We start from the raw sequence: 115,343 nt of genomic DNA, 5'->3' as shown, positions 1-115,343 counted from the left end.
AGACAATCCCAATTATAGTGGTGAGTTATTATTGGATAATGCGGGACTTAGCATCCCATACCTAAACATCGATTACAGTTTCGATTTTGACTCTAAAGTCATTTTAGAATCACAGCGCTTTGTTTTTGATGAAGTGGAGATTACAGATTCCGAATTTTTCTCAAGAGCTACCCTCAACGGTTATATTTCACACAATAATTTTTCAGATTGGCGCCTGGGATTAGAGATTGACACCAAACGTTTACTCGTTTTAAATACCGATTATGACGAGGAGCAATTGTATTACGGTACGGCATTTGTCAACGGCAGTGCCACAATTAAAGGTCCAACCAATCAATTGGTCATCGCTGTTGATGGCAGCACAGCGCAAGGTACGGTCTTTAAGATTCCATTGAACGATCTGGAAACCTATGGAGATAATACCTACATTCATTTTTTGAGTCCGGAAGAAAAAGAAGCACGCTTAAGAGGCGAGGTGATAAGGAATACAGAAGTGAAGGGCTTGGAGCTTCAGTTTGATTTGATTGTGAATCCGTATGCAGATATTGAGATTGTAATTGATAGAAATTCTGGCAGCACGATTCGGGGTACTGGTAATGGTAACCTATTATTCAATATCAATACCAATGGTAAATTTCAGATGTTTGGAGATTTTCAGATTGTACAAGGCACTTACAATTTTGCCTATGCAGGCTTGGTTCAGAAAAAATTGACCGTAGAGCCTGGTGGTTCTATTCGATGGGAAGGTGACCCGTTAAAAGCCCAAATAGGCTTAAAGGCCATCTATAAAACACAAGCAAACCCTTCAGTATTATTGGATAATCCCATAAACAGAAGTATTGACATAGAAGTAGAGGTAAACCTCGTAGGGCAGTTGGAGCAGCCAGAACCCGATTTTACATTCAATTTTCCAAATGTGAGTTCCACTATCAAATCAGAGTTGGATTATCGCTTAGAAACCAAGGAGAGTCGAACCAACCAAGCGCTTTTCCTATTGTCTACGGGCTCCTTTGCCAGCGAGATAAGTTTGGGGCAGCAGGCTTATGGTACCATTTCAGATCGTGTGAATTCCTTTTTCAATAGTTTCTTGACCAACGAGGATGGTAAGTTGCAGGTAGGCGTTAATTATGAGCTCGGGGAGCAAACCACAGATTATGAAACCGATGATCGTTTAGGGCTTACCTTAACTACGAAAATCAGTGATCGCGTGATGATCAACGGGAAAGTGGGTGTGCCAATTGGTGGGGTCAACCAAACCGTGATTGCTGGTGATGTGCAAATAGATGTACTGCTCAATGATGATGGAACCCTAACGGCAAAATTTTTCAACAGGGAAAATAGTATTCAGAATTTTGGAGAAAGAATAGGGTATACACAAGGTGCGGGTATTGCTTATAATGTCGAGTTTGACACCTTTAAGGAATTGATCCAAATCATCCTATATGGCAATCGCAAGGACGAGATCGTTTCCGAAGCGAAAAAGAAGGCTCAAGATGAGACCGAATTTACGCCAGATTTCATAAATATGAAGTCTGAAAAAGATAAATAAACAAATAATACCCTCTGATTTTAAGAAAAATAACGTTTTTTATTAACGAAAACGTTTGAAATTTTGAGCTCTTCCCAAAAAAGCTTTAATTCCATTCCTATTCTTGTTTTTGTTTACTAAGTTTACTTATTGAAAGTAAAATTATATGCCAAAAACAATAAAAAAGATAGGGGTAATGACCTCTGGAGGCGATTCTCCAGGAATGAATGCAGCCATAAGATCTGTAGTGCGAACCTGTGCATATCACAAAATTGAGTGCGTTGGTATTTACAGAGGCTTTGAGGGCATGATTGAAGGCGATTTCAAATCAATGGATGCCCGTAGTGTTAAGGATATCATTAACAAAGGAGGTACGGTTCTCAAATCGGCACGATCTCAAGAATTTAGAACGGTTGAAGGCAGGAAAACGGCGCATGACAAACTCATCGAAGCAAATGTGGATGCCTTGGTAATCATTGGTGGCGATGGTAGTTTTACTGGTGCACTTATTTTCAATAATGAATTTGACTTTCCAGTCATGGGCATTCCTGGCACAATTGACAACGACATTTTTGGCACAACCCATACTTTGGGCTACGACACCGCTTTAAATACAGTGGTTGAAGTCATCGATAAAATCAGGGATACCGCGAGTTCTCATAACCGTCTCTTTTTTGTGGAGGTTATGGGACGGGATGCTGGTCACATCGCTCTTAATGTTGGTGTTGGGGCAGGTGCCGAGGAAATTTTGATCCCAGAAGAAGATTTGGGTCTGGATCGTTTGTTGGAATCACTGAGACGCAGTAAACAATCTGGTAAATCCTCTAGTATTGTAGTGGTTGCGGAAGGTGATAAAATAGGTAAAAGTGTTTTTGAACTGAAGGACTACGTAGAGGCTAACATGACTGAATATGAAGTACGTGTTTCCGTTTTGGGTCACATGCAACGTGGTGGTCCGCCCTCGTGTTTTGATCGGGTGCTCGCCAGTAGAATGGGCGTAAAAGCAGTAGAAAGTCTTTTGGATGGCCAAACCAATTATATGGTCGGGCTTTTGAATGATGTGATGGCCTTAACGCCACTGGATCATGCGGTAAAAGGAAAGACAAAAATAAATTTAGAGTTGTTAAGGGTTTCAGAAATCATGTCAACCTAAGCAACAACAATTGAATTATTAATTAATTAAAATACATAAGAAAATGGCAAATTTAAAATTAGGAATAAACGGTTTTGGTAGAATTGGTAGAATCGTATTCAGAGCAACCGTTAATAGAGATGATGTAGATGTCGTGGCCATCAATGATTTGTTGGATGTTGACCATTTAGCATATCTTTTAAAATATGATTCTGTGCACGGTCGTTTCGACGGCACTATAGAAGTTAAAGACGGTCATTTGGTTGTCAATGGTAAAACGGTAAGAGTCACTGCAGAAAAAGATCCTAAAAATCTCAAGTGGGATGAAGCAGGAGCAGATGTGGTTGCAGAGTGCACTGGAATTTTCACAACCATGGAAACAGCAGATTATCACATACAAGCAGGCGCTAAAAAAGTGGTCATCTCTGCACCTAGCAAGGATGTAAAAATGTTTGTAATGGGCGTTAACGACCATGAATTAACTGCAGAACACAAGATTGTATCCAATGCGTCTTGTACTACAAATTGCTTAGCGCCTTTGGCGAAGGTAATAGAGGATAATTTTGGTTTAGCGGAAGGTTTGATGACTACAATTCATGCAACAACTGCATCTCAACTAACTGTTGATGGTCCAACCAAAAAAGATTTTAGAGCAGGAAGAAGTGCTCTGGTAAATATCGTTCCTGCATCAACTGGAGCTGCAATAGCGGTTGGAAAAGTATTTCCTAAGGTTGATGGAAAATTAACAGGCATGGCCTTTAGAGTACCAACTGTTGATGTATCTGTAGTGGATTTAACCTTCAGAACTGAAAAGGAAACCTCTTTGAAAGAAATCAAAGCTGCATTCAAGAAAGCCTCGGAAGGTGCTATGAAAGGCGTTTTGGGCTATACTGAAGATAAAGTGGTGTCACAGGATTTTGTAAGTGACCCGCGCAGCAGTATTTTTGATGCAGATGCTGCCATCGAGTTGAACTCAAGATTCTTTAAAGTGGTCTCTTGGTACGACAATGAATTTGGATACTCCAACAAACTGGTGGATTTGGCTCAAAAAGTAAATGCAATATAAATTTTAGATTTAAATCCGTAGTGCTAAAGGTGCAATAGTTGTAACTTGGTATTACGGATTTTTTTTATTTCAAAATAGTGGTTATGGTTTTAATAGTAGATAGTGGATCGACAAAATGTGACTGGATTGCGGTAGATACCAGCGGTAAGCAACTCCAGGAGAAAATTCGAACCCATGGACTCAATCCTGCCATTTTAACAGAAAAACAACTTAAGAAGATCATCAAGGAGAGTGAAGAGCTCAAACAAATCAAGGGGGAGGTCACACATTTGTTTTTCTATGGTGCAGGTTGTGGCACAGATAAGCCAAAAGCAACCATGCTGCAAGTACTTCAAGCTTTTTTTGAGAAAGCGATGATTGACGTTCAGGAAGATACCATGGCAGCAGTTCGTGCGACATTAAGCCACGATGACGAGGCAGCAGTGGTTTGTATCATGGGTACAGGTTCCAATTGCAGCTACTATGACGGTAATGTTTTACACCAACGTGTAAAATCTTTGGGCTATTCCTTAATGGATGATGCTTCGGGAAATTACTTCGGAAAAGAGCTCATTAAGGATTATTATTACAATAACATGCCAGAAGACATTAGGGTGGCTTTTGAGCATAAGTACAACATGGAAGCTGATTTTATAAAGCATAACCTTTATAAACAGCCCAATCCCAACGCCTATTTAGCCAATTTTGCAGAATTTATGTTTTTGAACAAAGAATCAAAATACATGGATGGTTTGATAAAATCTGGTTTCAGAGTATTCGTCAAAAACATGATTTTCCAATATAAGGAAGAGCTCAAAACAGTACCTGTGCATTTTGCAGGTTCCATCGCCTTCTTTTCTAAAAAACAAATTCTGCAAGTTGCAGATGAGATGGGCTTCAAAGTGGGCAATTTTGCCAGACGTCCCATAGAAGGACTGTTGAAATACCACACTAAAAATCTGTCGTAAACAATACTAGAATACAGCTTTATTGATTTTAATGGCCCGGTATAGGTGTTGTATCCTGTTGTGTTATCACACGCGCCGTTCTGTTTTCAACTCTGTTTTGCAACACAGAGAGCGCTAGTGTAATTTTATGGAAGAGCGCACTTTCAGCCAAGTAATCGAAATGTCAAATTCAAAATAAGACAGAAAAAAAACCGACTCTCCATACAATTAGTACGTCTGAATCGGTTAATAAATTAATTGCTATAAGCTTTAGTATCTAGTTTTCTACAACGTGCATTACTGGGTTTTTATCAACCCACTTGCCATTTTTAGATTCACCCAAGATAAGTACATCTTTAGTCAGCTCATATTCTTTTATGGTGCGTAACATCTGTTCTTTGGTATCCCGATGTAATTTAATTCCTGTGTTTTTACCTTTATTTCTTATTTCGATGTAAAATCCATCCCTGAATTTTATTGGTCTTGTTGGAGGTCTTCCCATGAATGCTTCTTTCTAATAAATTCGTAAGTGATTATAATGGCATATTAGCGAAATTTCTATAAATAAGCAAGTCTATTCCCATTAAAATAAGACTATTTTAACATTTGACAGTGAAAGTCTTTTCCCCATTTCTAAAGTTGCCAATAACTTAGAAAAAAATGATACTTTTATAACATAAGATCAAGTAAGAACCCCATGAATTTAAAAAAGAAGAAAAAGTCCTATAAAGTTAAAAACCTGTCGCCAGGAACGATGGCCTACAGAGGAAAGAAACAGACCACTGCCATTTCTATAGACATCATTAACTACAATGGAGACTCATATAAAAGGGAGCATTCCAACAGGGTTGAAGATGCCTTTAATCATAAGGGCAATGATCAAGTGACCTGGATCAACATCAATGGCTTGAATAACATCAAGGAAATTGAAACGATAGGTTTGCATTATGAGTTGCACCCACTTACCTTAGAAGATATTGTAAATACCCATCAAAGACCTAAAATAGACGAATTTGAGAATCATCTCTATATCGTCTTCAAAATGTTGTATTTCAAAGACGATGACCAACTTACCAAAGAGCATGTGAGCATGATTGTTGGCAAAGACTATATCCTGACCTTTCAAGAGGCCGACGGCGATGTTTTTGACGATTTAAGGGACCGCATCAACAGCACAAAAGGCCGTATAAGAATGCGAGGTGCCGATTATTTGATGTACGCCATTTTAGATGCCATCGTAGATAACTATTTTTCGGTCATTGAAGCTTTTGGCGACAAGATCGAAGAACTGGAACGTCATATTTTCGAATCCAGCACTTCCAGTAATGAAACGCCAAATAAAATACAAGCGCTCAAGCAGGACGTCCTTAAGATAAGACGTGCCATTTTCCCCTTGCGTGAAGTGATCAATAGGCTTGATAAAACGGATATCAATTTTTTAGAGATTAAAACCCATGATTACCTCAAAGATTTACACGATCATATTATCCAGGTTTGTGAATCCATTGATTTGTACCGTGAGATGGTTTGGAGCTTAATGGATATGTACATGACCATAATCAACAATAAAATGAACGAAGTCATGAAGGTATTGACTATCATGGCAAGCATCTTTATTCCTCTAACGTTTATAGCTGGTATCTACGGAATGAATTTTGACCACATGCCTGAGCTTCATACTAAAAACGGGTATTATATTTTATTGGGAGCAATGGCAGTTATATTTGTACTCATGCTGTTCTATTTCCGAAGGAAAAAATGGCTCTGAACTGCTGAATTGCCTTTCAATTTTTTCAGTTTCAAATGTTGTCACACAATTTTTTTTGTAAATACTTAAAATTTAATTATCATTACATGGATTTCAACAATTGAAATCGACCTATTAAAAAATCAACTAAAACAATTAAAATGAGAAAATTTGCAATGATGCTTGTGTTTTTATTCACACTTTCAACTGTTTTTACTAGCTGTAGAGATGAGAAGACACCAGATGAACAAGTAGAAGATGCCATGGACGATGCTGGAGATGCAATTGAAGATGCCTCTGAAGATGTTCAAGATGCTGCTGAAGATCTAGAAGAAGAAATCGACGAAGCTGCTGAAGAGAACAACTAATGCCAATAAAATCGAATCCAGGCCTTAACGCAAGTTGAGGCTTTTTTTGTGTTCAATTAAAAACCCAAACTCATGACGCCTTTAGCATTTACAAAAGATCAATTGCACTTTTTAGAACAACTTAGAAAGAATAACGACCGGGATTGGTTTGATAAAAACAAAACCGAATTTAAAAGTCATGAAGCTCGCGCGAAAAAAAGTTTTCAAACTATTTTTGAGAACTTAAAAGTGCACGATCTGGTGGAAGATTTTAAAGTGTTTCGGATTTATCGCGACGTGAGATTCTCAAAAAACAAACTACCCTATAAAACACATTTTTCGGCATCTTTCATTAGACGAAAGCCTGAATTGAGAGGCTCTTATTACTTACATATTCAGCCTAATGATCAAAGCTTTATTGCTACCGGTTTTTGGGAACCCAATAAAGAAGATCTTTTGAGATTGCGAAAGGAATTTGAGCAGGACGATACTGAGCTGCGAGCCATCCTAAACTCAAAGGGTCTTAAAAACATTTGGGGCGAACTCAAAGGTGATGAGCTCAAAACCGCGCCACGCAATTTTGATAAGGAACATCCTGCCATAGACCTGATTAGAAAGAAGCAGTTTATTTTCACAAAGTCCTTTAGCGATCAAGAGGTCTTAAGTGATTTATTTATTGAAAATGTCAACACCGCTTTCAAGGCCATACGCCCTTATTTTGATTATATGAGCGATGTGCTTAACACCAATCTCAATGGGGAGTCAACTATTTAATATCGGTTATGCTATATGAGGTATGGTTGAAGCTGATGGAATCACCAGTGGTTTTATGTAACAATTGTTCGCCAATAGGGGAGCTTTTTGAAATCACGAAATAGGAGGTTCCATCAATGTCTACTTTACCCAAACTAATGGCCATAAAAAAATTAGTGGTATTGGTTGTAACCAAACTGCCAAGTGCCACGTAATCATGACTTAGCTTAGGGTTTATCAATTTAAGCGTGTCCATCATCTTATAGGCATCGTTTAAATACAGCGAATTCTTCTCGAGGTCGTTCAATAATTTTCCATTTCCAGGATCATCGGCCTCGTCAGAGCTTTTATCATTGTTTTCAATGGCATCCTTTATGGTTTCAATCTCGTCCTTATAACTTGAAATGCGCTTATTTACGTGTTCAAGACACGCCTCTATAAGTTGGGTTTTTTTATTCATAAAACTTCAGTAAGGGGTAAGGAAAATAGTTGAACATTACTTATCAAGCGCTCTTTGACTATCTGCATCATGCGTTTGTTGAGCGCAGAGGAATTCTTAATATAAACAGCATATTCTTCAGCAGAAAACTGACCAATTATCATACCCTTCAACGAGTTTCTAAATTTCATATCCTTATTGATGGCATTTTCAATATAGGCCAATTGCTTCGGAAGGGATTGTTCATAAAACACATTTTTATGCTTCACGATGTAATTTCCGAAGACTGCTACCAACAGGTCATTTTGCAGTTTTATGATTGGTCTAAGCGTTGCATTTTGAAAGCGCTCATCGTCACTCATGCCTTCTGTTAGTTTTGCAGAGGCAATATCTGGGCGAATGGCGAGTAGGTTTTTTGATCTTTCTGTCATGGCATGGATTTTACTAAAAATACCAAGATTCTCGGCATTAAAAGTCCTTTAAGCACTTATATTGTTAACGAGTTTATCAACAAAATGGGTGCTTCCGTTGAACAGGTTAGTTTTGTGGGTACAGCTAAATCGGTTATCTTTGATACCATCCAACACATTAATTTACAACCCAATTAGATCAATTAAACTATGAGATTTCACACAAGAAAATGGGTCAAGCCCGAAGATCTAAACCCTAATCAAACCCTTTTTGGCGGACAATTGTTGGCATGGATTGATGAGGAGGCTGCCCTGTATACGATTATCCAATTGGAAAACCCAAAGGTCGTTACCAAGTACATGTCTGAAATCAATTTTATGTCTTCAGCAAAACAAGGGGACATTATTGAAATAGGAATCGAGGTGCTTAAATTTGGAATCAGCTCAATGACCTTGAAGTCTGAAGTACGCAACAAAATGACCCGAGAAACAATTATTACCGTTGACAAAATAATCATGGTCAATCTTGGGGAAGACAATAAACCAAAGCCTCATGGCAAAACCGAAGTGGAATTTGTGAAAGACCGCCTTTGAAATTGTTGGTTCTAGGTTCAATACTATAATTTGATTTTTTAAGACCCTAGCGCTTTTAGATCTGTGGAGAATTCAAAAATCTCCAGATCAAAATAAGGTACCGCTGCGATGGCATGGTCAAATATATCGGCCATGACATATTCGTAATTTTCCCAACGCTTATCACTACTGAAACAATAAATCTCCAACGGAAATCCTTGAGGTGTCGGCGCCAATTGTCTTACCATGATGGTCATGTCCTTATTCACTGCAGAGTGATTTTCAACATAGGTTTGCATGTATTTTCTAAACACACCAATGTTGGTAAGGTTTCTCCCATTAATGAGCACCGATTTGTCAACGTTTTTGGTACTGTTGAAATTCTCAATATCCAATTGCTTGTTTTCTAGATATTTACTAACGATCTCAATTTTCTTAAGACGCTCAATATGATCGTTGGTTAAGTATTTCACGCTTTTGGCCCGCAACAAAATAGAACGCTTGATGCGTCGTCCACCTGAAGATTGCATGCCCCGCCAGTTTTTGAAAGAATCTGTAATAAGGGCATAGGTGGGAATGTTGGTAATGGTCATATCAAAATTCTGCACTTGCACGGTAGACAGGTTAATCTCAATGACCTCTCCATCTGCGCCAAAGTTTTCCATGGTAATCCAATCGCCAATACGCACACTATCATTTATGGCCACATTGATACTCGCTACGAAGCCAAGAATGGTATCCTTGAAAATCAACAAAAGCACCGCTGAGGCAGCACCAAGGGTTGTGAAGAATTTTATAAAGGACAAATCAATCAATACCGCAAGTACAGATGCCACACCAACAATCCATAAAAACAACATTACGACTTGGATGTAACTGTCTATGGGCTTATCTCTAAATCGTGGTATGGTTTTAAAGTAAGATTCAAAGGTGTTCAAAATACTGCGAATGATCCAAATGGTCAATACAATACCATAAATTTTTAACAGCACCACAATAAAGCTTTCAAACTGGGGGAAATCGTAAAAGACAGTAGGAAATAACTTGATCGTTATAAGCAAAGGCACCAAATGTGCAATATTTGTGGGCGCGCGATGATTAACCAATAAATTATCGAAGTTAGTGGCTGTTCGTGCCGAAAATCGGGTAAAAAACCTAATCAGAAATTTTCGCGCCAAGCGATCTGTAGCAAAAATGATAGCCACGAGAATGACCAATAAGGTAAACATGTTCAAATAGCTCGCAGTTACTTCCGAAACACCGATATTGACATAATGATCATAAAAAAAACATTGGATTTGGGTCATCATTGTTGCGCTGGTTTAAGATATTTACGCTCCACATAAAAGGCAGCAAAGGGCAGGAGAGAGGCCAATAAAACAATAAAGAGTGTCTTTTTTGTCCATTTCAATTCTGAACCCACCATTATGGCCAGCACGATATAAGCTAAAAAGAGAATGCCATGTGGCATGCCCAATAATTTCACGTACTGTGGGTCATCGCTAAAATACTTGATGGGCACTGCTATAAACAGTAATAAAATATAAGAAACGCCTTCTAGGAAAGCAATAACTCTAAAACTATTCAATAGGCTAAACATGAGGCTCAAATTTTGTGCAAAAATACCTTATATGCCTCAAATCGAGCCAGTATTTAACAAGTTTTTTAGTAAGATAGCCCTGGGAATTAATTGGGATTATGTAATTAAAACTTTGGAAAATAAACTGCAAAAAATCTAGAATATTCTGAAGAAGTCGCTTGGAAGTGATAAAATGAGCATTGTCAAAAAAGCCAAATACTGAAATTGATGTGATCAGTCACAACTAGTTACTCTGTGAGCCCATTTTTATTTGGATTAGTACGTCGTTAATACTAATGAAACGCTAGGCTAGCAAATGCAACTAACCTAAACAAATTCAAAATTACTAAGGTGTACTTCAAAACAAAAAGAATCTATTCCTAAAGGATCCTGAAATAGAAATGACCGCTACAAGAGCGGCCATTTCATGGATTAATTAACCATACAATGAAGGTTAAGTAAAAAAATCGTGTCTTAGTTTTGAGACATTAAGGCAAAAAACTTATCGATATTTGGAAGAATGACCACACGGGTTCTTCTGTTTTTAGACCTGTTTTCTTTGGAATCATTTTCAGTGAGTGGTTGGTAAAAACTACGACCAGCAGCGATTAATTTTTCTGGTGCAACACCATAGTCGTTTTGTAATTTTTTAACTACTGCAGTGGCACGCAACACACTTAAATCCCAGTTATCCTTGATGGCAGAAGACTTCACGAAGGTTTGATTGTCGGTATGTCCTTCTATCATGATATCCAAGCTCTCTTCAGAATTGACCACATTTGCGATCTTGCTTAAAATATCATTGGCTTTGTCGCTAATCTTATAGCTACCTGAATTGAACAGCATCTTGTCAGAAATAGAGATCATGACCACAGTTTCTTGAATGTTGATATCGATATCCTCATCTTCCTCGATATTATCCATTGATTTTTGCAGGTTGAACTTAACCGCTAAATTCATGGAATCCTTTAAGGTTTTTGCAGTAGACATGTAAGCTGGCGGAACGTTTTTTAAAGTCTCACGCATGGCCTTCTTCTGATTTTCAGAAATGACCACGCCATCAACATTTACCAATTTGCTGTTATTGTCTTCAGTCAATGAGCTTATCTTGGAGTTATAGTTATCCACTCGAGATTGAATCTCACTAAACTTGGCTTCCAATTCTTCATTTTCAACCCTCGTTTTAGTGAGCTCACTCTTTAACTCACCTTTTTCCTGCTCTAAAGCCATGTATTTCTTTTTAGACACGCAAGACGTGATTAAAAAAGCAAATGCTACTATTAATGTAATTCGTTTCATAAGTTGTTGTTATTTTAGTTAATGTATGATGCTATATGTACGGCTGGTTGTAAGATATAGATTATATGCGATCTTATTTTCACATTTATTTAAGATTTGAAGTTTGAAACAAACATTCGAAAGGAGCTGTAAACGCTGCCTGAGAAGGATCTAAATTCCTATTACATCGCAACTGTAGTGATTTTCAAATCCCAACGAAAAATGGTTGTTAATGGCAAGAGAAACCCAATTAATAGGATTTCATTTTGTCTTGTCGTTTTTCCAACTGTCTCAAAAGCTCAGTAACCGTTTCACTAACGGCATGTTCAAAATTAGCGTGTGAACTTTCGGCAAAGAGGCGAGGTCCTGGAGCGCTCAATCTAATGCCACATTTCATTCCTGTCTCATCACTGGATGTATTTTCAGTTTTAAAAAATATATCTGCTCTGGTAACAAACTCGTAACGCTTAAAAATGGGTTGCAGCTTTTCTTCGGTATAACTTTCCAAACGTTCGCTTGCAGTAACATCGTGGTATTCAAAATTGGTTTTCATGCTATTTATGTTTTTAAATTGATTTATATGGTTTACACTAATCTACAATCTATGCTATTACAATTTAGTCTCATAACTGCATCCTTATTATTGTTAACGCAATCCATTTAATTCGTCACAATTGATTTGTTGTAAACACTTATTTAATACCTTAGAACTCTAATTGAATGTAAGGTGGATGTACAGATCATTTTAATTTTTGCGATTATCGGTGTTTCGGTGGTACTTTTTGTGACCGAGATCATGCCTATAGATAAGATCGCCTTTTTTATCATCGTGGCTTTAGCATTGACAGGAGTTACCACGCCTGAGGATGCCATAAGCGGTTTTTCTAATCCGGCAGCCATCACCGTGCTCATGCTCATGATCATTGCCATTGGTTTGGAAGATAATGGCGTGATTGGTTTTTTGAGCAAGAGTATCAAACGGCTTAGCACATTGCCATTACTGCTCATGGTGCCTGTTTTTATGGTGGTTTCGGCCAGTATTTCTTCCGTGATAAGCACCACTGCGGTCGTGATCATCTTTTTAAAGATTTTTACAACAATCTCAGAAAAATTCAATTTTCCAACCTCTAAGTTATTGATGCCAATATCTTTTGCTGGTATTTTGGGTGGCAGTTGTACGCTCATGGGGACATCAACCAATCTCTTGGTCAATTCTGTTGCCTCTAAATATGGTGTGGAGCGCTTCAGTTTTTTTGAATTCTCTTTGTACGGATTGGTGTTTTTAGCGATTGGGGTGGTGTTTATGACCATCGCTAGCCGATTTTTGCCCAAAAACACCAAGGACAAATTGAGCGAATATAGTGAGAACTCCAACTTTTTGTTCACACTAATCGTTAGGCCAGAGTCTAAATATGTTGGTGCTGCCTTTTCTGAAGTCCCATTTTATAACAACCCCAATATCTCAGTCTTAAAACTTGTGCGCCAGAACACAGTCAATACCGCTCCAGGAAAAAACACAACGCTAAGGGCTAATGATGAGCTGGTGCTCATGAGTGACATCCAGGATTTCTCGTTGATTTCTGAAGACGACTTTATTCTATCTTTGGAGAGTGATGAAATCGAAAATCAAAAAGTGCTGGATAAGAACATGAAGTTTACTTATTTGGAACTGCTCATTCTTCCGGGCTCGGAATTTATAGATAAGTCACTTCAAGAAATCAAATTCCTTTTCAATAGCATAGGCCAACCGATAGGTATCCAGAAGAAAAAAATGTTGCAACTGGATGAACATCTCTATTTGCCAAAAGCATTCAAAAAACTAGTGGTAAAAGCAGGTGACCGTATCCTCTTAAAAATCAACAAAAAGCAGCTTGAGAACATCTATAATTACACGAATGTCGTGGTCCTAAGACATCATGAAGATGATTTCAAGGTAGACCCTTACAAACGCTTGTGGTGTGTTATTGTACTGCTCGCTGTTATTGCATTGGCTGCCACCAGTGTTTTAAGTATTCTCACAAGTACAATTGCAGGGGTTGGCGCACTGTTATTGGCAGACTGTATCAATCTCAGCAAAATCTATAAACGGGTCAACTGGCAGATTTTCTTCCTTTTGGCAGGTATGATTCCTTTAGGGGTGGCGATGGGCAATACCGGCGCAGATTTATGGATTTCAGGAAAACTCTTATATTTGCTAAGCGGGCAAGGTAGCACTATAGTCTTAGGCAGTCTGTTTGCAATGACCATGATCATGAGCGGCTTTATCTCTAACAATGCCACAGCGGTAATCGTGACGCCTATTGCCATTGCTTTGGCGACCAGCTTACAACTGCCTGTTAAACCCTTTGTGCTCGCGGTTATGTTTGGTGCCAATTTTAGCTTTTTCACACCCATGGGCTATCAAACCAATGCGCTTATTTACGGTACAGGAATCTATCGCTTTAAGCATTTTTTAATTATTGGCGGCTTGCTCTCCATCATTTTACTTATTGCAGGCACCTTATTGTTATCGACCATGTTAAACACTCAAAACTAAACTTATGATTCGCTTTTTGGAAATTGGTATTTATATGGACAAACTCAAAGATAAGTTGTTGGGTTGGTATGAAGAATTAATTCTGCGCTTACCCAATTTGATATTGGCCATATTTACCTTGTTTCTTTTTTACTTCATTGCAAAGGGCGTTGCTTCTTTGGTCTCCAAGATTCTAAGAGCGCGTATGGACAACATATCGGTGCGGCATATCATTAAAAAACTGATCTTTCTAGTCATCTTGCTGATAGGTTTCTTCATTTCACTGAATGTTTTAGGCCTTGATAAGGCGTTGGCCACTATCTTGGCTGGTGCCGGGGTGATTGCCTTGGCCTTTGGTTTGGCCTTGCAGGGCACGCTTAATAACACTTTCTCTGGCGTGTTGCTTTCTTTTTTGCCGAGAATAAGAATCCATGATTATATTGAAACGGAAAACCATAAGGGTTTCGTGGAAGAAATCTCCCTGCGTAATTTTGTGCTGCGACAGCCAGACAATCACATCGTGGTCATGCCCAATTCACTGATTGTGGATAAGCCCTTCGTGAATTTTTCCTTGACCGAAAGAAGTCGTATAACCGTAAAATGTGGGGTAGCCTATAGCTCTAATCTTCGTGAGGTAAGAGACATGATCATGAAACTGATGACCGATAATTTTCCACAAGAGGCCGGTGAAAAGATTGAGTTCTATTGGTTGGAGTTTGGTGACAGCTCCATTAATTTTATGACGCGGTTCTCTTGCGTGTATCAAAGACCAGGTCAAATGTTCGATAGACAGAGTGAGGCCATTATGCTCATTAAAGAAGAGTTTGACAGAAACAATATTAATATTCCGTTCCCAATCCGTACATTGCATATGGGCACAAATGTTGAAATCGCCAAAGAGCGTGAGCCAAAAAATGAGGAGTAAGTCTTCGGAAACAATAATCATTAATAACTAAAATCATAAAAATCATGAGTGATACTGATAAAAAAAAGACCAGAAAAAATGCCGATTTCCAAGACGATTATCACAAGTCGTCCAACTTTCCTTCTTTAGAAGAAAATGAAGGAAAAAAATTAGAGATCGATGGCGACGGTGATTTGAAAGTCAAAAAAGCTGATAAAAAATCAGACCAAAAGAAATCCTAACCTGAACGAATCATTAGTTAAATCCCTCCAGAGGGTTTATTGCCCGAGGCTTGCCTCGAAATACAAAGAATATCCTCAATTTATACCTCCTGGGTTTGCCCCGAGGTTATTGATTAATAAACGATGCTTCTCAAAAAGCATCGTTTTTTTTTGCGGCACATTCTCAAATTAGCACAGTGCCAGTCGTGCTAAAAAGCAAGGTTTAATTTGTTTTGGTATTATTGACTCCGATTTTAATCTCTCTAATTTCAGCAAAAAAAAAGCGACTCAAGGGATAAACCTTCAAGTCGCTTTTTATTTCTGTTTACTCTATAAAATCAACCACATTTAGAAGAGCCGCAATCCTTGCAAGTTAAGCAACCTTCTTGATAAATAAGATTAGAGGAGCTGCAACTGCTGCACTTTTCCTTATTGGCGATTGTCCCATCGGCAACGTAGCGTTTGAGGGCACGTACCACACCATTCTTCCAGGTGTTAATGGATTCACTATCCAATTGCAGACTGTTTATCAAATCCACAATCTTGTCTATATCCATTCCATGGCGCAAAGTGCTGGAAATGAGTTTGGCATAATTCCAAAATTCTGGATTGAATTTATGTGACAGTCCTTCAATCGTGGTTTTATAACCACGTTTGTTTCCATATTGGAAATCATAACGCGAGCTGCCGTCTTCATTACGGTTTTTAATGATGAGACCCTCATTGACCCAGCGTGGTATCAAAATACCATCCTCATCGTCGGCCATACCTGTAAATACTTCATACGGTCGGCCATCCACCAAACCAATGAAAGCGATCCATTTGTCTTTGTTGTTTTGAAAACGAACAACATCAGCCGTCAAGGTTTGTGGGCGCTTGGTTGGGAAATTACTATCCCCAGTGTTATCCTCGTCTTCCGTTTTCTTTTCTTCGTTAGAAATAAGAACACCAGAGCGTGAGCCATCGCGATACACAGTAACGCCTTTACATCCGGCCTCCCAAGCTTCAAGATAGAGCTTTCCTACCAGTTCCTCACTGGCGTCATTTGGCAAATTAATAGTGACGCTAATGGAGTGGTCGATCCATTTTTGAACAGCGCCTTGCATTTTAACTTTGCTCATCCAGTCCACATCATTGGAAGTCGCTTTGTAATACGGTGATATTTTAATCAATTTATCCAGTTCAACCTGCTCGTATTTTTTATCGGTGTCATGACCGTTGATTTTCATCCATTCTTTGAATCGCTGATGAAATACCACATATTCTTCCCAAGAATCGCCAACTTCATCCACAAAATCCACGCGGGAATTTTTGTCGTTTGGATTCACTTTTCTTCTGCGTTTATAGACTGGAAGAAAAACAGGCTCTATCCCAGAACTGGTTTGGGTCATCAAGCTGGTTGTGCCTGTTGGCGCAATGGTAAGCAACGCAATATTACGTCGACCATGTTCCAACATATCATAGTACAGCTCTTCATCGGCTTCTTTCAATCTCAGGATGAACGGATTGTTCTTTTCCCTTTCGGCATCAAAGATTCCAAAAGCGCCACGCTCTTTCGCTGTTTCCACAGAAGCACGGTAAGTAGCCAAGGCAATTCTTTTATGAATGTCCACTGAAAAATCAATCCCTTCCTTACTCCCGTAAGTAATTCCTAAACCAGCAAGCATATCGCCTTCGGCAGTGATGCCAATACCTGTGCGTCGGCCTTCGCCTGCTTTCTTGCGAATATTCAACCAAAGGTTTCGTTCCACAGCTTTAACGTCTTCATTTTCAGGATCTGCGTTTATTTTTTCTAAAATTTTATCTATTTTTTCCAGCTCCAAATCAATGATGTCATCCATGATGCGTTGCGCGGCATTGATATGCTTTTTGAAAAGCTCATAATTGAAGTGCGCTTTTGCAGTAAATGGCTCTTCCACGTATGAAAATAGGTTGATGGCCAACAAACGGCAAGAATCGTAAGGACAAAGCGGAATCTCACCACAAGGATTGGTGGAAACAGTTTTGTATCCCAAGTCGGCATAGCAATCTGGCACCGATTCATTGATCACTGTATCCCAAAACAGGATACCAGGTTCAGCAGATTTCCAAGCGTTGTGAACAATCTTTTTCCACAAAGTATTGGCTTGTATTTCTTTAGAGAATTTAGGATTGTCGCTAAAGATGGGATATGTTTGGGTATAAGGCGTGTCGTTTTTTACCGCGGTCATGAATTTATCATCGATACGTACCGATACATTGGCTCCGGTTACTTTACCCTGTTCCATTTTGGCATCGATAAAATCCTCAGCATCGGGATGGTTGATAGATACCGAAAGCATAAGCGCCCCACGGCGACCGTCTTGAGCAACCTCACGGGTGGAATTGGAGTAACGCTCCATAAAAGGCACAAGTCCGGTAGAGGTGAGTGCCGAGTTTTTAACACCAGAGCCTTTTGGCCTAATGTGCGACAAATCATGCCCCACGCCGCCGCGGCGTTTCATCAATTGCACCTGCTCTTGATCGATTTTCATGATACCTCCATAGGAATCACTATTGCCATCGTTACCAATCACGAAACAGTTAGACAGCGACCCCACTTGAAAGGGGTTGCCAATGCCAGCCATAGGACTGCCTTGAGGCACAATGTACTTGAAGTTTTTGATGAGATCAAACACTTCGTCCTCAGTCATGGGATTCGGGTATTTCTTCTCAATACGTGCAACTTCCTTGGCGATACGCTTGTGCATATCGTCTGGCGTTTTTTCATAAACATGGCCATCAGAATCTTTAAGAGCATATTTGTTAACCCAAACTCGGGCGGCGAGGTCATCACCTTTAAAATAGTTTAACGAAGCTTGAAAGGCCTGCTCTTGGGTATAGGTTTGAGGGACGACTTTCTTTTCTTTTACAGGCATATCTTTTTGAATATTATATTGATTAAATTACTTTTTGTAGACTTACAACTTTTGTAAAGTAACAACATTTTATTGGACTTAAGAAAATAAAGTTATCAAGAAAAATGTGTTAATTGTTTGATTTTCAATATTATAAATATTTACTAACATTAAAAAGTTGACAAATATTTAAAACATCGTAGGATAAAGCTTTGTCGTGTGTATCGTCTTGATAGGGCGGGCTTTGCTAATTTTTGCAGCAACATATTTAGATTACAAGTTGAAATTTAAAACATCAAAAGTGTGTTTCAAGGTTTCTTGAAGAACTCTAAATCATGTGTTTTTTTGATTTGCGATTGGCCTCATCAAAGAGTTTCAATTTTTGTTGCGCATTGGAAATCGAATAAAACCTTTAAGAAAGAAATCTAAACCCAATCGCTGCCATGAAACCACAAAATGTAAATGGGCTCATGATAATTTTGTAAATTCACAATGTTAAAAAAATCTCGCTGTAATTATAAAAAACCTCCATGAAAAACACCATTTTAGTCATCGGTTTGACCCTAAGCTTTTTAGCTCCAAACTTAAGTATATCTCAATCAAAACGTCAAAAGAAGAAAAACAAGGCAAACACCGAAATCAGCACTCCGAAAAAGGACGAAAGCAAAATCAAAGCTTACAACGAGGTCATTACCAAGGCTGCCATTACTGATGAAGGCCTTTTTAAAGTGCATAAAGTAAAGGAGAACTACTTTTTCGAGATCCCAGATTCCCTGCTCAATAAAGACATGCTCTTGGTAAGTAGAATCGCAAAACTACCTGCCAATCTAGGTGGTGGTTACATCAATGCTGGTTCTAAAACGGGCGAGCGCATTATTGTTTGGCAACGTTTTGAGGATAAGATCTTGATCAAGGAACGGTCCTATAATGCGGTCGCCGATGAGGCCTTGCCGATAAGTATTTCGGTACAATCCAATAATTATGAGCCTACGCTGTTCGCTTTTGATATTGAGGCCTTCAGCCCAGATTCTACTGCGGTGGTGGTTGACGTGACCAAGTTTTATAATACAGATGTAAAAGTGATTAGCGGCCTCTCAAGCCGCTTGCGGGAGTCGTATAAAGTCAAGAATTTAGACAATTCCCGAAGCTTTATCAATAGCATGAAAAGTTTTCCGAAGAATATAGAAGTGGTGCAAGACATGACCTATACCGCTTCCGAGCCTCCATCGGCTGAAACTGCCGAAACGATTAGCCTTCAGATGAACCAATCTATGGTATTATTGCCAGCATCGCCTATGCAAAAGCGTTTTGCCGATGAGCGTGTGGGTTGGTTTACCTTCAGTCAGGTCGATTATGGCAGCGAACAGCTCAAGGCCGATACCAAAACCTACATTCGCAGATGGCGTTTGGAACCCAAAGATCCTGAAGCCTATGCCCGAGGGGAATTGGTGGAACCCGTAAAGCCGATTGTGTATTATCTCGATCCTGCCACACCAAAGGCCCTTCGGAAATACATAAAAGAAGGCATCGAGCTATGGCAAGGTCCATTTGAAACTGCTGGTTTTAAAAATGCCATTATCGCCAAAGATCCGCCAACCAAAGAAGAGGATCCAGAATTTAGCCCAGAGGATGTGCGTTATTCTGTAATTCGATACGTGGCCAGTGAAACTAGAAACGCAGTTGGACCGAGCGTTTCAGACCCTCGCAGTGGTGAGATCATCGAGAGCGACATTATTTGGTACCACAACCATTTGCGTTCTTATCGAAACCGATATCTATTGGAAACCGGAGCAGCAAATCCTTCCGCAAGAACCCTGAACACGCCTGCTGAGGAAATTGGTGAAATGATGAAAATGGTCATCGCGCATGAGGTGGGGCATGCTTTAGGCCTTCCGCATAATATGAGTGCCAGCAAAGCTTATGATGTGGAAAGTTATAGAGACGGTGCCTTTACCCAAGAATTTGGCATCGCAGCCACCATTATGGATTATGCCCGTTACAATTACATCGCCCAACCTGGGGATGAGAACATACGATTCATCAGGCAAATTGGCCCTTACGATCACTACGCCATCAATTGGGGCTACCGTCGCATTCCAAACGCCTACACAGCAGAGGCGGAGAAGCCACTTTTAAATGCCTGGATACTTGAAAAGGAAGGTGATCCCAAATATGTCTTCGGAAAGCAGAGCAGTAGGTTCGACCCTACGTCCCAAACCGAAGATATTGGTAACGACGCAGTTCTGGCATCCACCTACGCGCTGAAGAATTTGAAATATGTCGCAGCTCATCTTCCGCAGTGGACCAGTGACCAAACCAACGATTATGACGATCTCGAGGAATTGTACGGGGAACTGTTGAGCTGTTACAACCGCTATGTCAACCATGTTGCCACAAATATTGGAGGTGTTGAGGAGCACCTTTTGAAGCCCAACCAAAATGGCTCTTTTTATGTGGCAACACCAAAACCAGTGCAAGAACAATCAATGCAATGGCTGCAGGAGAATGCCTTTAAAACGCCCACATGGTTGGTGGATAAGACCATGCTGACCAACATTGATTATGCGGGATATACTGAAGGCCTAAGTAGATTGCAAAATCGTTTCTTAAACAGCTTGCTCGATTTTGAAACGCTTGGCAGGCTTTTGGACCACGAGACCATCAATGCTGAAAATTACGCGGCGCTGGAAATGCTTGAAGAACTTCGCAAAGGCATTTGGAGTGAAACCACAGGCTCAAGCAATGTGGATGTCTTTCGCCGAAACTTGCAGCGTGCCTACGTGGAGCGCATGGGATATTTAATGACCGGAGATTTGAACCCGAAACGCAGCAACCAGTATTTCAATGTGGCACAAAGTGATGTGCGTGCCTTGGTAAGAGGTGAATTGAACCAGTTAAAATCACAAGTAGCATCTGCAGCGGCACGCTCCGTGAATACAGTGACCAAGTACCATTATAAGGATGTTTTGAAACGTGTTGAGTTGATTTTAGATCCTAAATAGCCGATGGGGAGTAGGAAGTGGGGAGAGGGTAGAGGGTAGTAAGGTAGGGGGTAAGTGAAAAAGAAGTCATATTCTCAATTTTAGTCGTCTTTAGCTTCATAGCGAACGCGAGGGAAGAAGTGAGGAATAATGTTTTTAATTCATGCTCTACTTCAACTGTCAACTGAAGACTGAAGACTAAAGTTTAAATTATTGAAGATTAACGATTGTTAATTGAATATTATGGATTTTTGAAGTTCAAGTTCAATTTCAAGCTCAAGGCAAACTACTTAAATACTGACTGAAGGATGACAACAGAGAACGTATAACGGATAACTGACAACGGTTAACACATAACAGGTGAACATGTAACAGAGAACCGAATTATTTTTTTAAAAAAAAACGCCCCATAGCGCTCATTAACCAATAATGTTTTATCTTTTAAGGGTAACTAACCAAAAACAATTTTATGGACATATTAATTACGATTTTTAAACTCATAGTGGGCTTGAGCCTTATCAACGTCTGGATACTTCAACGTAATAAACCTACCCGCTGGCGTGGTGGCGATGCGCAAAACATCACTGAGGAATTTCAGGTTTATGGTCTTCCATTATGGTCGTGCTATGTGATTGGCAGTCTTAAAGTGCTGTTAGGCATTGCCTTGATCATATCCATTTGGGTGCCTGTTTTGGTAGCGCCAGCAGCAATTGGATTAGCGGTTTTATTGTTGGGCTCGATAGTGATGCACTTGAAAATTAAAGATCCGCTGTATAAATCATTTCCTGCATTTCTATTTATGGTCTTATGTATTTCCATTGCTTTTCAAGGACAATTGGTCTAAGCGGCATCTGCTAATATTTTGTTTTATTATAAGCTGCTTGATTACAGTGATTTGAAATTATAATACAAAAAACTTAATTTGGTTTCCAGAGCTTAAATTAGTGTTAAATATTTGATATTTAGTTTATTATATGTACCTTAAAGCCTCAAGTAATTTACTAATCTAAAACAACTATTATGGCAGTATTAAAAGTAATTGAGATCATGGCGAATTCCGAAAAAAGTTGGGAAGACGCAACAAAAAAAGCAGTACTCCATGCAGGAAAAACTGTAAAAAACATCAAGTCGGCTTATGTACGTGAGCAGAGTGTCGCTATTAAAGACAATGCTGTTTCAGAATTTCGCGTCAACGTGAAAATCACTTTTGAAGTCAGTTAATCACAACAACAATTAAAATCTTATAAAAAAGCATTCCGATAAGGGATGCTTTTTTATTTGAGTGGATGTGAAGTTCAAATAGAGGTGGAGCCAGCTAGCATTTGAAGCTGAAATCCAGAACTTCGGTATTCGATACTCCTTAAATAGAACGCAGATGACGCAGATTAAACTGATTTTCGCTGTTTTATGTATTTCGGAAATAGTCTGAATTGAATCCGTGGACATCTGCAAAATCTGCGTGCTCAGCGTTCTCATGTTGAACGCAGATGATACTGATGAAACTGATTTCCGCTGTTTTATGTATTTCGATAATAGTCTGAATTAAATCCGTGGAAATCTGCAAAATCTGCGTGCTCAGTGTTCTCACTTTGAACGCAGATGACGCTGATGAAACTGATTTTCGTTATTTTATGTATTTCGGTACTATTCTGAATTGAATCCGTGGAAATCAGCAAAATCTGCGTGCTCAGCGTTCTCATGTTGAACGCAGATGATACTGATGAAACTGATTTTCGCTGTTTTATGTAATTCGGAAATAGTCTGAATTGAATCCGTGGGAATCAGCAAAATCTGCGTGTTCAGTGTTCTCACTTTGAACGCAGATGACGCAGATTAAACTGATTTTCGTTATTTTATGTATTTCGGTAATAGTCTGAATTGAATCCGTGCAAATCTGCAAAATCTGCGTGCTCAGTGTTCTCACATTGAACGCAGATGACGCAGATTAAACTGATTTTCGCTGTTTTTTGTATTTCGGTAATAGTCTGAATTGAATCCGTGCAAATCTGCAAAATCTGCGTGCTCAGTGTTCTCACATTGAACGCAGATGACGCAGATTAAACTGATTTTCGCTGTTTTTTGTATTTCGGTACTATTCTGAATTGAATCCTTGGAAATCAACAAAATCTGCGTGCTCAGTGTTCTCATGTTGAACGCAGATGACGCTGATGAAACTGATTTTCGCTGTTTTTGATCGGACTTATGTAAAACAGAAGTAGAAAATGGCTGTGGCAAACCGTAGTAATAATCGAGACTATAATCAAAACTTCAACATTCAGCATTCAAAATTCGTTATTCGATATTCCTGCAATTGCACGCAGATGACGCTGATTAAACTGATTTCCGCTGTTTTATGTATTTCGGTAATAGTCTGAATTGAATCCGTGCAAATCTGCAAAATCTGCGTGCTCAGTGTTCTCACTTTTAACGCAGATGACGCTGATGAAACTGATTTTCGCTGTTTTATGTATTTCGATAATAGTCTGAATTGAATCCGTGGGAGTCAGCAAAATCTGCGTGTTCAGTGTTCTCACTTTGAACGCAGATGACGCAGATTAAACTGATTTTCGCTGTTTTTTGTATTTCGGTACTATTCTGAATTGAATCCTTGGAAATCAGCAAAATCTGCGTGCTCAGCGTTCTCATGTTGAACGCAGATGACGCTGATGAAACTGATTTTCGCTGTTTTTGATCGGACTTATGTAAAACAGAAGTAGAAAATGGCTGTGGCAAACCGTAGTAATAATCGAGACTATAATCAAAACTTCAACATTCAGCATTCAAAATTCGTTATTCGATATTCCTGCAATTGCACGCAGATGACGCTGATTAAACTGATTTCCGCTGTTTTATGTATTTCGGTAATAGTCTGAATTGAATCCGTGCAAATCTGCAAAATCTGCGTGCTCAGCGTTCTCACATTGAACGCAGATGACGCTGATGAAACTGATTTTCGCTGTTTTATGTATTTCGATAATAGTCTGAATTAAATCCGTGGAAATCTGCAAAATCTGCGTACTCAGCGTTCTCACTTTGAACGCAGATGACGCTGATGAAACTGATTTTCGCTGTTTTTTGATCGGACTTATGTAAAATAGAAGTAGAGAATAATTTTGGTAAACTAGAAATAATAGTTGAAACTCAAATCAAAACTTCAACATACAGCATTCAAAATTCGGTATTCGACATTCATCAAATCCATACCCCAAAAAAGCGCAATGCTAAATAGCCATTCAAAAGTGCATACATTAAGGCAGGTGCAGATGCCACCACAGAATCCTTGATTTTAAGACGCACCACAAAACCAGATAGCATCAAGATTGCCAAGCCAGCAGCACTAAAAGCAGCGAGTTTGAACGAGGCGTAAAAACCAATGGCGAGTCCGAAGCCCCCAATAAGTTGGAGAACCCCTGTAAGCGCACGTTGCTTGGCCAGACCAAAGCGCTCAAATTCTAACAGCATACGTTTAGATGTCAAACAGCTTATCCCGTAAAACACAAAGGATGCCGCAGAAAATAAAGTCACTACAGTAAGCGCACCAATCATAAACAATTTGATTTTATCAAAGATAGTTATATCTCAAGCGCTGTACTCTAAACTCACATGGGTTTTTGAAAAGTTATTTGATATATCTCATTCCCAAAGTAAAGGCCCATCGTTCTGATGGGCCTTTTTTGTATTAATCCAAATGCGCTTAGTGATATGCCAGTGGAGTTTTCCAGAAAGAGACAAAGGCTTCCTAATACAAAATGTAATTGCCTACAGTTGTTTCTGCTTCTATGCCATTTAGCCTTTTAGTGGTTGTGACTTATTCACTGCTAAGATGTTTGGCAAAAAATCCCATCATGGTGCGGTATAATTGCAACTGGTTTTCTTCTTTGCCAAATCCATGACCTTCATCGTATTTTACCATATACGGCACATCAAATCCTTTAGCGCGCAAAGCCCTTACAATTTGATCGGATTCATCGATATTGACCCTGGGATCATTGGCACCTTGGATGACCAATAAAGGTTTTTTGAGTTTATCAATGTTAAAGACAGGCGACACCTCGGTCATGATCGCTTTTTCTTCCGGAATGGATTCATCGTACCAAATGTCCTTCAGAATGGGCAGCATTGGCTTCCAATATGCAGGAACGGTATTCATAAAGGTAAAAAGATTTGAAACCCCAACATAATCAACACCGCAACTGTAAAGGTCTGGCGTTTTCGTCATGCCACGTAAAACGGCATAACCGCCGTGACTACCTCCATAAATGGCCACCTTGTCTTTATCTACCCAGCCCTGTTCTATGACGTATTCCACACCATCTTCAACATCATCCATGGCTTTGCGGCCAATCTGTTTGAAACCAGATTCTAGAAACTCCTTACCATAACCGCCAGAAATTCTAAAGTTGACCTGAAGCGTGGCATACCCGCGACTTGCAAACAATTGTGTTTCGGGATTGAAGCCCCAAGAATCACGAACACCCTGCGGACCACCATGGGGATTCACAATTAATGGTACTTGTTGTCCATCGATAGCTGCTTTTGGTAGCGTGATATAACCATTGATGGTCTTGCCATCACGGCTCTTAAAACTGATAGGGCGCATCTCGGCCATATCTTTTTCCTTAAGCTGTGGCATGAGGTCGTACAATAATTCGAAGCTGTCATTTATAGCATCATAACTATAATAGGTGCCATAGAGTTTGTCACTTTGGATCAAAATTAAATATTTACTTTCGTCGTCGGTAACATCGGCAATGGAATAATTGTAATTTGGAAATTTGCTTGTGATTTTAGCATGGAGCTTTTTATAATAGTCACTCACAGGAACAATTATTTCTTTTTCGCCTTCATAACTGAAATAATCCAATTCATAATTACGATTTCTTGACAAACTTAAGCCGCTCGCATCATAATTTTCATTTTTAAATAGCGTCTCAATGACCTTATCTGCCTTGAAATCATATAAAATAATTTGGCTTTTATCACTCTCTAAATTTGAAATCACATAGGCATCATCTGGATTCTCGGTGGTATAGTTAAAAGACACAGGGGAGAACGTATCCTTCCAGCTCAACTCCTTAAACTTATCGTAGGTTTTACCATCAAGGGTATAATAATAGTCGGTATTCACGCCATTTCTTAATTTTACATAGCCACGTAAATTTCCATCTTTGTCAAAGGCATAGTTCATTATTGGATTGGCAGGATCTTCGTTTTTGAATAATTGGGTAATTTCTCCGGTATTGATATTGATTTTAAAAGGTTCAAAAATTTGCGGATTATTCTTATTCATAGAAATGATCATGTGGTTTTTATCATCTTTAAGCTCTTCCAACGGTTCCACACGCACGCCATCAAAGGGAGTTAGTTCCTTGAGACTGGAACCATCAAGGTCGACGGCAAACAGGTGGTAATTTTCATTACCGCCTTTATCCATTACAAAAAATAGACGCTCATTATTGGCCCAACCATAAGCACGAATGAGTTCTTCTTTTTCCTCAATAGCACGAGAAATGGCATTGGTTGCAAGGTTTTTGACATAGATATGGTTTTTGCCGTTCTCATCTTTTTCGCGGTAAGACAAAAACTTGCCGTCGGGCGAAAAACTAAAACTACGCGCTTTGGGTTTGGCAAAGAAATCCTTAACCTCATATTTGTAGGAGGTTGTGTCCCAATTGGCCAAGGCTTCCAATTCTTCATCGGAAGTTGGGAGGGAGGTATCCCCAGGAATCTTTTTATCAAATTTTTCCAGGATTAATGGCAGTTCGGCGCCACCTTGATAAAAGGTTCCGGTTAAGGTTTGATCGTTGAGGGTCGCAACGTATTTGAGCCCCAGTTGACTGGCAGTAACGGTAAGCACATTATCTTCCCAAGTGGTGGCATCGGTAGGGATACCAATGGCGCCTTGAGCAGGACTATCAATCGTGGTTGAGAGGTCGTCGTTGCTTTTTGAAATGTTTAAGGTAATTGGCAGTTCGTTGCCTTGAACATCCAAAATACCCTTGAAGGATCCTTGAATGTCTTGTGCCTCACTGATGTTGAAGGCACTAATGAGGAATAAGGTAACTAATCCCAAGATCTTGTTTTTCATAATAACAGGTTTCAAATGATGCAGGTTATTTTAATTGAACTTGGGACTGAGCTAATGATTGGAAGGTTTATAAATACCTTTTTTTGCAATTTTACATCCAATAAATTAGTATTGGACAAAGCTTAACAAATACTAATAGACTAATATTCAGTTTTTAGGGAGAATATAAATATATAAAAAGTATAGAAATGAAATCGATATATTTCATTTTATATTTATCGTCATTTAGTTGTCTTAAGGATCGTTCATTTAAATACGGTAAAATAGACATCGAATACTATAATGAGGAGCAAGGCTCCGGTTAATTCGGAGTGAAGATAGTGTATGGACGGGAATAGGATTCGAAACAATTCTATTTTACATAATATAAATTATAGGACAAATAGAAGTAAATAGATGATAGATCTTTTTCTGTTCTATTTTACATAGTTGCAGATGTGATGCCTTTAGATCAATATCGATAGCAATTATGTAACAGCCATTTAACGACCTACTGTTTGTTAAAAATTCGTAACCTCTCTCCTAATATATTAAATAAATTTTTACGTGGTCAGAAAAAAATGTAAGAATCTTGGATTATTCCTTTTTCTACCTTTAATTTAGTAGAAAACTTATTTTCATTGAACTTCTCTCTATCTTCATATATAGCAATAAGTTTTATTATTTGATTCCAAATTTGAAATAAATCTTCAACTTTTACTTTTAATTCATCAGCATTTTTAGGAGTATGATGAACTGCTTTATTTCTATGCCTAAATAAGTGTTTAATAGAATCTAACTTAATACTTCCGTTTTCTAGTTCATCTCTACAAATAAAAATTATAATGTTGAGAATTTTGCCTTCAGATAATTGGTTGTAGACAAAATTATCAATAATATCATTATGATTTAAAAATAATAAGTGTCTATTAGTAAGGACTTCAACAAAAAGAGCCAAATTAGAAATATGACCTAATATTTGAATACTTTTTATTACATGCTTTTTTGGAATCTTTGGTTTTTTATTAGATACTATCTCATTAACTTCATTATGTGCATTTAAAATTTCATTAAGCGTTTCGACAGTAAGAAATTGAACTAATCTTTTGTCACTTCTTAAATAAGTAATAGAACCCTTTGGAATACCTCCTTCTTCAATAAGTTTTAAATCTTCTTCACTAAATTGCACATCCTTTAATTGTTCAACAAGTACTAATTTTTCTAAATCTTTAGTAAATATTTCATTAACATATTTGAATGATTCTTCAAGATAAAAGTTAGCAGCATCTGAAAGTTTTAAGAATGAGTCAAGATTAAATTTACTTTCCATATTTATACCTCTTGTACAATACCATTATCTTCTAATGAAATAAAGTATTCAGCATCGTCATCGTCAGGTAATTGAAAAACAAGGCTGCCTAAAGTTTTTATCTTTGGCAAAATAGTTCCAGCATAAAACCTCTTTAAACCACTAGTTTTAGCAAAATCTGAAAAGCAATTAAGATGGCCATCTAGGAAAACAGGAAATATAAAATCATCATTATCAACTAATTTTAAACCATAAACATTATTATGTGTTTTTGTAGGTTCTTTATTTAAGTTAACAACTTCAATATTCATAAGCCATAAAACAGCGCTATTTTCTAAATCATTTATTTCTTCAGGCTCATCTATTTCAGAAAGGTTTAATTTTCTAAAAGAATTCACTTTTATGCGAAATTGATTAGCTTCAAACAAGTTATTCCTTTTTTCACATTGTAACCATGAACCACTGGTTATTGCCTCTTTAATTGGAACCATATTTTACTGTATAATTTGATTTATTTCTTGTCATTTATTTAAATTTTTAACACAAAACTATAATATATTTATATTTCTTGCACTACACCGTTATTTTTAATTGAAATAGAATATTCTGCGTCAGCATCATCAGGTAATTGAAATACAATGGAACCAACGGCTTTAATTTTAGGTATTAACTCTGTATAACCAAACCTATGCATTCCTGAAGTTTTACTAAATTGAGAACCACTTTCTAAATGACCATCTTCAAAAATATGAAAGCGAAATCCATCTTGGTCTATTAATAATAAATATGGTGGGCCATATCGTGGATGTATTGGATCTTTTGTGAGGTTAATAAATTCAATCTGCATTAGCCATAACATAGCACCTTCATCAATTGTACCTATTTTGTCAGGATTATCAATTTCAGTAAGAACCAATTTTCTAAAAGAGCTTATTTTTAATCTAAATTTAATTAGTCTATCGTAATCGTTACATTCACAATGTAACCATGAACCACTATTAATTGCTTCTTTGACTGGTACCATATTTTACTTTATAATTTGATCTATTTCTTGTAATTCATTTAAGTACTCTGCGCAAAACCAAGACCAACGTTCACATTTTTTTTCAAAACTTAAAGTCTTTATAGGGTTAGGTACAAATTTTATTTTAAAGTTATCATTATTTATGACAAGTGCGATAAAATAATCTGAACCATAATTATGAGCACTAGAATACTCATTGTTAGAAATTTTAAAAGGCTCTGAAAAAGTGTTTACACTTTTTACTTCAATGTAAATCCTTTTACCATTATGCAGCATCATTTCTAAATCATAACCTAAATTAGCTTCTGTTACATCTTTTACCGACAAAGCAACGTTTAGTGCTTTCAAATATTCTTGTGCATTTTTTTCAGAACTTCTCCATTTTTTTATTGTAGGTGCCACTTTAAAAGTAAATGGTTTATTTAATGTTGGATTTTCATCAATCGCCTTTTGGACTTCAATTTTCTTATCAGAAACTATACTTACATTTTGATTAGATTCAGTTTCCATTTTCTTAAAAAACAACTTCACATCTGCTACATCAACATTGTTGTTTAAATAATTAATGAAATTATCATCTAATTCATTACTCTTACTAATCTGAAATGCGCTTAAAACACCATTTTTAGTCGGGAATAAACTTAACTGTTTTAATTGTTCAATTACTTTCAAATCTAAATCATATCTATATTGAGCAATTATCTTTGAATAGACTTCTGCATAACCAATTATGGATAAGTTCACATCATTAATATTCTTTAAAATATCCTTAATGCTTAATGTTTTAGCATTTAATGATTTCAAAATAGTAAATATTTCAGGATAAGTAGAAACTAAATTTTTGCTTATTGATTTTATTCCATTCTTACTAACTTTTTCATAATCTTCGAAATTCAACCAATCTGGTTTGATTCGTATTGAATCAATAACAGATTTTAATTTTTCTTCTATTGCATTGAATAATAAATTTTTAAATCGGTTTGAATCTGTTGTTTGAATGTTTATAAATGGTGTAAAAAAACCTTGTTTTGAAAGGTCTCCATTTAAAATATCTACAATATTTTTAACTATAATTTTTACTGCATTATTATATGACTTTTTTGATAAGTCATCCATATCAACAGATTTACGAGAAGGATCTGTTGTATAATCACCATTAATTTTAAGGAATGCACCAGAGAATTCATTTGTTGGTGTAAAGGAATGTATTACAGATTCTTCATTTAAAGCAGGAACTATAACTCCATTTTCTACTTTATAAGCAACTAAATCTGTTTTATTATTTTCTAAATGTTGAATTTTCCATTCATCAACAAATTCGTCTTCAATGAGTTGTACAACGTCATTATTCTCATCATAATTATGCTTAACAAATATGTTTCTATGTATATTTTTATAATCAATATGTACTTCGTTCAAGTTTTTTAAGAATAATAAAGAACTTCTGTCTAAACTATTTAACTCTTCTCTTGAAATTTCTTCAATCACATTACCAAAAACAAAAACGGTGTTATAATTAAATTTGCTAATGATTTCAGAAACTTGATTTTCTAATTCAATATCTTCTGTACTAAATATATGAGGAATACGTATTAAAGGAACATCTATTATATTATCAAGTGCTTGTATCGTTTTTTTCTTTCAAAGCTAAATTTAAAATTACCACTTATTATGTTTACGACATTAGCAATATTCACAACTGATTTAAAACCAATACCTCTATATCCAATTGTTTCTCCTCCTCTATGTTTATTTGATGAACCACTTCGACATAATGCTTCGACATCATTTTGCGTAAATGGTTTTCCGTTATTTCCAACAATAAATCCATTATTAAAACTATGTATTCCAAATTTAGAAGCTTCAGCATCATCAGCATTTTGCATCAATTCTATAAGAGCTCTTGTTTTATAACTTTCAGCAATATATTGTTCGACTTTTGCTAAATCCTTAAATAATTTTGGCGCAGCTTTAGCTTCTTGAATAAATTCTTTCCTTAAATTTTCTATCATCTTTTGGTTAAGTTGCTGTTTTGTTATAGAAATAACTTAGAATGTTAATTCAAATATAAACCATTCCACACACATTCCACTGTGCTCCTATCGTCGCTTCGAAAAAACCGTGTTTACCCGCTCCACTCCTATTTACTCATACTTATATATTTCTTATTTGAAATCGTTAATCTTCAATGTGATAACTGAGAGCTTATAAATCTTGTAAATTCGATTTCATCAAAAGTGCAGAAGCAACTGTTTAGCATAAATTTTCCATAACTTATAGAAACAACCGTCACTTTTACCCACATCGAGCAACGAAAATTTAGGACCGCTTTAATTCAAAAATAGAAATCGTGTGAGTTAAGTTCAAATTGCATTACGCGGAACATTATAGAACATTTTATAGCAGGGTTTACCTCGGGATGAAGCTATTTATAACAAAGATGGAACGTTGGCGAAATTATGATATTTAGTACCAGGCATTCTACTTAAAATAATGATTAGCTTTATCTTTGCAGTACTCAATAAAACAGCACTCATGACCACTAAAAAACAAACTTTAAACGTTTTAGGCGAACCCTTGGAAAACTGCTCTTGCGATCCTATGACCGGGTATTTACGCGATGGGTTTTGTAATACCACGCCAGACGATTTTGGAACCCATGTGGTCTGTGCCATTGTTACGGAAGCCTTTCTAGAGTATTCCTTATCAAAAGGGAATGATTTAATCACTCCAGTACCGCAGTGGAATTTCCCCGGATTAAAGCCCGGCGACAAATGGTGTTTGTGCGTCTCCCGCTGGAAACAAGCCGAAAAAGCCAATGTCGCACCACCAGTGGATTTAAAAGCGACCCATGCCCTTGCTTTGAAATTTGTTTCGTTGGAGCTTTTGAAAGCGTATTCGGTTTAATTGGTTTCATTTTGAGTAACAGGCTTAACGCATCCCGAAAAGTATAGTTGTTATTTCTGCGTAAATCCGCGAGATCTGCGGAACTTATTAGCATTTGCGATTGTCAATGTTTCCCGCTGATTGCGCAGATGTTCGCAGATTTTATCAACGTTAAGACTCAACCCAAAAGAAGCAGATGTGGTTTTTCTGCGTCAATCCGCGAGATCTGCGGGATTTATTAGCATTTGCGATTGTCAATGTTTCCCGCTGATTACGCATATTTTATTAACGTTAAGACTCAACCCAAAAGAAGCAGATGTGGTTTTTTCTGCGGAAATCCGCGAGATCTGCGGGATTTATTAGCATTTACGATTGTCAATGTTTCCCGCTGATTCCGCAGATGTTCGCAGATTTTATTAACGTTAAGACTCAACCCAAAAGAAGCAGATCCGGTTTTTTCTGCGTCAATCCGGGAGATCTGCGGGACTTAGTAGCATTTGCGATTGTCAATGTTTCCCGCTGATTACGCAGATATTCGCAGCCTTTTTATACGTTAAGACTCAACCCAAAGGAAGTAAATGTGGTTTTTTCTGCGTCAATCCGGGAGATCTGCGGGACTTATTAGCATTTGCGATTGTCAATATTTCCCGCTGATTACGCAGATATTCGCAGCCTTTTTATACGTTATGACTCAACCCAAAGGAAGCAGATGTGGTTTTTTCTGCGTAAATCCGCGAGATCTGCGGGACTTAGTAGCATTTGCGATTGTCAATGTTTCCCGCTGATTACGCAGATATTCGCAGATTTTATTAACGTTAAGACTCAACCCAAAAGAAGCAGATGTGGTTTTTTCTGCGTAAATCCGCGAGATCTGCGGGACTTATTAGCACTTGCGATTGTCAATGTTTCCAGCTGATTACGCAGATATTCGCAGCCTTTTTATACGTTATGACTCAACCCAAAGGAAGTAAATGTGGTTTTTTCTGCGCCAATCCGCGAGATCTGCGGGACTTATTAGCATTTGCGATTGTCAATGTTTCCCGCTGATTACGCAGATATTCGCAGATTTTATTAACGTTAAGACTCAACCCAAAAGAAGCAGATGTGGTTTTTTCTGCGTAAATCCGCGAGATCTGCGGGAGTTAGTAGCACTTGCGATTGTCAATGTTTCCCGCTGATTGCGCAGATGTTCGCAGATTTTATTAACGTTAAGACTCAACCCAAAAGAAGCAGATGTGGTTTTTTCTGCGCCAATCCGCGAGATCTGCGGAACTTATTAGCATTTGCGATTGTCAATGTTTCCCGCTGATTGAGCAGATGTTCGCAGATTTTTTATACGTTATGACTCAACCCAAAAGAAGCAGATGTGGTTTTTTCTGCGTCAATCCGCGAGATCTGCGGGACTTAATTTTTGCCACGCTCCTATTTACTGGTATTCTTATTTTGATTCTGACATCGTAAATACTGCGCGGCTATCCATGTTTTCTAAGGCGGAATCATATTTTGTTTAATTAAAGCTTTGCATAGTTAAACAAAATAATTATCTTTAAATAAAAAAGCTATGATGTTGAGTACTCTAATCAAAAAACAAATTAAAGCAAAGATTAAGGCTAAAATGCAGGCGAAGCTTAAAGCTAAAATGCAGTCTAGGATTAAGACAACCATCAAATCGATGGTTAAGGCCAAGATTAAAGCAAAGGTTAAAGGAGAAATTAAAAAGAAGATATCAGGCGCTGTTAACTCCTATATTATGAGCAGATCTACAAACCTAAACTGTTCAAAAACGCCTAAACTTTCAAGGGCTTGTAGGTCTTAAGATTTAGACGGCCTAGTATAAAAAAGTGTTACAGGTCTTTTGTTAGGCAACGGAATAGGTCGATTTGTATGCATCCTTTAATCTTATGCCTCATGGTTCCTGATTGTAGCTTCTTATTAATACGTCTTAACTAGCGATGCCCGGTTAGTAGCGTTTTACGCAATGGCATTATAACACAAGGATCCACAGCTCTTATTTACAGCTAAGTTTTTTGAATTCTAAAAATCGACAACAATGCCAATGCCAGGTATTGGTGACCCAAAGTCATCCCCAACAGAAATCAATCGCTCGGGTTGCACTATCGTGCCTGAAGCATCTCTGTTTAATACGTATTCCGGTGGTGATGGAATATCCTGAAATAAAATATTTTGGACTTCAATAAAAAAGTTAAGTGCAAATTTTTCAAAGTTGTATTTTTTATCAATTCGAACATCCAACTGACTGAAAACGGCTAAGGTTTCATCTCCCAATCGCGAATAATCCAAGATCACTTCGGGATAATTATCTAATGTGGCATCCAAATCTGTTGGCACAAAGGGTGTGCGTCCCGCAAAGCGATATCTAGAACTCAATTCCCAATCACGCTTCAATTTGTAACCGCCAACAAACGAAATAAGATGGCGACTGTCCCAAACTGAAGGTAAATACGTGTTGGTATCGAAACCAGTAAATTCACTATAAAAGAAGGTGTATGAGAAAATACCATAGAAATTATCCGTTAATTTTTGTTGAAAATTAAGCTCTGCCCCATAACTACGCCCCTTACCCACCGTTTCTATAGGCTCACTGCCTAACACTTCAAATCCGCCGCCTTTGTTGGCCAAAGAAACCCCATCGCGCACAGAAACCGGATAGTCTTCGTAACGCTTGTAGAACCCTTCAAAAGAAATACTACTGGATGGCGAAAAATAATGTTGGAGCCCCAAGACCAAATGATCACTTTGGGTGTAATCAACGTTCTGGTTGATCAACTCATTATTGGCATCTCTAAATCCTAAAATGGTATAAGGCGGTAATTTGAAATAACGACCAACGGAGCCGCTTAAACGCCAGTCTTCGGCAAATTCATAAGATGCCGAGAATCTTGGGGAAAACGTAGTCAACAGGGTTTCGCTTTGCGTAAAACTATCATCATCCATTCTAAAGCCGAGAGACAGATCTAAACGATCGTTAAAAAAGGATCGTGTGGCATTGGCAAACAAACCATACTTCGCAAAATCAATAGCCGTATCAAAGGTCAATGCGTTGCGTACATCGGTCGTGAGATTGGTATAATCTGAATATTGTAAATTGAACCCCGAACTTAACTTCCAATCTCCTAGAAATTGCGTCAATTCATGCCTTAATTTGGTTTCCGATTCGCGGGCATCGTTATTGAAAATCACACCTTGTTCGTTCACAGGGTCTTCATAACGCGTAAATTCATTTTTTAAGGTATTGCTGCTTAGGGTGGTTTGCATAAAACCCTTGCCGCTCTTGAAACGGTTTTTCCAACTTAAACCCATGGTATTGGTGCGCTGCTCAATGAACGGCGTTTGATCTAAGCTTGCCTGTTGGTCAATATCAAATTCTTCTAGGGGACGAATGGAAAAATCATCAATGGAGCCAAGTCCAAGAAACGTGATGGTATTGTATGCATTGATCTCATGGTTGATCTTAAATTGATAGTCCCAATAATTAGGGCGGATGGGCAAACCAATGACTTCAAATAAAAACTGAAGATAACTGCGACGCACAGATGCCAAAAAGGTGGTTTTGGATTCTTCAGCGTCCTTCTTGAATAACGGGCCTTCAAAGGTTAAAGCCGCTTCACTGGCGCTTAGCCTAAAATTCCCTGAAAGCTCTCGGGCATTCCCATTGCGTTGTTTGAATTGTAACACTCCAGATAAAGGGTTGTCATATCTAGCATTAAAAGCTGAAGTTGATAAGGTCACATTATCTATAAAAGAAACATTGATTAATCCTTGAGGTCCACCAGCACTGCCTTGGGTCGCAAAATGATTGATATTGGGAATTTCCATGCCGTCTAAATAATAAACGGATTCATTGGGCGCACCACCACGAATGATCAAATCATTTCTAAAGCCGCCAATCGATGGTGACACTCCGGGAAGCGTTTGCGCTACTTTTACAACATCATTGTTGCCACCGGGATAGGTGGCAATTTCAACAGCCGACAGTGTTTGTGTGGAGAGAGGTGTTTCTCTGGGACGCGTGATGATGTTCGCATTTGATATAACGACTTCATTTAGCGCTTGGGCTGACTCTTTAAGCACAAAATCATAGTTGGGTGTTCCTTTGGAGCGCACAATGATGTTAAACTTTGTTTGCGGCTCATACCCCAAATAACTCACGATAAGGTTATAAGATCCCGGAGGAACGCCAGAAATTTCATAGTTGCCATCTAAATTAGACTGTACTCCCAATTGTGTGCCTTCCAAGAATACGGAGGCGCCTATGATGGGTTTACCTAACTCGTCGCTTACCTGTCCGTAAATTGTTGTGTTCACTTGGCCGCTGAGACTCCCAAAAGCCAATACCGTCGCAATAAAAAATAAGCAAGACCTTATTTGAATAGCCATTTTTGTTTAAATTATATTTAGAAATATTAAACAAAAATATTAAGAAATACGTGACGCGATCTAAAAGAAATGTTAAAGAAAAAGCAACTGAGACCCTTTTTGAAATTTGATAGTCTCGCTTATTTTCTGAAAAGGACTCTAATTCCCCTGTTAAATGCTGTGGGCGTAATTATAAGTGAACCTTAAAATTTAGCTGCCTAGCGCTAAAAGCCAAATGGATTAAACTAATTATTGATAAGAAGACCGTCTCAATCAATCCCAATAATTGTTTTAAGCACTTCTTTACTTAAAGGTTTACAAAAGAAACCTCTAAGCGATTTATACTTTTTACTCTTTAGTAGGTCGCTTTCATCAGTGGATGAAGACACCATATAAATGGTTATTTGAGGTTGGATTAGAATATTGGATTTTTCAATTTCGTCTAAAAATCCCCAGCCATCAAGTTTTGGCATGTTTATATCTAAAAGCACGATTACATCATGGTCTAATTGCCCGAGAGACTCCATCTTGGCCAAACCCATCTCACAATTTTCACACTCATCAATTATTACAGAAGCATCAATAGTGTTTACCATCTTTGAAATGATTAATCTGTATATTGGATCGTCATCTATAATAACCAGTTCCCTTTTCATATTTTGGAATTTATTGTTTTTCAATATGATTTGTTTCGTTGACAATTTTTCTTATAATCTCATCCATTTCGTTGCCTGATACCCTTAATTGCTTTAAATAAAAAAGGAGTTCATCAGCGTCCATCTTTTCCATTTCAATCACATTTATGATTCCTAATATTCTAGCAAGAGGGGCACGAACCATGTGGGACTGCGTCCATGCAATTTTTCGCAGCTTTTCATTTTGAACTTCAATGGTACTGATGTGTTGCAAGGTTTTGGATACATCGTTTGATTGCACAATTAGGCCGTGGGTTGATCTACCATTAATTTCCCTGAAATAGATATCTACTTTAATTTCCTCGCCATTACTTAAAAAATGTGTGAAGTGATCACTATTCAATTCATACTCCTGTGAAATCAATTTATGCTTTATGAGTTCCTCCTCCTCTATGGGAAATAATTGCGTAAATGACATTTCTAGAAATTGCGTTAAGGAGTAGCCATATTTCTTTTGTGCTGCATCATTGGCATTACGTATTTTTAAAGATTTAGAGTCCAGAAGCCATGTAGGTTGCGGACTAAAGTTGAACAGGTTTTCATAATTGCTTTTTTCAGCTTCAATTTGATTGATGAAACTACTTCTATTTAGCGCATAAATGATGGTTTTATGTAATATTACAGGATTTATTTCATCTTTTATTAGATAATCATAGACACCTATTTGAAGACTTTTTTTCGCTAAATCTATATCTGAATACCCAGTTAGAATGACAACGGGAATATGAAAATTGTAGGCTAAAATAGTATTGATTAACTCAATCCCCTTTAAGCATGGTAAATGCAAGTCCATTAGTATCAATGAAACTTTTGTCTTAGGATTTTGCAAGTAGTCAATGGAATTTGCAAAATTGGTAAAATGTATGATTTCTATAGATTTGAATTTCTCAAGTAAATAATCCTCAATTAAAACGAAATCTCCTTGATTGTCTTCTATTATAAGAACGGACAATTTTTCTGAATAGTCTGGTAATCGTTGTGGCATATTACTTTGATAATAATGTTAGTTGCAACCAAAATTCCTCAATTTTTAGTATGGCATTTAGAAACTCATTGATTTCGAGTGGTTTTTTCACATAACTATTACAATGGTTTTCGTAGGCTTCGTCTAGATCTTTTTGATTGGATGATGTTGTAAGTACGATTACCGGAATTTTTTTAAGACGCGGATCGGCCTTGATCTGTCGTAAAACCTCATGGCCGTTGTATATGGGAAGATTGATATCCAGAAGAATAAGATCCGGTTTTTTTACATCAACATACGCCCCTCTCTTAAAAAGAAAATCAAGAGCTTCTTGGCCGTTTTTAGCAACACTGATTTCTGTTTTTACTTTGCACTCTTCAAAAGCTTCCTTTGTGAGTAAGATGTCACCTTCATTGTCTTCCACCAATAAGATATGGGCGAATTTTATTTTTTGATTATCCATGTTGCTTAATTTTAGAAATTGTGAAATAAAATACCGTGCCTTCTCCCGGTTTAGAATCCAACCAAATGCGTCCTCCTAAAAATTCAATGTGCCGTTTGACAATAGAAAGCCCTATTCCTGTTCCTGAATACTCATCTTTGTTGTGTAGTCTTTGAAAAATGACAAATATCTTATCATAGAACTGAGGATCTATTCCTATGCCATTATCTTTAATTGAAAACTCCCATTCCTTCTCATGTTCTGAAGCCTTAATCTCAATAATGGGAGCGGTGCCGTCTTTCGAGTATTTGAGTGCATTGTCCAATAGACAATGGAATATTTGTGTGATCGTCGCGCTATATGTGGTTAAAGACGGCAGATCGCTGGAGGTAATGGAAGCTGATTTTTCTGAAATCAGTCGCCTTCTCAACTGCTTGAATTCTGAAAGCACCTCATTCAAATCTACATCCTCTTTTCCTTCTGTGGATGCATTCGCTCTGGAATACTCCAATAAGTCAAGGATGATCTGCTTCATCTGTTTGGCTCCATCTGTTGCAAAATGAATGTATTGATGTGCCTTATCATCAAGTTGATCGCCATATTTTCGCTGCAATAGCGTCATGAAGCTAGAAATCATTCGCAGCGGTTCCTGTAAATCATGCGACGTAACAAATGCAAATTGTTCCAACTCTTCATTGGAGCGTTCCAGTTCATGCGTATACTGCTTTAGCAACTCCTTGTTTTTGACTTCCTGCGTAATGTCTGATGAAATACCGATGATGCCTGATAATTTATGATGTTCATCATAAATGGGAGAATTGGTAACCTGAGCGGGAAAATTAGTGCCATCTTTTTTTCGCACTTCAAATTCTCCCGACCATCTTTCCCCTTTTTTCAGCTCTTCCATGATTTGCTTCGCTTGCACTTCAGTGGCCTTAAATGGTGTGAGATCCATAATGTTTTTTCCTAGGGCTTCTTCCGCTTTCCAGCCATAAATAGTTTCGGCTGCATTGTTCCAGTAATTAACAACACCATCTAAGTTTGTTGCTATGGCCGCCTGGCCTATCATGCTTAGCAAATTTGCTTTGAACCTGTTTTCTTCTTCTGCTTTTTTACGCTCGGTTATATCCAGTACAATGGCTAAAAACCTTTTGTTGTTTTCTTGTGTAATTAATTGTAAATGGACTACTACAGGATAAAGGCTTCCGTCTTTTCGTTTGTGATTTGTGAAAAATATAATTTTATTTTTTTCATTGCTTACTAACGGAATAACAAGTTGTTCAAAAGAAGCTGCCGTGAAGTCGGGCTTTATATCCACGGGAGTTAATGCTTTTATTTCTTGTTCTGAATAGCCCATGTTAAGTAGCGCACCTTTGTTGACATAGCTAAATTTAAGTGTTTCCGCATTAAAGGTATAGATTTCGTTCAAGCTGTTTTCTAGGGTTTCCTGTAAGCTGTTTTTTTCTTGTTCTGCGTTTTTACGTTCTGTGATATCAAAGCGAATGGCTAAATATTGTGTAGGTTTATTTTTTTTGTCTAAAAAGGGCACAATGGTGGTGTCCACCCAATAATAAGAGCCATCTTTTGCTTTATTTTTTATTTCTCCGCGCCAAACATTTCCTGATGCAATCGTTTTCCATAATTCTTTGAAAAATGCTTTAGCATGATGTTTAGAATTAATTAATCGATGTGTTTTCCCTATAATTTCTTCTTCATTGTATTTTGAAATTTTGCAAAAGTTAGCATTGACAGATGTGATAACGCCTTTCTCGTTTGTAAAAGCGATTATGGCAGACTGGTCTAGAGAAAATTTATAATCTTTTAATGCTTTCAAACTTTTCTCCAGTTCTAATGCCGCAACCTTTCGCTCATGAATGTCCTGATAACTCCCATAAATCCTGATACACTTGTTATCTACTATTTCGCTTTTACCTATGGCCCGGCTCCATCGCTCGTTGCCTTTAGCTGTTCGCAGTAATATCTCTTCGTCAAACTCAACGCCTTCATTAATTAAGAGATCTAATGCTTTCTGTATGCGTTCTTTACTTTCCCCGATATGAAATTCTATGCCTCCAGTTAATGTAGGATTGTAGCTATCGTCCACTTCGACGATTTCAAATAACATGGGAGACCAGTACATATTGTCTCCATCTTGGTTTACTAAGTCCATCTCCCAGCTACCAATTCGTGCTATTTTTGTAATCTGCTCTAAAAGCGCTTCATTCTTGGCTTCATTAGTTACATCCAGGATCACAGAATTGAAAACCACCGATCCATCGGCTAGAAAAATCGGCGAACCATATCCCAGATGCGTTCTCGTTTCCCCATTGGGCATCGCATATTGCCAACGTGCTGTCCACTTCGTTTTGGTTTCCATAGCATCAGCAATACTTTTATTAACGGTCTCAAACGCACCCGCAACTGCCATTCTTTCCCAAACCAACTGGTTATTTTCAATCACTTCTTCAGCAGCAAAGCCCCAGACTTGTTGTGATCCTTTGGTTACATATTTTAGGGCGTCTGTCCCATCGGGATAGAAGATGTATTGATACACTACGGCAGGCAAGTTATCAGCCAATGATAGTAGTCTTATCTCGATTTGTTTGCGCTCATCTATATCCTGAAAGCTGCCGTAAATTCGTGTACATACACCATCAACAAATTCCGCAGTCCCATTGGTGCGTACCCACAGTTCCTTCTTATTAGCAGTGACTAAGACAGCTTCAAAATCGTATGGTTCTTTATTAGCAATGCATTTTTTAATGCTTGACCGCACCATCTCGCGAAAATCGGCTCTGTAAAAATTGATGGCCTTTTTCAAATCTGGTACAAATGATTTTGGGTCTGTTTCATGCAAAAGGTGAACCTCCTCTGACCAAAACAGACTTTGATTAAGCAAATCCAATTCCCAACTTCCAATTTTGGTAATACTGCGTACCTGACGGTCCAGTTCCCTAAGTTTCTTTTCTTCTGTAATATTCTTGGCAACCGAATATACGATACCATGTTCTGGTGCCGGAGATGCTGTCCAGCTCAACCATACTGAATCGCCCCGTTTTGTGATATAGCGGTTTTCAAAATTCCTGAGACTTCCACCATTATATAGGTGCTTCCATTTTTCTTGCGTTTTCAACTTATCTTCCTCATGAATAAAGGATTTGATTGGTCTTGAGCGCATTTCTTCTAAGGAATACCCCAACAATTCTAAGCCCGCTGGGTTGATTCGTTTTATATAACCGTCAAAACCTGACACACAAATCATATCTGGAGTAAAGTTAAAAATCTGAGCAAGTTCGATTTCTGTTTTCTTTCGGCTCAGTTCAGCACCAATCGTTGACTCTAATTTTTCAAACAACTCTAAATGCAGCCCTATGGCAGATTTGGTTTTTGCTGTCCCGAGCAATAGCACACCTACAACCTCATTTTTGTGCTTTAAGGGCACTCCCATCATGGCTTTAATCCCTGCTTTTTCCGCTGCTACCTTTCGTTTAAAGAAATGCCATTCCTCATCGATATCCTCCCAAATCTCTGTCATCTCGTTTAACCAAATATGACCAGGAATCCCCTCTCCCAAGGCGAAGGAATCTTTGTTCTTGGCTGTATCATAAAAGACACTTCCTGCCTTGCCTTCAACGTATTTCGATACACGATTAATCGTTTTGGCATCAATAGCAGGCAACCATATTTCAGCGAAATCAAAATGTCCAAATTGCGTGATGTATTCACAAACTTCTGTTAGACATTTAGTTAAGTCATTAGCCGCAGATTGATTGAAAATGTCACTTATAGTACTTATAAGGTTTTTTTCTCGCTCTTTGTTCTTTTGCTCGGTCACATCCCGTTCGATGGCAATCCAGTGGGTGTAACAGCCTTTTTCATCCGCAACCGGAGTTACGGTAAAGTTGATCCAGAATTCTTCCCCACTTTTTTTATAGTTGATGGTGGTTATTTCATAGGGCTCCCATTTTTTAAGGGAACGGCCTAGTTTGGCCAGTTCTTCTCCATTCGATTTCGGTCCTTGAAGCATCCGTGGTGTTTTGCCGATGACTTCCTCTGCTTCGTAGCCCGTCATTTTCGTAAAAGCCTCATTCACATAAATTATCTTGGGACCAGGTTCATCAAATGGTTCTGCTTCGGTAATTAAAACGGCATCATTGGTGTTAGTGATGACACTTTCAAGTAATTTCAGTTGATGTTTTTCCTCAATTCCATGGGTAATATCCCTAGAATTAGCTACGATGCCATTCACTGCAGGGTTGTCCAACATATTCGTCAACACAGTTTCCAACCATCGCCATTCGTCTTTCTTATTTTTATAGCGGAAGGGTCCAATAATAAGCTTGTTTTCGGTGCTTATTTTTTGCAAACTGGCTAAAACTCTTTCTGCATCATCTGGATGAATGAATTCAAATGCGTTTCTACCCTTAAGTTCTTCTGGTGTAATCCCAAGAACAGAAATACTCGTAGGACTGGTGTAGATGTATTTTCCATCTGGGTTTAATATACTTATCAGGTCCGAGCCCTCTTGAACCAATGCTTTAAATCGTTGTTCGCTTTGTTTAATTTTCTCTTCTTGGTCAATTAATTCTTTGGCATCCCTTATCGTACAATACATCAATTTAGAAGTATTATCCCAGGTTACTGACCATAAATTATAGGCAATACCACCATTTTTTTTCTTGTAACGATTAACGAAAGATTTAACATCCTGACCTCTAAGAATGGAAGCAGCTATGTCGCTGGTTTTGGGCAGATCTTCTTCCAAAATAAAATCCACGTAAGCTTTACCTATTAATTCTTTGGGTAGATATCCCCAATGGGTTGAAGCGGCAGCGCTCACAAAAACAAAATTACCTTGTTCATTAATGGTGCAAAAAATATCTAACGAGGCATCGATTAATTGATTCGCTTCAGATCGATGCTTAACGATACTTGTAATATCTCTTGATTGGCAGGCTATTGCAAAAATTTTTCCGTCGTCTCCTCTTAAAGGTTCCAATGTGATTTGACCATAATGTATTTCATTCGTTTCTGGGTGAGAGTAATGTTCCTCTATTTCAAAATATTCTCCTTTCAGTGCCCTGCTGTAATAGGTTTTCCATTTTTCAATATATCCTTCTCCAAAGCCACCTGCGAATGCAGATTCATAAAGTTTCAGTTCCTTACCTGTAACTTCTTTAACAAGGTCTAGCCATCTTTTATTAGCATAAATCAATTGGAAGTCAAGGTCAATCATCCAAATAGGATCCTTGCTTTGATCGTTATATAGGCTGTTCAATTGAGATGGGGTCATAGTAGGTGCTGATTTTTAGAACGTAGCCTATTAAAATAATTATTAAAAATAATCTTTAGAGGCTTGCGATTTGGAAGCTGAGTGAATTCCGACTGAAGAATTATCTATGATTTAGACCTTCCGAATTCATTATTAGGTTATTCATTATCGTGATTACAACTGTTTGGCAAATCGTTTGTTTTATGATTACGGAACCAATTTAGTAAATAAAAACCGAATAGAAAATTGCTTAGGCAGATAGGGCTGTTTATGACGTGAATATTTACGTAAATAAATGAGAACTAACAATAACTCAGAGGCATTATGCTTTATCTAGGTTTTGACAGTTCCCTAGTGTCGCATACGCTTATCAAATTTTGCCGCTGATGACGCAATCTTTTGCAGCTATTTTTACATTAAGGCTCATCCCAATAAAGGATTAGGTGATGTCTGTCTTCTGAGTCAATCCGCGAGATCTGCGGGAGATGATAGCAAATACGCTTCTGAATCTTTCCCGCTGATTGCGCAGATGTTCGCAGATTTTTTTTCGACATGACTTAACCCACGAGAAGATGTCATTTCTTCTGCGTAAATCCGCGAGATCTGCGGGAGATGTTAGCAGATACGCTTCTGAAGCTTTCCCGCTTATTGCGCTGATGTTCGCAGATTTTTATACGTTGTGACTCAACCTAAAGGAAGCAGATGTGGTTTCTTCTGCGTAAATCCGCGAGATCTGTAGGAGATGATAGCAAATACGCTTCTGAATGTTTCCCGCTGATTGCGCTGATGTTCGCAGATTTTTTTTCGACATGACTTAACCCACAAGAAGATGTCATTTCTTCCGCGTCAATCCGCGAGATCTGCGGGAGATGATAGCAAATAGACTTCTGAAGCTTTCCCGCTGATTGCGCAGATGTTCGCAGATTTTTATACGTTGTGACTCAACCTAAAGGAAGCAGGTGTGGTTTCTTCCGCGTAAATCCGCCAGATCTGTGGGACTTCTTGCGACATTGGTGCTTTTAAATTGCAAGAGCATCTAATTTCCCAGCTAAAGTATTTATCTTGTCAAATCTATCACAAAGTAAATAACAATACCATGATTACGATACCCAAACTGCATTACATCTCTCAAGGAAGCACACCAAAAGAGCATCTGGAACACATCCAAAAGGCCTGCTCCTCGGGTGCGGAATTAGTGCAATTACGCCTAAAACATGTATCAGAAAAAAAAACGTTGAAATTGGCCGAAGCTGCCAGAGAAATCACATCGCATTTTCAAACCCGATTAATTATAAACGATCATTATAAAATTGCAAAAACAGTCAAAGCCGACGGTGTGCATTTAGGAAAAACCGATGCCAGCCCTACTCTAGTTGGAAAGCACTTACACACTTGGCAAATGATTGGCGGCACAGCAAACACCTTGCAAGATTGTGAAACATTGATTGGTAAAGACGTTGATTATATCAGTTTAGGTCCTTTTCGATTTACAACAACCAAAGGGGATTTAGCCCCGGTTTTAGGTTTAAACGGCTATACGGCAATTATGGAAGCCTTAAAAACCGAAACCCCAATTATTGCTGTGGGCGGCATAAGCACAGATGATGTTAAAGACCTATTGGAAACGGGTATTTCCGGAATTGCAGTATCTGGGGCAATTACCCGCGATTTCAATAGCATAAGACTATTTAATCAATTACTTAACGCCTCTTCAACAGAAGAAAAACGCCATACGTTTGAATAGAACTAAGTATTAAGCATTAAGCATAACCGCATTAGGCTTAAATTACAACATTAGACCCAAATATTTAATATCATAGGGATTAATCCCCCGATGCTTACATCGTTTTTTTTTTTGGGATTTGGGACTTGTTTTTTTGGAATTTGATACCTCGTATGCTTGCATCGAGGTAGTTCATTTACTGTTTTTGTGAAGTCCTAATTTTTCTGGGTCTCTTCCTTCTTTATTTCCAAAAATGACTTCTTTAAATGTTTATCAGTTAGTGACAAGAAAGTCTATATTCTTGGTTCTATAAGCGTAGCGGTCTTAAGTCTTTTTTGTTTTCATTTCCTGAAACAACTCCTTAAACAAACCACGGGCGATCAAAATTTTCATGATCTCATTGGTGCCCGCATAAATTCTGGCGACGCGATTATCGGCATACATCCGAGCGATTGGGTAATCCCACATATACCCGTAACCTCCAAATAATTGCAAGCATTCATCTACTACCCTACCGTGCATCTCTGTGGCGGAATACTTCGCCATGGAAGCGCTTTCCGCAGTGAGTTCGTCCTTAGATACCAATAGTGTGCAACGATCTAAAAAAGCTTGGTGAATTTGCAATTGGGTGGCACATTCGGCCAATTTGAATTGGGTGTTTTGAAAGCCGGCAATGGGTTGTTTAAAAGCAGTTCTTGAAGACGTGTAGGCTATGGTTTTTTCTATGGCACCTTCCGCGCCAGCAATGGCATTGAGGCCTACGGTTAAGCGCTCTCTGGCCAATTCGGTCATCATGATTTTGAAACCCATGCCTTCTTCGCCAAGTAAGTTTTCCTTCGGAACCTTGACATTATCAAAAAACAACTCACAAGTGTCTTGGGATTTCATGCCTATTTTTTTGAAAGGCACGCCCTTCTCAAATCCGTCGTAAGCACTTTCCATAATCAATAAGGAGACGCCTTCTTTGGCGGTACCCACGTTGGTTTTTACGGCTACAACGGACATATCGCATAAATACCCATTGGTAATGAAGGTTTTTTGTCCGTTGACCAGATAATGGTCGCCTTTATCAACCGCATTGGTGGTGATGGCTTTAAGATCGCTGCCACAGTTGGGCTCGGTCATGCCAATGGACGTAATCAGTTTTCCGGAAGCCATGCGAGGCAGGTAGTTTTGCTTTTGCGCTTCGGTGCCATACTTTAGGAGATAGGGCGCCACAATATCAGAATGCAAGGAAAAACCCGGGCCCGTGATGCCTTCTCTTCCCAATTCTTCAATGAATAAAGCGCTAAAGCTGAAATCCAAACCACTGCCGCCATACTGTTCTGGCATATCAATGCAGAGCAAACCCAGTGCTCCGGCACGTTCCCAAATGGCTCGGCTAACCATCCCCTTTTCTTCCCATGCGTCTATCTGATCCATGATTTCATTTTTGATGAAATCCCGAATCATCTCTTGCATCATTTGATGTTCTTCTGTGGCGTAGATGTCACGTGGCAATAGGACGGATTGTAGCATGATGGTGGTGTTTTTGAATTAAAGTTGCTAAACGCTTGAGCTGATAGGTTTAGTTTTTTATAAGGTATAAAAAACTAACGAAATTTATACTATTGGAAGATGAGATCCTCGTCTAAAGTATCCTTGATGTTTTGGATGTGTTACATCTTTATGCCATAATCTGCTCCATTCATTACGGCCTCATTTAGTATGCTTACTAGTTCTCGCTTGTTGGTGAATGTTGCTGGTTTATTGTCTTTTAGTATCTTTCTCAAGACAAAAAAAACCTTGTTTGATTTTACGAGATAGGTCCCGTTTGGGATGTAGTTGATGTTTTTAAGTTCGCAGTCTCCATAAAAGACAATCACGGAAAAGAAGGGGATGTTTTCTTTGGACAATTTTTTCTTCAATTGGTGTATGTGGTTTTTATTCTGAAGTATGGGATTATAAATGCGGTGCTTGATTTTACCATAATTCAGCACTTGTGTCCATTGATTCTGATTCCCAGAGCCAAATATCCAACCGCTGTACTTTTTTACTTCGAATACTATAAGTCCTACTTTGGTGGCTACCACCAGATCGATTTGTGCATAAGTCCCATTGTATTTTTTTAGAGAGAGGTCCTGAAAGATCGTTTGATAAGGGATGCCGTATTTGAGGAGCTTATATACCAAAGCCCGTTCTGTTCTGCTGCCTCGGCTTGGGCTTGTTACTTTTCTGAAGTCTTGATAGTCGCGTATGCCAAAAATGTAAACTGCAAGTCCACAAGCGATGAGCGCGAAGATGGTCCAGACGATCATAACTTTGGTTTTGGTTGATGGCCAAGTAGGTATGCTATTGACAGATAAAGGATTAGAGGTTTTTAAAGATAGGGATTTATTGGGTTGGTTGACTGCTAGAGGATGGAGCTGGGAGTTGGTAAGGTATTGGTTGCAAACGCTCGCAAAGATGGGGAAGCTATTTCTTCTTCTTTCTTAAATCGCGATGATTCAGCCATTGTTGGTGTTTTCCACCAACAATTCTCCATGAAAAGCCCCAAATCAATTCCTTAAATTATTCAATCTCAATCTAACCAATCTGCACGTTGACTTTTGCTAATGCTCGTTTTTGACGAGTTTCTCCTGACATTGGTAAGTTCAAATTAGAAAATGAGGCTTATGAAATATCCTTGTTCCGGTTTCCAGGGATTGATATTTACTGACGATGATCGAGATTCCTTTCAAAAGATTGCTTCGTGCCTCGCAATGACCTCCTTATTCATAAGATGTGTTCCTGCCGCAATACAACAGATTCATTCGAGTGATTTCTTAACTAATCTCACAATGAGCATTAGCGGTTCTATTCGTTTAAAAAATGTATTTTACCAATGTCTAAATAATTCTTTCTTCATAAATTGAAAAGCCCTAAGCCTACACCTCCCAAAACCAGTAAAAAAATTTTAAATAATTAGTCCCAAACCAACACCCCTAAATCACTTCTTTTTCCCGATATTTAAATGCAGCAGCGCACACTTAAAAACCAGCGATTTTCAAATAGTCTGAAAGACGGTTCAATCCGTAAAATAGAGGCGCCTCTTTTTGCCTAAGCATTCGGACAATGATTCCAATTAGTAAAAACCTGCCTGCGGGGTTTGCATGCCGCAGGAATGGCAGCCAAATTCGCGCAATTTCCCGACAAGAATCGGGACAGGCTGTGGCAAACAATTTTTCAGTAACTCACAAACGATGCATTAAAGTACAAAAATCAAAATGAAAAAAACAGCAATTATATTAGGCGCCACAGGCTTGACTGGAGGCATTTTACTTCAGAAGTTAATTGATGATGAGCGTTATGAACAGATCAAATTGTTTTCGCGTTCTAAAATGGAAGGGCTCCCAAGCAAAGTGACCCAATACATCGGAGATCTTTTGGAATTGGAGCAATTCAGAAGCGATTTCATTGCCGATGAAGTCTTCTGTTGCATTGGCACCACCACGAATAAGACTCCCGATAAAACGCTTTATAAACAAATAGATTACGGTATCCCAGTGAACGCGGCGAAACTCGCTAAAGACAATGGGATTTCCACCTTCTTGGTGATTTCTGCAATGGGAGCCGATCAAAACAGTAGCGTGTTCTACAACAAGACCAAAGGCGAAATGGAACGGGATGTGCTGCAACAACAGATAAAAAAAACCTATATCCTGAGACCGGCTCTAATTGATGGAAACCGCGATGAAAAAAGAGCCATGGAATCCATCGGTTTGGCGCTGTTTAAACTCATCGACCCTTTACTCCTAGGCCCTTTGAAAAAGTACAAAATGATTGCTGCGGAGACGATTGCCCAAACCATGCTCTACCTGGCCAACCATCCAAATCATTCCGAAGCCATTATAAGTTCGACTGAGATCAAAGTGCTTTCCGAAAAATAAAGAACATTATAAATTGAGGATTGGCGAATTCGATATCTCGTTTTTCCCAAGAACCTCACGCGTACGCATTTCGAAACCCAGTCAAAACGTACTTCAACTTCATCATTCAGCGTTCAATATGCGATATTCCTGAAATAGAACGCAGACGAAGCTGATGAAACTGATTTTCGCTGTTTTATGTATTTCGGTAATAGTCAGAATTGAATCTGTGGAAATCTGCAAAATCTGTGTGCTCAGAGTTCAATATGCGATATTCCTAAAATTGAACGCAGATGACGCTGATGAAACTGATTTTCGCTGTTTTATATATTTCGGTAATAGTCAGAATTGAATCTGTAGAAATCTGCAAAATCTGTGTGCTCAGTGTTCAATATGCGATATTCCTGAAATAGAACGCAGATGACGCTGATGAAACTGATTTTCGCTGTTTTATATATTTCGGTAATAGTCAGAATTGAATCTGTGGAAATCTCCAAAATCTGCGTGCTCAGTGTTCTCGTATTGAACGCAGATGACGCTGATGAAACTGATTTTCGCTGTTTTATGTATTTCGGTAATAGTCAGAATTGAATCTGTGGAAATCTGCAAAATCTGTGTTCTCAGCGTTCAATATTCGTTATTCCTGAAATTGAACGCAGATGACGCTGATGAAACTGATTTTCGCTGTTTTATGTATTTCGATACTATTCTGAATTGAATCCGTGGAAATCGGCAAAATCTGCGTGCTCAGTGTTCTCACTTTGAACGCAGATGCCACTGATGAAACTGATTTTCGCTGTTTTATATATTTCGGTAATAGTCAGAATTGAATCTGTGGAAATCTGCAAAATCTGCGTGCTCAGTGTTCAATATGCGATATTTCTGAAATAGAACACAGATGACGCTGATGAAACTGATTTTCGCTGTTTTATATATTTCGGTAATAGTCAGAATTGAATCTGTGGAAATCTGCAAAATCTGCGTGCTCAGTGTTCTCACTTTGAACGCAGATGACGCAGATGACGCTGATGAAACTGATTTTCGCTGTTTTATGTATTTCGGTAATAGTCTGAATTGAATCTGTGGAAATCTGCAAAATCTGTGTGCTCAGCGTTAAATATGCGATATTCCTGAAATTGAACGCAGATGACGCTGATGAAACTGATTTTCGCTGTTTTATGTATTTCGGTAATAGTCAGAATTGAATCTGTGGAAATCTGCAAAATCTGCGTGCTCAGCGTTCAATATTCGTTATTCCTGAAATTGAACGCAGATGACGCTGATGAAACTGATTTTCGCTGTTTTATATATTTCGATACTATTCTGAATTGAATCTGTGGAAATCTGCAAAATCTGCGTGCTCAGCGTTCAATATGCGATATTCCTGAAATTGAACGCAGATGACGCTGATGAAACTGATTTTCGCTGTTTTATATATTTCGATACTATTCTGAATTGAATCTGTGGAAATCTGCAAAATCTGCGTGCTCAGCGTTCAATATGCGATATTCCTGAAATTGAACGCAGATGACGCTGATGAAACTGATTTTCGCTGTTTTATGTATTTCGGTAATAGTCTGAATTGAATCTGTGGAAATCAGCAAAATCTGTGTGCTCAGTGTTCAATATGCGTTATTCCTGAAATAGAACGCAGATACCGCTGATGAAACTGATTTTCGCTGTTTTATGTATTTCGGTAATAGTCAGAATTGAATCTGTGGAAATCTGCAAAATCTGTGTGCTCAGTGTTCAATATGCGATATTTCTGAAATAGAACACAGATGACGCTGATGAAACTGATTTTCGCTGTTTTATGTATTTCGATATTATTCTGAGTTGAATCTGTGGAAATCTGCAAAATCTGTGTGCTCAGCGTTCAATATGCGATATTCCTGAAATTGAACGCAGATGACGCTGATGAAACTGATTTTCGCTGTTTTATGTATTTCGGAAATAGTCTGAATTGAATCTGTGGAAATCAGCAAAATCTGTGTGATCAGTGCTCTTGCATAAAAGCCGACTCTGCAATACGTTTTCACTCAAATGACTTAAATAGGGTCTCAGCTAATTGTTTTTATCCCTATCCCGCTTCTTGTTCCGCTTCCAAACAAAATAAAGGATGACAAATACGATAGGCAAAATAATAAAGACGATGAGATCGAAAGGTTCTGATAAATCAACGGTTCCACTGTCTCCCGGCTTAGGGACGTCTGTCGGTATTTGTAGCAGTAAAGAATATCCTATATTTTTCATGGTTTTTTTCTAAATGTTAATTCTCAATTTACGCAAAAAATAGCTGAGAATGCTTCTTAAAGGAAGCGAAACCCAAACAAAATTCAAGGTTCAAATTAGTCAACTAGCGATTTTCCTCTCAATAAGCTTCAACGAACTCCAAACAAACTTCATCCAGCGTTTTAAACAATAGAAACGGAATTAATGATTAAATCAACAAAATGCCTCTCATCGACCCTTTACTAATCGACCCTTTGAAAAAGTACAAATTGATTGCTGCGGAAACGATTGCCCAAACCTTGCTCTACTTGGCCAACCATCCAAATCATTCCGAAGCCATCATAAGTTCGACGCAAATCAAAGCGCTTTCAGAAAAATAAAGGCCTTGTATAAATTGAGGATTGGAGAATTCTATATCGCGTTTTACCCAAAAACCTTGGGCGGATGCATTTCGAAACCCAGTCAACACGGACTTCAATTTCATCTGCCGCCCTATGAAAACTATTTTTTCTATTACGCCAAAATTTAAGCACACCCCTACCCTTCTCTACGCAAGACTTCCAAAGGCGAACTGCGTAAAACCGTTTGGATATTGCTCAACCCAATCGCTAAAACCAAGAGCGTAATCCCTGGTAGAAACACCAAAAACGGAATCAGCGAAGGCACGAAGGGTTCTTTAAACACTAATAGCGCCAGACCGAGACTGCTCAATAGCGCCAATAAAATACCGACCAAACTCCCCAACAATCCTAAAAACACATATTCCAAGGCTGAGATTTTCAAGATCTGCGTGTTCTTGGCACCTAAAGTCCGCAGCAGTACGCTCTCTTTAATGCGTTGGTATTTACTGGTACGCACCGAGCCGATCAAGACAATAATGCCTGTGAGAATACTAAAGAAGGCCATGAAATTAATGATCCAGGCGATCTTATCTAAAATATCCTCCAGAATGGTATAGACCTGGCGTAGATCCAACACCGACACATTTGGGAATTGGGCCACCAAATCGCGCTGAATTTCCGCCGAAGCAGCTTCATCGGGCACAGAGGTGGTAATCACATTAAACTGTGGCGCTTGCTCGAGCACACCCTTTGGAAACACGATGCTGAAATTAAGCTGTAATTGCCCCCAATCTACTTTACGAATGCTGCCTATTGTGGTTTCCATAAGCACGCCTTGCACATTGAAAACGATGGCATCGCCAACGCCCACTTTAGCATCTTCAGCAAGATTGTCGGAAATGGATATCACAACGGGTTTACCTGTCTTTAATTCTGAAACCCATTCGCCTGCGATAATGGCTTCGGAATCAATTAGCGTATCGCGATAGGTGGTTCTAAACTCGTGGTTTAAAATCCAACCGCGAATCTCACTGGTCGAATCTTGGCGGATGTTGTTGACCAATTGCGCTTTTATCTTATGCATGCGCATGGTAACCAGCGGAATATTATCCAAAACGGGCAAGTTCCTGGCGTTGAGGCCTTGTTCCACCGCGGCACGTTGGTCTGTTTGCACGTCTAAGATGATCATGTTGGCATTTTCTGCGGATTGCTCCACTTCGGTTTTTGCCAATAAAATATCCTTCGTAAAATATAAGGTGCTTATCAAAAATGTCCCTAAACCAATCGCAACCACTAAAACAACGGTTTGATTGTTGGGCCTAAATAAGTTCAACAGACTTTGCCGCGTTGTAAACCCCCAACGCTTTGGGAAGTAGGTTTTAATGAGTGTCATGAACCCTATGGAAATTCCGGCTAAAATGGCAAAAGTAATTAAGGTGGCAACTACAAATCCTAAGGCGTAGACTGCATTTTTCAGCAACCAAAACGAAAATAAAAATAGAAATATCAAAATAGCGGCAAATACGATGATTCGCGCTTTCTTTGGGCCTTGTGACGCTTGCTCATCCACACGCAACACGTCTAATGGCGACACGTACCAGGTTCTTAATAAGGGCAAGAGCGCAAATAAAACGGACATGAACAACCCTAGAAAAACACCCATGAGGATGGGCTGGGCTGAGATCGTGATTTCAACCGCAAACGGAAGAAACTCCTCTAAAATATAAGGGAATACGGTCTGAAGCGCCACGCCTATAAGCGAACCAATCAATCCGCCAGCAAGGCCAATCCCAGCAATTTGAATCAGGAAAATAAGAAAACTTTGTTTTCTCGAAGCGCCCATGCATTTTAAAACCGCAACGGCCCTTAGTTTTTCTTTGATATAAATATGAACCGAACTGGCAATCCCAATACAACCCAACAATAAGGCGATGAATGCTGCCAAGTTTAAAAATTTACCCACATTGTCATAACGACTCCCCAATTGCGCACTGGTGCTGGTGTGGGTGTCTAAATCTGAATTTTCCGCCTCTAATTGTGGCCCTATGTTTTGCTCAAACTTACTTAAATTCAAGCTATCTGAAGCTTTATAGAAGTATTGGTATTCCTTTCGGCTGCCAAATTGCAACAGCTCAGTGCCATCCACAAACCGATTAGGGATGATCACTGGCGGTGCCACCGAAGTAGAAATGGCCGTACTCCCAGGAATGGCTTTTAAAGCGCCAGCTATAGACAAGGTGAGCTCTCCTACTTTGATGGAATCGCCTGGTTTTATATTAAACTGAAGCAACAAAGTCGCATCCACCAACGCGCCGCCTGAGTCTTGGTAATTGGCTGCTGCGGAAGCAGGTTCGGTATCAATGCTGCCGTAAAACGGAAAATCCCCTTTTAAAGCACGCACCTTAACCAATTTGGTGCCTCCATTTTTTGGAAAGGCAACCATCGAGACAAAATTTACTTCGGAAGCATCCGGTTGTAAGGAGTCGATAATAGCTTGGGCACGGGCCGTTGGTAATTGCCGGCTGTCAATAATATAATCTGCACCCATCAGGGCTTTTGATTGGAGCTTTATGTTGTCTTTGAGATTGCTGCTGAATAATTGTATCGATACCACGGCAGCGATGCCTAAGATGATGGACGCCATAAATAACAGCAGGCGCACCCTACTGGCTTTGGCATCGCGCCAAGCCATCTTAAACAACCATTTTGTGTTTTGATTCATAGAGATGGGAGATGTGCTCACAGTACTGCCGTACGTTGATTGGTTAAAATTTGTCCGCCTTTGAGTCGCAAGATTTGCTGAGTGCGGTTGGCCAAATCCAAATCATGGGAAATGATGACCAAGGTCGTTCCGGCTTCTGTGTTCAAATCGAATAAGAGCTGGATTACTTTTTCGCCGGTTTCTTCATCTAAATTCCCCGTAGGCTCATCGGCAAATAAAATGGAAGGGGCATTTGCAAAGGCTCTGGCTAAGGCGACCCGTTGCTGCTCCCCGCCAGACAGTTGAGACGGATAATGATCATAACGATCGGCCAAACCCACTTTTTCCAATAAGGCCATGCTTTTTTTGGTTGCGTCCTTATCGCCTTGTAATTCTAAGGGGACGCTCACGTTTTCAAGCGCGGTAAGGGTTGGCAGTAGTTGAAAGTTCTGAAAGATGAAGCCCACTTCCTTATTCCGTAATTGGGCACGCTGGTCTTCGTTTAAGCGGCTTAAATCTTGGCCACATAATTCCACGGTACCGGCATTTGGGTTGTCTAATCCGGCACACAAGCCTAACAAGGTTGTTTTTCCACTTCCGGAAGGTCCTACAATGGAAAAGGTCTGCCCTTTTTCCACCTCAAAGCTAATGTTTTGCAAGACCGTTAATTCTCTGTTACCACTGGTATATGTTTTTTCTAGCCCAGTAATCTTTAATATCTTTGGCATATAAATTCTTAATTAAAATGACCACTTATGTCTAAGGCTCAAAATAACCAATTGTATTTAAACCCACCAGCCTCGCTGCTCCGTAAAATCCTAAAGTTTTGTTATTTTATCCCCTTGGTTTTGGTCTTGGCTTGTGGTACCGATAAAAAGGAGAAGACCAATCAAGAGGAATCAGCAAAAGCAAAAACCGAACAAACGGAGACCACTAATAACAGCAGCAAAACCATTTTAGCTTTTGGGGATAGTATTACCGCTGGTTATGGCTTGGCCGATACGGCCGACGCGTTTCCTGGGGTGTTGCAGCAAAAAATTGATGCGCTCAATTTAAATTATACCGTAATTAATTCGGGCTTGAGCGGCGAAACCACAGCGGGTGGCAAAAGTCGGATTGCTTGGGTGTTGAATCAGGATATTGATATTTTTCTATTGGAGCTGGGTGCCAATGATGGCTTACGTGGCGTGCCACTATCTGAAACGCGTGCCAATCTCCAAGCGATCATTGATATTGTGCAAGAGAAAAGTCCGGAAACCACCATTATCCTGGCGGGAATGGAATTGCCTCCAAATATGGGACAGGATTACACGACCGAATTTAAGCAGCTCTATGCCGATTTGGCAAAAAAAAATGATTTGGAATTTATTCCTTTTATTTTAAAAGATGTTGGTGGGATTGCGGCACTCAATCAAAGTGATGGCATTCACCCAACGGCTGAAGGTCATAAAATTTTGGCCAATACGGTTTGGGAGGTTTTGGAGCCTGTACTAAAGAAATAGGTTTTAGGAAGAAAGCATTGGTATTCAAAATGACTTAAGACTAAAGGCATAGGACTTATGACATAGGACTATTGGACATAAGACTAAAGGGGTGTTTGGTTTTAGATTTGTTTTTCTGAAAAATCTCAAGTTTAAGGCAAAAACTATGAGCAGCTGTAAAAATTGTACTATTTAAATGAATTCGAGACCTTTCAGGTTTTGAGAACCTGAAAGGTCTGAAACACTCAAAACCCTAATTTTCTAAAAAGTGAATCTTTAAATTTGGAATACTAATTATTGACATGTCCTATAATTAAACCTAAGACCCCGCCAAAAAGCCGGGGTTCGTTCAACCATCGGCTTTCAATACGCCTGCGGCTTTTGAAATACGGGTTTCACGAATAAAAAAGATTAGTCCTTTTTGAATGCTGCACAAAAATTAAGTGGCTATCATAATTGATTAAAAAACAGATTGCACCAATGGATGAACTATAAATTGGAAGTCTGTGGTGTTACAATTTGGTTTGAACTGTGAACATGGATAAACTAAAAAAACCTCACAGGTTTTTAAAACCTGTGAGGTCTAGTCAAAGTCACTGTCTGTTGGAATCTAATTAAGCTTAAAGCACATAAATTCGAACCTTCTTTTTCTTCAAACGTGAATTGTTTAATTTTTCAACTAATGTTTCAGCAAGCTTCAGCGGAACGGCAACAAAAGCACAATCTTGTTTGAGCTCAATGCTTCCCAATTGGTCCTTTTCAAGCCCACCTTGTTTAATGAACAAGCCTGCAATATCGCCTTTGGAAATTTTGTCTTTCCTCCCACCTGATATAAAAAGTGTTTCCCAGAATTGTGGCTTATGCGGCGCTTTCTTAGAAATATTCACGGCTTTACTTTGCTTGATGAATTCGGGCAATGCTTCCTTGGCCCATTTTAACACATAAGCGGTTCCTGTGGCGTTGACTCGAGCGGTTCTCCCATTTCTATGGATGAATTCTTCTTCATGACGCGGTAATTCGTAATGAATGATATAGTTCATTTCAGGGATATCGATGCCTCTTGCGGCCAAATCTGTAGCGACCAATACTTGACTGCTTCCGTTTCTGAACTTTATCAAAGCGCGTTCTCTATCTTGCTGCTCCATACCTCCAGAAAAACAAGCATGTGTGACTTTATTGCGTTCTAAATACCCACTCACTTGCTCAATACTGTCTCTTAAATTGCAGAAAATAATTCCCTGTTCACTGCCCAAATGCTGCAGCAAATCCAACACCGTTTTCAGTTTGTTTTTATCTGCTGAAACCACTGTTTTAATAGCTAATCGCGATTCCGTTTTTTCTTTGAGATAATCAATGGTGTAGGGCTTATCCAAGCGCACAAAACCCGGAACGGTAATGCCTTGGGTGGCCGAAGTTAAAATGCGTTTGTTAATACTGGGCAATTGACCGATAATCGCTTTCATCTCTTCCTCAAAACCATCTTCCAGAGATTTATCAAACTCATCTAAAATGAGTGTTTTGATACTGGATTTGGAAAAACGATCACTGTCAAAATGATCTAAGACTCTGCCCGGAGTTCCTATTAAAATAGCCGGACTGTGTTTGATTTCAATTTTGTCTTTAGACATGGGTCTGCCACCATAAACCGCATTTACCTTATAACCAGACCCCATAGAGCGAACCACTTGCTCTATTTGGATGGCGAGTTCCCTTGATGGTACAATGATCAAAGCCTGTACCTCTTGAGAATCTGGGTCTAAAACTTTCAGCAATGGCAATAAAAAGGCCAATGTTTTTCCCGTTCCGGTTGGAGATAACAGAATGGTATTGGTCGTCTCGGCAATCATTGAAACCGCCTCTTCCTGCATGGGATTCAAAGCCTCAATGTTTAATTTGTCTAAAATATCCTGTTGGTTTTTTATGCTATATATCATAATGATGTTGTGTTCTAAAGTAAAATATCATAGAGTTCAGGAGCCAGATAGTAGCTATACCCTTTATCGTTTAATCAGAATCCTCCCGAGAGATTTCGGGAGGATTCTTGGTTCTTGAATCCTTACTTAGCTCAATTCGAAGTAAGCAGCCTTAAGGCTTTCTCTTTTTAGGAGTTTCCAATTTTGAATTATCAATACTGTTTTGAGCGAGATAATTAGTCAATAGTTTATCCACCAGTTCCTCTTTGGTTAAATGATGAAATATGGTTTTGATCTTCGCTTTAAAATCTTCTGAAACGTCTCGGTTTGGTTTCGTCTTAAAGATTTTTCTGGCCCATAATAAGCCATTGTTTTCTTCAATGCTTTGCGCATCTGCCTTTTTAAAGGTCTTGAAAACAATGCCTAATTCCTTTTCAAAATCGGCAATATCGGCAACTTCTTCCTGTTGTAAAACGGTTAGGGAAAGCCCCTTTGCTCCTGCCCTTGCGGTTCTTCCGCTTCTATGCACGTAAGCGTCATAAGTATCGGGTAAGTGGTAATTGACAACATAGGAGACTTCCTTGACATCAATACCACGCGCGGCCAAATCTGTAGCCACTAAAATATCAATATGGCCTTCCCGGAACTGACCCATGATACGGTCGCGAATCCCTTGGGTCAAACTCCCGTGAATCGCTCCTGAAGAAAATTTGTTGATGGCTAGATTCTTTGCTAATTTATTAACGGCTGCCTTGGTTTTGCAGAATATAATCCCGCGCTCGCCTGCTTTGGAACTTAAAAAATGAAGTAAGACCTCTAGTTTTTCTATAGGTTCTACAACCACATACTGATGGTCGATCCCAAGATGACCAAGGGTTTCCATATCGGCTTCTAGGTGCACGACATGCTTTGACATGTAATTTTGAACCAATTGTTTTATGGTTCCAGACATGGTGGCTGTAAACAATAAGGTTCTTCTGGATTTAGGGATGACCTTGAGAATGGCATCCACCTCGTCTTTTAACGCGCTTAGCATTTCATCAGCTTCATCCAAAACAAAATAGTTGAGCTTATTGAGCTGAATGGCGTCTCTTTCAATCAAATCAACCAATCGTCCTGGTGTTGCCACCACAATATGGGTGGTACTTTTTAAACGTTCTATTTGAGGTTTTACAGGCGTCCCACCGCATAAGGATACGATGGTTATTTTTGGATTGGCGGAAGCAAAGGCTAACAAATTAACGTAAATCTGTTGGCCCAGTTCTCGTGTTGGTGCTAAAATTAAGGCTTGAATATTATCTTTTTCGAGATCTATCAACTGCAATAAAGGCAAGCCGAAAGCAGCCGTTTTTCCAGTGCCTGTTTTTGCTAAAACAACAACATCTTCCTTTTGGTTGAGCACCATAGGAATCGTCTTTTTCTGAATCGCGGTGGGTACGGAAATGTTTAAATCCACTAAACTTTGCTGAAACTGTTCCTGAATCCCTAAATCTGAAAACTGATTTGACATAATATATTTTCGGCAAATATAACCACACTTTTACGGAGAACCACTCAAATTTGGGCTGTAATTATAAACAAGGCCTTAATACGCGCGCATGTTTCGTATTAAATGATGTCAAACTCAAAAGGCTAAACAGATCGAGACCTCACAGGTTTTGAATACCTGTGAGGTCTGTCGCTATTTGAAATCAGGTCTTCTTTTTTAGGTCAAGTAGCGCAGCGCCTTACTGCCGCAGGCCGGGTCTTAAGTCTCTATTCCTAAGCATTCAACTCCTTCATGATCTCCGCAAACAATTCGTAAGATCGTATCCGCTCCTGCCCATCATAAATATTAGTGACTGCGATAAGTTCGTCGGCTTGGGTTTTTGCCATGAATGCTTTGACCTGAGCCTTTACTGTGGCTTTACTGCCTATAAAAGAATACTTCAGCATTTGGTGTACTTGCGGGTGCTGCATAATTTCTTTCAACTCATCGGTCATCGCTGTTGGCGCTTGCACGTAATCCCGTTTGCCAGTGAATATGCCCACAATCATTCGGATTAAAGAGGTGGACAAACGCTCAGCTTCTTCATCGGTGTCGGCAACAATGATATTCACACCAGCCATGACATAAGGGGTTTGTAATTCGTTTGAGGCTTGAAATTCGTCGCGATAAATGCCTATAGCCTCCATCAAATGGGTGGTCGCAAAGTGGCTGGCAAAGGCATAGGGCAAACCTTTTTTTGCAGCCAAATGGGCACTATCTGTACTGGAACCCAAAATATAGATGGGCACATCAACGCCTTCTGCCACCGTGGCGCGGACTTTAGAACTTGCATTTTCTGCGGAAAAATAGGTTTCGATCTTATCCAATTCCTTGGGAAAGGAATGTGCGGCCTGCATAAAATCGGAGCGGATGGCTTGTGCTGTTTCTCGGTCGGTTCCTGGTGCTCTGCCCAAGCCTAGATCAATTCGGTTGGGATATAGAGAAGCCAAGGTGCCAAATTGTTCAGCAACAATCAGCGGCGAATGGTTGGGAAGCATGATGCCTCCAGAACCGATGCGAAGCGTTTTGGTGCCTTCAGCGACATAGCCAATTAAAATGGAGGTGGCACTACTGCCTATATTGGGCGCATTGTGATGCTCTGCCAACCAATACCGGGTGTAACCAGAAGCTTCGGCATGTTGCGCCAATTCCAGTACGTTGGTATAGGTTTGTTTGAGTGTATGGCCTTCAGAAACCAAGGCAAGGTCTAATATGGAATAAAGTGTGGGTTGTATTTTCATAAAATGATAAGGACTTATAATGTTCAGCGTAAAAGAGCAAATAATATACCAATTTAAACGGAAACTTTAAAGTCATGCCTTTAATGAAAACATTATGAGGTTTATCATTTGGCAATGCGCTGAAGCATTACTGCTTCAGAAGAATTACATCTAACAAATACACGCATTTTATCGGTCAGAAACCTTTTCCAAAGGCTTGATATTTTGATTTACCCTAAACAAATTCCGAGGATCGTAAGTGGTTTTAATCTTGACCAATCGCTCGTAATTGTGCTTGTAACTGGCTTTGACACGTTCTTGACCCTCTTCCATCATAAAATTGGAATAAGCACCACCTGCAGAGTAGGGGTGCAATGCTTCATAGTAAGATTTACACCAGTCTGTGATTTTGGCCGCATTCTCAGGGTCAGGATCCACCCCCAAATACACGCCTGCATATTTGGCATCCCGATACGCCCACGGGGTTTCTTCTGCCCCAACCCTACTCGCTGCTCCAGAAATGGGATACAAATGCATTTGAGAAAGCGGAGTTGGTATTGCCGATCCAAATTTTAAATGTACCGCGCTTACTTCTGGACCTAGTTCGTTGAAAAAATCGGCCCTCCAATACCAATGCAGCCCTTCTGGAAAGAAGCCATCAAACATGGTTTGTAAAGCGGGATAAGACATTTCGCCAACATGTGCGAATACGGGCTTGAGCGCTAACACGTCTTTAAAGATTGCTTCAAATTTATCAGGTTCTCCCAAATAACACCAAATGATACCACAGAATTTTTTATTGTGCAAAGCTTCTGGGAATGGAGATTCTGGGATGATCATGGTGGTTAGAAAACCGGTTAAATCTTCTGGACCTTCTTGTATGAAGGCGTCATACCATGCCATTATGTCTTCTACCTGTTCAATAGGCCATAAGGTGGGACCTCCTATAAGCATTTTTACTGGATGCGCTTGAAATGTAAAGGAAGTCACTACCCCAAAGTTACCGCCACCACCGCGAATGGCCCAAAACAAATCCTTATGTTCTTTGGCATTTACAGTCACAAAAGAGCCATCGGCCAAGACCATATCTGCTTCCAAGAGATTATCAATCGTGAGTCCATATTTTCGTGTTAAATAACCAACGCCACCGCCAAGTGTCAAGCCGCCAACGCCTGTTGATGAAATCATTCCAGAGGGCACAGCCAAACCAAAGGGATGTGTTGCTTGATCAACTTCATTCCAAATAGTGCCACCTCCAACTTTAACGGTATTATTTGAGACGTCAACGTCCACAGATTTGATTCCTGATAAATCGATGACCAAGCCGTCATTACAAACGCCTAGCCCTGCACCATTATGACCACCGCCTCTAATTGCAATCAATAAATTGTGGTCTCTTCCAAAATTCACAGCCGCGATCACATCATCAACATGTTCACACATGGCGATTAGCCCCGGCCGTTTATCGATCATGGCGTTGTAGACTTTTCGTGCGTCGTCATAATCGACATCGGATGGAAAAATCAATTTGCCTTTCAACTGGGCGGCAAAGGTTTTTAGATGCTGTGGATCGATTGTTTTTGCTGAATTTTTCATGGTTTTGGTATTGAATTAATTAGTGAAATTGGAAACGCATTCCGTTTCATGGTAATACTTGTTTTCGCCCTTAGTCCTAAGTCGTAAATCTTAGGTCTTAGGTCTTACGTCCTACTTTCTACGTCCTACTTCCTATTGCCTACTTCCTAAATGCTCTATAACACTTGGCCTTAATAGTCGTTATTTAAAAGAACATCCTTTATTTTGCGATTTTCGAAAAAGGCAGAATCATGGGTACTTTTTGTTGGTAATCTTCATAAGCTTTGCCCAATGTTTTGCGCAAGTCTTTTTCTTCTAAATACTTTACGGCTATCAAAATATAGAGGCTTGTGACGCTTGCAAAAAGCAAGTGCCCTAGGGTCATTACTGGCGTGAACCAAAAAGCAATGATAAATCCAAGCATGATAGGATGCCTCACGATTTTGTATAAGAAATTGGTTTGAAATGTTGCCGATTTTGAAGTCCTACTCTTAAAATTATCAAAGATTTGAGTTAGGCCAAATAGTTCAAAATGACTGATCATAAATGTAGAAAGCAATACAATTAGCCATCCCAGCGCAGAAATCCCGAAAATGAGCATGGCTAGGGTACTGTTACCAACCTCCCAAACCACTGTATTGATGGGCTGCCATTTCCAAAATATTAAAAGCAACGCAAGGCTGGTCAATAAAATATAGGTGCTTCTTTCAGCGGCTTTTCCTATTATTTTTATCCACCATGCTTTAAAAGCAGGACGTGCCATCACACTGTGCTGAATCGCAAAAATACTTAAAAGTGAAAGGTTGATGATGATGGCCGAAAGTCCTGTACTTTCTGTTTCTGAATTGATGGTTTTGGGCACCAAGAAATCACCAACAAATGCAATGGCATAAAGAAATGAAATCAGGAAAACGAGATAGGCAATTAGACCATAAATAAGGACGATGAACTTTTTCATGATATTTGGTTTTTTAATGTATCATCAAAAGTAAGGTGGAATGATTTTTCTTCATTCTACATTTAGACCAAATGAACATAGTTTTAGATCAACGAATATTAAAGTCTAACTAATTGTAAGGCAGTGATTTATTTTTTATTTAGGGAAACTTGACGGAAGAATTCCATATTTTTTATGGAAACATTTCGAAAAATAAGCAGGACTGCTAAACCCGATTTGATAGGCAATTTCAGCAATATTATAACTTTGCTTTTGCAGCAACTCCAAAGCTTTGTTTAATCGATAATCCCTTAAAAAATTGTTGGGAGATTTACCAACCAAATGCATCATGCTTCGGTATAACCGGGATTTGCTGTAGCCCAAATTCGCTTGGAAATCATTGACGCTTGTTGCATTATGTGACCATATTTTTTCCGTGTAATCCATTAACAGACGTATAAAATTTTCTTCGGAAGGCTTCAGTACATTTATTTCAGGATGTTTGGAAATGGATTTATTTTGATTCTCCCCTTCGTAAAGATCTTTAACTGCTGTGGTAATTGTAAAATTGCCTTCAGCCATATCACTTAAGGAATCGGAAGTTTTGATGTTATCTTCAAAAAGACCTTCTTTTTCAGTCACGGGAAGACCAGCACTGATGCCGATCTTGAACACTAAATCTGGCGTAATGACCCAATTATGGGAGTCTTGAATGTCAATCCCACAGTGTATGGCTTCGGTAACCGATTTAAAAGACATCAAAAAGGTATAGCCCTCTTGTCTTACAAGCCGTCCGTTATATTGGGAGGTCAGCGTATTTATGGTACTGGTATATCCCCTGAGCGCTGCATTGAGTATGTTTTTTTGAGAAATTCTTAGGCTTATTTGCTTAATTTTTACTACTACAATGGTTCTAAAAGCGGGATCGTTAATGATGTTGAGTTTGGTGTTTTTGGATTTTTCGGGATCTTCGATGCGACCCAAGAAAGATTCCACAATGGTGTCATTAACTTCAATAATACGTTGTGGGACAGCACCATGAGAGTTTTGATGCAAATCTACCACCGCTTGTTTGTTGGGCGCATCAATTAAACAGAATGCGGTTTGCCTTTTTTCGTCACACCAATAGGTCAAACCTCGACAACAATATTTATGTTCTATATCTAAATCTGCCTGGTGCATTTCTGCAACATGTTTTGCGGAAACGCCATCGGGAAGATCATGGAAATCCATAAATAGTGGCATGTGCTTGATTTTGAATCCAATATACGATATTTTTCTATCATGAATTTCATTTGGGAAATTGATAGGTCTCAATTCAGCTGAAAGAAATTTCAGTTTTCCAAAAGTTCGCGCTCAATCTGATGCAAAAACACTTCATCCAGACGCTCCACATAAGCTTCATTCATGCCGTAGCCGATGTGTTTTTTGGCCAATTCAAAATTGGTTTTGGCTATAGTTGGCTCGTTTCGTGATTTGTAGATCAGTCCAAGCTGATAATAAGCCTCCGGAAACTGCTCCACCGAAGCTAAAGCCTTGTTGTAGTAAATAATGGCTGTGTCATAGGCTTGCATTTCGGCATAGCATCGTCCTATATAAAAGAAAATCATATAGTTGTCTCTACTGTCAAAGCCCAATTTTTCTTCTTCAGTGTTCACGCGTTCAAAGTTGGCAATGGCAGCGTCAAAATCACCGAGCTTATAAAGTGCCTGCCCCTTATGGAACCCACAAGGCTCTCCCCAACAGGCATTATAGGCATTCCCAGTAATTTTTTCAATCAAGTCCACATCCCTTACCACCCCTTCATAATCCCGATAATAATAGAGTAAGGTCCAAGCGCGATATTCCAGCGCATCGGCCTTCCCATTGGCGGTATCAATGCTTACCGCTGTGTTCAACACCTCCATGGCCTTGATGTGTTCTCCCACTTTTTTATAGGAATAGGATAGCCTTTGTCTATAATCCACGTTCTCGGGTTGCACCAAGAGCGCAGAATCTTTGTATGCCCTGTATAATTCTGAAGGCTGCAAAAAATAATTGCTCATTTGGTGGTAGCGCTCTGCCAAATCAGCTTTTTCCTCATCTTCTAGCTGCGTAAAATCCACAGGGGTCTTCTTGTTGTTGCAACTAAGCAAAACACTTAGGAAGGCAACAAATATTAGAGTTTGTTTTAAGGACATAGATCTGTGATTTTTCCGTTACCTATTTTAAACATCAAAAAGGCGTGCACATCTTGGTAATCTAGATGTGCCAATTGGGATTGGGAGGACGGCCAATCTTCCAATTGACTTACTTTCTTTAAAATATGACTTACCAGTGCCTTCGAAAAAGACGTTTTTTGGTAATTGCGGTCCATCTGTATCAAACCAAATTTACCAAGCTTAGCCTGACAGTTGATATTAAAGTGAACAATGACGTATCCAGAAGCAGAATCGGTTTTTGGGAGGTCAACATTCAAAAAATCCATCAGGTACTGATTTCCTTTGTTGAAAGTCACATCATCCCCAAAATAATACTCCCCTTGATACCCATCAAAACAGTCTGCATAAGAAGTCGCCTCATCAGCTAATGCCAAAAATTGAGTTGGATCCATGGCCTGCTTTTTAAAAGTGATGGTTTTGATTTCTCTGGAAGAAAAGTCTTTCAGTTGAATGCTGCCATCTTCCGCAGCGATGATTTGATAGATTGGTTGCGGATTATCAGCTTCTTTTTGAAATGAAAGGAAGCAGGACTCCCCTACTTTAAACACACTGAAGGCTTTCGTTTCAAATTCTGAAACCGTCTTCAAACCTTGATAATAGTAACTCGTGATGATGCTAAGACTATCTGCACTAAAATGCATGAGCTGTTTAATATCCAAATCGGTGTTTGGAGTTGTATTTTCGTCCGCCACAAGATCATAGCTCCAAATAGCATCCTCAAGACTCGTTCTGATGGCTTCAACATTTAAGTTCGTCACTGAAGCTATTTTCTCAAATTGCGCGGCGTTCTTTAATTTGGGTCTACCTCTAAAACGTCTAAATGTCAAGCTATCTTTCAAATCGTAAGCCATAAACCCCTGCTTGCTTACTCGGAATATTTTAAATTTTGATGTTTTGAATTCAAGTTCAGAAGAACTGCTTAGACTTTCGTGCTCCACCTTATCGAGCAAATCTCCCCTGCTATTATAAAAATAAACGGAATCCTTTTTCTGCTGAATAAGATACGGATAAGGCACCAACTGGTCGCTGATGCGATACCTTCCGATAAATGTGCTGGGAACTTCATTTTCAGTACCGTCACAACCGGTCAATAAAAACAGCGCCATCAAAGCTAAAGGAAAAAACTTCATGGATTGGGGAGTTAGAAATCGTTTAGACTTGGGCTAAAATACTGCTTTTTTTAATTTAACCTTTAAATTCTGAAGCCGTTTTCCTATGGAAGCAGTATTGGACCTAATCCCATTGTTATAAGCGAAAATTGAGATGGTTTCAATCGCTCTACCAACTTTTAAATACCTCATGGATAGTAAATAGATATTCCCTAGATGGTCCATGCATAGTCCATGTGCAATACATCGAAACATTGCAGCCCAATATGCCCATTTTTTAAAAAGAAAGACATGGCGTTGACGTGAACTAAAAAATCAAATGGAAAAGCTTAGGCAACTCCTTTTTTGAGATCCCTAAATTCAAATTTTGTAACCTCTGCCAAATCGGCAGCCAATTTTGGAATGCACTGTTGTTGGCATTTCATAGGCCAGCAAACATTGACTTTCAAATCCTTTTTTTTGAATTCTAGAGATTGGAATTGGAGTTTATTTATTGGGATTTGGGATTTTCATTTTTGGAATTAAAGCAACCTATAATTCCGTTTTAAGCTTTTGATAGGCTTCCATCAATGTTGGAAAACTTATAAGTGCACCAGCTTCTTGCAACTGTTTCGCAGTGTATTGGGTCAAAATTCCCACCGGAAACATGCCAGCCTCACGTGCCGCCGAAATGCCCACCAGACTATCCTCGAACACCCAACTGTTTTGAAACTCCGATGGCTTGATGCCCAAGTGTTTTGCTAAAGTTATGTAGGCTTCAGGATGCGGCTTGGGATACGTGTAATCTTCAAATCCAAAATAAACCTCGAAATCAATCTCCAATTGGGCAATGCTTTTCCCCACATAGTTACGGTTCGCATTACTGGCAATGCCGTACGGAATCCCCTGCTGCTTTGCGAATTGCTGAATGGCGTTAACCCCAGGCAATAAAAGAGGCGGCTCGACGGCTTCCTCAAGAAAAGCCTGTTTTTTCATCAGTAATTCATTCGCCCGGTCTGGCGCTCCCTGAGTTTCAGCAAAAAGCGCAGCAATGAGTCGTGGTGCTTTGCCAGCGTAGGCATCGCGATTCAAAACGGGAAGCTCTTTTTGAAACAGACTTTCAAAAGCAGCACGCCATGACCAACCATGGATTTGAAAACTATTTACAACAACGCCATCAAAATCAAATAGCAACGCGTTGGGTCTTGTAATCCTCTGGGTTTTCATTTAAAAGTGCAGTTGTATAAGCGTTTAAGAATTTGTTGCTGGGATCCATTTGCTTCCGCAAAATTTTGAAATCCTCCCATTTTGGATATAGTTTTGATAATTGGGCATCTTTGGCCTGAAAGCGTTTGCCCCAATGTGGCCGTCCACCGTGTTTTAAGAAAATACGCTCAACGGTTTCAAACGCTTCGTAAGTATCTGCAGTGGCGGCATTTCGAGAGACACAGCCCATCGTTACGGTATCTTGGCCATAGGCATAACTCAACCAAGACTGGTCTTTTTTTATAAAACGCACATCCATGGGAATGTGTACAAATGATTTGTTGGACCAAGCATTGAGTTCGCTCTTGATTTCTGCAAACACCTGCGGAAATCGATCCAGAGCCACCGTCCATTCTGCCAATTCCAAAGTGGAACCTCTTGATTTGGTTACGGTCGCTTGGTATAAAGACCCCTTATGCTCTTTTTTAGAGGAGAAAAAGAGGCGGTACAAAATTTTATTGGCAAGAGCAGTCGTCCATGCAAAGCGATGTGAATATTGGTATAGGAATTTTGATACCGTCCTGCGATGTTTTAGATATTTAGGTCCCAATTTGGTTTGTACCGGCGTTGCTGCATCTATTTTATCGCCTTTTATCACATAGCCACTACCAGTATGCGGCAGCCATAAGATTCTTAGAAAGTCGTGTTTTTTGAGATTGGTTTTAATTTCAGATAGCCATTGTTCATCCTTTTCTGGGCCTTCCTTAAGGTGCAATTGATAGCTGGGTTGACATTGGAAAGTAACTTCAGAAATAACGCCGAGCATCCCAATGGCCACCCTGAGCGCATCCATCAAAGGATCCTTTTCTGTAACTTCTTCAATCGTACCGTCTGCAAGTACTACATGACATGCGCACATGTATTGTGCTAAAATAGAACCACTTGTACCGTGAGTGCCAGTCGCCAGTGCACCACCTACCGTAATGGTATTGATGTCTGGCAAGCAGGGAATGCACCAACCCAAGTCTTCAAGTTTTTCGAGCAGGGTGCTCAATCGCATGCCCGACTCTACCGTGATGCGCATGTTCTTTTTGTCAATGCTCAACATCTTGTCGTAAGCGCGCATATCAATTAGCGTGTCTGCCCCGGCGCTGATATCTGCGGAAGATTGCTTGTTCCCGAAAATCTTGATGTTTTCTGAAGCGATAATGATTTGTTGCAGCTCCTTTTCTGAAGTTATTGTGTGTAATTTCTTGTAGGAATGTTGGATGTTCTCGTTCCAACTCTTCCAGATTTTTTCGTTGTTCATAGCTTTGCAAAGATCTTGAATATTTCGCGGAATATTCCTAATTATCTCAATTAATCCTTCGAGAAAATCTTTTTGAGCACAGCCTTAATCATTGCTATAGCTTAATGGATTCCTACTGAAAGCATTCAAACTGCAAGCATATCCGTAATATTGATTGGCCATGCATCTTCTTTTGAAGTGCACTTAAAAAACATCAAAAATGTGTGATTATGGCTTCAAATACTTTTGAAAGCTCTTTTTTAATTAGTTGAAATGTTATCTTTACAATTCAACCAATCCGAAGTTTAAACGCATGCAACAAATCAAAGCCTATCTCGAACAAATCGCGACCATATCGTCAGAAGATTGGGCATTTTTTATGTCCAAATTGCAGAGACGGGTCATTCCGAAGAAAACGGTATTCCTCAAACTCCATGCGATCGAGAATCATATCTCGTTCATAGAATCTGGTGTGGTGCGCTTATTCATTCCGAAGGAAGACAGTGAAAAGGAAATTACCTTTGGCTTCAGTTTTAAGAATCAATTTGTAAGTGCCTATGATTCTTTTTTAACCCGGCAGCCTTCCGCATACCAACTGCAAGCCTTGAACGAAACCACGCTACTGAGCATCAATTATGAGGATTTGCAGGCCGTTTATAAAACCACACAAATAGGAAACCTGATCGGGAGATTGACCGCAGAACGCCTATTTCTCATCAAGTCCAGCCGGGAACAAAATTTATTGAACCTTTCCGCAGAAGAACGTTACGTGAAAATATTCAAGGAACGTCCGGAATTGCTGAAAGTGATTCCCTTGAAATACATTAGCTCCTACATTGGCGTCACCGCACAGGCCCTGAGTAGAATAAGAAAACGGATTTAGTTTGAAATTTTGAACCTGTTTTAATTCAATGATCAAACCTGTTTTTTGTTGCAAATACATAGTTTGGGGATGAGGCATTTGGATTTGCCATTAGGCATTAGGGATTAGGGATTAGGGATTTGGAATTTGGAATTTGGAATTTTAGCTAGGTTGAAGCTTATTTGGTCAAAAATAGATAGGCTTATCACAAACAGCTCCCATTTGGAACCTCATAATTCCTTTTCGCATTACCCGTAACCCATTTTCTTGTCTTAGGTTCATTGTTTGGCACGTTTTCTGCATTTATCTTTGTAAAAAAAGCTATGATTATTATACTATTTGTCTTAGTCCTCTGGTATGGCGGACTCTTTTTCCAATCATTCTTCTTACATCGTTATGCCGCCCACCAAGTTTTTACCATGTCTAAATCTATGGAGCGCTTGACATTTGTGCTCACTTGGATTTTTCAAGGCGCCAGTTACCTAAGTGCTTATGGGTATGGCATCATGCACCGCATGCACCACGCTTATACAGATACCGAACAGGATCCCCACTCACCTTCCCATGATGCCAACGTGTTTGCCATGATGTGGAAAACCAAAAACGTGTATCAGGATATCAACCAACAACGCATCGTTGTGGATCAACGCTTTACCAAAAACGTTCCCCAATGGAAAAGTTTTGATTCCTTTGCCAGCTCCCGTCTTTCAAGATTGCTGTGGATTGGCCTTTACATTCTATTCTTTGCCTTTTTTGCAACCGCTTGGTGGCAATGGCTATTATTACCGGTCACTCTATTTATGGCGCCTATTCATGGTGTCATCATCAATTGGTTTGGCCACATTTATGGGTATGTCAATTTTAAAATGAAGAATACCAGCAAAAACTTATTCCCATTTGATTTTTTAATGATGGGCGAAGGCTACCACAACAACCACCATAAATACGCGAGTCGTGCCAATTTTGGCGTGAAATGGCATGAAATTGACATGACCTATCTCATCATCAAGGTTTTGGATGCTCTTGGGTTTATTCAATTGAAACCAATTCCGGTTAGAAAATAAAACCCCTACTGTTTTTACAACCCTCAAAGTTTTAGGTTAGGAATCAAGGTGAGATTACACACAAATTCACTTACTAGGGAAGACTATGCTGGTAGGATTCAAGATATAGATGTTAGCAGCAATGATTTAAAAAATGAAATTGAGCACATAAAAACACAATCTGAAGACACCATCGATAAAGTTTAAGATTTGCTGAAATGAGGGTAAAAGAGGGACGCTTAAAATAATGCACCTACTTTAATGGCTTCTAGCACTATGCCCTGCTAAACCTTGAATTACTCCACTGAAACTGGATCAAAAAAAGCTTCTGGTAATTTATAGTTTCTTTAGGAGAACTAACAGGCTATTTGTTGAAATCCATTCCGCAGAAATTGACCTTTTGAGCTATCTCAAAATTACTAAGAGGCATATGTTTTCCGTAGCGATTTTCAATCTGTCATGAAAAATATGAGCTATTATCTTCAGCGTAAATCTGCGGGATAAATGATGTTTTCGACACAAGAATTAAGCTGCCGTATTTAAAATAACGATCAAGGCCAGTATTGAAATGAACATCCAAATGCCAATAGCCAGCGCCAACGGTTTAAAACCTACCGTTTTTATCGTGCTAAAACTCAAAGTGGAACCTATGAGGAATAAGACCAAGGTAAGCGCCATTTTTGAAGTTTCCACAATATATGCTGATACCCCATCTACTCCTGGCAAGTAGGTATTTGCAATTATTGCTAAAATAAACAAGCCAATGAAATAGGGGATTTTGACGTTTTTCAGGTTTCCGCTGCCAAACATCGTAAATACGAGCGACAACGGAAGAATCCATAAAGCGCGCGCCAGTTTTACGGTCGTTGCGGTTTGCAAGGCTTCGTGACCGTAAACATCGGCGGCACCTACCACAGAGCTCGTATCATGAATCGCAATTGCGCTCCAAAGTCCGAACTGGTGCTGAGACATCTCCAATAGATGCCCAATTGGTGGAAACGCGAACAGGGCCACGGCATTAAGCACAAACACAATCCCAACGGCGACCGAGATCTGTTTGGCATCGGCCTTTATAATTGGCGCAATGGCAGCGATGGCGCTACCCCCACAAATCGCTGTACCAACCGAAATGAGCTGTGTGATTTTTTTGTCAATGCCCAATAATTTCCCAATAAGCAAACCTAAACTTAAGGTCAATAGAATGGAACTCACGGTAAATAGAAACCCTTCCCTACCTGCCGAGAGTGCGCTGTCCACGCTCATCCCAAAGCCCAGGCCAATCACGGCGACCTTTAGTAACCAACTGACGATTTTGCTGCTTTTTTCAGGATAAGGATTTTTTAAGAATTGCGCCATAATAATCCCCAAACCCAATGCCAATGGTGCAGAAACAAACGGCAACAGGCATAACAGCGCCAATGCGAAAAAGATGAATTTGGCACTGAGTTTGTTAGGTTTGGCAGCATTGAAGCTTGACATGGTTTCAAGAGGTGTGAGATGCATAACAAAGGTATTGCTTGTCACTGCGGAAGCCTAATGATAAAAATTGATGAATTATAAGTTAATGTTATAATGATGTTGAATAAACTGAAGGAACAGTTGCGACAAAGAGGATTGGTGGCCGTGTTTGAAAATGATATTAAAGGGTCTTTCAATACTAAAATTCTCAACATCCACAATACCGAGGTCGCCCGAAGCTAATTCGTCCAAAACGGAATTCACGCTTAAAAACGCCACACTTTGCCTGTCTTTTAAATAAGACTTAATGCTTTCTGAACTTCCCAAATGAATTTCCACCTGCAGCGCGGTCATTGGAATCCCAATGGCTTTGAGCGCATTGCTGATAAACTCCAAAGTGCCTGAGCCTTTTTCCCTAAGAATCATGGGCAAACTTTGCAGGTTTTTTGAAGTGATGGCCTTAGCATTGTAAAGTGAATGCCCTTTGGCAACAACCAAGACAATTTCATCCCTTAGAAATTCATGGTATGCCAATTCCCTGTTTTTGGACTGGCCTTCAATAAAGCCAATTTCAGCATTTTGTTGTAATAGATTCTGCTCGACTTTTTCAGTATTATCGCTATTTAAACTGATTTTTATCTTGGGGTATTTTTTTCTGAAATCGGCCAGAACCATAGGCAAAACGTATTGTGCAATGGTGGTGCTCGCTGAGATGCGCAACTCACCTGCGGTTTTATCTATTAGCGCATTCATATCAAACTGCAACGCTTCGTGCAGACTTTTAAGCCGTTTGCTATGCACCACCAATAAATCTCCAGCCTTAGTCAATGCGATGCTGTTGCCCTTGCGCTCAAATAATTTCTGGTTGAAGTGCTCCTCCAACAATTTAATATGACGTGTGATTGCAGGCTGCGTGATGTGTAAATCCTCGGCTGCCTTAGAAAAACTCAGTCGCATCGCGACGCTTAGAAACACTTGTAATTTATAGTCGAACATTATAAACAAAAGTAATACTTATTCATGGAAACTGCTTTTAATACCTGAAATTTGATTTTTGATTTTTGATTTTTGGCTTTTGGCTTTTGAAATTCGAAATTTAGGTTTTAGGATTTGGCTTTAAGCGTTTCGTTTTAACAACAAAACCCACCCTCATTGAAGGCAGGTTTGGAATTTGAAACTTTAATTTTAGAATTCACAGCTTTGTTTAGTGTCCATCTTCAGTAACCAAATGGCTTTTTGGTAATCCCATGGCAAATAAATCGGTTTTCACGGCATCCATCATGGGCTGTGGCCCGCAGAGATAAACGTTTTTATTGACATCCAGATTGTGCTTTTCTAAAAACTTTTGGGAGATGTAACCTTTTGCATAAGCCTCATGCTCTTCATCAGATAAAATACAGTGCAAATCCTCGCCCAACCAAGCTTCAAGATTGTTTTTATAGATGATGTCCTTTGCTTCGCTATTCGCAAAAAACAACTTGTTTCCCTCAAGTTGGTCTTTCTGCAGAAGATCTTTGAGGATGGCAATAAACGGTGTAACCCCAGCTCCCCCTGCAATAAAACTACCTTGACCTTGATAGTTGATGGCTCCCCAAACATCGCCAACAATCAATTGATCACCCACCTTTAAATTTGGCAGGTGTTCGGTCATGCCATTGTGGGAAGGATATACTTTTATGGTAAATTCCAATTCGTCATCATCGGGCAAATTGGTAAAAGTAAAAGGACGCTTTTCATCCCGAAGCCCATCCTTGTCGATAGCCATCATAGTAGCCTGCCCCGGTTTAAAGGTAAAGCCTTCTGGTTTTTCGGTCAAGAGCCGAAGTACATTATGTGTTACAAATTCTATTTTTTTGAGTTTTATTTTCTGTTCCATTTTTATTGGTTTTAGCTTTTGCTGTTTGCTCATAGCATATTAATATTTATTTTTGTCTAGCCTCTAGCCTCTAGCCTCTAAACTCTAAACTCTTTTTTCACTACCAACTACCCACTACCTACTACCTACTACCCACTACCAACTACCCACTACCCACTACCAACGTCCCACTACCTACTCCTCACTCGAAACGCGCCAAATAATTCCCGCATCATCATCGTTCACAAGCAATGCGCCATCTGCAGCCACAGTGACACCGACAGGACGGCCATAGACTTCGCTCGCTATTTCATTGGCAATAAACCCGGTTAGGAAATCTTGAGGAGGTTGAGGTTTTCCGTTTTCAAAAGGCACAAAAACCACTTTGTATCCAGAAAGCGGATCGCGGTTCCAAGAACCATGTTGCCCCACAAAGGCTCCATTTTTATATTGTTGCGGAAAAGCACTGTTGGTGTAAAACGTCAATCCTAAGGAAGCCGTATGATTTCCCAAGGGAACATCGGGCATGATGGCTTGTTGCACCAAGCTATCGTGAGGATCATCGGCCCATCTTGGATCTTTTATTTGTCCGTAATAGCTGTAAGGCCATCCGTACCATCCGCCTTTTTTAACGCTGGTAAGGTAATCTGGCACTAAATTATTACCCAATTTATCACGCTCGTTTACTGCGGTCCAAAGTTCGCCGGTCACAGGATTCCAATCCATACCAACTGGATTTCTCAAACCGGTTGCATAAATAATTTCCCCAGAACCGTCGGGATTGACCTCGAGAATGTTGGCGCGACGCTCTTCCTTTTCCATGCCTTGCTCGCCTACATTACTGGCAGAACCAACTGAAATATAGATCTTATCGCCAGCTTTGTTGCTAATGATGTTTCGCGTCCAGTGATTGTTATAGCCACTTGCTGAGAGTTCAACAATTTTTTCGCCTTCCGCAGTCATTTCAGTTTGACCTTCCTTATAGGGATAACGGTAAAGCCCATCGGTATTGGCAACATAGAAATAACCATTTAGAATGAGCATGCCAAAGGGTTGATTGAGATCTTTCAAGAAGACATGGCGTTCTTCCGCAACACCATCTTTATCCCTATCACGCAATAGGCGAATCTGATTTGCGCTATTTCGTGTATTGGCTTCAGAAACAAAATAATCGCCATTGGGTGCGAGGTAAGTCCATCGTGGGTGTTCTAAAGAATCCGCAAAACGGTTTACTGCAAAACCTTCTGGCGCTGTTGGCGTCTTGTCTTTTGGCCAAGCAATGACTTTGCTACTGTTTGTAACAGATTCCGAAGAAAATGGAGCCACCAGTTCTAAACTTCCAATCGCAGTTTCAACTGTGGTTGTCCCTGCTTGCGCGAGTTCGTCTTTTTTGGCTTCACTCACTTTTTCCTTGCAAGCCATCAACATAAAAAGTGATAACATGCAGATTGCGGTATATTTCATTTTTTGAGTTTTAAGTTATAGTCCTAGTTTAATAGATAAACCTGAAATAAATGACCCTAATCTCAATAAATATTAACGCATATAATGGAAAGCTGTGAGCTTGGTTGTGATGAAGCTGGAAAGTTGTTTTTTTAGGAAGAATTTGTTTTTAGCCTGACACCCCGACTGCTTAGAACATCACCATCTAGAACCACGTAGCATGGTGCTGTATATGGACTTAAGACGGATTGAAAATTTTAAGGAATTAATTTGAAGCTTGAAGCGTCTCCAAAAGAACAATATCTCTATTGGCAACTAAGATATCATCTGTTTTAATCGGATTTAAAATAGCATTGCTTCCGGCTTTTTTAAGTCTTTTTCTACAAAAACGTGATAAATAGGGATCGTTGTCAAAGAGAAAACCATCAATTTCATATTCAGGACTTCCCGGTTGTTTGATGTACGTATGAATTCGTTTGATCTCATTACTGCCAAAATTGGTGCCTGGTACAAAGGTGTAGAAGGTATATTTGCCATTTTCATCGGTTTTGACCCATGCTCTGTGTAAGATATAATCTTTGTCGTTTTCTTGTTCTACAGTATAAACGCCCTTATCGTTGGTTTGATTTATGAACACTATCACATCCTTTGCAGGAGTTTGCCCATCTGCCCTAAAAACGGTTCCCGTAATCTTTAATGGTTGTTCGTGTGATTTATATCCAGGCACACTATCGGTAGCACTCAATTGCTTCTCTCCAAAATCATAAATGGGATGACGCTCCATATAATTGCTGGGAAGCTGGTTTGGGCTGTCATTCAATTCTTGGGCAACAACAAGTTGCAGATTCACAAAAATTAAAAGGAGGGCGGCGTACTTTAATATGGATTTCATAAGAGCTGTAGATATGATTGCAAGTCAAATCTATAGCCTTCAATCTATTGCACCAAAAAATTTACATGAACGCAGTAGTTTACACGTTGAACTGAAAAAGGATTCAAAAAGTATCGGTCAAATACCTGTTTGAAATTGAAGAGGAAGATGAAGATGAAGATGAAGATGAACTTGAATTTGAAGTTGAATTTGAATTTGAAGTTGAATTTGAAGATGAAGATGAACTTGAATTTGAACTTGAATCTGAAGAGGAAGATGAAGATGAAGAGGAAGATGAAGATGAAATTGAAGATGAAAATAAAGATGAAGAAGAACTAGTATGATTATCATTTTTTATTGGCAAGAGTGGGCACATTCAACTTTGCGCCCCTGCCTACCGGCAGGCAGGTCCGCGGCTCTACCTCCCGGCAGGCAAGTCTTCGAGAACATAAGCACTCAAATGTTACTTTGTTAAAAATCAATGCAGTTGAAGACGATGATGAAGACGAAGATGAAGATGAAGATGAAAATAAAGACGAAGAAGAACTAGTATGATTATCATTTTTTATTAGCAAGAGTGGGCACACACAACTTTGCGCCCCTGCCTACCGGCAGGCAGGTCTGAGCCCCTAACTACCGGCAGGCAGGTCTGCGAGAAAAAATCACTCAAATGCCACCCTATTCAAAATTAAAGCAGATGAAGTTGAAGACGAAGATGAAGATGAAGATGAAGACGAACTAATAAGATAGAATTTTTTTTTGTCAAGAGTGAGCACAGACAACTCTGCGCCTCTGCCTACCGGCAGGCAGGTCTGCGAGAAAAAATCACTCAAATGCCACCTTATTCAAAATTAAAGCAGATGAAGTTGAAGACGAAGATGAAGATGAAGATGAACTTGAATTTGAAGTTGAATTTGAAGTTGAATTTGAAGATGAAGACGAAGATGAAGATGAAGATGAAGATGAAGATGAAGATGAGGAAGAACTAGTATGATTATCATTTTTTATTGGCAAGAGTGGGCACATTCAACTTTGCGCCCCTGCCTACCGGCAGGCAGGTCTACGACTCTACCTACCGGCAGGCAGGTCTGCGAGAACATAAGCACTCAAATGTTTCCATGTTCAGAATCAATGCAGTTGAAGACGAAGATGAAGATGAACTCGAAATTCAAATTGAACTTTAAGCTGAAACTATTATCCTACCTACTACCTACTACCCACTACCCACTACCCACAACCTACTTCCGCAACCTACTTCCCACTACCCACTACCCTCTACTTTCTCCTCTCCACCATCTGTTCACTCAATGATTTGACATAAAAAAACCGCCAGCTTCCGAAGTTAAAATCCGAAAACTGGCGGTGTATTTAAATACTACTTATTGAACGATTAGCTGCTCAAGGCGACCTTCAATTCAATTTTTGTATCTAATAATTTTGAAACTGGGCAAACTTCCTTCGCTTTTGTAGCGATTTGTTGGAACTGCTCTGCGTCGATTTTTGGTACGTCGCCCTTGAGGTTGAGCATGACCTTAGTGATGCTGCCATCTTCAAAGGAAACTTCAGCGTCCACATCCAAACTGTTTGGTGTAAAGCCTTCTTCGCCCAATAAAAAACTGAGTTGCATGGCGTAACAACCTGCGTGTGCTGCACCGATGAGTTCTTCCGGATTTGTGCCTTTATTGGCATCTTCAAAACGGGTTACAAATGTATATGGTGCAGCGTCAAGTGTTTTGCTGCCAGTTGTTAAATGTCCTTTTCCTTCTTTACCACTACCCTTCCATTGGGCATTGGCGTTTCTTGTAAATTTCATATCTGTTCTATTTTAAAAATTATTATGCGTTTTCTTTACTTGCTTTTGGATAATCGGTATAGCCTTTTTTGCCTGGCACATAAAAAGTGTCTTCATCCCAATCGGCCATTTCTAAATGATGCTCAAAACGTTCCACCAAATCTGGATTTGAGATGTATAGCTTACCATACGCCACCAAATCGGCATCGCCAGATTCAATTATCTTATTACCCGACTCTTGATCAAAATTAGCATTGATCATTAAGGTACCATTATATAAAGGTCTAAAATGCTTAGCGATATGTTGTACCGCGAAGTCTATATCAGACACGTCATTGAAGGGTTCCGATAAATGGATGTAGGCCAAATTATAATCGTTCAACCTTTTAATGATGTAATCAAAGGTCGGGATGGAATCTTCATCCATCGTCATCCCGAAAATACCATTTAATGACGGATTGAAACGTGCCCCAATTTTTTCCTGCGGAATCACTTCTTTGATGGCATCCAGCACCTCAAAGAAAATTCGAGCTTTATTCTCGTGAGAACCACCGTATTCATCTGTTCTAATATTTGATGTCCCGCTAAAAAATTGGTGGAATAAGTAGCCATTGGACGAATGGATTTCAACACCATCAAAACCGGCTTCCACAGCATTCTTGGCAGCATTTTGAAAATCTTTAACCGTTTGTTTGATGTCCTCTTTGGTCATCGCTTTTGGCGTTACCGTATCCTTATTGCCTTCTGGCGTAAAGGATTTTGCGTTCGGGTTGATTGCTGACGGTGCCAAAGGCAAATCGCCATCGTGAAAATCGGGATGCGAGATTCTACCCACGTGCCATAGCTGAATGAAGATTTTTCCGCCTTTGTCATGTACGCGTTTAGTGACTTTTTTCCAGCCCTCCACTTGTTCAGGTGTGATGATTCCTGGAACGTTTATATAGCCAACGGCATCTTTTGAAACTTGCGAGCCTTCCGTGATAATCAATCCTGCGGAAGCACGCTGTTCATAATAAAGTCCCTGCAACTCGTCAGTAGCTACATGCCCATCATTATCGGCGCGACTTCTGGTCATTGGTGCCATGACGACTCTGTTTTTCAAGTCAATGTTTTTATGGTAAGGGGTCAATAAGGGTTGTTTACTCATGTTTTTAGTGTTTGGTTAATTAAATAATTTATCTATAGGAATTAGCAAAAGACCTCAAGTTGTAAGAGGCCTTTTACCACTTCCTTCGCTATTAATCATAGGGATTATAATGCTTCAGTTCCCGCTTTTGCAACGGTATGGTCGTTTTCAACAGAGCTTCCGCTAACGCCAATGGCACCAATAATGTCGCCATCTTTATTTTTCAATGGAATCCCACCTGGAAAGGAAATCAATCCTCCGTTGGAATGCTCAATATTGTAAAGTGAGCCGCCAGGTTGCGCCAATTTTCCTATTTCGCCGGAAGGCATATCAAAAAATCGGGCTGTTTTGGCTTTCTTTAATGCGATATCTGCACTTCCCAACCAGGCACCATCCATTCTTACGAAAGCAACTTGGTTTGCTCCGGCATCTACGACCGAAATATTCATTTTTGTATCTATTTCTAAAGCTTTAGCCTTTGCTTTTTCAATAATAGCCTGTGCTTGTTTTAGTGTAATATTCATAGTTCGTTGTTTAGCCCCTAAATCCCTTAAGGGAAATTTTGATAGAGGTGTGATTTAATGATTTTTTGTGTTGCAAAGTTAATGGCGTTTTGATTCGCCTAAGACTTATGCTTCTAATCTCTATTTTGAAGAAAGGATGTCGATTTTCTCAATAACTGGTGCTTCGGAAAGTAAGCGATCGGCATGTTCCATTAACGCTTTTGCAATATCGCCATTGAGGTGGGCTTCGCGTCCTTCTTCCGTTTCAAAAGTATCGAAGATTCCGAAAGTATGCGCATCGACTTTAAAACTGTACCATGTTATGGTCTGCTCTTCTTTTTGGGCAAGTTCTACCGCGCCTTTGATAAAATCTTCCACTTCCGCAGTAGTTTCTTTTTTTGCTTTTAAGGTCACTTTAATTCCGTATCGTAGCATGTCTTTTATTTTTGGTTTAACCCAAATGTAAGGTTCAAAAGCACCAATCTCCTTGACCTATGTCAATTAAGAGAAGATTAACTTTTGAGCGACCGTCGTATTCGACTAAGACTTTCAGCAGATACCCCTAAATAATTAGCAATATGATAATTAGGCACTCTGGTTTCTATGCTGGGATAGGATAGCCGAAACTCGAGATAACGTGCTTTGGCATCCTTTTCCAAAGCCGAAAGAATGCGTTTGCGTTGGGCTACAAAAGCACTGGTCACTAAAAGCCTGAAATAACGCTCAAAAACGGGCGCCTCATCATAAAGCGCTTGTAGGTCGTCATAATTTATCGCCAACAATTGGGAGTCTTCTATGGCCTCGATATGTAGTTTTGAGGACACCTGATTATAAAACGCATCAAAATCGCCAATCCACCAGTTTTCTATAGCGAACTGGACGACGTGCTTATTGCCCTTATCATCCATATAATAGGCCTTCAAACAGCCTTTAAACACAAAATATTCGTGTTTTACGTGCGTGCCCGGCAGTAACAAGAACTTACGTTTAGCTACAGAAACTTCTTGCAGCAATGCCGTGAATTGGTTCAATTCTTCTGCGGAAGGCTTTACGTATTGCTTGATGTGAGTGACAATGGACTTTAGCATGAGTTAAAGATAGGTATTCGGTGGCGATTGGCCATCCAACAATTATCAAAAACGCTTCGGAAAGTTACGAGTCTAAAGCATTTCAACCAGTTGTAAAACCCTTACAAAACGGAAATAATTCCGAAGAAAAAAAAGCCGCGAAACCCAATGTTCCAAGACCTTTATATGAAAAATAAATAGTGCAATTAGGCTTTGATGTCGCCATGTTCGCTACTATCTGGTTGTTCTCCAGAAAAGGCACCAACACTCATTTTGAAAAGCGTAACCAGCTTGTTGTGTTTTGGTTCCCAATAATGCGCTTCTAAAGGTTTAACCTGAATCGCAGTTAAACTAGGGTCGTCAAGACCATCAAACCAGTTGTCATCACTCGAGCCGTAAAGTTCTTTTAGAATGGATTTTTCAGTGTTAATGCTCGCTGTACCATGAATCGTCATAAAAGACATGTCGCCAGGTTTGCTGTACATGACCTCCACACTGTTATCTTTATGGATGTTCTTATTGTGATCGCTATCCTTTCCGCTTAGAAACCAAACATGCCCGTTGAGGTCCACTTTTTTGGTACTCATGGGAATCACGTGAAATGGCTTTTGCCCTAAACGTGTTGCGAACATGCAAAAGTCGATGGATTCTGCCATATCCTTTATTTTATCGATAGCTTCTTGATTATATAGATTTGTCTTACTCATAATTTTTTTAAATGATTTTATAATGAAGCGCCCAAGCAAGGTCGGAACATTAGCTTGGGCACTTGGAATAATTTATTAGTTTATTTTGATCGCATTATTGACTTGACATTTACAAATTCCTTGATGCCAAAGCCGCCATGCTCTCTTCCGTAGCCAGAATTTTTGACGCCACCAAAAGGCATGCTGGGATGCGCTAAACCGAAAGAATTGATATTGACGATTCCTGTATCAAAATGGGACTTGGCAAATTCAACCGCTTTTTCCTCATCTTTTGAAAAAATACCACCACCTAGGCCAAATCTACTGTCGTTGGCTATACGCATGGCATCGTCATTATCTTTCGCCTTAATGAGTGAAGCCACAGGGCCGAACAACTCATCGTCATAGGCAGGCTGACCTGGTTTTACGTTTTCCAAAACGGTTGACGGGTAGAAATAGCCTTTCTCTTTAGGCATTTCCCCGCCACAAAGGATTTTGGCACCTTTATTTACCGATTTCTCAACCTGATCATGCAAGATTTCACGTAAATCCTTTCTGGCCATTGGCCCCATTTTAGAATCGTCTTTGGTTGGATCGCCGTGATTTATGGCTTTCATACCTTTTACAAAAGCTTCCTTAAATTGGTCATACACTTTTTCTGCAACGACAAAGCGTTTGGCTGCGACACAGGTTTCGCCGTTATTATAGATACGCCCCTGTACGCAGGTTTTTGCTGCCAATTCAATATCGGCATCTTCAAATACCAAATAAGCATCATTACTACCCAGTTCTAAAACGGTTTTCTTAAGAAATTCGGCCGCTTTTTTGGCTATTACTTTCCCAGCTCCAGAACTTCCAGTCAAAGTCACGCCCCTTACAAGCTCATGTTCTATCACTTTATCTGAAGTATCGTGATCCATAATTAGCACCGTAAATAAATCCTTGGGTAGGCCAGCGCTCTCAAAAATATCTTTGAGCATTAACGCAGAACCAGTAACATTGTTGGCATGTTTTAGGAGCACTCCGTTTCCCGCCATTAAGTTAACAACGGCATAGCGAATTACCTGATAGGTAGGGAAATTCCAAGGTTGAATGCCGTAGATGACTCCGATTGGTGCGTATTGAATCACGCCCTTTCCACCATTCGCCATGATGCGCTCTTCATCTTGTAGGCTCTTTTTGCCTTCAGTTGCTGTATATTCACAGATGCCTGCACAAAGTTCTACTTCCTGATGGCCTTGTTTGATGAGTTTCCCCATTTCATTGGTCATCAGCTTTGCTAAGGCTTCTTTATTTTTGTTAAGTTCCTTACCTATAGCTGCAACGACTTTCCCACGCTCGTCTAGGGATTTATGTTTCCATTTTAAGAAGGCTTCATGACATTTTTCAACAGCCGAAACCGCTTCTTTTTCTGTCATGTAGGTATAGCTTTTTATTTTTTCTTCCGTAAAAGGATTTATTGTGTCAAATGTTTTGTCACTCATGTTAAGTTTCTTTTAAATGTTCGTTCTCTCCAAGATATTAACTCTATGCCTGCAAAACGGACTGTATCGCTTCAAAAATTAATGCGATTGGTCAATAACGGTATTTATAGATAAACTTAGTAGAGCTGGGTATTTATAACTTAAATTGAATTATTTGCGGGAGACGCATCATGTGTATTGCTCGAGATTCGCTGAAGCCATTTAATTGATTTTAATATCTATACTCCACAAAATCAATTATTTGCCGATAAAGTGCTATGGCCTTCTCTTTGTCGGACAAAGACTTAACTTCAACAAGAAAAATTTTCGCTCGCCGCTAAATGACCTAAGTTTGTTGTGAATTAATATTCCTAACTCACTTAAATTTAATCTATTATGGACGCAAATCTTTCCTTATTCAATCAAATTAATAGTTTGTGTTACTGGTTATTGACCGAAAGTAATTATAAGAGCTCGGTTATTTTAGATGCAGACAAAGACTCGTACTTTGTGCGGGTAAAAAAAGGCAATCAGAGTTTGTACGCGTATCAGATTCCACAATTCAGCAAGAAAAACCCACGTTTCTTAAACTTTGAGTTGACAGCTGTGGTCAATAGTCTATTACTGATTAAAGACACTGTAATGCAGCGACGTTATGAAAGTGCATAAAAAAACAGAATCAAAAAGGATTCTGTTTTATATCTAGATCTAATCATTGCTATTAATGGATAAGCTCGACCAATTTAGAATCTCTCCCTTTAGCGAGTTCGACATGATAGGCTATCCTTTTGTCACCGTTTGAATACGTAATAAGGCATTTCACGTTTTCAAAGGACCAACCTGGGTAATTCTGAGCCAGCTTACCGCTTATGCTGTAAGGCATTCTAACATTGTTATAAGCCTCTTCCGTTTTGATAATCAAACCCTCTTGATCATAAATGGCTTTGATGTGATCTGAGTTTTGCTTAAAATCTACCGTATAGGTGGTTTTTTTGTTAGGGCTATAAATGGATTCTTGTTTGATATCATAATTTGCCACAATATCCTCTAAGGTCGCTATGCGCTTTGCCACTGTCTTTTCTAGCGCAGCATTAATATAATTACTATTAGCAGCTGATTTCTCATAAACCTTATGATTGGAAGTTTCAAAAGAAGTGACCATTACATTTTCGTGTTGCGCAAGTACAGCTGTCGTGATGAGGGAAACTATCAATCCCATAATAATTGTTTTCATAATTGATAAGGTTTTAAGTGTTGCTAATACATCTTTGTTGTAGAGATACAGTATTATATTGCTTTTTTTACAACACTGCTAAATTAGTTCAAGTCTTTGTTCAAACCTTAAAAGGGACATAGACAGACAATGCACAAGGAATAGACAACCGATAGACAATCTTAGCCTGAAAGCCTATAAATAACTGATTATAAAATAATTAAAGGTTTTGAATGAAAATGTCTAAATCGGTGGCTTCGGAAAGGTCTAATTTTTTTCTCAATCGATACCTACTCGTGTTCAACGAGGCAAGCGTGATATTTTGAAGCGTAGCGATGCTTCTGCTTTCAATTTTCAGTCGGATTAACGAGCACAGATTAATCTCATTCTTACTCAAATTTGGAAAAGCGGCGTTTAATTTTTTGTAGAAGGTATCGCTTAGTTTGGCCAAGCGCTCAAAAAAGATTTTGGTCTCATCGTCATAATTGATTTTATTGGCGATATCATGTTCCAACTGCATCAATAATTCTTCCTTTTGGCTGGTTTGGGATGCTTTAATCTGCTCAAATTGGGTTGAAATATCCTTAATCCAATCTTGGTTTTGTGTAAGACTGATTGCAAAGTCGGTCAAATCCCGTTTCTTTGATTCAATTTCGGAGTTTAGCTGTTTCACTTTCAAAACAGAATTTTCAAATTTATGTTCTGCCAAGAGTTTCTCGTTTTTAGCATTTATGAGGCGTTGCCTTCGGCTAAGAAAAAGAAACAATAATATGATAATGAAGACAGAAGATAAAAGTCCGGAAATCCATAAGCGGGACCGTTGTTTTTTGATCTTATTTTCGGTTTGCAACTTATCGATCTCAAAATTGAGCGCAACCCGGTCTAGGGTTACGTCATTCAACTCTTGACGCCAAATTTCTTCTGCTTTCTCTGCAACCCTATTTAGGCTATCTGAAAACCGCCTAATGGTTTTTGTTGTTTGGTAAGCCTCGGCTAACTTATTGCTATGGAAAAGCAACTGTTCTTTAGCTTCTAAAAATCCTAAAGTGGAGCTTGCGCTACCTAGTGCAGCATTTTTTGCTCCTTCAACAATAATACGTAATTCATCAAAAGCTTTTTCAGCCTTTCCCAAATCGCCTAATTTTGCGCTTGTCGAAACCACCTGTGAGCCAGCGCTGATCAATCTGGGATAATCCTTTTCTAAGGTGTTTTCGTTAATGGCACGCTTATAAAATTCAAAATTTATTTCATATAAACTTAAGGCATCCCTTAAACGGCCTTTGTCTAAATTGAGATCGGCGATATTATCTCTAATACTTCCGATAATTGTGTGCTCTGTAAAATTTTGTTTAGTGATTTCATAGGCCGTATTAAAATAGATAGCTGCAGAATCTAAGTCCTTTTTATACCAGTAAAAATAGAGGCCGTAATTATTTAATGCCGAGGGATAATACACATCCTTGTTCTTTTCGGCATAAGCGATATTGTCTTTGTGTATCTTTTGAGCACTGGCAAGGTCGCCTATTTCAGCCAAATTTTTGGCGAGACTGGCATATGAATATGTGATTTTATTAGCTAAGGAAACAAGTTCGGTCGCAGTAAGCGCCGTTTTGCTCCCCTCATAATACTTAAAAAATTTATCATAACACTTTATGGATTCTCTGGGAAAACCAATTTGCAGAAACCAGTTGCCTGAGTAATTGTAAGCATTCAACTTTAGCGCATGCTGTCCCTCGATCTTGGGTAGTAAATCTAAGCGCTGAAAATGCTGAGAAAGGTAGCTTTGTAATTGTTTATCGGTAAAACTACTGCGTCTAAAGGTATTCGCTTTATCTTCGGGAAACTCTGCGTTCATGGCTGCGGTAATCGCCTTAAATTCGGCTAATGCCTTTTTAGATTTTGCCGCATTGTCCTGAGATACAGCAATAGAAAACCAGAACAACGCCATGGTGAATAAATAGATTGATTTTAGCACTTTGGTTTTAATTAGGTCACGATCACTATAAAAATATTGCTTTTTAGCCTAAAGTCAATAAGATTATCAAGATAATTAAAAGCATTTGGCTCTATTTTAAAACAGATATTATGACTGAGCACTACAATTTTAGGCATCATGTCGCCCTTTAGGGAAAGGGCACGAACATGATGCCGAAAATTCACTTAATTTTGCCCTGACTAAAGGGAATAGTTGGATTTTCTAGAATTAAATGTTTTTTAATATAGCATTGCCAAAATATTAAATCCCGTTCTACTTATCTTTGCGAATTAATTTTCGAGATGGCAATAAGACGCCGCATTCATATAACGTAAGCTAGATGATACAATTCGCCAAAGACTTTCAGACGAAGTACACATTAAATAATCTTGCTTTAAAAGCATTAGCTTCCTTTTGGATGCTGTTTGTTTTTATGAGCACAAACGCACAACAGGACATCTCTAAAGATAGCACTGTGGTCATTAATGTGATCAAAACCATGCCATCCTTCAGTATTCACAATGACAATTATTTTATCACTGGTACCACCATTGGCGAAACCCCAGATGCCAATAATAGCGATGGCAAACTCAAAATAGGTTTCAAGCAACGCTTGACGAATAAAACCTTGCCTTTTGACACCTATTTGTTTTTTACCTATCAACAAACGGCCTTTTGGGATATTTATAAAAAATCGCTTCCGTTTCGAGAAACCAATTACAACCCTTCACTGGCCTTGGTAAAGCCTTTGTATAGAAATAAGGAGTTCAACGGGTTTTTGCAGTTTCAGTTTGAACATGAGAGCAACGGAAGAGATGCAGATAGCTCCCGTTCCTGGAACCGTTTGTCCCTAATTTACAGGCGCTATCTATCTGATGATTTTACAGGAACACTTAAAGTTTGGTTGCCTGTAGGCTCAAAAACGGGAAATGCCGACATTACCGATTACCGCGGATTCCAACAACTGGATCTGGCTTACAAACTGGATGAAGATTTTATTTTTGAGGCAGAAATGCGGAAGGCTTTTAGTTGGGATGCCATAGGAAGTTTATTATTGGGGGCAAATTATAGGATCTCACAAGCCTCAGAACAATTTATCTACCTGCAGTATTTCTTGGGCTATTCTGAAGATCTCATCACTTATGACCAGCATGTTCACCGCATCCGTATTGGGATTGTGTTTAAGGACTTGTTCTTGAAGTTCAGGAAGTAAACTGGGAATTAGGGATTAGGAATTTGGAATTCGGGATTTGGGATTTAAGCTTTAACCAGTTGTTTCATTATTGACTAACTGCCTTGAACAACTTTCATCAATCTTTTTCTCGACTCCATTTTTTGACCTCGCCAGTATATTCTATAGAGTTGCGTTTGCTGCCCGAAATGCGAATTGAGCTTCTTCCGTTGGGGAAAAGCGTAATGAATACGTTGTAAGATTCATCGGTACCATTTGCACCAAACTTTAAGTCATACGCTTTACTTTTTTCATTTTGGTTCGCTTCATAATCTTCCAAAAGCGTTTTGAAATGGATGCCATTATCTCTCGAAGGATAACTTGGCATTTGAACTTCTCCAAAATAGGGTAACTCTGCAAATACCGAATCTCCCTTCACTCGCAAATAATTGGGGTTGCCTATTAAACTCACGCTACTGGCATTACTGCCATCAAGAAAAAGTCCAGCATTTTGAAGGCTCATCAAAGCAGTGGTCGTCACGGGATATGCGTAATCTGATTCTATTTCGAAGGCTCGTTGCTCTACCATTTTCTTTAAATTCTCAATCTCTGCGGGGGTGGCAGTGGATTTAGAGCTACCACAGGCAAAAAGCGAAAGTGCTATAAATACAAAGCAATAGATGAATTTCATAACAAAGGTATTTTTTATAAGATACGAAAAGAGGAGATTCCCTTTCTTAATTTCGTCCCAAAAAGCATCACACGAAATGCGTTTTAAGGAATGCCATTCCGTTTTTAGACATCACGCGTGCGATCACTTCATCGGCTTGTATGGCATTGGCTTCTACTTTGAACTTGGCGCCCTTAAGGTAATTATAGGCATGCCTTTCTAAAAAATCGGCTAAAAAAGGCAATTCTTCTGCGGTCCAAAATGAATTTAAAGGGTCTATGATGCCATCAAAATCACTGCCTATAGCGATGCAATCCCAAGCAAACAGCTGCTCATGATCGAGTACTTCAGCAATGTGTTGGATCTGGTTCCATAAGAGCTCTGAGCGATAATGCATGATTTTGGATCTGCTCAAGGACTGCCTGGTCGCTTTTAAGGTAGCCTCACTGGCCACGCGTCTTTCGTCTAACTGCAAGCCTAGAATTCCTTTGCTCTTTGCAATGCGAATGAGCTCCGCATTGTAGATATTGATATCCACAGCTTTCAATTGATTCGCCACCTTGGAGCCACTTTGCGTTGTGTCCTCAAAAGAACGCATCCCATTTGCAGCCGCATGGCTCGCGATAATAGGGATGTTCTTATAGTCTGCATTTTGGTCTAAAAGTGCATAATATTCTGTTCGGGACGCCACGCTCATGTGCTTCACATCAATGAGGATGCGCTTGCCATTCTCAGTACTCAGCAAAGCATGCACAATCTTAATGCCCATGGCGGTAAATCCAAGATTCAAACCTTCAGATTGGTCTACCTTGGATTTTACCAATTTGGTAAAACTTTCGGCATGTCCACAGATATGGTTCCAAAAATGATGGGCAACGGTCACGAAGAATGGAGGTGCTTCCCAGTTCTTGATTGCTTGCAGGTTTTTTAAAAAGGAGGTCTCACTGGGTGGTTGGTCAATACTGTCGTTTAAAACATGTAAGCCTTCGATGGACATAATGACACAGATGGTGGTAATTTTGTTAGTCTCCTTTTTTGCGGCTTCCATAACCGCATCAATCTCTGCATAGCTGCGAACAATTCGGTATTTAAACCGACCCTCGGGCAGGCTGACAATCACATTGTTGAGTTGTTTGTAAAAATCGTATTCACGTTCTAAATCCTCAAAATAGTTGGTCATTGCTTGCACCATATCCACCCGATTGCGCCCTAGCCCAGTGGCGAAATTGGCAGTAATATCTTTGATGAGCTCGCTCTTGATTTTGTTCTCAAAAAAATACTTTTCAATAGGATAAAGCGATTCACAAACCACAGAAACACCTCCTTTGGAAAGGCTTGTGAAATTGGCTTGGGAAAATTTGGTAAGGTTAATGACATAATTGAGCAGTTTATCGCCCAAACTCGGTGGGTCATACCTCCAAATGCTGCTAGATCGGCCCCTGTTGCTATTATTGACGCCTGTTTTTTTGTAATTGAAACTCTTGCCGTAAGGTTTTATGGCAGAATGGCAATGGAAATCCACATAATTGTTCCTCTCAGTTATCATGATACTGTATTTTGATAAAGTAGGTGCTAATGGATTGGTTTATAAAGGTATGGAATAAAATCGCTGCTTGAAGTGAAAAAGAGCACGAATGCATGAATTTTGTATTGATGCGACTACAATCAAACCTGCCAGGTTTAAAAAAATCTTGCAGGATAATTAGTGCGGCGCAATCCAGATGTAAATTTTGTGCACGCACTTAAAAAAACCTATCGATATTCTGAAGTGATGCCATCTGCTCGCAGTCCGTCCTCCAGAGCTAAAATAACACCTTGTGCGGCCCTTTCGCCAGCAATCATCGCGGCATTGAGCGAGCCATTGAGCATTTGGTCTCCAGCGAGGAAAATGGTGGGTTTAATGCGGGTTTCGGTGGGTGAACAATCGTAGTGCAGATGTTCTAAATCTGGTAGTGCTTGTAAGATTTGGTAGCGTTTCAAAAATGTGCTGTGTTCTATGTCACAAAATTGTTTTAGGTCTTCTTGCACTTTCATAATCAAGTCTTTTTCGTTTAACTCGTGCTTTTTCACAACGGTTACTGAGAGTAATTCTTGCGCTCCTTTACTTTTGGTGGCTACGGAGTTGCAGTAGAAAAGATTGTTGATGAGTGCATCGGCATCGGCAACCAAACCGATGATTGGTTTTTGTATGGTTTTGGATTTGACCGTGAAATAGAGATTATCGCAGGATTTCCATTGGGTTTTTGTGTTTAAGTTGGAAAGCAGTGACGACGCCTCTGTGGCAATAATGGTAAAATGGGTTTGCAATTTCTGATTATTATCTAAGAGAATATGCTCGTCATTTACTGCGGAAACTTTGGTGTTGAATTTAAACTGGGTGTCATTAAGTTGAGATTTCAATTGTTCTGTAATGGCCGAGATACCTGCCTTTGGCAGCACTGCCATGCCTTCGCCAAATAATTTATAAACGAATTCGAACATACGGCTGGAGGTTTTCAAATCGGGCTCCAAAAATATTCCGGCGAAAAACGGCTTAAAGAAATTTGAGATGATACGCTCACTAAATCCTTCAGCTTGCAGATACTCGCGAGTACTGCGTTCTTCCGCAGCAAAAATGGTCTCTAAACTGCGACCCTTAAGTTTAACGTTGAGCTTTAAGATCTTCAACTTATCTGAAAAACTCCCAACGCTGGCGGTCATTGTGGACCATAATAAGGACAAATCCCGAAGCGGATCGCCAATGGTGTTTGAGCTGCCATCTTTGAATATAACCGCGCCAGGTATGAGTTTTTGGAGTTCTAAAGCATCGTAATCCAGATGCTTCTTGGCCATGGGATAAGCATCCAGCAAAACCTGGAAACCATGATCTAACTGATATCCGTCCACAATATCGGTCTTGACGCGGCCTCCAATACGGTCGGTCGCTTCAATAATCGTGGGGCGGTAGCCTTGATTTTCTAAAGTTTTCGCCGCTAGAAGTCCGCTTATGCCTGCTCCAATAATGTGAATTTTATAGTCTTTTCTGTCCATGTTTTTTTCTGAATAAAGATAAAATAAAATAGCGCAAAGCCGAAAGACGCTGCGCTATTTTAACTGCAAATTAAAGACCTTAATCTCAACTAGGCTTCTCCCCTAGCCGGATAGTCCTTATCTACCACAAAGTCAATCGCTTTTACAATATCGTCAAAACTTGGCCTTGCAAATGGCATGGTTTGGATGGATGCACAATATAATTCCTGATTGGGTTTGATCAAAAACAGGGCGGGTTCAAAAAAGGTCTCTGGTTCTTCGTCCTTAATGCCTTTAGAGACGAATAAGCCCCATGTTCTAGCGTCTTCAATAGGAAATTCAAAACCCACGGGAATGTCTGGGATGTTCCATTCTTTATAGGTTTCTTTGGATAGCTTTTCTGAATTGGCGCTTATGGCAATCACATTGACACCTCTATCGGTAAACTTGCTCAATTTTTCTTGCAATTCCTCCAAGTAACTTTTACAGACTGGGCAATGTTTGCCTCTGTAAAAAACAATCATGATAAATTGCTTGGGGTCTTGCTCTCCAAGGTTCCATTTGGTGTCGTTTACCAAATCAATAGTAATGTCTGGTGTTTTTTCTCTGGGTTTCATATATAAAGCGTTTTGCTACAAGAAACGTAAATCTGTGCTCATTTTTTAACTTGATACCGACTTAAACTAGCTCAATACCAAATTGTTCTTAAGTGGAGTTAAGACTAGGTAGGCTTCATAAAAAGCGTTTCGCATCTAACTAAACCACTATGGACTTCAAGTCCGTAGATTTTTTTCAACAGACTGAAAGTCTGTTGAATTCGTGAAATGAATAGTATCTCATTGCCTGCGTTTTTGGATAACAAACGGTTTCGTGAAAACCTACCTACCGGACAGGCAGGTTTGTGAAATTCGTGGCAAAACATTTTTAAAGCTAAAGCGAAATGCACTAAAGTGCATAGTTTCCACTCTATTTGAGACCAATAAAGTCCCAAAATCCATCCTGATTTTTAGCATTTACGGTAGCTTTTCAATCTAAGTGACCACCTTGCCTGTTGAACCCAATGCATTTGCTTCCAAAAGATAGTGATGCGAGGGTTGCAAACTGGGTTCAAGGCTATGGGAAACATAGATGATGGCAGTATCACTTTCTTGGGCGATTTTATTAACGAGCGCCACAAACAAAGCGGCGCTGTCATCGTCTAAATCGGCGGTAGGCTCATCTAAAATCAATAGTGGTGGATGTTTGATCATGGCGCGGGCAATCATTACCAAACGTTGCTGCCCTAAACTCAAGTCCTTAAAGTTGGTGGGTTTAAGAGGCTTCAAATTCAAGACTTCCAGCCATTGCGCTGCCAAATTGAGTTGCAAATCGCTTGGTTTTTGGTAAAGCCCAACGGAATCAAAAAGCCCCGAAACTACCATGTTCACTACAGAATGATAGCCATTGAACAACCTGGTCATTGCTGGTGTGACATAGCCAATCTGTTTCTTAATCTCCCAAAGGCTTTCGCCGCTGCCTTTCAATTTTCCGAAAAGGACTAAATTTTGCCCGTAACCTTTGGTGTTTTCGCCTGTAATCATTGACAGCAAGGTGGTTTTTCCGCTTCCATTTTTGCCTGATAATTGCCAAAACTCGCCTTTATTGACCGTCCAATTTATGTTTTGAAGTATGGGTCTTTCAGCAAAGGACACATTTACAGCATCGAAAACGATGACTTCCTTGCCCTCCATTTCCATTGGTTTTAATGGCGGCGGAATGTTTTTTGAATTCAATACAATGTGCTTCGGAAAAGAATGGGTTTTTAAATCGGCTTCGGAAATGGCGGTAATTTGATGGTCAGCTTGAAGCACAGAACATCGTTTGATAAACGGAAGCTTATCTGCTACCCTACTGCTCAACTGAATGATGCTGCTTTGAGTTGCGATTTCAGAAAGCAGTTGTTTTAATTCGCTCTGGGATGCCATATCCAAATGCGTAAAGGGATTGTCTAAAATCAGCAATTCTGGCGGATGCTTGACGAGCTCACTGAAAAGCGCTTTTTTCTGCTCGCCACTCGACATGGCGTTTAAAGGCTGATCATTTGGAGTGGTCACAGTTTTAAAATCATGACGTTCCTCTTCGGAAATCAATCGGTCAATTTCTGAATCTGAAAATAAGCGTGTTTTGTCTTGACTGCATTGACCGTATTCCTCCAAATACGCTCCAGTGTAAAGCTGGTCTAAAAACCGTTTCTTGTTACTTTGATTGTTGGTGTAGATAAACCAATGCCGCGGCTGTTTCATTTGAAAAAATTAGAGGGATCATGCGTTCTAAAATGTTCTAAATATCATTTCCGTCATGATCATAGATTACTCTTTCTTCTTTTTTTTTGATTTTGAAGCGTCATTGGGCATATCGACCACCTTTAAAGGTTGGATTTCGCGTTTGACCTTTTTATAGACGCGCATTTGGAGTCTGGTCAAAACATCATTCATCGCAAGTGTTTCTTCCGCTTGAAGATTGACCAAAGCATTTAGCTGATCTTTTCCTGTTTTAGTGGCCATGATGTTTTGGCGTATTTTCAGAAAATCTTCAACCCTTATTTTGAAAATTGCTTTTTGCTGTGAAGTCATTGACAACTTCTGGTCGTAGGCGTCGGTAATGCTATCGGCTGTTTCGGTGATGCTGCTGGAAGCTCCTTCAATTTGTGGATACCCCTGAGCAAACCCAGTGGAAATTGTAAAAAAGAGAATTAATGTGGCTAATCGCTTCATGGTGTATGTTTTCTTTAATGTAATGAAAACAAGCGTCACAAGCCGTGCTTTTAATGCTTTGTTAACATTTTGACCTAAAGCCTATGCAGAACGATTGCAGGAATCACTCTTCTGGTGGGTGCCCATGAATTTGCTCAAAAACTTCGTCAAAATTGGAGCGCAAATAACTTTTTAGCTTTTGCTTGTAATCATCTCGCAACCATTTCAAGAAATTATAAGTGCTTTTGCTAATGCATTTGGCATAGACATCAATACGGTTATCAATATCATCTTCCAATAATTTGGCCAAGGCCAAGGCATCATAGACATCCTCGCTGTTTTCAATACAGATTTTAGCGTGCTGTTCTATGGAACGCTCCAAGACCACTTTTGATGATTCGCCGCCAAAAGTGGCGTCTTTATAAACTTGCTCAATATCAAAATAGACCTCTTCAGACTTAGAGAATTCTTTGCGAATCTCTTCGGGCAGCTCGTGTCGAAACTGACCTTCGATGGCCTCATCGTCCATCAATTTATCCATGTAATAATCTGGCGAACTAAAAATGGTATTCCAATCTAAATCTGCGCCCCAAGGCCCAAAACGGTAGTTATTGTTACCTAAATCAATGACTGTGAATTTGGACTTATTGTTGAGGATACGTGAACCACGACCAATCATCTGGTAATATAAGGTCAATGATTTTGTGGCCCTGTTCAATATAATGGTGTCAATGGTAGGCTCATCAAAACCGGTGGTTAAGATGCTTACCGAACTTAGAATGGCGTTTGGAGTTTCTTTAAACCAATTTAAAATCTGCTTTCGCTGTTTTTTGGTTGCGGTATTATCTAAATGCATCACAGGTAAACCAGCCTCTTTAAAGGTGTGATACACCATGATGGAGGTATTGATTCCGTTATTGAAGATGAGTGTTTTTTTTCCGTCGGAATGCTTTCTATAAGCCTCCAACAACTTATCCAACATGGCCGGACTCGAATAGAGATCTTCGGAAGATTTTACGGTGTAATCGCCATTACTGCCCACTTCGAGTGAGGTTAAGCCCATATCATATTGATACACATCTGCCCTGGCCAAAAATTCATTTTCAATCAAGGCACCAATGGATTCGCCGGCAATGAGTTCGTTATAATTGCCTTTCATTGGCAAATCTTTGTTCGAACTCAGAGGGGTTGCGGTAACGCCTAATAGAAAAGCATTCTCAAAAAACTTGAAGAGTTTGGTGAAACTGTTATAATGCGCCTCATCGATGATGACCAAACCTACATCAGAAATATCGAGTTTTTCTTCATTTAATCGGTTATTGAGCGTCTCGACCATGGCGACGTAGCAACTATAATCTTCTTGATCGTCGAGATTGGCCTTGCTATCAATCGTTTTATTGGAAACGCCAAAGCTGGTAAGCATTTTTGAAGTTTGCTTGCACAGCTCAATACGGTGGGTCATGACCAGTACTTTTTTCTTGTGCGTTTTAAGGTATTGGCGAACAATTTCAGAAAAAATGACCGTTTTCCCTCCACCAGTTGGCAATTGGTACAACAGGTGGTAATCGTCTGCCGCGGTTTCGAACTTATCGAAAATCTGGTCAATGGCTCCTTTTTGGTAACTGTATAATTCCTTATCTGTTTTTTTGTCCTGAAGCCCTAAATCTTTATCGGTCATGATCGCTTTTTCCATAGTGCAAAAATAAACTCTTTGTGTAAGTTAAAGAAGAAAAATGAGCGCAATTCGTCTAAAAGCTACTGATATTGCCATTTTTATCCCTCCAAAGGCTTTTATTCCCCAAGGCTTGCCTAGAAATACAAAACACACCTTTCAATTCATGCCTTGTGGCTTGCACTGGGGTTATTGATTAAGTTCAAAAACGAATTTTTCAGAATTTGATGAGTGATTAAATCCCCTTTTAGCCAAACATTCAACTCTAGTTGGATAAAATATTAATTTATATTGACTCAAAAAAAATCCTTCCGCAGCATAAAATCAATTGATTTCTTCAAGCGCCTCGTCGAGTGCTTCGTCATCATTATTATCAATGCTCAATCCATATTCATCGGCATATACCTTGGTAAAATGGGCGCCATAAAACAAGATCAAACTCGAATAAGAGACCCAAAGCATCACAAGTATGATGGAACCGGCAGCGCCATACGTAGAACCAGGTTGCATCGTGCTAAAATAAATGGCGAGAAGATATTTCCCAATGATAAATAAAATGGCAGTAATGGCAGCACCTACTCTAACGGCTTTCCAAGAAATGGGTTTGCTTGGTAGAAATTTAAACATGGCCCCGAAAAGCACATAAATGAATCCTAATGAGATAAGTATGTCAAAAATGAAAACATATTTGAGCAGCTTTTCTGGCAGAAATAGCTCAAGTCTATTGCTGAAAGTACTCAGCAAGGACGTGAGCACAAAACTTACCAGTAATAAAAAGCCCAGTATCAAAATGAATCCGATGCTCTTCAAGCGGCTCATGATTGTCGCGATGATGCCGTTGGTATATTTTGGTTTAGTTTTCCAAATTTTATCAAAAGATTCCTGAAGCTGAAAAAAGACCCCTGTTGCACCATAAAGAAGCGTGCCAATACCCACAATTGTGGCAAATAAGGAGGTGGATTTGTCACCTTGATCCACGATCATCATGCGAATCGATTCCGCAGCTTCCGTCCCAATCGCTTCAGAAATCTCCCCTAGAAGCTCGCCTTGAACGATTTCCTTACCCCAAATGCCACCCACAACGTTCATGATGATGATGATCAATGCTGGCAATGATAAAATGGCATAATAAGCAATGATGGCGCTTAAGCGGAAGGGTTCATCGTTAAACCAAACCTTAGCCGTTTTACCCATTAATTTCGGAATATTCTTGAGACTAAGCGCTTTTGATACCATAGCTTTGAATAGGGATTTCGGTTAGATCATTAATATAATAAACAGATAGGTTCTCAATGGTTAAAGTCCTCTTAAACCTAAACCTTTTAGCCCACAAAAATAGCTTGATTTTGTAACTTGAAGGACATCAAAAACCAGAAAAACTCATGAAGACCAAAACTATTATCCTAAAACACAGACCCGAAGGCAAGCCAAAATCATCTGATTTTGAATTCATAGATGAGGAATTAGCCGATTTGAAATCTGGCGAGATCCAGCTGAAATTGAAATATGTTTCTGTAGATCCTTATTTAAGAGGTCGTATGCGCGATGAAAAATCGTACATGCCACCCTTTGAACTTGATGCGCCAATCGCTTCTATGGTCGTTGCTGAAGTGATTGAAACCAAAAACGACGATTTCAAAAAAGGCGATGTAGTGACGGGCATGCTTCCGTGGAAAAAAGAGCAGATTTCCGACGGAAAAAATCTCACCAAGATTGACGATAAAAATGTGCCTTTAACCGCTTATTTGGGTGTTCTAGGACTCACAGGCCTGACCGCTTATTTAGGTTTTACTGAAATTGGAAAACCCAAAAAAGGCGAGACTTTAGTCGTCTCTGGCGCTGCCGGGGCTGTAGGGAGTATTGTGGGTCAACTCGGGAAAATAATGGGTTGCCATGTGGCTGGGATCGCTGGCACCGATGCCAAAGTGGAAAAACTGAAATCCAAATTCGGTTTTGATGCCGGTATCAATTACAAGACTACCGAGAATATGAGAAAAGCGATTGCTGAAACCTGCAAGGATGGTGTGGATATTTATTTTGATAATGTGGGCGGCGAGATTTCTGATGCGGTGCTTTACAACATCAACAAGTTTATGCGAACCATCAATTGTGGCGCCATTGCAACTTATAATGAAACCTCCGTGCCTAGGGGAGTGAGCGTGAGACCATTTTTGATCAAAAACAGTGCCTTGATGCAAGGGTTTATAGTGTCTAACTATGAAGCTAAATTTGATGAAGCGCGCAAGCAATTGGGTAAATACCTTAAGGAAGGCAAACTAACGCATGAGGAAACCATCAAGGAAGGTTTTGAGAACATCCCAGAAGCATTTATGGGCTTATTTGAGGGCGAGAATACCGGGAAAATGGTTGTGAAGATTTAATCCCTCCAGAGGGTTTTATTACCCGATGCTTGCCTCGAAATACAATGAACATCTTTCAATTTATACCTCATGGGTTTGCCTCGGGTTAATTGACTTTTTTAGCGTCTAGACTCTAGACTTCTAAACTCTAAAAGTGGATTTATAAAAAAAACGGAACGCTTCAGAAAAAGCGTTCCGTTTTTTAATGTTCAAAGTTCAAAGATTCCTAGTTCAAGGATTCCATGTCAATTACGAATCTGTACTTCACATCAGAGTCCTTAACACGTTGATAGGCAGTGTTTATTGTGTCGATGTCAATCAATTCAATATCACTCACAATGTTGTGTTCTCCACAGAAATCAAGCATTTCCTGAGTTTCCTTGATTCCACCAATCAATGAGCCAGCGATACTTTTTCGGCCTATAATCAGGTTTCCACCGTGCATAGGCTCTAAGGGTTCGATCGCGCCCACCATGACCATGGTTGAATCGCGTTTCAGCAATTGCAGATAAGGATTCACATCATGTTTCACGGGAACGGTATTCAATAAAAAATCAAAACTTCCTGCGTGTTTCTTCATTGCGTCCTCATCTTTTGAAATCAAGACTTCATCTGCTCCCAGCGATTTGGCATCTCCTGCTTTTTCTGGAGAAGTGGTTATCATAACTACGTGAGCGCCCATGGCGTCTGCAAATTTGATGCCCATGTGTCCTAATCCACCAAGACCGATAACGCCAACTTTATCGCCTTTCTTGATTTTCCAATGTGCTAAAGGAGAATAGGTAGTGATTCCTGCACACAATAGCGGTGCCACTGCTTTTTCATCCAAATTTTTTGGAACGCTCAGCACAAATTCCTCACGCACGATAATCATTTCAGAATATCCGCCAAAGGTATGTCCGCCCATATGTTTGTCTTTACCATTGTAGGTCGCAACCATGCCTTTTTCGCAAAATTGTTCTAAATCATCTTTACAGGCACTGCACTCTTGACAGGAATCAACCATACAGCCAACACCCACCAAATCATCTTTCTTATGGTTTTTTACGTCCTTGCCTACTGCAACCACTCGGCCTACAATCTCATGCCCAGGAACGACTGGGTATTTTGAGTTTTTTCCAATCATTTTCAACTTGATGGATATCACTGTGACAAACGCCACAATAGGTAATTTTTATTTGGATATCATCGGGTTTGAGTTCGCGTCGTTCAATTTGCATTTCCTTTAGATCGGCGCCACTATCTTGTGCTCCGTATGCCTTTATCTTACTCATAAATCTATTTGTTTACTGTTTTTTACAGAATATACTGCGCACTTTTTCAAAGTTATTGAATTTATGGCTTTTTATACATAGCTTTTAACTCATTTGCTCATAATGCTAATGCAATAATCAAATAGGCCTTCAGCATTAACAGCATACGGAGTATTATTTAATGGGATACGGTTAAATTTATAGTTGCCTTCAGAATATATTGGAGTTCTAACCAACCCATTGTATATGATTGCGAGCGACACATCATTTTTAAGCGAATCCTTCACTTATTTTTTCGACCAGTTGGTGGCACAACTTCCTAAAATAGCTTTGGCCGTACTCATCGTGGTTTTGGGAGTGCTCATCGCCTCTTGGTTGGGCCAATTTGCAAGACGTCGCATTTCCGCAAAAACCCATGATCCTTTAATGAGTAAGTTTTTAGGACAATCGATCAAATACATTTTGATTATTATTTCTGTTATGATAGGGCTGCGGGCTGCAGGTCTGGGCGGCATTGCCACAGGAGTTCTTACTGCCGCTGGTGCCGGTGCAGTGGTCTTGGGTTTTGCCTTCAAGGATATTGGCGAGAATTTTATCGCTGGAATCATTTTGGCCTTCAACCGACCATTCAATGTCAATGACACGGTGGAGATTGGCGAAAACTTCGGAAAAGTGAAAACCATGGAATTTCGTTACACCAAACTGAAAACCTTCGACGGAAAAGATGTGTATATTCCCAACAGTGACGTGCTTACAAAACCCGTGACCAATTATACTGAAGACGGATTTTTCCGTTGGGACTTTATCATTGGGATTGCTTACGAAGATAATATTGAAGGGGCCAAGAAGACGGTCATGGAAGCACTGCGGAAAATTCCCAATGTGATTGAAGATGCCGAACACGAGAATTTTGTGATTGAAGACCAACTGGCCACAAGTACCGTTAATCTGAAGGTCTTCTTTTGGGTAGATACCATGGATTTTAGACGCATGGCGCTCATTACAAAAGGTAACGTGGTAAGAAACGTGAAGGAAGCCTTGGAAGACAATGGCTACTACATGCCTGCCGATATTCAAGAAATCAAATTATATGGTGGCCAAAAAGAATTTCCGGTGCGTTTAGCCAAGGACATTGTGGAAAGCGATCCAAAACCAAAATCTTAAACTAATACTAAAACTATATCATATGTCTTTATTAACTATCATTTTATGTATCTTATTGCCACCATTGGCGGTTTTCTTAAACCACGGGTTGGGCAAGGAATTTTTGATAAGCCTGCTGTTAACTTTCGTAGGATGGCTGCCAGGTGTGATTTATGCATTTTATGTGAATTCGTAAATCACTGCAGAGGTTTTTATTTCCCGAGGCTTGCCTTGAAGCACAAAGAGCATAATTCAATTCATACCTCATGGGCTTGTCCCGAGGTTATTGATATAGGTTTTAGGTTAACCTGGCGTCGGTATTATTACTAAAATTGAAATTATAAATCTTATAATTTGGCTCAAACCTAGAAAATCCGATTATTCCCTTTTAGGGTCAGGCAAAAAGTAATTGGATTGTCGGCATTTTGTTTTTGCCCCTCCCGATAGATATGGGGACTAAAGGGAGCCAAAACGCCAAAAATCGGTTGTTTTAACCATAACAGTTATTTTAAACTAAAGCCTTGATATATAAACTTTAGAGCTTATTTTATAGCGACTTACACTAATATTAATTTTAAAATCAAACAACATGTCAAACGAGAAAAAAGATAAAAAACAAGAAACTTACAATCCAGAAATCACCAAGGAAGATAAGAAAGCCTTAGGCGACAAAGCTGGGAATCTACACACCGATTTAAGCGACGATGAATTATTGAAAGAACGTGAAGAGGCTGTGGATTTTGCAGGAAGCGATCTAGACGTTCCCGGAAGAGATCTTCCTAAAAACACCAATCACAAAAGCCTCAAAGACGAAGAAAACCAGATGTACAGTCAAGGTGGACCTGGAAACGAGGATTTGGAAAACACGACAGAACACGTGAAATAAATATAAGATGCTGCCCAACGGCACACACTGTGCACAGAACGAAGCATCAAGTCTTTTCAATCTATTACTAGGTACTAGACTTCAATTCACGGAGCTGTTATTAAATCAAAAAAGACTGCAAATTGCAGTCTTTTTTTGGTTCAATATTTTGAATAAGCGGAAAGCCGATACTATCGCAATAGCTTATGAATTATATGAAATCCGTCTCAGCTCACAGGTTTCTTCTCAACGCATTAAATCCTCAAGTTCTTGTCTTCCCACCGATTTCCCATATAATTTCTGGTCAGGATCCATTTGTTTGGTCTTGGTTAAATCGCCAACGTAAACCGAATCGAAACCTATGTCCTCAATGAGCTGTTTCGTTTTTGCACTAGAATCGGCATCTTGGGCTGCAAACGGAATCGCAATTTTATCATTGGTTCTCCAGGCGCGATTTTTTAGATGTTCCGCATGGATGGTGTTGAATGCTTTTGCGGTTTTGGCGGTGTTGAATTTCATCGCTATATATTCCGATGCATTGCGATTGCTTTCCTTAACGTCTTTGGCCATTTTGCCATCGCGCTCTGGATAGGGATTGGTCGCATCAATGATCACACGGTCGCCGTATTCGCCAGCGTATAATTCGGCCAACTCATCAATGGCTTTGAACGGTGTTGCCAATAAATACACATCTGCATTGGCTTCAAAGGCTTCAGCAACGCTTACTGCCTTGGCATTTCCTTCACACTCGCGTACCAAATCGCCCAATTGCTCGGGGTGTCTTGAACTAAACAAGACTTCATGTCCTGCCTTCGCCCAGTGCTTTCCTAAATTTCCACCTATGTTTCCACTTCCTATTACTCCTATTTTCATGATATTGTGTTTTGTGTGTTTAACTTGTATGAATTGCAATATGCTAAAAAAGTGGGAATCAGTTCAACTTGAATGAGATAGGTTTTGATGCAATCGGAAAAAATGAAATTGAATTTGAACTTGAACTTGAACTTGAACTTGAAATTGAACTTGAAATTGAAATTGAATTTGAACTTGAAAAAGTTAGAAGTTAGAAGGTAGTGGGTAGTGGGTAGTGGTACTTTATGCGTTCAACAATCAAAAATCGTTAATCATCAATCGTCAATCGTCAATCGTTAATCCCAAATCGTCAATCCAACGACGGATTTTAAACTTCGGTATTCGGAATTCGGAATTCGGTATTCGGTATTCGGTATTCAGTATTTATGCGTTCAAAAAATCAAAAATCGTTAATCGTTAATCTTCAATCGTCAATCGTCAATCGTTAATCCCAAATCGTCAATCCAACAACGCCTTTAAACTTCGATATTCGACGTTCAGCTTTCAGCATTCGGTATTCGGTATTCAGTATTTATGCCTTCAAAAATCAAAAATCGCTGATCTTCAATCGTTAATCCCAAATCGTCAATCCAACGACGGCTTTAAACTTCGATATTCGACGTTCAGCTTTTAGTATTCAGTATTTATGCGTTCAAAAATCAAAAATCGTTAATCGTTAATCTTCAATCGTAAATCCCAAATCGTAAATCGAAAATCGAAAATCAAAAAGTCAATTGCTTAAACTTAATATCCAGATCCTTTTGCAGTTTTTGAATCTCCTGCTCTTCCCCAGAAATAATCAAGGCGATGGATTCTCCTGTTTTACCTGCTCTGGCGGTTCTTCCGCTTCGGTGGGTGTAGTATTCCTGTTGATCTGGCAGTTGGTGGTGGATCACGAAGGCGAGGTTGTTGACGTCAATCCCCCGTGCAGACACATCTGTAGAAATCAAATATTGTAAGGATTGGTTTTTAAAGGCACGCATGACCTTGTCACGCTCCTTTTGTTGCATATCGCCTTGAAGTGCTTCCACAGCAAAGCCTTCCGCCTTTAAATTTTCTGTGAGTTGCATGGCACCTGCTTTTGTTCTGGTAAAAATAATGCCTCTGTCGTCATCGTATTTATCCAAAAGACGTGCAATCACATTGGTTTTTTCCTTGATTGAGGTCACGATATAATGGTGTGAAATATTGGCGTTGACCAAGCTATTCTTGTCAATTTCAACTGTGACCGCATCTTTATGCATGTAGGTTTTGACCATGCTTTGAATGTCCTCCGGAAAAGTGGCCGAAAACAACCAGGTATAACGGGTGCCCGTGGTATAGTTTAAGATTTTGTTCAGGTCTTGTTTAAAGCCCATGCTTAGCATTTCATCGGCTTCATCGAGCACTAAGGTGCGAATGTTCTTGATGTCGATTTCCCCACGTTCTATAAAATCGAGCAGGCGTCCCGGTGTAGCAACCACGATGTGCGTGGTTCGTTGGATGCGCTTGAGCTGAATGTCCATTTTCTCGCCACCATAGATGCCTTCAGCAAAGATTTGATGCTCACAATATTTAGTGAATTTAAAGAGTTGCTTTTGGATTTGTTGCACCAATTCACGGGTTGGCGCTAAGATCAAGGCTTGGATTTCGTCGTTTTTAGGATCAATATTTTGAAGGATTGGCAAGCCATAAGCTGCGGTTTTCCCTGTTCCCGTTTGTGCAAGACCAATAAAATCGGTGTTGTTTTTGAGAAGCGTAGGGATTGCCTGCTCCTGTATATCGGTTGGGGTTTTGATGCTGAGTTCCTTCAAGCCTTTGATGAATTGGTTCTTGATGCCCAAATCGGAAAATGTATTTGCCATAATCTTTAAATAAGCCACAAAGGTAATGAACTTGTCAAGACTTTTTTAGTTGGTAACGAATTATACAAAAAGCATCCAAGCAGCTCATGTTGCCTGTTTTTTGTTGTGTGTTTTCTGTTGTCTGTTGCCCGTTGTCTGTTGTCTGTTTTCTGTTGCCCGTTCTCTGTTCTCTGTTCTCTGTTTTCTGTTCTCTGTTTTCTGTTGTCTGTTGCCCGTTGTCTGTTTTCTGTTGTCTGTTTTCTGTTTTCCGAAGTAGTTAATCCACAATCAAATCAATAAAGCCTCTCAGTTAGTCAGCCTCAAGTCTAGGCTCTAGGTTCTATTTTCTTTTTTTCTGTTGTCTGTTTTCTGTTTTCTGTTTTCCGAAGCAGTAAATCCACAATCAAATGAATAAAGCCTCTCAGTTAGTCAGCCTCAAGTCTATGTTCTAGGTTCTATTTTCTTTTTTCTGTTGTCTGTTCTCTGTTTTCTGTTTTCTGTTTTCCGAAGCAGTAAATCCACAATCAAATGAATTAAGCCTCTCAATTAGTCAGCCTCAAGTCTATGCTCTAGGTTCTATTTTCTTTATTTCTGTTGTCTGTTCTCTGTTTTCTGTTTTCTGTTTTCCGAAGCAGTAAATCCACAATCAAATGAATAAAGCCTCTCAGTTAGTAAGCCCCAAGTCTATGTTCTAGGTTCTATTTTCTTTTTTTCTGTTGGCTGTTGTCTGTTTTCTGTTGTCTGTTGTGTGTTTTCTGTCGATTAAATAAGCAAATCACAAATTATATTAGTCAGGCTTCTCAGTTAGTCAGCCTCAAGTCTAGGCTCTAGGTTCTATTTTCTATTTTCCACCCTCTACCCTCTACCATCTTCTCTCTAAAAAAACAAGTTTAAAAAGAAAACCGTAAATTCCAGCCACAAATCAAAATGAACAACCAAGCCCTTTTACAAGCCCGATATTCTGGATTCTGCAACACGGCTTTGTTGTGGCAAGGCGATGCCATAAGACAGTTGCAGCAATTGGATATCCACGATTACCAAGCTACTTTTCTTCGGAAGCTAGAGCGGCCACTCCGTTTAGGTCAGTTGGCAGAGCGTTTTGTGTTCAATCAGTTGGATGCTCTTAAAGATTTTGAGATTCTTGCTGAAAATCTGCAAATCCAAGACCAAAAACGCACCGTTGGCGAGCTGGATGCTTTGCTGCTAAAAGGTTCGCAGCCCATTCACTTGGAAATGGTCTATAAATTCTATCTCTACGATGCCACTTTAGGCCTTACGGAAACCCAAAAATGGATTGGCCCCAACCGCCGAGATAGTTTGGAGGAAAAACTGGACAAGCTGCAAAAACAGCAGTTGCCACTACTCCACTCTGAATTTTGCCGGCCCATTTTGGAAAAGCTCAATTTAAAGCCAACACAGTTTCAGCAAAAGGTGTTGTTTAAGGCGCAGTTGTTTGTGCCCTATCAAAATGAGAGTGGTTTTGATAGTCTCAACCCAGGCTGTGTCAAGGGTTTTTATTTGTATCCCAATCAGCTTCGCGAATTCACGGACTCCAAATTTCACATTCCCCCAAAAATGGATTGGTTTTTAGAGCCGGATACGTTTGTGGATTGGCAGACTTTTGAAAGCTTCAAAAAAAACTCGAATTCATTTTTGGAGCAGCAGAAATCGCCCATGTTCTGGATAAAAAAACCAAATGGCGAATTGCTGAAGGCGTTTTTGGTTTGGTGGTAGGGCTTTTCGGTTTTTAGTGGTTGTTCCGATGATATTCCGGTTGAATGGTTATATTTGGTGGCATATGATAGCTCACAAATGTTTCAAACCAAACTCGCTTTACGCAATGAAAAAAAATTTATTTATTGGATTAGTAATTCTGATTTCATTTAATATGTATTCTCAAGGTAAAATTGGAGTATTTGCAGGAATCAACGCTTCCTCATTATCAGATGGATTTTTAAAATCTAGTTATATAGGTAGTAATTCATTTAGTTTTCACATTGGAGGATTATATGAATTTCCTTTAACAGAAAAAATTGCATTCAGACCAAAGCTATTATTCTCTCAACAAGGCAACAGAGAAGATTTTGATAATAACATAAAATATGAAACTTCGTATATAAATATTCCGCTCGACTTTAAATTTTTTAAAAAACCATATATTCTATTTGGACCCCAAGTTGGTTTTTTAATTGACACAAAGAAGAAAGAAATTGATTTTGGTGACTTAGAAAGTCTGGACTACGGACTTAATTTAGGCATCGGAATTGACATCAAGGACTTTTTTATTGAATTTAATATATATCAAGGTTTAAATAAATTAATCGAAGTAGAATACAAACAAACGAATCCTTTTAGAGATATTGATATTGAAGCAACCAATACTGTTCTTCAATTAACTTTAGGTTATAACTTAGACTTGTAAAAAACTTCTTGTAGCCCGCTGGCGCGGGCGTCCCGCCCGTGCCCTACACGAGTGCGACACCTCCAGTGTGCAGCTTCAATTTACTCACAACAACCATCCTCGCTAGCGCGAGTGCACCCCCGCATAGAAGCATGACCATCAACATCTTAAAATGTGGCAGATGGCGTTTGGAATACAAAATTTCGTATTTTTAAAGTCAAGATCAAAATACCTGTTTACCCATCTACAAGCGCAACGACCTAGCCGTCTGCCAGGACGGACAGGGAAACATCAGCGTAAATACCAATAGAAATATGCCAGGTGCCACCACCATAAAAAATGTTATTGAAGAGCTTGATGCCATTATCAATGAGAGCATCAAGACCAACAGCAGGATGGGCTTGTTTGCCTATATCTACAAACGCACCACTGCTGAGGTTGCTGCCGAGATTGCCCTTGGTCATTTTAAGGATAACCAGAACTTAGAACGATTGGATGTAGCATTTGCCAACTTATATTTGGATGCTTACAGGGATTATAAAAGTCATCAACAGGTAAGTGCATCCTGGGCCTTCGCCTTTGATCAAGTACATGAGCCCTTGACCATTGTGCAACATATCATGTTAGGGATGAACGTTCACATCAATCTCGACCTTGCGGTGGCCACAGCAAACACCATGTCTGGGAGGGAGATTCTTGATATTGAGGAGGACTTCAATAAAGTGAATGACATTCTCCTTCAAATTACCAATGAATTGCAAGACCGGCTCAGTCGGGTATCGCCCTTAATGTTTATTCTAGATGTACTTGGGGAAAACAAAGATGAAAAGATCATTGATTTTAGCATGCGTAAAGCGCGTGGGCAATCCTGGAATGCCTCAAACCTACTATGGTCATTAGGAGAAAACAAAAGTGGCCAAGCCATAAATAGCATAGATCAATTGGTGCTTAAACTTGGTAAATGCATCAAAACCCCTAAGACACGGACGGTTCGGTTTTTTCTTAGGGTCATTCAAAAGTTTGAAACGAAACAAGTGGGCAGCATCATTTCTAAATTAAGAGCAGATTAGGCGAACGTGGCCATTGAACAAATAATAATCCAGCTTGCGCTGGCATTTCGTCCCCGCTGGCGCGGGCGTCCGCCCGTGTTCCTCACGAAACCATTTTAGTACTATTAAATTCACAGACTAAACCCCGCTGGCTCGGGCGTCCCGCCCGTGTTCCCCACGCAACCATTCCAGTCATATTAAATTCCGATACTAAACCCCAACAACTTCACCCGCTGGCGCGGGCGTCCCGCCCGTGTTCCCCACGCAACCATTCCAGTACTATTTATTTACCTCGCTGGCGCGGGCGTCCCGCCCGTGTCCTCACGCAACCATTCCAGTACTATTAAATACAAATACTAAACACCAACAACCTCACCCGCTGGCGCGGGCGTCCCGCCCGTGTTCCCCACGCAACCATTCCAGTACTATTTATTTACCTCGCTGGCTCGGGCGTCCCGCCCGTGTTCCTCACGAAACCATTTTAGTACTATTAAATTCACAGACTAAACCCCAACAACTTTACCAAAAAAACCATCAATCAACCCCGCCGGCTGACTAATAGCAGGCACCGGAAACTCAAACCAATGTTGCATTTCTTCGTCGAAGCCTGTTCCATTTAAATAATGATGCAGTGCCAAGTTTAAGCCATTGGTATATTTTGGATGATCAGCGCCTTGGAGATATTCATGGTATAAATCGTTTTGAGCATAGGCTTTAAAAACAAGACCTGTAATCCTTTTTCCAAAATCCTGCGGATTCTTACCAATGGAACTAAATAGAGCGTCCTAAATAAAAGCAACATAATTCTAAACAGCTGTTTGTCAAAACGAAAAGTTTAGACATTACAAAGAACCCTTCTCATAAAAAATTTTAGCTAAACTCAAAGTTAAATGAGCATTTTAATGGTTAATCTCATTTTACATATGTTCTTGGTTTTATGACAGTATTGGTAATGTTCTAGTATTAAAGCCTTATACTGCGAATAAACCATTAAAACAACAAAATGGGATTTATTAAAAGCAACTTTAAATTAAAGCTGCTTTAATTTTTTTAAAACATATAAACGATGGATTCTCAAAATAAACTTATTAATAATATCCGATTGACGACCTTAGAAATTCATAAGGAATATCCAGAATTAGTTAATGATATGACTGAAGTATCCAAAACCTTCCTATCTGATACGAAAAATGGAACTAACAACAAAGAACTAAAAGCCTATTTAGACTCCCTGAATGGCATCATAAAAACTTATAAAGAAGAACATTAAAAAACTATAATAAAATGACAATACAAATAAATACAGACAAGACTATTTCTGGAGAAAAAAGAACTGAAGATTTTTTTACCTCTCAAATTGAAGAAGCTTTAGAAAGGTTCGAATCTCATATTACCAGAGTAGAAGTTCACTTAAAAGATGAAAATGGGAAAAAGGATGGTTTTAATGATATTTCTTGTTTATTAGAAGCTAGACTTGAAGGCAGGCAACCTATTGCTGTCACTAATCAGGCAGACACCATAGACCTTGCATTAACAGGTGCCATTGATAAAATAAAAAACGCTGTAGAAAGCATTCTTGGAAAAATCCAAAAACATTAGAATTCATCATTATAAAATAATATTGTCCTACAAAGACCTAAGACCCTGCCTGACCGGCAGGCAGGCATATGACTTGATTCGCAATCATTTGAAAATTAAGCCTATCTGATTTTCATTTTTAATTTCAAAACTTAAAATGTCTTTTAGAACTTAAGCAAGCTATTATATTTTGAAATTTGCCTAAAAGCTTGCTGCTGTTAACAAAATCCCCGCTGGCGCGGGCGTCCCGCCCGTGTTCACCCTCATTCCTCACAAGACCATTCCAGTGCTATTAAATTCAATACTAAACCCCAACAACTTCCTCCAAAAACCCCCCGCTGGCGCGGGCGTCCCGCCCGTGTCACCGTATTCCTCACAAGACCATTCCAGTACTGTTAAATTCACATACCAAACTCCAATAATTTCCTCTAAAAACCCCGCTGGCGCGGGCTTCCCGCCCGTGTCCCTCACGCAACCATCGCAGTCACCGGAAAGTCAAATCAATGTCGCATTTCTTCGTCAAAACCTGTTCCGTTTAAATAATTGTGCAATGCCAGGTCTAATTAATTGTCTGGTTCCAATCTACTTATAAATCTTAATTGACTGGATGTTATTTGGTTTTTTCAGCCTCTTGCGGATTCTTATTTAAAAAATATTACTTTTAGAAAAAAGTCCGAACACTAAAATAAAAACATGAAACAATTATTTTTGAAATCAACACTGCTTCTTTGTACACTTACATTATTAATTTCTTGTAAAGAAGAAAAAACTGAAAAAGCATATACAGATGTGGAGATTATGGCTGAATCCAAAAAAGTGAATGATTTTTTTCAAAAGTCATTTGATGCCAGAGTGGATCTATCTCCAGAGTTTCAAACTAGACTCGGAATAAAAAAGGATTACGGAAAACTCGATGATAATTCGCCTGAAGCATCAGAAAGAGACTTGAAAATAAACAAAGAAGAACTTGTTTGGTTAACAGATTCCGTAAATGCAGCCGCACTTTCAAAAGATGCCTTATTGAGTTATAAACTCTATAAACAAAATGTAGAAAATAGTATTGACGATTATAAATACAGATTACACAACTACCCAGTGAATCAAATGTTTGGTGCGCAATCTGGTATGCCGGCATTCTTAGTAAACATGCATCGCATTGATAGTGTTGCAGATGCTGAGGCCTATATATCTAGATTGAATGGTTTTAACAAATACTTCGCTCAAGTGGTCGAGAATCTAAAAGAACGAGAAGCTATTGGCATTGCTCCTCCAAAATTTGTTTATGATAAAGTAGTGCAAGATTCAGAAAATATATTAGTTGGCCAACCATTTGACACTTCTAAAACGCAAAGTACATTATTAGAAGATTTTATGAATAAAGTAAACAAATTGGAGATTGATGATGAAGCAAAAACTACTTTAGAGAAACAAGCAAACCAAGCCTTATTAACTTCTGTAAAACCAGCTTATGAAGGGCTCATTTCATTTATAAAAGAGCAAAAGGAAAGAGCGAATACTGATGATGGCGCGTGGAAATTTCCTGACGGTGAGGCATTTTATAACAATGCATTAAAAAGAACCACAACTACAGATTTAACTGCAGATGAAATCCACAAAATAGGCTTAGCGGAAGTTGCTAGAATTCATGGAGAAATGGATGCAATACGCCAGCAAGTAGGATTTGAAGGCAGTTTACAAGACTTTTTTCAGTTTATGAGAACAGACAAACAGTTTTATTACAGTGCAGATCAAAAAGGAAAAGACGCTTATTTAAAACAAGCGGTGCATTTAATCGACAGTATGAAAACTAGATTGGATGAAATATTTATTTCAAAGCCAAAGGCAGACATTGTAGTAAAAGCCGTTGAACCTTTCAGAGAAAAGTCTGCGGGAAAGGCCTTTTATAATCGCCCAGCAGCTGATGGCTCAAGACCCGGAATTTATTATGCCAACTTATATGATATGGAGTCTATGCCAAACTATCAGATGGAAGCATTGGCATATCACGAAGGAATTCCCGGACATCACATGCAATTGGCAATTCAGCAAGAATTAGAAGAAGTGCCTATGTTTAGAAAGTTTGGTGGGTACACAGCCTATACAGAAGGTTGGGGATTGTATTCTGAATTTATTCCAAAAGAAATGGGCTTTTATGAAGATCCTTATTCAGATTTTGGTCGTTTGGCTATGGAATTGTGGAGAGCATGTAGATTGGTAGTAGATACGGGCATACATTCTAAAAATTGGACACGAGAGCAAGGGATAAAATATTATACAGAAAATACCCCAAATGCAGAAATGGATGCCGTTAAAATGGTTGAAAGACATATCGTAATGCCAGGCCAAGCAACAGCCTATAAAATAGGAATGATGAAAATTTTAGAATTACGTCAAAAAGCTAAAGATGCTTTAGGTGAAAATTTTGACATTCGTGAATTCCATGAAGTAGTTCTTTCCCATGGAGCAATTCCTTTAAATGTTTTAGAAGATTTTGTAGATGAATATATTTCTTCTAAAAAATAGGATAACTGAGGTCTAAGTTGGCGCGAGCAAGATACTCGCGCCAACTTTTAAAAAATAAATCCTTTAATCAACAATCAAAACACGGTTCCCAGCTGGCGCGGGCATCCCGCCCGTGTTCCCACGAAACGATTCCAGTACTATTAAATTCTCAAACTAAACCCCAACAACTTCCCTGGCGCGGGAGTCCCGCCCGTGTTCCTCACGAAACCATTTTAGTACTATTAAATTCACAGACTAAACCCCAACAACTTCACCCAAAAACCCCTCAATCATCCCCGCCGGCTGACTAGTAGCAGGCACCGTAAAGTCAAACCAATGTTGCATTTCTTCGTCGAATCCTGTTCCGTTTAAATAATTGTGCAATGCCAGGTTTAAGCCCTTGGTATATTTTGGATGATCGGCACCTAGAGGATCTTCGTGGTATAAATCGTTTTGGGCAAAGCCTTCAAAAACAGGTCCCGTAATCGTTATTCCAAAATCCTGTGGATTCTTACCAATGGGACTATGAACCGTAGTTGTAAACTGGTGCCAATAAGCCGACTGAATACAATTGCGTTCAAACAACTGCTTTACCACATCCAGTGAATCAATGGTTTCCTGTTCCGTTTGGGTGGGAAATCCATACATGAGATACGCATGAACCATGATATTGGTTGAAGAAAAATTATGGGTAACGCGCGTTACTTGCGCAATATCAACCCCTTTTTTCATTTTGGCCAATAACCGATCTGAAGCCACTTCCAAACCTCCAGTTACAGCGATACAACCAGATTTTGCCATTAATTCACAGAGCTCAAAGCTGAATGTCTTTTCAAAACGAATATTCGTCCACCAGGTAATCTTAACATTCCGTTCTAACAATGCATTGGCTAAAGCCCGTAACATTTTAGGTGGCGCAGCTTCATCCACAAAATGAAACCCTGTAATGCCGGTATCTTTGACTATTTTTTCAATTTTATCCACCAAATCTTCAGCGGTTGTGTTTTGGTAATTTCCAATATAATCCAAGCTCACATCGCAAAACGAACATTGTTTCCAATAACAGCCGTGCGAGATGGTCATTTTATTCCATCGGGCATCTGTCCACATGCGGTGCATCGGGTTCACCACATCCAGAAAAGACACATATTTATCAAAAGGCAACCCAGAATAATCGGGTGCCGGTAAGTTTCTATGGTGGTAAATGGTGTTTGGAATTTTATTCTTATAAACAACAGCATTGTTTTCAAGTACATAGGTCCGTTCCAAATCATCTATGGTAACTTTACCTTCCAGATACTGAACCATCTTGAGCAAAGGCCCTTCCCCATCGTCCAAGGAAATAAAGTCCACAAATTCAAAAATCCGAGGATCTGTAAGCGAACGCAGTTCGGTGTTGCAATAGCCGCCACCAAAAGCAACAGGAATATCAGGAAAAAACTGTTTGGTAAATTGGGCACAACGCAAGGCTGCAAACAAGTTTCCGGGAAAAGGAATGGTAAAGCACACTAAAAGTGGTTTCTCTTTTTTAATGGTTTCCATTAAAATATCCAGCATTTCCGCTTCAATGATGGTCGGCTGAAAACTTAAAAATTCATCTATTTCATCAAAGCTACTCGCAGAAGTGGCAATTTGCTCGGCATACTTCGTAAAGGCAAAAAACTCATCCACATTCGCCTGAATAAAATCGCCTATCTCTTCAATAAAAAGCGTTCCATAATGTTTTGCTTTATCGATGATGCCTATCTCACCAGCTTCCCATTTAATAGTAGTATTCACTTTAGACAGTCTATGGCCCAATGGTAAAAAATCAGCTTCCAGAATTTTATGCGCCGTTTCAAGATCCTGCTTTTGAAGAAACGGAATTACAACATCCACGCATTGCATGTACTTGCCCTTCATTTTACGAACTTCGGGATAATCATAGTGCTTCAAGTCTTGTGCTTCCTGAAACATGCTGCGAAGAAAATCGCCCGTAAAAATGGTGGTAAAGAGTTCTATACTTAAATCGCAGGAATGCACAGCAATGTCGTGATCTCCCATAAATCCTTTTAAATATGCCGTTGCCGGATAAGCGGTGTTCAACTGGGTAAACGGTGGGGTTATAAAAAGGATTTTGGATTGCATGCTGCAAAGATATGGTTCTTTGAAATATGGTGGGTGGAATTGGGGGTGGTAATTGGTTGTTGGTATATTAGGTTTTTCTCCACCTTTAAATTTGGTTCTTTACAGTTTTTGTTCTATCATGGAACTGAATAATTATATTTGAGTTAAACTTTATAATTGTGGGTAGATATAAATGTGTATTTATCCGAATTTTTGCAGCAAGTGGCACACTCAACCTTTTAGATAATCAAAAAGACAAGTTAGTTGAAATATGAATTGGAATATTTTCTGTTTAAAATATGATAAGCGAGAAGAGTGGGCATTTGAACAAATGTCATATCTGCTTTTCTGTGCCGAATTGGGAAATAGAATTGGATTATTCCGTTATAAAAATCAAACTGGAATAGAAACAGAACCTCTAGAAAAGGATGGAGAGTATTATGGATTTCAGGCTAAATATTACAGAGTTCCTCTTTCAGGTAAGAAATCAGAAATAATTTCGTCGATTAAGAAAGCTAAAAGAGAAAACCCTAAATTGAATAAGATTCTATTCTATTTGAACGAAGAGTTCTCAGAAAGCACAAAAAAAGGACAAAAAAAATCAAAATTTCATATCGATATTGAGTCTGAAGCCAAAAAGCTAAAATTAGAAATAGTATGGCGTGTACCAAGCCATTTTGAACTTCAACTAACGTTACCTGAAAATAAATACATCTACGAAGATTTTTTTAGCCTCGAACCGAATGAGGGGAAATTAATTGATGAAATTAAAAATCATAATAAAAATATTTTACAAGCAATTCAAACAGAAATACCTTTCGGTGATAAAAAAATAAAAATTGACAGAAGTAAGATTATTGAAGAAATCATAAAAGTTTCAAATAAGAAAGAAAATATTATTATTTCCGGTGAAGGAGGTTGTGGAAAAACTGCTCTTTTTAAAGAATTTTATAGTCTTCAAAACAAGGAAATTCCTATCTGTATTTTTAAGGCTACAGAATTGAATGTTAATCATATAAATGAATTTGTATATCCGCAAACAGCCCTAAAATGAAATAATTATCGTATATTCACTTGATATTAAAACAGTTGATTATGAATATATTTGATTTTGGAGTTCATTTCACAGACGAAAAGAGCTGTCGTACACATTTTAAAGAGGAACGAG

General features: G+C 39.3%; 99 protein-coding genes and 1 pseudogene (1 of these 100 running past the window's edge). 38 read left to right on the top strand and 62 right to left on the bottom strand.

Annotation, left to right across the window (positions count from 1 at the left end):
- From ESY88_RS06335 to ESY88_RS06320, 4 genes are all read left to right on the top strand, one after another.
- Window positions 1–1,549, top strand: partial view of a translocation/assembly module TamB domain-containing protein gene (locus tag ESY88_RS06335; RefSeq protein ID WP_223270743.1) — the final stretch only. 2,843 nt of this gene lie to the left of the window's left edge; the window shows 1,549 of its 4,392 coding nt (coding positions 2,844–4,392); its start codon lies off the left edge, out of view; its stop codon occupies window positions 1,547–1,549.
- 145 nt (window positions 1,550–1,694) lie between these two features.
- Window positions 1,695–2,681: a 6-phosphofructokinase gene (pfkA, locus tag ESY88_RS06330; RefSeq protein WP_147086543.1), complete on the top strand. Its 987-nt coding sequence runs from the start codon at window positions 1,695–1,697 to the stop codon at window positions 2,679–2,681.
- Window positions 2,682–2,724: 43 nt separating this feature from the next.
- On the top strand, window positions 2,725–3,726 hold the full coding sequence (gene gap, locus ESY88_RS06325; RefSeq protein WP_147086544.1) for a type I glyceraldehyde-3-phosphate dehydrogenase: 1,002 nt from the start codon (window positions 2,725–2,727) through the stop codon (window positions 3,724–3,726).
- Between the two features lie 83 nt (window positions 3,727–3,809).
- Window positions 3,810–4,673: an N-acetylglucosamine kinase gene (locus ESY88_RS06320; RefSeq protein ID WP_147086545.1), complete on the top strand. Its 864-nt coding sequence runs from the start codon at window positions 3,810–3,812 to the stop codon at window positions 4,671–4,673.
- A 256-nt stretch (window positions 4,674–4,929) separates the two neighbouring features.
- On the opposite strand, the gene ESY88_RS06315 is transcribed toward ESY88_RS06320, so the two are convergent.
- Entirely contained in the window at window positions 4,930–5,154 is a 225-nt protein-coding gene (locus ESY88_RS06315; RefSeq protein WP_147086546.1) for a hypothetical protein, read from the bottom strand.
- A 195-nt stretch (window positions 5,155–5,349) separates the two neighbouring features.
- Here ESY88_RS06315 and corA point away from each other — a divergent pair, with 195 nt between their 5' ends.
- From corA to ESY88_RS06300, 3 genes are all read left to right on the top strand, one after another.
- Window positions 5,350–6,420, top strand: a complete 1,071-nt coding sequence (gene corA / locus ESY88_RS06310; RefSeq protein ID WP_147086547.1) for a magnesium/cobalt transporter CorA — start codon at window positions 5,350–5,352, stop codon at window positions 6,418–6,420.
- A gap of 140 nt (window positions 6,421–6,560) precedes the next feature.
- The gene (locus ESY88_RS06305) at window positions 6,561–6,767 is read left to right on the top strand and encodes a hypothetical protein (protein ID WP_147086548.1); all 207 of its coding nucleotides are present in this window, start codon (window positions 6,561–6,563) and stop codon (window positions 6,765–6,767) included.
- Between the two features lie 72 nt (window positions 6,768–6,839).
- Window positions 6,840–7,520 (top strand): DUF2461 domain-containing protein, encoded by a 681-nt coding sequence (locus ESY88_RS06300; protein WP_147086549.1) that lies wholly within the window; start codon window positions 6,840–6,842, stop codon window positions 7,518–7,520.
- On the opposite strand, the gene ESY88_RS06295 is transcribed toward ESY88_RS06300, so the two are convergent.
- Both ESY88_RS06295 and ESY88_RS06290 read right to left on the bottom strand, forming a co-directional pair.
- On the bottom strand, window positions 7,513–7,959 hold the full coding sequence (locus ESY88_RS06295) for a GreA/GreB family elongation factor (RefSeq protein ID WP_147086550.1): 447 nt from the start codon (window positions 7,957–7,959) through the stop codon (window positions 7,513–7,515). The genes ESY88_RS06300 and ESY88_RS06295 overlap by 8 nt on opposite strands.
- On the bottom strand, window positions 7,956–8,369 hold the full coding sequence (locus ESY88_RS06290) for a glyoxalase (RefSeq protein ID WP_147086551.1): 414 nt from the start codon (window positions 8,367–8,369) through the stop codon (window positions 7,956–7,958). The genes ESY88_RS06295 and ESY88_RS06290 overlap by 4 nt, the downstream gene beginning before the upstream one ends.
- A 3-nt stretch (window positions 8,370–8,372) precedes the next feature.
- On the opposite strand from ESY88_RS06290, the gene ESY88_RS20900 reads away from it, so the two are divergent.
- Both ESY88_RS20900 and ESY88_RS06285 read left to right on the top strand, forming a co-directional pair.
- Window positions 8,373–8,546: a hypothetical protein gene (locus ESY88_RS20900; protein WP_189702536.1), complete on the top strand. Its 174-nt coding sequence runs from the start codon at window positions 8,373–8,375 to the stop codon at window positions 8,544–8,546.
- A 12-nt stretch (window positions 8,547–8,558) separates the two neighbouring features.
- Window positions 8,559–8,942 (top strand): acyl-CoA thioesterase, encoded by a 384-nt coding sequence (locus ESY88_RS06285; protein WP_147086552.1) that lies wholly within the window; start codon window positions 8,559–8,561, stop codon window positions 8,940–8,942.
- A 38-nt stretch (window positions 8,943–8,980) separates the two neighbouring features.
- Here ESY88_RS06285 and ESY88_RS06280 read toward each other — a convergent pair whose 3' ends face one another.
- The 4 genes from ESY88_RS06280 to hpf all read right to left on the bottom strand — a co-directional run bounded on the left by ESY88_RS06280 (window position 8,981) and on the right by hpf (window position 12,331).
- Window positions 8,981–10,228, bottom strand: coding sequence for a mechanosensitive ion channel family protein (locus tag ESY88_RS06280; RefSeq protein WP_147086633.1), 1,248 nt, complete (start codon window positions 10,226–10,228; stop codon window positions 8,981–8,983).
- A complete protein-coding gene (locus ESY88_RS06275; protein WP_147086553.1) occupies window positions 10,228–10,521 on the bottom strand; it encodes a DUF3817 domain-containing protein in 294 nt (97 codons plus the stop codon). The genes ESY88_RS06280 and ESY88_RS06275 overlap by 1 nt, the downstream gene beginning before the upstream one ends.
- A 453-nt stretch (window positions 10,522–10,974) precedes the next feature.
- Entirely contained in the window at window positions 10,975–11,799 is an 825-nt protein-coding gene (locus ESY88_RS06270; protein WP_147086554.1) for an OmpA/MotB family protein, read from the bottom strand.
- A 229-nt stretch (window positions 11,800–12,028) separates the two neighbouring features.
- Window positions 12,029–12,331 (bottom strand): ribosome hibernation-promoting factor, HPF/YfiA family, encoded by a 303-nt coding sequence (gene hpf, locus ESY88_RS06265; RefSeq protein ID WP_147086555.1) that lies wholly within the window; start codon window positions 12,329–12,331, stop codon window positions 12,029–12,031.
- A gap of 174 nt (window positions 12,332–12,505) precedes the next feature.
- Between hpf and ESY88_RS06260 the strand changes: the two genes are divergently transcribed.
- Genes ESY88_RS06260 through ESY88_RS20895 form a run of 3 tightly spaced genes read left to right on the top strand, consistent with a single transcriptional unit; the run spans window position 12,506 to window position 15,439 of the window.
- Window positions 12,506–14,314: an SLC13 family permease gene (locus ESY88_RS06260; protein ID WP_147086556.1), complete on the top strand. Its 1,809-nt coding sequence runs from the start codon at window positions 12,506–12,508 to the stop codon at window positions 14,312–14,314.
- A 4-nt stretch (window positions 14,315–14,318) separates the two neighbouring features.
- Window positions 14,319–15,218, top strand: coding sequence for a mechanosensitive ion channel family protein (locus ESY88_RS06255; protein ID WP_147086557.1), 900 nt, complete (start codon window positions 14,319–14,321; stop codon window positions 15,216–15,218).
- 44 nt (window positions 15,219–15,262) lie between these two features.
- Window positions 15,263–15,439, top strand: a complete 177-nt coding sequence (locus tag ESY88_RS20895; RefSeq protein WP_189702535.1) for a hypothetical protein — start codon at window positions 15,263–15,265, stop codon at window positions 15,437–15,439.
- A gap of 317 nt (window positions 15,440–15,756) precedes the next feature.
- Here the strand turns inward: ESY88_RS20895 and ESY88_RS06250 are convergent, their stop codons facing one another.
- Window positions 15,757–18,315: an adenosylcobalamin-dependent ribonucleoside-diphosphate reductase gene (locus ESY88_RS06250; protein ID WP_147086558.1), complete on the bottom strand. Its 2,559-nt coding sequence runs from the start codon at window positions 18,313–18,315 to the stop codon at window positions 15,757–15,759.
- A 509-nt stretch (window positions 18,316–18,824) separates the two neighbouring features.
- Between ESY88_RS06250 and ESY88_RS06245 the strand changes: the two genes are divergently transcribed.
- The 3 genes from ESY88_RS06245 (at window position 18,825) to ESY88_RS06235 (ending at window position 22,496) form a co-directional block, all read left to right on the top strand.
- On the top strand, window positions 18,825–21,296 hold the full coding sequence (locus tag ESY88_RS06245; protein ID WP_147086559.1) for a zinc-dependent metalloprotease: 2,472 nt from the start codon (window positions 18,825–18,827) through the stop codon (window positions 21,294–21,296).
- A gap of 448 nt (window positions 21,297–21,744) precedes the next feature.
- Window positions 21,745–22,119 carry a DoxX family protein gene (locus ESY88_RS06240; protein WP_147086560.1) on the top strand — a complete coding sequence of 125 codons (375 nt, stop codon included), beginning with the start codon at window positions 21,745–21,747 and terminating at the stop codon, window positions 22,117–22,119.
- 176 nt (window positions 22,120–22,295) lie between these two features.
- The gene (locus tag ESY88_RS06235) at window positions 22,296–22,496 is read left to right on the top strand and encodes a dodecin family protein (RefSeq protein ID WP_147086561.1); all 201 of its coding nucleotides are present in this window, start codon (window positions 22,296–22,298) and stop codon (window positions 22,494–22,496) included.
- Between the two features lie 1,971 nt (window positions 22,497–24,467).
- Here ESY88_RS06235 and ESY88_RS06230 read toward each other — a convergent pair.
- The 7 genes from ESY88_RS06230 to ESY88_RS06200 all read right to left on the bottom strand — a co-directional run bounded on the left by ESY88_RS06230 (window position 24,468) and on the right by ESY88_RS06200 (window position 31,687).
- Window positions 24,468–24,821 (bottom strand): DoxX family protein, encoded by a 354-nt coding sequence (locus tag ESY88_RS06230; RefSeq protein ID WP_147086562.1) that lies wholly within the window; start codon window positions 24,819–24,821, stop codon window positions 24,468–24,470.
- Window positions 24,822–25,083: 262 nt separating this feature from the next.
- A complete protein-coding gene (locus ESY88_RS06225) occupies window positions 25,084–27,363 on the bottom strand; it encodes a S9 family peptidase (RefSeq protein ID WP_147086563.1) in 2,280 nt (759 codons plus the stop codon).
- 550 nt (window positions 27,364–27,913) lie between these two features.
- Window positions 27,914–28,672: a hypothetical protein gene (locus ESY88_RS06220; RefSeq protein WP_147086564.1), complete on the bottom strand. Its 759-nt coding sequence runs from the start codon at window positions 28,670–28,672 to the stop codon at window positions 27,914–27,916.
- 2 nt (window positions 28,673–28,674) lie between these two features.
- Window positions 28,675–29,142, bottom strand: coding sequence for a hypothetical protein (locus ESY88_RS06215; protein ID WP_147086565.1), 468 nt, complete (start codon window positions 29,140–29,142; stop codon window positions 28,675–28,677).
- A gap of 68 nt (window positions 29,143–29,210) precedes the next feature.
- The gene (locus tag ESY88_RS06210) at window positions 29,211–29,675 is read right to left on the bottom strand and encodes a hypothetical protein (protein WP_147086566.1); all 465 of its coding nucleotides are present in this window, start codon (window positions 29,673–29,675) and stop codon (window positions 29,211–29,213) included.
- Between the two features lie 3 nt (window positions 29,676–29,678).
- The gene (locus ESY88_RS06205) at window positions 29,679–31,163 is read right to left on the bottom strand and encodes a DUF3883 domain-containing protein (protein WP_147086567.1); all 1,485 of its coding nucleotides are present in this window, start codon (window positions 31,161–31,163) and stop codon (window positions 29,679–29,681) included.
- Between the two features lie 119 nt (window positions 31,164–31,282).
- Window positions 31,283–31,687: a sacsin N-terminal ATP-binding-like domain-containing protein gene (locus ESY88_RS06200; RefSeq protein WP_147086568.1), complete on the bottom strand. Its 405-nt coding sequence runs from the start codon at window positions 31,685–31,687 to the stop codon at window positions 31,283–31,285.
- 523 nt (window positions 31,688–32,210) lie between these two features.
- Here ESY88_RS06200 and ESY88_RS06195 point away from each other — a divergent pair.
- Window positions 32,211–32,582 (top strand): DUF2237 family protein, encoded by a 372-nt coding sequence (locus ESY88_RS06195; protein WP_147086634.1) that lies wholly within the window; start codon window positions 32,211–32,213, stop codon window positions 32,580–32,582.
- A gap of 2,013 nt (window positions 32,583–34,595) precedes the next feature.
- Here the strand turns inward: ESY88_RS06195 and ESY88_RS06190 are convergent.
- From ESY88_RS06190 to ESY88_RS06170, 5 genes are all read right to left on the bottom strand, one after another.
- Window positions 34,596–36,959 (bottom strand): TonB-dependent receptor, encoded by a 2,364-nt coding sequence (locus ESY88_RS06190; protein ID WP_147086569.1) that lies wholly within the window; start codon window positions 36,957–36,959, stop codon window positions 34,596–34,598.
- A gap of 248 nt (window positions 36,960–37,207) precedes the next feature.
- Window positions 37,208–37,618 (bottom strand): response regulator, encoded by a 411-nt coding sequence (locus ESY88_RS06185; protein WP_147086570.1) that lies wholly within the window; start codon window positions 37,616–37,618, stop codon window positions 37,208–37,210.
- Window positions 37,605–38,618 carry a response regulator gene (locus tag ESY88_RS06180; protein WP_147086571.1) on the bottom strand — a complete coding sequence of 338 codons (1,014 nt, stop codon included), beginning with the start codon at window positions 38,616–38,618 and terminating at the stop codon, window positions 37,605–37,607. The genes ESY88_RS06185 and ESY88_RS06180 overlap by 14 nt, the downstream gene beginning before the upstream one ends.
- Window position 38,619: 1 nt before the next feature.
- Window positions 38,620–39,060, bottom strand: a complete 441-nt coding sequence (locus ESY88_RS06175; RefSeq protein WP_147086572.1) for a response regulator — start codon at window positions 39,058–39,060, stop codon at window positions 38,620–38,622.
- Entirely contained in the window at window positions 39,053–44,332 is a 5,280-nt protein-coding gene (locus ESY88_RS06170; RefSeq protein ID WP_147086573.1) for a PAS domain S-box protein, read from the bottom strand. The genes ESY88_RS06175 and ESY88_RS06170 overlap by 8 nt, the downstream gene beginning before the upstream one ends.
- A gap of 1,078 nt (window positions 44,333–45,410) precedes the next feature.
- Here ESY88_RS06170 and thiE point away from each other — a divergent pair.
- Window positions 45,411–46,055: a thiamine phosphate synthase gene (thiE, locus tag ESY88_RS06165; RefSeq protein ID WP_147086635.1), complete on the top strand. Its 645-nt coding sequence runs from the start codon at window positions 45,411–45,413 to the stop codon at window positions 46,053–46,055.
- A gap of 303 nt (window positions 46,056–46,358) precedes the next feature.
- Here thiE and ESY88_RS06160 read toward each other — a convergent pair whose 3' ends face one another.
- Together ESY88_RS06160 and ESY88_RS06155 are read right to left on the bottom strand one after the other, a co-directional pair.
- A complete protein-coding gene (locus ESY88_RS06160) occupies window positions 46,359–47,552 on the bottom strand; it encodes an acyl-CoA dehydrogenase family protein (RefSeq protein ID WP_147086574.1) in 1,194 nt (397 codons plus the stop codon).
- A gap of 140 nt (window positions 47,553–47,692) precedes the next feature.
- A complete protein-coding gene (locus ESY88_RS06155) occupies window positions 47,693–48,331 on the bottom strand; it encodes a nuclease-related domain-containing protein (protein WP_147086575.1) in 639 nt (212 codons plus the stop codon).
- Between the two features lie 948 nt (window positions 48,332–49,279).
- Between ESY88_RS06155 and ESY88_RS06150 the strand changes: the two genes are divergently transcribed.
- Window positions 49,280–49,942, top strand: a complete 663-nt coding sequence (locus tag ESY88_RS06150) for an NAD(P)H-binding protein (RefSeq protein WP_147086576.1) — start codon at window positions 49,280–49,282, stop codon at window positions 49,940–49,942.
- Between the two features lie 2,043 nt (window positions 49,943–51,985).
- On the opposite strand, the gene ESY88_RS06145 is transcribed toward ESY88_RS06150, so the two are convergent.
- On the bottom strand, window positions 51,986–52,174 hold the full coding sequence (locus tag ESY88_RS06145; RefSeq protein WP_223270742.1) for an adenylosuccinate synthetase: 189 nt from the start codon (window positions 52,172–52,174) through the stop codon (window positions 51,986–51,988).
- A 200-nt stretch (window positions 52,175–52,374) separates the two neighbouring features.
- Here ESY88_RS06145 and ESY88_RS20890 point away from each other — a divergent pair, with 200 nt between their 5' ends.
- Window positions 52,375–52,533 carry a hypothetical protein gene (locus ESY88_RS20890; RefSeq protein ID WP_189702534.1) on the top strand — a complete coding sequence of 53 codons (159 nt, stop codon included), beginning with the start codon at window positions 52,375–52,377 and terminating at the stop codon, window positions 52,531–52,533.
- 157 nt (window positions 52,534–52,690) lie between these two features.
- Here the strand turns inward: ESY88_RS20890 and ESY88_RS06140 are convergent, their stop codons facing one another.
- Complete coding sequence (locus tag ESY88_RS06140; RefSeq protein ID WP_147086637.1) at window positions 52,691–55,186, bottom strand: ABC transporter permease; 2,496 nt, start codon at window positions 55,184–55,186, stop codon at window positions 52,691–52,693.
- A 47-nt stretch (window positions 55,187–55,233) separates the two neighbouring features.
- Window positions 55,234–55,923 (bottom strand): ABC transporter ATP-binding protein, encoded by a 690-nt coding sequence (locus ESY88_RS06135; RefSeq protein WP_147086577.1) that lies wholly within the window; start codon window positions 55,921–55,923, stop codon window positions 55,234–55,236.
- Between the two features lie 27 nt (window positions 55,924–55,950).
- Here ESY88_RS06135 and ESY88_RS06130 point away from each other — a divergent pair, with 27 nt between their 5' ends.
- Window positions 55,951–56,697, top strand: coding sequence for an arylesterase (locus ESY88_RS06130; protein ID WP_147086578.1), 747 nt, complete (start codon window positions 55,951–55,953; stop codon window positions 56,695–56,697).
- A 599-nt stretch (window positions 56,698–57,296) separates the two neighbouring features.
- On the opposite strand, the gene ESY88_RS06125 is transcribed toward ESY88_RS06130, so the two are convergent.
- The 10 genes from ESY88_RS06125 to ESY88_RS06080 form a co-directional block, all read right to left on the bottom strand.
- On the bottom strand, window positions 57,297–58,610 hold the full coding sequence (locus ESY88_RS06125; RefSeq protein ID WP_147086579.1) for a DEAD/DEAH box helicase: 1,314 nt from the start codon (window positions 58,608–58,610) through the stop codon (window positions 57,297–57,299).
- Between the two features lie 151 nt (window positions 58,611–58,761).
- The gene (locus ESY88_RS06120; protein WP_147086580.1) at window positions 58,762–60,099 is read right to left on the bottom strand and encodes a DEAD/DEAH box helicase; all 1,338 of its coding nucleotides are present in this window, start codon (window positions 60,097–60,099) and stop codon (window positions 58,762–58,764) included.
- Window positions 60,100–60,350: 251 nt separating this feature from the next.
- Window positions 60,351–61,358 (bottom strand): LLM class flavin-dependent oxidoreductase, encoded by a 1,008-nt coding sequence (locus tag ESY88_RS06115; RefSeq protein ID WP_147086581.1) that lies wholly within the window; start codon window positions 61,356–61,358, stop codon window positions 60,351–60,353.
- Between the two features lie 168 nt (window positions 61,359–61,526).
- Window positions 61,527–62,933 carry an FAD-binding oxidoreductase gene (locus tag ESY88_RS06110; protein ID WP_147086582.1) on the bottom strand — a complete coding sequence of 469 codons (1,407 nt, stop codon included), beginning with the start codon at window positions 62,931–62,933 and terminating at the stop codon, window positions 61,527–61,529.
- Window positions 62,934–63,132: 199 nt separating this feature from the next.
- A complete protein-coding gene (mddA, locus tag ESY88_RS06105; protein WP_147086583.1) occupies window positions 63,133–63,870 on the bottom strand; it encodes a methanethiol S-methyltransferase in 738 nt (245 codons plus the stop codon).
- A gap of 135 nt (window positions 63,871–64,005) precedes the next feature.
- Window positions 64,006–65,094 (bottom strand): nickel-binding protein, encoded by a 1,089-nt coding sequence (locus ESY88_RS06100; protein ID WP_147086584.1) that lies wholly within the window; start codon window positions 65,092–65,094, stop codon window positions 64,006–64,008.
- 89 nt (window positions 65,095–65,183) lie between these two features.
- Entirely contained in the window at window positions 65,184–66,029 is an 846-nt protein-coding gene (locus ESY88_RS06095; protein ID WP_147086585.1) for a tetratricopeptide repeat protein, read from the bottom strand.
- Window positions 66,020–67,180: a hypothetical protein gene (locus tag ESY88_RS06090; protein WP_147086586.1), complete on the bottom strand. Its 1,161-nt coding sequence runs from the start codon at window positions 67,178–67,180 to the stop codon at window positions 66,020–66,022. Before ESY88_RS06090 ends, ESY88_RS06095 begins: the two co-directional genes overlap by 10 nt.
- 510 nt (window positions 67,181–67,690) lie before the next feature.
- Window positions 67,691–68,365: an HAD family hydrolase gene (locus tag ESY88_RS06085; protein ID WP_147086587.1), complete on the bottom strand. Its 675-nt coding sequence runs from the start codon at window positions 68,363–68,365 to the stop codon at window positions 67,691–67,693.
- Window positions 68,322–69,653 (bottom strand): D-arabinono-1,4-lactone oxidase, encoded by a 1,332-nt coding sequence (locus ESY88_RS06080; RefSeq protein WP_147086588.1) that lies wholly within the window; start codon window positions 69,651–69,653, stop codon window positions 68,322–68,324. The genes ESY88_RS06085 and ESY88_RS06080 overlap by 44 nt, the downstream gene beginning before the upstream one ends.
- Before the next feature lie 292 nt (window positions 69,654–69,945).
- On the opposite strand from ESY88_RS06080, the gene ESY88_RS06075 reads away from it, so the two are divergent.
- From ESY88_RS06075 to ESY88_RS20885, 3 genes are all read left to right on the top strand, one after another.
- Window positions 69,946–70,515, top strand: coding sequence for a Crp/Fnr family transcriptional regulator (locus ESY88_RS06075; protein ID WP_147086589.1), 570 nt, complete (start codon window positions 69,946–69,948; stop codon window positions 70,513–70,515).
- 302 nt (window positions 70,516–70,817) lie between these two features.
- Window positions 70,818–71,558 (top strand): acyl-CoA desaturase, encoded by a 741-nt coding sequence (locus ESY88_RS06070; RefSeq protein WP_147086590.1) that lies wholly within the window; start codon window positions 70,818–70,820, stop codon window positions 71,556–71,558.
- 48 nt (window positions 71,559–71,606) lie between these two features.
- Window positions 71,607–71,744, top strand: a complete 138-nt coding sequence (locus ESY88_RS20885; protein WP_189702533.1) for a hypothetical protein — start codon at window positions 71,607–71,609, stop codon at window positions 71,742–71,744.
- A 318-nt stretch (window positions 71,745–72,062) separates the two neighbouring features.
- On the opposite strand, the gene ESY88_RS06065 is transcribed toward ESY88_RS20885, so the two are convergent.
- From ESY88_RS06065 to ESY88_RS06045, 5 genes are all read right to left on the bottom strand, one after another.
- Window positions 72,063–73,016, bottom strand: coding sequence for a YeiH family protein (locus tag ESY88_RS06065; RefSeq protein ID WP_147086638.1), 954 nt, complete (start codon window positions 73,014–73,016; stop codon window positions 72,063–72,065).
- A gap of 75 nt (window positions 73,017–73,091) precedes the next feature.
- Entirely contained in the window at window positions 73,092–73,991 is a 900-nt protein-coding gene (locus ESY88_RS06060; RefSeq protein ID WP_147086591.1) for a LysR substrate-binding domain-containing protein, read from the bottom strand.
- Window positions 73,992–74,199: 208 nt separating this feature from the next.
- Window positions 74,200–74,871, bottom strand: coding sequence for an FAD-binding oxidoreductase (locus ESY88_RS06055; RefSeq protein WP_147086592.1), 672 nt, complete (start codon window positions 74,869–74,871; stop codon window positions 74,200–74,202).
- Between the two features lie 174 nt (window positions 74,872–75,045).
- Window positions 75,046–76,314: a PQQ-dependent sugar dehydrogenase gene (locus tag ESY88_RS06050; RefSeq protein WP_147086593.1), complete on the bottom strand. Its 1,269-nt coding sequence runs from the start codon at window positions 76,312–76,314 to the stop codon at window positions 75,046–75,048.
- A gap of 244 nt (window positions 76,315–76,558) precedes the next feature.
- Window positions 76,559–77,185 (bottom strand): dioxygenase family protein, encoded by a 627-nt coding sequence (locus ESY88_RS06045; protein WP_147086594.1) that lies wholly within the window; start codon window positions 77,183–77,185, stop codon window positions 76,559–76,561.
- A gap of 345 nt (window positions 77,186–77,530) precedes the next feature.
- Between ESY88_RS06045 and ESY88_RS06035 the strand changes: the two genes are divergently transcribed.
- Entirely contained in the window at window positions 77,531–77,719 is a 189-nt protein-coding gene (locus ESY88_RS06035; RefSeq protein WP_147089830.1) for a hypothetical protein, read from the top strand.
- A gap of 835 nt (window positions 77,720–78,554) precedes the next feature.
- On the opposite strand, the gene ESY88_RS06025 is transcribed toward ESY88_RS06035, so the two are convergent.
- From ESY88_RS06025 to ESY88_RS05995, 7 genes are all read right to left on the bottom strand, one after another.
- Window positions 78,555–78,977: an OsmC family protein gene (locus ESY88_RS06025; RefSeq protein ID WP_147086597.1), complete on the bottom strand. Its 423-nt coding sequence runs from the start codon at window positions 78,975–78,977 to the stop codon at window positions 78,555–78,557.
- Between the two features lie 22 nt (window positions 78,978–78,999).
- Window positions 79,000–80,103: an alkene reductase gene (locus tag ESY88_RS06020; RefSeq protein ID WP_147086598.1), complete on the bottom strand. Its 1,104-nt coding sequence runs from the start codon at window positions 80,101–80,103 to the stop codon at window positions 79,000–79,002.
- A gap of 104 nt (window positions 80,104–80,207) precedes the next feature.
- The gene (locus tag ESY88_RS06015; protein ID WP_147086599.1) at window positions 80,208–80,606 is read right to left on the bottom strand and encodes a GlcG/HbpS family heme-binding protein; all 399 of its coding nucleotides are present in this window, start codon (window positions 80,604–80,606) and stop codon (window positions 80,208–80,210) included.
- Window positions 80,607–80,726: 120 nt separating this feature from the next.
- Entirely contained in the window at window positions 80,727–81,020 is a 294-nt protein-coding gene (locus ESY88_RS06010) for a putative quinol monooxygenase (RefSeq protein ID WP_147086600.1), read from the bottom strand.
- A 77-nt stretch (window positions 81,021–81,097) separates the two neighbouring features.
- Window positions 81,098–81,673: a Crp/Fnr family transcriptional regulator gene (locus ESY88_RS06005; protein ID WP_147086601.1), complete on the bottom strand. Its 576-nt coding sequence runs from the start codon at window positions 81,671–81,673 to the stop codon at window positions 81,098–81,100.
- A gap of 185 nt (window positions 81,674–81,858) precedes the next feature.
- A complete protein-coding gene (locus tag ESY88_RS06000) occupies window positions 81,859–82,359 on the bottom strand; it encodes a pyridoxamine 5'-phosphate oxidase family protein (RefSeq protein WP_147086602.1) in 501 nt (166 codons plus the stop codon).
- An 80-nt stretch (window positions 82,360–82,439) separates the two neighbouring features.
- Window positions 82,440–83,822 carry an NAD-dependent succinate-semialdehyde dehydrogenase gene (locus tag ESY88_RS05995; RefSeq protein WP_147086603.1) on the bottom strand — a complete coding sequence of 461 codons (1,383 nt, stop codon included), beginning with the start codon at window positions 83,820–83,822 and terminating at the stop codon, window positions 82,440–82,442.
- A gap of 375 nt (window positions 83,823–84,197) precedes the next feature.
- Here ESY88_RS05995 and ESY88_RS05990 point away from each other — a divergent pair, with 375 nt between their 5' ends.
- The gene (locus ESY88_RS05990) at window positions 84,198–84,470 is read left to right on the top strand and encodes a hypothetical protein (protein WP_147086604.1); all 273 of its coding nucleotides are present in this window, start codon (window positions 84,198–84,200) and stop codon (window positions 84,468–84,470) included.
- Between the two features lie 52 nt (window positions 84,471–84,522).
- Here the strand turns inward: ESY88_RS05990 and ESY88_RS05985 are convergent, their stop codons facing one another.
- Window positions 84,523–85,035, bottom strand: a complete 513-nt coding sequence (locus ESY88_RS05985; RefSeq protein ID WP_147086605.1) for a hypothetical protein — start codon at window positions 85,033–85,035, stop codon at window positions 84,523–84,525.
- 199 nt (window positions 85,036–85,234) lie between these two features.
- Entirely contained in the window at window positions 85,235–86,989 is a 1,755-nt protein-coding gene (locus ESY88_RS05980; protein WP_147086606.1) for a hypothetical protein, read from the bottom strand.
- 340 nt (window positions 86,990–87,329) lie between these two features.
- Between ESY88_RS05980 and ESY88_RS05975 the strand changes: the two genes are divergently transcribed.
- On the top strand, window positions 87,330–88,202 hold the full coding sequence (locus ESY88_RS05975) for a phospholipase A (protein ID WP_147086607.1): 873 nt from the start codon (window positions 87,330–87,332) through the stop codon (window positions 88,200–88,202).
- 97 nt (window positions 88,203–88,299) lie between these two features.
- Here the strand turns inward: ESY88_RS05975 and ESY88_RS05970 are convergent, their stop codons facing one another.
- From ESY88_RS05970 to ESY88_RS05935, 8 genes are all read right to left on the bottom strand, one after another.
- Complete coding sequence (locus ESY88_RS05970) at window positions 88,300–88,851, bottom strand: DUF4251 domain-containing protein (protein WP_147086608.1); 552 nt, start codon at window positions 88,849–88,851, stop codon at window positions 88,300–88,302.
- A gap of 67 nt (window positions 88,852–88,918) precedes the next feature.
- Window positions 88,919–90,376: a membrane dipeptidase gene (locus ESY88_RS05965; protein ID WP_147086609.1), complete on the bottom strand. Its 1,458-nt coding sequence runs from the start codon at window positions 90,374–90,376 to the stop codon at window positions 88,919–88,921.
- 206 nt (window positions 90,377–90,582) lie between these two features.
- Window positions 90,583–91,860 carry an FAD-dependent oxidoreductase gene (locus ESY88_RS05960; RefSeq protein WP_147086610.1) on the bottom strand — a complete coding sequence of 426 codons (1,278 nt, stop codon included), beginning with the start codon at window positions 91,858–91,860 and terminating at the stop codon, window positions 90,583–90,585.
- 89 nt (window positions 91,861–91,949) lie between these two features.
- Window positions 91,950–92,456 carry a redoxin domain-containing protein gene (locus ESY88_RS05955; RefSeq protein ID WP_147086611.1) on the bottom strand — a complete coding sequence of 169 codons (507 nt, stop codon included), beginning with the start codon at window positions 92,454–92,456 and terminating at the stop codon, window positions 91,950–91,952.
- 414 nt (window positions 92,457–92,870) lie between these two features.
- The gene (locus ESY88_RS05950) at window positions 92,871–94,121 is read right to left on the bottom strand and encodes an ATP-binding cassette domain-containing protein (RefSeq protein WP_147086612.1); all 1,251 of its coding nucleotides are present in this window, start codon (window positions 94,119–94,121) and stop codon (window positions 92,871–92,873) included.
- A gap of 66 nt (window positions 94,122–94,187) precedes the next feature.
- Entirely contained in the window at window positions 94,188–94,592 is a 405-nt protein-coding gene (locus tag ESY88_RS05945; RefSeq protein WP_147086613.1) for a hypothetical protein, read from the bottom strand.
- A 103-nt stretch (window positions 94,593–94,695) separates the two neighbouring features.
- Window positions 94,696–96,264 (bottom strand): DEAD/DEAH box helicase, encoded by a 1,569-nt coding sequence (locus ESY88_RS05940; RefSeq protein WP_223270741.1) that lies wholly within the window; start codon window positions 96,262–96,264, stop codon window positions 94,696–94,698.
- 303 nt (window positions 96,265–96,567) lie between these two features.
- Complete coding sequence (locus ESY88_RS05935; RefSeq protein ID WP_147086614.1) at window positions 96,568–97,479, bottom strand: YihY/virulence factor BrkB family protein; 912 nt, start codon at window positions 97,477–97,479, stop codon at window positions 96,568–96,570.
- Between the two features lie 146 nt (window positions 97,480–97,625).
- Here ESY88_RS05935 and ESY88_RS05930 point away from each other — a divergent pair, with 146 nt between their 5' ends.
- Window positions 97,626–98,624 (top strand): NADP-dependent oxidoreductase, encoded by a 999-nt coding sequence (locus ESY88_RS05930; protein ID WP_147086615.1) that lies wholly within the window; start codon window positions 97,626–97,628, stop codon window positions 98,622–98,624.
- A 205-nt stretch (window positions 98,625–98,829) separates the two neighbouring features.
- Here ESY88_RS05930 and ESY88_RS05925 read toward each other — a convergent pair.
- Window positions 98,830–99,877 (bottom strand): annotated as a pseudogene (locus ESY88_RS05925) (NAD(P)-dependent alcohol dehydrogenase).
- Between the two features lie 225 nt (window positions 99,878–100,102).
- Here ESY88_RS05925 and ESY88_RS05920 point away from each other — a divergent pair.
- The 3 genes from ESY88_RS05920 to ESY88_RS05910 all read left to right on the top strand — a co-directional run bounded on the left by ESY88_RS05920 (window position 100,103) and on the right by ESY88_RS05910 (window position 101,885).
- Window positions 100,103–101,020 (top strand): mechanosensitive ion channel family protein, encoded by a 918-nt coding sequence (locus ESY88_RS05920; protein ID WP_147086616.1) that lies wholly within the window; start codon window positions 100,103–100,105, stop codon window positions 101,018–101,020.
- Between the two features lie 22 nt (window positions 101,021–101,042).
- The gene (locus ESY88_RS05915) at window positions 101,043–101,195 is read left to right on the top strand and encodes a YqaE/Pmp3 family membrane protein (RefSeq protein ID WP_147086617.1); all 153 of its coding nucleotides are present in this window, start codon (window positions 101,043–101,045) and stop codon (window positions 101,193–101,195) included.
- Window positions 101,196–101,588: 393 nt separating this feature from the next.
- Window positions 101,589–101,885: a hypothetical protein gene (locus tag ESY88_RS05910; protein WP_147086618.1), complete on the top strand. Its 297-nt coding sequence runs from the start codon at window positions 101,589–101,591 to the stop codon at window positions 101,883–101,885.
- A 225-nt stretch (window positions 101,886–102,110) separates the two neighbouring features.
- Here the strand turns inward: ESY88_RS05910 and ESY88_RS05905 are convergent, their stop codons facing one another.
- The gene (locus tag ESY88_RS05905; RefSeq protein ID WP_147086619.1) at window positions 102,111–102,737 is read right to left on the bottom strand and encodes an NADPH-dependent F420 reductase; all 627 of its coding nucleotides are present in this window, start codon (window positions 102,735–102,737) and stop codon (window positions 102,111–102,113) included.
- A 68-nt stretch (window positions 102,738–102,805) separates the two neighbouring features.
- On the opposite strand from ESY88_RS05905, the gene ESY88_RS21670 reads away from it, so the two are divergent.
- A complete protein-coding gene (locus tag ESY88_RS21670) occupies window positions 102,806–102,931 on the top strand; it encodes a hypothetical protein (RefSeq protein ID WP_262713096.1) in 126 nt (41 codons plus the stop codon).
- Between the two features lie 507 nt (window positions 102,932–103,438).
- On the opposite strand, the gene ESY88_RS05900 is transcribed toward ESY88_RS21670, so the two are convergent.
- Window positions 103,439–104,560, bottom strand: coding sequence for a DEAD/DEAH box helicase (locus tag ESY88_RS05900; RefSeq protein ID WP_147086620.1), 1,122 nt, complete (start codon window positions 104,558–104,560; stop codon window positions 103,439–103,441).
- Window positions 104,561–105,466: 906 nt separating this feature from the next.
- On the opposite strand from ESY88_RS05900, the gene ESY88_RS05890 reads away from it, so the two are divergent.
- From ESY88_RS05890 to ESY88_RS05880, 3 genes are all read left to right on the top strand, one after another.
- Complete coding sequence (locus ESY88_RS05890; RefSeq protein ID WP_147086622.1) at window positions 105,467–106,273, top strand: DUF1853 family protein; 807 nt, start codon at window positions 105,467–105,469, stop codon at window positions 106,271–106,273.
- Window positions 106,274–106,379: 106 nt separating this feature from the next.
- Window positions 106,380–106,961: a porin family protein gene (locus ESY88_RS05885; protein WP_189702532.1), complete on the top strand. Its 582-nt coding sequence runs from the start codon at window positions 106,380–106,382 to the stop codon at window positions 106,959–106,961.
- A 293-nt stretch (window positions 106,962–107,254) separates the two neighbouring features.
- Window positions 107,255–108,010 carry a DUF5995 family protein gene (locus tag ESY88_RS05880; protein WP_147086624.1) on the top strand — a complete coding sequence of 252 codons (756 nt, stop codon included), beginning with the start codon at window positions 107,255–107,257 and terminating at the stop codon, window positions 108,008–108,010.
- Window positions 108,011–108,492: 482 nt separating this feature from the next.
- Here the strand turns inward: ESY88_RS05880 and ESY88_RS21665 are convergent, their stop codons facing one another.
- Window positions 108,493–108,627: a hypothetical protein gene (locus ESY88_RS21665; RefSeq protein WP_262713097.1), complete on the bottom strand. Its 135-nt coding sequence runs from the start codon at window positions 108,625–108,627 to the stop codon at window positions 108,493–108,495.
- Between the two features lie 464 nt (window positions 108,628–109,091).
- On the opposite strand from ESY88_RS21665, the gene ESY88_RS05875 reads away from it, so the two are divergent.
- The 3 genes from ESY88_RS05875 to ESY88_RS05865 all read left to right on the top strand — a co-directional run bounded on the left by ESY88_RS05875 (window position 109,092) and on the right by ESY88_RS05865 (window position 112,090).
- Window positions 109,092–109,259 (top strand): hypothetical protein, encoded by a 168-nt coding sequence (locus ESY88_RS05875; RefSeq protein ID WP_189702531.1) that lies wholly within the window; start codon window positions 109,092–109,094, stop codon window positions 109,257–109,259.
- A 14-nt stretch (window positions 109,260–109,273) separates the two neighbouring features.
- Window positions 109,274–109,588, top strand: coding sequence for an HPF/RaiA family ribosome-associated protein (locus ESY88_RS05870; RefSeq protein ID WP_147086626.1), 315 nt, complete (start codon window positions 109,274–109,276; stop codon window positions 109,586–109,588).
- Between the two features lie 672 nt (window positions 109,589–110,260).
- Window positions 110,261–112,090, top strand: a complete 1,830-nt coding sequence (locus ESY88_RS05865; RefSeq protein ID WP_147086627.1) for a DUF885 domain-containing protein — start codon at window positions 110,261–110,263, stop codon at window positions 112,088–112,090.
- A 234-nt stretch (window positions 112,091–112,324) separates the two neighbouring features.
- On the opposite strand, the gene ESY88_RS05860 is transcribed toward ESY88_RS05865, so the two are convergent.
- The gene (locus tag ESY88_RS05860; protein WP_147086628.1) at window positions 112,325–114,196 is read right to left on the bottom strand and encodes a B12-binding domain-containing radical SAM protein; all 1,872 of its coding nucleotides are present in this window, start codon (window positions 114,194–114,196) and stop codon (window positions 112,325–112,327) included.
- Window positions 114,197–114,446: 250 nt separating this feature from the next.
- Between ESY88_RS05860 and ESY88_RS05855 the strand changes: the two genes are divergently transcribed.
- Complete coding sequence (locus ESY88_RS05855) at window positions 114,447–115,229, top strand: hypothetical protein (RefSeq protein ID WP_147086629.1); 783 nt, start codon at window positions 114,447–114,449, stop codon at window positions 115,227–115,229.
- Window positions 115,230–115,343 lie beyond the last annotated feature (114 nt).

The sequence above is a fragment of the Subsaximicrobium wynnwilliamsii genome (assembly GCF_007997225.1).
Lineage (GTDB): Bacteria > Bacteroidota > Bacteroidia > Flavobacteriales > Flavobacteriaceae > Psychroserpens > Psychroserpens wynnwilliamsii.
The sequence above is the reverse complement of the archived record's forward strand: the minus strand, read 5'-3'. Positions and strand labels throughout refer to the sequence as shown.

What these genes read in the sequence shown, in the direction of transcription:
- pfkA (WP_147086543.1), top strand. Translation starts at nt 1,695, where the DNA reads ATGCCAAAAACAATAAAAAAGATAGGGGTAATGACCTCTGGAGGCGAT.
- gap (WP_147086544.1), top strand. Translation starts at nt 2,725, where the DNA reads ATGGCAAATTTAAAATTAGGAATAAACGGTTTTGGTAGAATTGGTAGA.
- ESY88_RS06320 (WP_147086545.1), top strand. Translation starts at nt 3,810, where the DNA reads ATGGTTTTAATAGTAGATAGTGGATCGACAAAATGTGACTGGATTGCG.
- ESY88_RS06315 (WP_147086546.1), bottom strand. Translation starts at nt 5,154, where the DNA reads ATGGGAAGACCTCCAACAAGACCAATAAAATTCAGGGATGGATTTTAC.
- corA (WP_147086547.1), top strand. Translation starts at nt 5,350, where the DNA reads ATGAATTTAAAAAAGAAGAAAAAGTCCTATAAAGTTAAAAACCTGTCG.
- ESY88_RS06305 (WP_147086548.1), top strand. Translation starts at nt 6,561, where the DNA reads ATGAGAAAATTTGCAATGATGCTTGTGTTTTTATTCACACTTTCAACT.
- ESY88_RS06300 (WP_147086549.1), top strand. Translation starts at nt 6,840, where the DNA reads ATGACGCCTTTAGCATTTACAAAAGATCAATTGCACTTTTTAGAACAA.
- ESY88_RS06295 (WP_147086550.1), bottom strand. Translation starts at nt 7,959, where the DNA reads ATGAATAAAAAAACCCAACTTATAGAGGCGTGTCTTGAACACGTAAAT.
- ESY88_RS06290 (WP_147086551.1), bottom strand. Translation starts at nt 8,369, where the DNA reads ATGACAGAAAGATCAAAAAACCTACTCGCCATTCGCCCAGATATTGCC.
- ESY88_RS20900 (WP_189702536.1), top strand. Translation starts at nt 8,373, where the DNA reads ATGGATTTTACTAAAAATACCAAGATTCTCGGCATTAAAAGTCCTTTA.
- ESY88_RS06285 (WP_147086552.1), top strand. Translation starts at nt 8,559, where the DNA reads ATGAGATTTCACACAAGAAAATGGGTCAAGCCCGAAGATCTAAACCCT.
- ESY88_RS06280 (WP_147086633.1), bottom strand. Translation starts at nt 10,228, where the DNA reads ATGACCCAAATCCAATGTTTTTTTTATGATCATTATGTCAATATCGGT.
- ESY88_RS06275 (WP_147086553.1), bottom strand. Translation starts at nt 10,521, where the DNA reads ATGTTTAGCCTATTGAATAGTTTTAGAGTTATTGCTTTCCTAGAAGGC.
- ESY88_RS06270 (WP_147086554.1), bottom strand. Translation starts at nt 11,799, where the DNA reads ATGAAACGAATTACATTAATAGTAGCATTTGCTTTTTTAATCACGTCT.
- hpf (WP_147086555.1), bottom strand. Translation starts at nt 12,331, where the DNA reads ATGAAAACCAATTTTGAATACCACGATGTTACTGCAAGCGAACGTTTG.
- ESY88_RS06255 (WP_147086557.1), top strand. Translation starts at nt 14,319, where the DNA reads ATGATTCGCTTTTTGGAAATTGGTATTTATATGGACAAACTCAAAGAT.
- ESY88_RS20895 (WP_189702535.1), top strand. Translation starts at nt 15,263, where the DNA reads ATGAGTGATACTGATAAAAAAAAGACCAGAAAAAATGCCGATTTCCAA.
- ESY88_RS06250 (WP_147086558.1), bottom strand. Translation starts at nt 18,315, where the DNA reads ATGCCTGTAAAAGAAAAGAAAGTCGTCCCTCAAACCTATACCCAAGAG.
- ESY88_RS06245 (WP_147086559.1), top strand. Translation starts at nt 18,825, where the DNA reads ATGAAAAACACCATTTTAGTCATCGGTTTGACCCTAAGCTTTTTAGCT.
- ESY88_RS06240 (WP_147086560.1), top strand. Translation starts at nt 21,745, where the DNA reads ATGGACATATTAATTACGATTTTTAAACTCATAGTGGGCTTGAGCCTT.
- ESY88_RS06235 (WP_147086561.1), top strand. Translation starts at nt 22,296, where the DNA reads ATGGCAGTATTAAAAGTAATTGAGATCATGGCGAATTCCGAAAAAAGT.
- ESY88_RS06230 (WP_147086562.1), bottom strand. Translation starts at nt 24,821, where the DNA reads ATGATTGGTGCGCTTACTGTAGTGACTTTATTTTCTGCGGCATCCTTT.
- ESY88_RS06225 (WP_147086563.1), bottom strand. Translation starts at nt 27,363, where the DNA reads ATGAAAAACAAGATCTTGGGATTAGTTACCTTATTCCTCATTAGTGCC.
- ESY88_RS06220 (WP_147086564.1), bottom strand. Translation starts at nt 28,672, where the DNA reads ATGGAAAGTAAATTTAATCTTGACTCATTCTTAAAACTTTCAGATGCT.
- ESY88_RS06215 (WP_147086565.1), bottom strand. Translation starts at nt 29,142, where the DNA reads ATGGTTCCAATTAAAGAGGCAATAACCAGTGGTTCATGGTTACAATGT.
- ESY88_RS06210 (WP_147086566.1), bottom strand. Translation starts at nt 29,675, where the DNA reads ATGGTACCAGTCAAAGAAGCAATTAATAGTGGTTCATGGTTACATTGT.
- ESY88_RS06200 (WP_147086568.1), bottom strand. Translation starts at nt 31,687, where the DNA reads ATGATAGAAAATTTAAGGAAAGAATTTATTCAAGAAGCTAAAGCTGCG.
- ESY88_RS06195 (WP_147086634.1), top strand. Translation starts at nt 32,211, where the DNA reads ATGACCACTAAAAAACAAACTTTAAACGTTTTAGGCGAACCCTTGGAA.
- ESY88_RS06190 (WP_147086569.1), bottom strand. Translation starts at nt 36,959, where the DNA reads ATGGCTATTCAAATAAGGTCTTGCTTATTTTTTATTGCGACGGTATTG.
- ESY88_RS06180 (WP_147086571.1), bottom strand. Translation starts at nt 38,618, where the DNA reads ATGCCACAACGATTACCAGACTATTCAGAAAAATTGTCCGTTCTTATA.
- ESY88_RS06175 (WP_147086572.1), bottom strand. Translation starts at nt 39,060, where the DNA reads ATGGATAATCAAAAAATAAAATTCGCCCATATCTTATTGGTGGAAGAC.
- ESY88_RS06170 (WP_147086573.1), bottom strand. Translation starts at nt 44,332, where the DNA reads ATGACCCCATCTCAATTGAACAGCCTATATAACGATCAAAGCAAGGAT.
- ESY88_RS06160 (WP_147086574.1), bottom strand. Translation starts at nt 47,552, where the DNA reads ATGCTACAATCCGTCCTATTGCCACGTGACATCTACGCCACAGAAGAA.
- ESY88_RS06155 (WP_147086575.1), bottom strand. Translation starts at nt 48,331, where the DNA reads ATGATCGTCTGGACCATCTTCGCGCTCATCGCTTGTGGACTTGCAGTT.
- ESY88_RS06150 (WP_147086576.1), top strand. Translation starts at nt 49,280, where the DNA reads ATGAAAAAAACAGCAATTATATTAGGCGCCACAGGCTTGACTGGAGGC.
- ESY88_RS06145 (WP_223270742.1), bottom strand. Translation starts at nt 52,174, where the DNA reads ATGAAAAATATAGGATATTCTTTACTGCTACAAATACCGACAGACGTC.
- ESY88_RS20890 (WP_189702534.1), top strand. Translation starts at nt 52,375, where the DNA reads ATGCCTCTCATCGACCCTTTACTAATCGACCCTTTGAAAAAGTACAAA.
- ESY88_RS06140 (WP_147086637.1), bottom strand. Translation starts at nt 55,186, where the DNA reads ATGGCTTGGCGCGATGCCAAAGCCAGTAGGGTGCGCCTGCTGTTATTT.
- ESY88_RS06135 (WP_147086577.1), bottom strand. Translation starts at nt 55,923, where the DNA reads ATGCCAAAGATATTAAAGATTACTGGGCTAGAAAAAACATATACCAGT.
- ESY88_RS06130 (WP_147086578.1), top strand. Translation starts at nt 55,951, where the DNA reads ATGTCTAAGGCTCAAAATAACCAATTGTATTTAAACCCACCAGCCTCG.
- ESY88_RS06125 (WP_147086579.1), bottom strand. Translation starts at nt 58,610, where the DNA reads ATGATATATAGCATAAAAAACCAACAGGATATTTTAGACAAATTAAAC.
- ESY88_RS06120 (WP_147086580.1), bottom strand. Translation starts at nt 60,099, where the DNA reads ATGTCAAATCAGTTTTCAGATTTAGGGATTCAGGAACAGTTTCAGCAA.
- ESY88_RS06115 (WP_147086581.1), bottom strand. Translation starts at nt 61,358, where the DNA reads ATGAAAATACAACCCACACTTTATTCCATATTAGACCTTGCCTTGGTT.
- ESY88_RS06110 (WP_147086582.1), bottom strand. Translation starts at nt 62,933, where the DNA reads ATGAAAAATTCAGCAAAAACAATCGATCCACAGCATCTAAAAACCTTT.
- mddA (WP_147086583.1), bottom strand. Translation starts at nt 63,870, where the DNA reads ATGAAAAAGTTCATCGTCCTTATTTATGGTCTAATTGCCTATCTCGTT.
- ESY88_RS06100 (WP_147086584.1), bottom strand. Translation starts at nt 65,094, where the DNA reads ATGCCACTATTTATGGATTTCCATGATCTTCCCGATGGCGTTTCCGCA.
- ESY88_RS06095 (WP_147086585.1), bottom strand. Translation starts at nt 66,029, where the DNA reads ATGTCCTTAAAACAAACTCTAATATTTGTTGCCTTCCTAAGTGTTTTG.
- ESY88_RS06090 (WP_147086586.1), bottom strand. Translation starts at nt 67,180, where the DNA reads ATGAAGTTTTTTCCTTTAGCTTTGATGGCGCTGTTTTTATTGACCGGT.
- ESY88_RS06085 (WP_147086587.1), bottom strand. Translation starts at nt 68,365, where the DNA reads ATGAAAACCCAGAGGATTACAAGACCCAACGCGTTGCTATTTGATTTT.
- ESY88_RS06080 (WP_147086588.1), bottom strand. Translation starts at nt 69,653, where the DNA reads ATGAACAACGAAAAAATCTGGAAGAGTTGGAACGAGAACATCCAACAT.
- ESY88_RS06075 (WP_147086589.1), top strand. Translation starts at nt 69,946, where the DNA reads ATGCAACAAATCAAAGCCTATCTCGAACAAATCGCGACCATATCGTCA.
- ESY88_RS06070 (WP_147086590.1), top strand. Translation starts at nt 70,818, where the DNA reads ATGATTATTATACTATTTGTCTTAGTCCTCTGGTATGGCGGACTCTTT.
- ESY88_RS06065 (WP_147086638.1), bottom strand. Translation starts at nt 73,016, where the DNA reads ATGTCAAGCTTCAATGCTGCCAAACCTAACAAACTCAGTGCCAAATTC.
- ESY88_RS06060 (WP_147086591.1), bottom strand. Translation starts at nt 73,991, where the DNA reads ATGTTCGACTATAAATTACAAGTGTTTCTAAGCGTCGCGATGCGACTG.
- ESY88_RS06055 (WP_147086592.1), bottom strand. Translation starts at nt 74,871, where the DNA reads ATGGAACAGAAAATAAAACTCAAAAAAATAGAATTTGTAACACATAAT.
- ESY88_RS06050 (WP_147086593.1), bottom strand. Translation starts at nt 76,314, where the DNA reads ATGAAATATACCGCAATCTGCATGTTATCACTTTTTATGTTGATGGCT.
- ESY88_RS06045 (WP_147086594.1), bottom strand. Translation starts at nt 77,185, where the DNA reads ATGAAATCCATATTAAAGTACGCCGCCCTCCTTTTAATTTTTGTGAAT.
- ESY88_RS06025 (WP_147086597.1), bottom strand. Translation starts at nt 78,977, where the DNA reads ATGAAATTTACAAGAAACGCCAATGCCCAATGGAAGGGTAGTGGTAAA.
- ESY88_RS06020 (WP_147086598.1), bottom strand. Translation starts at nt 80,103, where the DNA reads ATGAGTAAACAACCCTTATTGACCCCTTACCATAAAAACATTGACTTG.
- ESY88_RS06015 (WP_147086599.1), bottom strand. Translation starts at nt 80,606, where the DNA reads ATGAATATTACACTAAAACAAGCACAGGCTATTATTGAAAAAGCAAAG.
- ESY88_RS06010 (WP_147086600.1), bottom strand. Translation starts at nt 81,020, where the DNA reads ATGCTACGATACGGAATTAAAGTGACCTTAAAAGCAAAAAAAGAAACT.
- ESY88_RS06005 (WP_147086601.1), bottom strand. Translation starts at nt 81,673, where the DNA reads ATGCTAAAGTCCATTGTCACTCACATCAAGCAATACGTAAAGCCTTCC.
- ESY88_RS06000 (WP_147086602.1), bottom strand. Translation starts at nt 82,359, where the DNA reads ATGAGTAAGACAAATCTATATAATCAAGAAGCTATCGATAAAATAAAG.
- ESY88_RS05995 (WP_147086603.1), bottom strand. Translation starts at nt 83,822, where the DNA reads ATGAGTGACAAAACATTTGACACAATAAATCCTTTTACGGAAGAAAAA.
- ESY88_RS05990 (WP_147086604.1), top strand. Translation starts at nt 84,198, where the DNA reads ATGGACGCAAATCTTTCCTTATTCAATCAAATTAATAGTTTGTGTTAC.
- ESY88_RS05985 (WP_147086605.1), bottom strand. Translation starts at nt 85,035, where the DNA reads ATGAAAACAATTATTATGGGATTGATAGTTTCCCTCATCACGACAGCT.
- ESY88_RS05975 (WP_147086607.1), top strand. Translation starts at nt 87,330, where the DNA reads ATGATACAATTCGCCAAAGACTTTCAGACGAAGTACACATTAAATAAT.
- ESY88_RS05970 (WP_147086608.1), bottom strand. Translation starts at nt 88,851, where the DNA reads ATGAAATTCATCTATTGCTTTGTATTTATAGCACTTTCGCTTTTTGCC.
- ESY88_RS05965 (WP_147086609.1), bottom strand. Translation starts at nt 90,376, where the DNA reads ATGATAACTGAGAGGAACAATTATGTGGATTTCCATTGCCATTCTGCC.
- ESY88_RS05960 (WP_147086610.1), bottom strand. Translation starts at nt 91,860, where the DNA reads ATGGACAGAAAAGACTATAAAATTCACATTATTGGAGCAGGCATAAGC.
- ESY88_RS05955 (WP_147086611.1), bottom strand. Translation starts at nt 92,456, where the DNA reads ATGAAACCCAGAGAAAAAACACCAGACATTACTATTGATTTGGTAAAC.
- ESY88_RS05950 (WP_147086612.1), bottom strand. Translation starts at nt 94,121, where the DNA reads ATGAAACAGCCGCGGCATTGGTTTATCTACACCAACAATCAAAGTAAC.
- ESY88_RS05945 (WP_147086613.1), bottom strand. Translation starts at nt 94,592, where the DNA reads ATGAAGCGATTAGCCACATTAATTCTCTTTTTTACAATTTCCACTGGG.
- ESY88_RS05940 (WP_223270741.1), bottom strand. Translation starts at nt 96,264, where the DNA reads ATGGAAAAAGCGATCATGACCGATAAAGATTTAGGGCTTCAGGACAAA.
- ESY88_RS05935 (WP_147086614.1), bottom strand. Translation starts at nt 97,479, where the DNA reads ATGGTATCAAAAGCGCTTAGTCTCAAGAATATTCCGAAATTAATGGGT.
- ESY88_RS05930 (WP_147086615.1), top strand. Translation starts at nt 97,626, where the DNA reads ATGAAGACCAAAACTATTATCCTAAAACACAGACCCGAAGGCAAGCCA.
- ESY88_RS05920 (WP_147086616.1), top strand. Translation starts at nt 100,103, where the DNA reads ATGATTGCGAGCGACACATCATTTTTAAGCGAATCCTTCACTTATTTT.
- ESY88_RS05915 (WP_147086617.1), top strand. Translation starts at nt 101,043, where the DNA reads ATGTCTTTATTAACTATCATTTTATGTATCTTATTGCCACCATTGGCG.
- ESY88_RS05910 (WP_147086618.1), top strand. Translation starts at nt 101,589, where the DNA reads ATGTCAAACGAGAAAAAAGATAAAAAACAAGAAACTTACAATCCAGAA.
- ESY88_RS05905 (WP_147086619.1), bottom strand. Translation starts at nt 102,737, where the DNA reads ATGAAAATAGGAGTAATAGGAAGTGGAAACATAGGTGGAAATTTAGGA.
- ESY88_RS05900 (WP_147086620.1), bottom strand. Translation starts at nt 104,560, where the DNA reads ATGGCAAATACATTTTCCGATTTGGGCATCAAGAACCAATTCATCAAA.
- ESY88_RS05890 (WP_147086622.1), top strand. Translation starts at nt 105,467, where the DNA reads ATGAACAACCAAGCCCTTTTACAAGCCCGATATTCTGGATTCTGCAAC.
- ESY88_RS05885 (WP_189702532.1), top strand. Translation starts at nt 106,380, where the DNA reads ATGAAAAAAAATTTATTTATTGGATTAGTAATTCTGATTTCATTTAAT.
- ESY88_RS05880 (WP_147086624.1), top strand. Translation starts at nt 107,255, where the DNA reads ATGCCAGGTGCCACCACCATAAAAAATGTTATTGAAGAGCTTGATGCC.
- ESY88_RS05870 (WP_147086626.1), top strand. Translation starts at nt 109,274, where the DNA reads ATGACAATACAAATAAATACAGACAAGACTATTTCTGGAGAAAAAAGA.
- ESY88_RS05865 (WP_147086627.1), top strand. Translation starts at nt 110,261, where the DNA reads ATGAAACAATTATTTTTGAAATCAACACTGCTTCTTTGTACACTTACA.
- ESY88_RS05860 (WP_147086628.1), bottom strand. Translation starts at nt 114,196, where the DNA reads ATGCAATCCAAAATCCTTTTTATAACCCCACCGTTTACCCAGTTGAAC.
- ESY88_RS05855 (WP_147086629.1), top strand. Translation starts at nt 114,447, where the DNA reads ATGAATTGGAATATTTTCTGTTTAAAATATGATAAGCGAGAAGAGTGG.